105 protein-coding genes, 2 tRNA genes and 1 pseudogene (2 of these 108 only partly in view) are annotated in these 113,649 nt (G+C 64.4%); 66 read left to right on the top strand and 42 right to left on the bottom strand.

The window, feature by feature from the left end; all coding sequences use genetic code 11:
* Both xrtA and KVF90_RS12370 read left to right on the top strand, forming a co-directional pair.
* Positions 1-937, top strand: the 3' portion of a protein-coding gene (gene xrtA, locus KVF90_RS12375; RefSeq protein WP_264391881.1) for an exosortase A. The gene continues 68 nt to the left of window position 1, outside the view; the window shows 937 of its 1,005 coding nt (coding positions 69-1,005); its start codon lies off the left edge, out of view; it ends in the stop codon at positions 935-937.
* Positions 938-949: 12 nt separating this feature from the next.
* Positions 950-2,848 (top strand): XrtA/PEP-CTERM system amidotransferase, encoded by a 1,899-nt coding sequence (locus tag KVF90_RS12370; RefSeq protein WP_264391880.1) that lies wholly within the window; start codon positions 950-952, stop codon positions 2,846-2,848.
* Here the strand turns inward: KVF90_RS12370 and zapE are convergent.
* The 3 genes from zapE to KVF90_RS12355 are packed head-to-tail and all read right to left on the bottom strand — an operon-like array spanning position 2,845 to position 5,285.
* The gene (gene zapE, locus KVF90_RS12365; RefSeq protein ID WP_264391879.1) at positions 2,845-3,960 is read right to left on the bottom strand and encodes a cell division protein ZapE; all 1,116 of its coding nucleotides are present in this window, start codon (positions 3,958-3,960) and stop codon (positions 2,845-2,847) included. The genes KVF90_RS12370 and zapE overlap by 4 nt on opposite strands.
* Before the next feature lie 13 nt (positions 3,961-3,973).
* Positions 3,974-4,471: a PaaI family thioesterase gene (locus KVF90_RS12360; RefSeq protein ID WP_264391878.1), complete on the bottom strand. Its 498-nt coding sequence runs from the start codon at positions 4,469-4,471 to the stop codon at positions 3,974-3,976.
* A 34-nt stretch (positions 4,472-4,505) separates the two neighbouring features.
* On the bottom strand, positions 4,506-5,285 hold the full coding sequence (locus tag KVF90_RS12355) for a succinate dehydrogenase iron-sulfur subunit (RefSeq protein ID WP_264391877.1): 780 nt from the start codon (positions 5,283-5,285) through the stop codon (positions 4,506-4,508).
* Between the two features lie 146 nt (positions 5,286-5,431).
* Between KVF90_RS12355 and KVF90_RS12350 the strand changes: the two genes are divergently transcribed.
* Together KVF90_RS12350 and KVF90_RS12345 are read left to right on the top strand one after the other, a co-directional pair.
* Positions 5,432-6,181, top strand: a complete 750-nt coding sequence (locus KVF90_RS12350) for an SDR family NAD(P)-dependent oxidoreductase (RefSeq protein WP_264391876.1) — start codon at positions 5,432-5,434, stop codon at positions 6,179-6,181.
* Positions 6,182-6,236: 55 nt separating this feature from the next.
* Positions 6,237-6,866 carry a class I SAM-dependent methyltransferase gene (locus KVF90_RS12345; protein WP_264391875.1) on the top strand — a complete coding sequence of 210 codons (630 nt, stop codon included), beginning with the start codon at positions 6,237-6,239 and terminating at the stop codon, positions 6,864-6,866.
* 309 nt (positions 6,867-7,175) lie between these two features.
* Here KVF90_RS12345 and KVF90_RS12340 read toward each other — a convergent pair.
* Positions 7,176-9,961 (bottom strand): annotated as a pseudogene (locus KVF90_RS12340) (Rne/Rng family ribonuclease).
* 429 nt (positions 9,962-10,390) lie between these two features.
* Here KVF90_RS12340 and KVF90_RS12335 point away from each other — a divergent pair.
* The 7 genes from KVF90_RS12335 to KVF90_RS12305 all read left to right on the top strand — a co-directional run bounded on the left by KVF90_RS12335 (position 10,391) and on the right by KVF90_RS12305 (position 18,644).
* Positions 10,391-11,290: an N-acetylmuramoyl-L-alanine amidase family protein gene (locus KVF90_RS12335; protein ID WP_264391874.1), complete on the top strand. Its 900-nt coding sequence runs from the start codon at positions 10,391-10,393 to the stop codon at positions 11,288-11,290.
* Between the two features lie 54 nt (positions 11,291-11,344).
* The gene (locus KVF90_RS12330; protein WP_264391873.1) at positions 11,345-13,867 is read left to right on the top strand and encodes a penicillin-binding protein 1A; all 2,523 of its coding nucleotides are present in this window, start codon (positions 11,345-11,347) and stop codon (positions 13,865-13,867) included.
* Between the two features lie 58 nt (positions 13,868-13,925).
* Positions 13,926-14,468, top strand: a complete 543-nt coding sequence (locus tag KVF90_RS12325) for a peroxiredoxin (protein WP_264391872.1) — start codon at positions 13,926-13,928, stop codon at positions 14,466-14,468.
* A 91-nt stretch (positions 14,469-14,559) separates the two neighbouring features.
* Positions 14,560-15,687 (top strand): peptide chain release factor 2, encoded by a 1,128-nt coding sequence (gene prfB / locus KVF90_RS12320; RefSeq protein ID WP_264391871.1) that lies wholly within the window; start codon positions 14,560-14,562, stop codon positions 15,685-15,687.
* A gap of 5 nt (positions 15,688-15,692) precedes the next feature.
* Positions 15,693-16,424 carry a class I SAM-dependent methyltransferase gene (locus KVF90_RS12315; protein ID WP_264391870.1) on the top strand — a complete coding sequence of 244 codons (732 nt, stop codon included), beginning with the start codon at positions 15,693-15,695 and terminating at the stop codon, positions 16,422-16,424.
* A gap of 64 nt (positions 16,425-16,488) precedes the next feature.
* Positions 16,489-17,928: an NAD(P)H-dependent flavin oxidoreductase gene (locus KVF90_RS12310; protein ID WP_264391869.1), complete on the top strand. Its 1,440-nt coding sequence runs from the start codon at positions 16,489-16,491 to the stop codon at positions 17,926-17,928.
* A gap of 146 nt (positions 17,929-18,074) precedes the next feature.
* Positions 18,075-18,644 carry an alpha/beta hydrolase gene (locus KVF90_RS12305; RefSeq protein WP_264391868.1) on the top strand — a complete coding sequence of 190 codons (570 nt, stop codon included), beginning with the start codon at positions 18,075-18,077 and terminating at the stop codon, positions 18,642-18,644.
* Here the strand turns inward: KVF90_RS12305 and KVF90_RS12300 are convergent.
* On the bottom strand, positions 18,641-19,654 hold the full coding sequence (locus KVF90_RS12300; RefSeq protein ID WP_264391867.1) for a 2-hydroxyacid dehydrogenase: 1,014 nt from the start codon (positions 19,652-19,654) through the stop codon (positions 18,641-18,643). The two genes, KVF90_RS12305 and KVF90_RS12300, sit on opposite strands and share 4 nt — an antisense overlap.
* A gap of 96 nt (positions 19,655-19,750) precedes the next feature.
* Here KVF90_RS12300 and KVF90_RS12295 point away from each other — a divergent pair, with 96 nt between their 5' ends.
* Positions 19,751-20,248, top strand: coding sequence for an SH3 domain-containing protein (locus KVF90_RS12295; RefSeq protein ID WP_264391866.1), 498 nt, complete (start codon positions 19,751-19,753; stop codon positions 20,246-20,248).
* Positions 20,249-20,269: 21 nt separating this feature from the next.
* Here the strand turns inward: KVF90_RS12295 and KVF90_RS12290 are convergent, their stop codons facing one another.
* Positions 20,270-21,466 carry a thiolase family protein gene (locus tag KVF90_RS12290; RefSeq protein ID WP_264391865.1) on the bottom strand — a complete coding sequence of 399 codons (1,197 nt, stop codon included), beginning with the start codon at positions 21,464-21,466 and terminating at the stop codon, positions 20,270-20,272.
* Between the two features lie 161 nt (positions 21,467-21,627).
* On the opposite strand from KVF90_RS12290, the gene KVF90_RS12285 reads away from it, so the two are divergent.
* The 23 genes from KVF90_RS12285 to KVF90_RS12175 all read left to right on the top strand — a co-directional run bounded on the left by KVF90_RS12285 (position 21,628) and on the right by KVF90_RS12175 (position 42,778).
* Positions 21,628-23,058, top strand: coding sequence for a coniferyl aldehyde dehydrogenase (locus tag KVF90_RS12285; protein ID WP_264391864.1), 1,431 nt, complete (start codon positions 21,628-21,630; stop codon positions 23,056-23,058).
* A 147-nt stretch (positions 23,059-23,205) separates the two neighbouring features.
* Entirely contained in the window at positions 23,206-23,580 is a 375-nt protein-coding gene (gene ndhC / locus KVF90_RS12280; RefSeq protein WP_264394503.1) for an NADH-quinone oxidoreductase subunit A, read from the top strand.
* Complete coding sequence (locus KVF90_RS12275; protein WP_264391863.1) at positions 23,577-24,155, top strand: NuoB/complex I 20 kDa subunit family protein; 579 nt, start codon at positions 23,577-23,579, stop codon at positions 24,153-24,155. Before ndhC ends, KVF90_RS12275 begins: the two co-directional genes overlap by 4 nt.
* Before the next feature lie 11 nt (positions 24,156-24,166).
* Positions 24,167-24,958 carry an NADH-quinone oxidoreductase subunit C gene (locus KVF90_RS12270; RefSeq protein WP_264391862.1) on the top strand — a complete coding sequence of 264 codons (792 nt, stop codon included), beginning with the start codon at positions 24,167-24,169 and terminating at the stop codon, positions 24,956-24,958.
* Positions 24,955-26,166 carry an NADH-quinone oxidoreductase subunit D gene (locus tag KVF90_RS12265; RefSeq protein ID WP_264391861.1) on the top strand — a complete coding sequence of 404 codons (1,212 nt, stop codon included), beginning with the start codon at positions 24,955-24,957 and terminating at the stop codon, positions 26,164-26,166. Before KVF90_RS12270 ends, KVF90_RS12265 begins: the two co-directional genes overlap by 4 nt.
* Positions 26,167-26,340: 174 nt before the next feature.
* Entirely contained in the window at positions 26,341-27,009 is a 669-nt protein-coding gene (gene nuoE, locus KVF90_RS12260) for an NADH-quinone oxidoreductase subunit NuoE (RefSeq protein ID WP_264391860.1), read from the top strand.
* A gap of 1 nt (position 27,010) precedes the next feature.
* Positions 27,011-27,154 carry a hypothetical protein gene (locus tag KVF90_RS12255; RefSeq protein ID WP_264391859.1) on the top strand — a complete coding sequence of 48 codons (144 nt, stop codon included), beginning with the start codon at positions 27,011-27,013 and terminating at the stop codon, positions 27,152-27,154.
* Positions 27,151-27,339 carry a hypothetical protein gene (locus tag KVF90_RS12250; protein WP_264391858.1) on the top strand — a complete coding sequence of 63 codons (189 nt, stop codon included), beginning with the start codon at positions 27,151-27,153 and terminating at the stop codon, positions 27,337-27,339. The genes KVF90_RS12255 and KVF90_RS12250 overlap by 4 nt, the downstream gene beginning before the upstream one ends.
* Positions 27,326-28,618, top strand: a complete 1,293-nt coding sequence (gene nuoF / locus KVF90_RS12245) for an NADH-quinone oxidoreductase subunit NuoF (RefSeq protein ID WP_264391857.1) — start codon at positions 27,326-27,328, stop codon at positions 28,616-28,618. The genes KVF90_RS12250 and nuoF overlap by 14 nt, the downstream gene beginning before the upstream one ends.
* Positions 28,615-29,154, top strand: coding sequence for a hypothetical protein (locus tag KVF90_RS12240; RefSeq protein WP_264391856.1), 540 nt, complete (start codon positions 28,615-28,617; stop codon positions 29,152-29,154). Before nuoF ends, KVF90_RS12240 begins: the two co-directional genes overlap by 4 nt.
* Positions 29,147-31,165 carry an NADH-quinone oxidoreductase subunit NuoG gene (nuoG, locus tag KVF90_RS12235; protein WP_264391855.1) on the top strand — a complete coding sequence of 673 codons (2,019 nt, stop codon included), beginning with the start codon at positions 29,147-29,149 and terminating at the stop codon, positions 31,163-31,165. Before KVF90_RS12240 ends, nuoG begins: the two co-directional genes overlap by 8 nt.
* Complete coding sequence (gene nuoH, locus KVF90_RS12230) at positions 31,162-32,208, top strand: NADH-quinone oxidoreductase subunit NuoH (protein ID WP_264391854.1); 1,047 nt, start codon at positions 31,162-31,164, stop codon at positions 32,206-32,208. The genes nuoG and nuoH overlap by 4 nt, the downstream gene beginning before the upstream one ends.
* Positions 32,205-32,669, top strand: a complete 465-nt coding sequence (locus KVF90_RS12225) for a hypothetical protein (protein WP_264391853.1) — start codon at positions 32,205-32,207, stop codon at positions 32,667-32,669. Before nuoH ends, KVF90_RS12225 begins: the two co-directional genes overlap by 4 nt.
* On the top strand, positions 32,666-33,151 hold the full coding sequence (gene nuoI / locus KVF90_RS12220; RefSeq protein ID WP_264391852.1) for an NADH-quinone oxidoreductase subunit NuoI: 486 nt from the start codon (positions 32,666-32,668) through the stop codon (positions 33,149-33,151). The genes KVF90_RS12225 and nuoI overlap by 4 nt, the downstream gene beginning before the upstream one ends.
* A gap of 140 nt (positions 33,152-33,291) precedes the next feature.
* Positions 33,292-33,915 (top strand): NADH-quinone oxidoreductase subunit J, encoded by a 624-nt coding sequence (locus KVF90_RS12215; protein WP_264391851.1) that lies wholly within the window; start codon positions 33,292-33,294, stop codon positions 33,913-33,915.
* Positions 33,912-34,232, top strand: a complete 321-nt coding sequence (gene nuoK, locus KVF90_RS12210; RefSeq protein ID WP_264391850.1) for an NADH-quinone oxidoreductase subunit NuoK — start codon at positions 33,912-33,914, stop codon at positions 34,230-34,232. Before KVF90_RS12215 ends, nuoK begins: the two co-directional genes overlap by 4 nt.
* A 6-nt stretch (positions 34,233-34,238) precedes the next feature.
* A complete protein-coding gene (nuoL, locus tag KVF90_RS12205) occupies positions 34,239-36,233 on the top strand; it encodes an NADH-quinone oxidoreductase subunit L (RefSeq protein WP_264391849.1) in 1,995 nt (664 codons plus the stop codon).
* Positions 36,234-36,247: 14 nt separating this feature from the next.
* Positions 36,248-37,813, top strand: a complete 1,566-nt coding sequence (locus tag KVF90_RS12200) for an NADH-quinone oxidoreductase subunit M (RefSeq protein ID WP_264391848.1) — start codon at positions 36,248-36,250, stop codon at positions 37,811-37,813.
* Positions 37,813-39,291 carry an NADH-quinone oxidoreductase subunit NuoN gene (gene nuoN, locus KVF90_RS12195; protein ID WP_264391847.1) on the top strand — a complete coding sequence of 493 codons (1,479 nt, stop codon included), beginning with the start codon at positions 37,813-37,815 and terminating at the stop codon, positions 39,289-39,291. The genes KVF90_RS12200 and nuoN overlap by 1 nt, the downstream gene beginning before the upstream one ends.
* Complete coding sequence (locus KVF90_RS12190; RefSeq protein WP_264391846.1) at positions 39,288-40,025, top strand: biotin--[acetyl-CoA-carboxylase] ligase; 738 nt, start codon at positions 39,288-39,290, stop codon at positions 40,023-40,025. Before nuoN ends, KVF90_RS12190 begins: the two co-directional genes overlap by 4 nt.
* The gene (locus tag KVF90_RS12185) at positions 40,025-40,819 is read left to right on the top strand and encodes a type III pantothenate kinase (RefSeq protein WP_264391845.1); all 795 of its coding nucleotides are present in this window, start codon (positions 40,025-40,027) and stop codon (positions 40,817-40,819) included. Before KVF90_RS12190 ends, KVF90_RS12185 begins: the two co-directional genes overlap by 1 nt.
* Before the next feature lie 28 nt (positions 40,820-40,847).
* Positions 40,848-42,503 carry a ribonuclease J gene (locus KVF90_RS12180; protein WP_264391844.1) on the top strand — a complete coding sequence of 552 codons (1,656 nt, stop codon included), beginning with the start codon at positions 40,848-40,850 and terminating at the stop codon, positions 42,501-42,503.
* The gene (locus tag KVF90_RS12175; RefSeq protein WP_264391843.1) at positions 42,503-42,778 is read left to right on the top strand and encodes a DUF1467 family protein; all 276 of its coding nucleotides are present in this window, start codon (positions 42,503-42,505) and stop codon (positions 42,776-42,778) included. Before KVF90_RS12180 ends, KVF90_RS12175 begins: the two co-directional genes overlap by 1 nt.
* On the opposite strand, the gene KVF90_RS12170 is transcribed toward KVF90_RS12175, so the two are convergent.
* Positions 42,775-45,318: an ATPase gene (locus KVF90_RS12170; RefSeq protein ID WP_264391842.1), complete on the bottom strand. Its 2,544-nt coding sequence runs from the start codon at positions 45,316-45,318 to the stop codon at positions 42,775-42,777. The genes KVF90_RS12175 and KVF90_RS12170 overlap by 4 nt on opposite strands.
* A gap of 70 nt (positions 45,319-45,388) precedes the next feature.
* Here KVF90_RS12170 and KVF90_RS12165 point away from each other — a divergent pair, with 70 nt between their 5' ends.
* The 4 genes from KVF90_RS12165 (at position 45,389) to KVF90_RS12150 (ending at position 49,417) form a co-directional block, all read left to right on the top strand.
* Entirely contained in the window at positions 45,389-45,715 is a 327-nt protein-coding gene (locus KVF90_RS12165) for an Hpt domain-containing protein (RefSeq protein ID WP_264391841.1), read from the top strand.
* A 111-nt stretch (positions 45,716-45,826) separates the two neighbouring features.
* The gene (locus KVF90_RS12160; RefSeq protein ID WP_264391840.1) at positions 45,827-47,029 is read left to right on the top strand and encodes a hypothetical protein; all 1,203 of its coding nucleotides are present in this window, start codon (positions 45,827-45,829) and stop codon (positions 47,027-47,029) included.
* Between the two features lie 58 nt (positions 47,030-47,087).
* Positions 47,088-48,008, top strand: coding sequence for a hypothetical protein (locus tag KVF90_RS12155; RefSeq protein ID WP_264391839.1), 921 nt, complete (start codon positions 47,088-47,090; stop codon positions 48,006-48,008).
* Between the two features lie 8 nt (positions 48,009-48,016).
* Positions 48,017-49,417 carry a sensor histidine kinase gene (locus KVF90_RS12150; RefSeq protein ID WP_264391838.1) on the top strand — a complete coding sequence of 467 codons (1,401 nt, stop codon included), beginning with the start codon at positions 48,017-48,019 and terminating at the stop codon, positions 49,415-49,417.
* A 27-nt stretch (positions 49,418-49,444) separates the two neighbouring features.
* Here the strand turns inward: KVF90_RS12150 and KVF90_RS12145 are convergent, their stop codons facing one another.
* The 3 genes from KVF90_RS12145 to gltX all read right to left on the bottom strand — a co-directional run bounded on the left by KVF90_RS12145 (position 49,445) and on the right by gltX (position 52,565).
* Positions 49,445-49,639, bottom strand: coding sequence for a hypothetical protein (locus tag KVF90_RS12145; protein ID WP_264391837.1), 195 nt, complete (start codon positions 49,637-49,639; stop codon positions 49,445-49,447).
* Between the two features lie 131 nt (positions 49,640-49,770).
* Positions 49,771-51,057 carry a citrate synthase gene (locus KVF90_RS12140; RefSeq protein ID WP_264391836.1) on the bottom strand — a complete coding sequence of 429 codons (1,287 nt, stop codon included), beginning with the start codon at positions 51,055-51,057 and terminating at the stop codon, positions 49,771-49,773.
* A gap of 71 nt (positions 51,058-51,128) precedes the next feature.
* Positions 51,129-52,565, bottom strand: coding sequence for a glutamate--tRNA ligase (gene gltX, locus KVF90_RS12135; RefSeq protein ID WP_264391835.1), 1,437 nt, complete (start codon positions 52,563-52,565; stop codon positions 51,129-51,131).
* Positions 52,566-52,643: 78 nt separating this feature from the next.
* Between gltX and KVF90_RS12130 the strand changes: the two genes are divergently transcribed.
* A complete protein-coding gene (locus KVF90_RS12130; protein ID WP_264391834.1) occupies positions 52,644-54,887 on the top strand; it encodes a ComEC/Rec2 family competence protein in 2,244 nt (747 codons plus the stop codon).
* Between the two features lie 223 nt (positions 54,888-55,110).
* Here KVF90_RS12130 and lexA read toward each other — a convergent pair whose 3' ends face one another.
* The 9 genes from lexA to KVF90_RS12085 form a co-directional block, all read right to left on the bottom strand.
* A complete protein-coding gene (gene lexA, locus KVF90_RS12125; protein WP_264391833.1) occupies positions 55,111-55,800 on the bottom strand; it encodes a transcriptional repressor LexA in 690 nt (229 codons plus the stop codon).
* A gap of 200 nt (positions 55,801-56,000) precedes the next feature.
* Positions 56,001-57,197 carry a molybdopterin molybdotransferase MoeA gene (locus KVF90_RS12120; RefSeq protein WP_264391832.1) on the bottom strand — a complete coding sequence of 399 codons (1,197 nt, stop codon included), beginning with the start codon at positions 57,195-57,197 and terminating at the stop codon, positions 56,001-56,003.
* Positions 57,194-57,667 (bottom strand): cyclic pyranopterin monophosphate synthase MoaC, encoded by a 474-nt coding sequence (gene moaC, locus KVF90_RS12115; RefSeq protein WP_264391831.1) that lies wholly within the window; start codon positions 57,665-57,667, stop codon positions 57,194-57,196. Before moaC ends, KVF90_RS12120 begins: the two co-directional genes overlap by 4 nt.
* A gap of 3 nt (positions 57,668-57,670) precedes the next feature.
* Complete coding sequence (trpC, locus tag KVF90_RS12110) at positions 57,671-58,465, bottom strand: indole-3-glycerol phosphate synthase TrpC (RefSeq protein WP_264391830.1); 795 nt, start codon at positions 58,463-58,465, stop codon at positions 57,671-57,673.
* 87 nt (positions 58,466-58,552) lie between these two features.
* On the bottom strand, positions 58,553-59,545 hold the full coding sequence (gene trpD / locus KVF90_RS12105) for an anthranilate phosphoribosyltransferase (RefSeq protein ID WP_264391829.1): 993 nt from the start codon (positions 59,543-59,545) through the stop codon (positions 58,553-58,555).
* Positions 59,542-60,168: an anthranilate synthase component II gene (locus tag KVF90_RS12100; RefSeq protein ID WP_264391828.1), complete on the bottom strand. Its 627-nt coding sequence runs from the start codon at positions 60,166-60,168 to the stop codon at positions 59,542-59,544. The genes trpD and KVF90_RS12100 overlap by 4 nt, the downstream gene beginning before the upstream one ends.
* Complete coding sequence (locus KVF90_RS12095) at positions 60,165-61,001, bottom strand: phosphodiester glycosidase family protein (RefSeq protein ID WP_264391827.1); 837 nt, start codon at positions 60,999-61,001, stop codon at positions 60,165-60,167. Before KVF90_RS12095 ends, KVF90_RS12100 begins: the two co-directional genes overlap by 4 nt.
* The gene (trpE, locus tag KVF90_RS12090) at positions 60,998-62,473 is read right to left on the bottom strand and encodes an anthranilate synthase component I (RefSeq protein ID WP_264394501.1); all 1,476 of its coding nucleotides are present in this window, start codon (positions 62,471-62,473) and stop codon (positions 60,998-61,000) included. The genes KVF90_RS12095 and trpE overlap by 4 nt, the downstream gene beginning before the upstream one ends.
* Before the next feature lie 70 nt (positions 62,474-62,543).
* Positions 62,544-64,478: a peptidylprolyl isomerase gene (locus KVF90_RS12085; RefSeq protein ID WP_264391826.1), complete on the bottom strand. Its 1,935-nt coding sequence runs from the start codon at positions 64,476-64,478 to the stop codon at positions 62,544-62,546.
* Positions 64,479-64,725: 247 nt separating this feature from the next.
* On the opposite strand from KVF90_RS12085, the gene tpiA reads away from it, so the two are divergent.
* The 3 genes from tpiA to KVF90_RS12070 all read left to right on the top strand — a co-directional run bounded on the left by tpiA (position 64,726) and on the right by KVF90_RS12070 (position 67,792).
* Positions 64,726-65,499 carry a triose-phosphate isomerase gene (gene tpiA / locus KVF90_RS12080; protein WP_264391825.1) on the top strand — a complete coding sequence of 258 codons (774 nt, stop codon included), beginning with the start codon at positions 64,726-64,728 and terminating at the stop codon, positions 65,497-65,499.
* A gap of 121 nt (positions 65,500-65,620) precedes the next feature.
* Positions 65,621-66,016: a preprotein translocase subunit SecG gene (gene secG / locus KVF90_RS12075; RefSeq protein WP_264391824.1), complete on the top strand. Its 396-nt coding sequence runs from the start codon at positions 65,621-65,623 to the stop codon at positions 66,014-66,016.
* A gap of 138 nt (positions 66,017-66,154) precedes the next feature.
* Positions 66,155-67,792 (top strand): CTP synthase, encoded by a 1,638-nt coding sequence (locus tag KVF90_RS12070; RefSeq protein WP_264391823.1) that lies wholly within the window; start codon positions 66,155-66,157, stop codon positions 67,790-67,792.
* Between the two features lie 425 nt (positions 67,793-68,217).
* Here KVF90_RS12070 and KVF90_RS12065 read toward each other — a convergent pair whose 3' ends face one another.
* Positions 68,218-68,703, bottom strand: a complete 486-nt coding sequence (locus tag KVF90_RS12065; RefSeq protein ID WP_264391822.1) for an Hsp20 family protein — start codon at positions 68,701-68,703, stop codon at positions 68,218-68,220.
* A 152-nt stretch (positions 68,704-68,855) separates the two neighbouring features.
* Between KVF90_RS12065 and grxC the strand changes: the two genes are divergently transcribed.
* From grxC to KVF90_RS12045, 4 genes are all read left to right on the top strand, one after another.
* Positions 68,856-69,119: a glutaredoxin 3 gene (grxC, locus tag KVF90_RS12060; protein WP_264394499.1), complete on the top strand. Its 264-nt coding sequence runs from the start codon at positions 68,856-68,858 to the stop codon at positions 69,117-69,119.
* Positions 69,119-69,940 (top strand): carbon-nitrogen hydrolase family protein, encoded by an 822-nt coding sequence (locus KVF90_RS12055; RefSeq protein WP_264391821.1) that lies wholly within the window; start codon positions 69,119-69,121, stop codon positions 69,938-69,940. Before grxC ends, KVF90_RS12055 begins: the two co-directional genes overlap by 1 nt.
* Before the next feature lie 6 nt (positions 69,941-69,946).
* Positions 69,947-70,414, top strand: a complete 468-nt coding sequence (locus KVF90_RS12050) for a DUF1178 family protein (RefSeq protein ID WP_264391820.1) — start codon at positions 69,947-69,949, stop codon at positions 70,412-70,414.
* Between the two features lie 32 nt (positions 70,415-70,446).
* Positions 70,447-70,523 (top strand) — tRNA-Arg (locus tag KVF90_RS12045).
* Positions 70,524-70,664: 141 nt separating this feature from the next.
* Here the strand turns inward: KVF90_RS12045 and KVF90_RS12040 are convergent.
* Positions 70,665-71,885, bottom strand: a complete 1,221-nt coding sequence (locus KVF90_RS12040) for an MFS transporter (protein WP_264391819.1) — start codon at positions 71,883-71,885, stop codon at positions 70,665-70,667.
* A gap of 149 nt (positions 71,886-72,034) precedes the next feature.
* Between KVF90_RS12040 and KVF90_RS12035 the strand changes: the two genes are divergently transcribed.
* The 4 genes from KVF90_RS12035 to KVF90_RS12020 all read left to right on the top strand — a co-directional run bounded on the left by KVF90_RS12035 (position 72,035) and on the right by KVF90_RS12020 (position 76,193).
* Complete coding sequence (locus KVF90_RS12035) at positions 72,035-73,198, top strand: acyl-CoA dehydrogenase family protein (protein WP_264391818.1); 1,164 nt, start codon at positions 72,035-72,037, stop codon at positions 73,196-73,198.
* A 106-nt stretch (positions 73,199-73,304) separates the two neighbouring features.
* Positions 73,305-73,607, top strand: a complete 303-nt coding sequence (locus KVF90_RS12030) for an FtsB family cell division protein (RefSeq protein WP_264391817.1) — start codon at positions 73,305-73,307, stop codon at positions 73,605-73,607.
* Between the two features lie 120 nt (positions 73,608-73,727).
* Positions 73,728-74,822, top strand: coding sequence for a pyruvate dehydrogenase (acetyl-transferring) E1 component subunit alpha (gene pdhA, locus KVF90_RS12025; RefSeq protein WP_413676986.1), 1,095 nt, complete (start codon positions 73,728-73,730; stop codon positions 74,820-74,822).
* Between the two features lie 3 nt (positions 74,823-74,825).
* The gene (locus tag KVF90_RS12020) at positions 74,826-76,193 is read left to right on the top strand and encodes a pyruvate dehydrogenase complex E1 component subunit beta (RefSeq protein WP_264391815.1); all 1,368 of its coding nucleotides are present in this window, start codon (positions 74,826-74,828) and stop codon (positions 76,191-76,193) included.
* A gap of 30 nt (positions 76,194-76,223) precedes the next feature.
* On the opposite strand, the gene KVF90_RS12015 is transcribed toward KVF90_RS12020, so the two are convergent.
* From KVF90_RS12015 to KVF90_RS12005, 3 genes are read right to left on the bottom strand one after another with little or no spacing between them, the layout of a single operon-like run.
* Entirely contained in the window at positions 76,224-76,913 is a 690-nt protein-coding gene (locus KVF90_RS12015) for a TadE/TadG family type IV pilus assembly protein (RefSeq protein WP_264391814.1), read from the bottom strand.
* A complete protein-coding gene (locus tag KVF90_RS12010; RefSeq protein ID WP_264391813.1) occupies positions 76,910-77,548 on the bottom strand; it encodes a TadE/TadG family type IV pilus assembly protein in 639 nt (212 codons plus the stop codon). Before KVF90_RS12010 ends, KVF90_RS12015 begins: the two co-directional genes overlap by 4 nt.
* A complete protein-coding gene (locus tag KVF90_RS12005; protein ID WP_264391812.1) occupies positions 77,545-79,554 on the bottom strand; it encodes a pilus assembly protein TadG-related protein in 2,010 nt (669 codons plus the stop codon). Before KVF90_RS12005 ends, KVF90_RS12010 begins: the two co-directional genes overlap by 4 nt.
* Positions 79,555-79,766: 212 nt before the next feature.
* Here KVF90_RS12005 and KVF90_RS12000 point away from each other — a divergent pair, with 212 nt between their 5' ends.
* Together KVF90_RS12000 and KVF90_RS11995 are read left to right on the top strand one after the other, a co-directional pair.
* On the top strand, positions 79,767-80,429 hold the full coding sequence (locus KVF90_RS12000; protein WP_264391811.1) for a squalene/phytoene synthase family protein: 663 nt from the start codon (positions 79,767-79,769) through the stop codon (positions 80,427-80,429).
* Positions 80,430-80,498: 69 nt separating this feature from the next.
* Positions 80,499-80,936: a hypothetical protein gene (locus KVF90_RS11995; RefSeq protein ID WP_264391810.1), complete on the top strand. Its 438-nt coding sequence runs from the start codon at positions 80,499-80,501 to the stop codon at positions 80,934-80,936.
* Positions 80,937-80,940: 4 nt separating this feature from the next.
* Here the strand turns inward: KVF90_RS11995 and trmFO are convergent, their stop codons facing one another.
* Positions 80,941-82,326, bottom strand: a complete 1,386-nt coding sequence (trmFO, locus tag KVF90_RS11990) for a methylenetetrahydrofolate--tRNA-(uracil(54)-C(5))-methyltransferase (FADH(2)-oxidizing) TrmFO (protein ID WP_264391809.1) — start codon at positions 82,324-82,326, stop codon at positions 80,941-80,943.
* Between the two features lie 68 nt (positions 82,327-82,394).
* On the opposite strand from trmFO, the gene KVF90_RS11985 reads away from it, so the two are divergent.
* On the top strand, positions 82,395-83,060 hold the full coding sequence (locus tag KVF90_RS11985; protein ID WP_264391808.1) for a lysoplasmalogenase: 666 nt from the start codon (positions 82,395-82,397) through the stop codon (positions 83,058-83,060).
* Here KVF90_RS11985 and gyrA read toward each other — a convergent pair.
* Positions 83,053-85,830: a DNA gyrase subunit A gene (gene gyrA / locus KVF90_RS11980; RefSeq protein WP_264391807.1), complete on the bottom strand. Its 2,778-nt coding sequence runs from the start codon at positions 85,828-85,830 to the stop codon at positions 83,053-83,055. The two genes, KVF90_RS11985 and gyrA, sit on opposite strands and share 8 nt — an antisense overlap.
* 329 nt (positions 85,831-86,159) lie before the next feature.
* On the opposite strand from gyrA, the gene KVF90_RS11975 reads away from it, so the two are divergent.
* From KVF90_RS11975 to KVF90_RS11965, 3 genes are all read left to right on the top strand, one after another.
* Positions 86,160-87,497 carry a hypothetical protein gene (locus KVF90_RS11975; RefSeq protein WP_264391806.1) on the top strand — a complete coding sequence of 446 codons (1,338 nt, stop codon included), beginning with the start codon at positions 86,160-86,162 and terminating at the stop codon, positions 87,495-87,497.
* Between the two features lie 137 nt (positions 87,498-87,634).
* Positions 87,635-88,606, top strand: coding sequence for a lipoyl synthase (lipA, locus tag KVF90_RS11970; protein WP_264391805.1), 972 nt, complete (start codon positions 87,635-87,637; stop codon positions 88,604-88,606).
* The gene (locus KVF90_RS11965) at positions 88,606-89,067 is read left to right on the top strand and encodes a type II toxin-antitoxin system RatA family toxin (RefSeq protein WP_264391804.1); all 462 of its coding nucleotides are present in this window, start codon (positions 88,606-88,608) and stop codon (positions 89,065-89,067) included. The genes lipA and KVF90_RS11965 overlap by 1 nt, the downstream gene beginning before the upstream one ends.
* On the opposite strand, the gene KVF90_RS11960 is transcribed toward KVF90_RS11965, so the two are convergent.
* The 3 genes from KVF90_RS11960 to KVF90_RS11950 are packed head-to-tail and all read right to left on the bottom strand — an operon-like array spanning position 89,028 to position 91,280.
* Positions 89,028-89,540: a CinA family protein gene (locus KVF90_RS11960; protein WP_264391803.1), complete on the bottom strand. Its 513-nt coding sequence runs from the start codon at positions 89,538-89,540 to the stop codon at positions 89,028-89,030. The genes KVF90_RS11965 and KVF90_RS11960 overlap by 40 nt on opposite strands.
* Positions 89,541-89,547: 7 nt before the next feature.
* Positions 89,548-90,108, bottom strand: coding sequence for a hypothetical protein (locus KVF90_RS11955; RefSeq protein WP_264391802.1), 561 nt, complete (start codon positions 90,106-90,108; stop codon positions 89,548-89,550).
* Positions 90,105-91,280 carry a bifunctional 2-C-methyl-D-erythritol 4-phosphate cytidylyltransferase/2-C-methyl-D-erythritol 2,4-cyclodiphosphate synthase gene (locus KVF90_RS11950; protein ID WP_264391801.1) on the bottom strand — a complete coding sequence of 392 codons (1,176 nt, stop codon included), beginning with the start codon at positions 91,278-91,280 and terminating at the stop codon, positions 90,105-90,107. Before KVF90_RS11950 ends, KVF90_RS11955 begins: the two co-directional genes overlap by 4 nt.
* 80 nt (positions 91,281-91,360) lie before the next feature.
* Here KVF90_RS11950 and dusB point away from each other — a divergent pair, with 80 nt between their 5' ends.
* The 7 genes from dusB (at position 91,361) to hflX (ending at position 100,763) form a co-directional block, all read left to right on the top strand.
* Positions 91,361-92,377 (top strand): tRNA dihydrouridine synthase DusB, encoded by a 1,017-nt coding sequence (gene dusB, locus KVF90_RS11945; protein ID WP_264391800.1) that lies wholly within the window; start codon positions 91,361-91,363, stop codon positions 92,375-92,377.
* A 2-nt stretch (positions 92,378-92,379) separates the two neighbouring features.
* On the top strand, positions 92,380-93,498 hold the full coding sequence (locus KVF90_RS11940; protein ID WP_264391799.1) for a two-component system sensor histidine kinase NtrB: 1,119 nt from the start codon (positions 92,380-92,382) through the stop codon (positions 93,496-93,498).
* Positions 93,499-93,501: 3 nt separating this feature from the next.
* Positions 93,502-94,938 (top strand): sigma-54-dependent transcriptional regulator, encoded by a 1,437-nt coding sequence (locus KVF90_RS11935; RefSeq protein ID WP_264391797.1) that lies wholly within the window; start codon positions 93,502-93,504, stop codon positions 94,936-94,938.
* Between the two features lie 130 nt (positions 94,939-95,068).
* The gene (locus KVF90_RS11930) at positions 95,069-97,270 is read left to right on the top strand and encodes an ATP-binding protein (RefSeq protein WP_264391796.1); all 2,202 of its coding nucleotides are present in this window, start codon (positions 95,069-95,071) and stop codon (positions 97,268-97,270) included.
* 46 nt (positions 97,271-97,316) lie between these two features.
* Entirely contained in the window at positions 97,317-98,699 is a 1,383-nt protein-coding gene (locus KVF90_RS11925; RefSeq protein WP_264391795.1) for a sigma-54-dependent transcriptional regulator, read from the top strand.
* A gap of 160 nt (positions 98,700-98,859) precedes the next feature.
* Complete coding sequence (gene hfq / locus KVF90_RS11920) at positions 98,860-99,444, top strand: RNA chaperone Hfq (RefSeq protein WP_264391794.1); 585 nt, start codon at positions 98,860-98,862, stop codon at positions 99,442-99,444.
* Positions 99,445-99,470: 26 nt separating this feature from the next.
* Positions 99,471-100,763, top strand: coding sequence for a GTPase HflX (gene hflX / locus KVF90_RS11915; RefSeq protein WP_264391793.1), 1,293 nt, complete (start codon positions 99,471-99,473; stop codon positions 100,761-100,763).
* A gap of 3 nt (positions 100,764-100,766) precedes the next feature.
* Here the strand turns inward: hflX and mazG are convergent, their stop codons facing one another.
* The 9 genes from mazG to KVF90_RS11870 are packed head-to-tail and all read right to left on the bottom strand — an operon-like array spanning position 100,767 to position 108,737.
* Positions 100,767-101,534 carry a nucleoside triphosphate pyrophosphohydrolase gene (gene mazG, locus KVF90_RS11910; RefSeq protein WP_264391792.1) on the bottom strand — a complete coding sequence of 256 codons (768 nt, stop codon included), beginning with the start codon at positions 101,532-101,534 and terminating at the stop codon, positions 100,767-100,769.
* Positions 101,535-101,572: 38 nt separating this feature from the next.
* The gene (locus KVF90_RS11905) at positions 101,573-101,770 is read right to left on the bottom strand and encodes a hypothetical protein (RefSeq protein WP_264391791.1); all 198 of its coding nucleotides are present in this window, start codon (positions 101,768-101,770) and stop codon (positions 101,573-101,575) included.
* Complete coding sequence (locus KVF90_RS11900) at positions 101,767-102,549, bottom strand: MBL fold metallo-hydrolase (RefSeq protein WP_264391790.1); 783 nt, start codon at positions 102,547-102,549, stop codon at positions 101,767-101,769. The genes KVF90_RS11905 and KVF90_RS11900 overlap by 4 nt, the downstream gene beginning before the upstream one ends.
* Positions 102,546-103,322 (bottom strand): TatD family hydrolase, encoded by a 777-nt coding sequence (locus KVF90_RS11895; protein ID WP_264391789.1) that lies wholly within the window; start codon positions 103,320-103,322, stop codon positions 102,546-102,548. Before KVF90_RS11895 ends, KVF90_RS11900 begins: the two co-directional genes overlap by 4 nt.
* The gene (metG, locus tag KVF90_RS11890) at positions 103,322-104,875 is read right to left on the bottom strand and encodes a methionine--tRNA ligase (protein WP_264391788.1); all 1,554 of its coding nucleotides are present in this window, start codon (positions 104,873-104,875) and stop codon (positions 103,322-103,324) included. Before metG ends, KVF90_RS11895 begins: the two co-directional genes overlap by 1 nt.
* On the bottom strand, positions 104,868-105,824 hold the full coding sequence (locus KVF90_RS11885; RefSeq protein ID WP_264391787.1) for a DNA polymerase III subunit delta': 957 nt from the start codon (positions 105,822-105,824) through the stop codon (positions 104,868-104,870). Before KVF90_RS11885 ends, metG begins: the two co-directional genes overlap by 8 nt.
* Positions 105,821-106,447, bottom strand: coding sequence for a dTMP kinase (tmk, locus tag KVF90_RS11880; protein WP_264394497.1), 627 nt, complete (start codon positions 106,445-106,447; stop codon positions 105,821-105,823). The genes KVF90_RS11885 and tmk overlap by 4 nt, the downstream gene beginning before the upstream one ends.
* Before the next feature lie 2 nt (positions 106,448-106,449).
* Positions 106,450-107,634, bottom strand: a complete 1,185-nt coding sequence (locus tag KVF90_RS11875) for a D-alanyl-D-alanine carboxypeptidase family protein (protein ID WP_264391786.1) — start codon at positions 107,632-107,634, stop codon at positions 106,450-106,452.
* Positions 107,635-107,687: 53 nt separating this feature from the next.
* On the bottom strand, positions 107,688-108,737 hold the full coding sequence (locus KVF90_RS11870) for a lytic transglycosylase domain-containing protein (protein ID WP_264391785.1): 1,050 nt from the start codon (positions 108,735-108,737) through the stop codon (positions 107,688-107,690).
* A 307-nt stretch (positions 108,738-109,044) separates the two neighbouring features.
* Here KVF90_RS11870 and KVF90_RS11865 point away from each other — a divergent pair.
* Together KVF90_RS11865 and KVF90_RS11860 are read left to right on the top strand one after the other, a co-directional pair.
* A tRNA-Ser gene (locus tag KVF90_RS11865) sits at positions 109,045-109,134 on the top strand.
* 66 nt (positions 109,135-109,200) lie between these two features.
* Entirely contained in the window at positions 109,201-110,082 is an 882-nt protein-coding gene (locus tag KVF90_RS11860; protein ID WP_264391784.1) for an FkbM family methyltransferase, read from the top strand.
* Here KVF90_RS11860 and KVF90_RS11855 read toward each other — a convergent pair.
* The 4 genes from KVF90_RS11855 to KVF90_RS11840 form a co-directional block, all read right to left on the bottom strand.
* Positions 110,079-110,636 (bottom strand): carboxypeptidase-like regulatory domain-containing protein, encoded by a 558-nt coding sequence (locus tag KVF90_RS11855; RefSeq protein WP_264391783.1) that lies wholly within the window; start codon positions 110,634-110,636, stop codon positions 110,079-110,081. The genes KVF90_RS11860 and KVF90_RS11855 overlap by 4 nt on opposite strands.
* Positions 110,637-110,707: 71 nt before the next feature.
* A complete protein-coding gene (locus tag KVF90_RS11850; protein WP_264391782.1) occupies positions 110,708-111,874 on the bottom strand; it encodes an aspartyl/asparaginyl beta-hydroxylase domain-containing protein in 1,167 nt (388 codons plus the stop codon).
* 66 nt (positions 111,875-111,940) lie between these two features.
* Positions 111,941-113,350, bottom strand: a complete 1,410-nt coding sequence (gene lpdA / locus KVF90_RS11845; protein ID WP_264391781.1) for a dihydrolipoyl dehydrogenase — start codon at positions 113,348-113,350, stop codon at positions 111,941-111,943.
* Positions 113,343-113,649, bottom strand: partial view of an acyl-CoA thioesterase gene (locus KVF90_RS11840; RefSeq protein WP_264391780.1) — the 3' portion only. Its footprint extends 101 nt past the window's final position; the window shows 307 of its 408 coding nt (coding positions 102-408); its start codon lies off the right edge, out of view — the gene reads right to left on this strand; it ends in the stop codon at positions 113,343-113,345. Before KVF90_RS11840 ends, lpdA begins: the two co-directional genes overlap by 8 nt.

The following is a 113,649-nucleotide window of genomic DNA, read 5'->3' as shown; positions in this document are numbered from 1 at the left end:
GCCGCTAGCTGCGCTTGCCGTGGCGGTCGTCGCGCTGATCGCTGTGACCGCGCAAAGCTGGGGCGCGATGCTGCACCAGTGGTGGAATATCGATACCTATAATCACCTCATGCTCGTCCCCTTCATCATCGCCTGGCTGGTGGCGCTGAAGGAGGACGACCTCGCGCGCGTCACGCCGCAGCCCTTCGTGCCCGGACTGCTGGCTGTCGCCGCTGCGCTCGCCCTGTGGTGGGCGGGCGAGATGCACGGCATCAACCTTGTCGCTCAGATCGGCGCAGTTGGTGCGCTTCAGGCGGCGGTGCTGACCATCCTCGGCCTGCGCGTCAGCCTGCTGCTCGCTCTGCCGCTCGCCTTTGCGTGTTTCCTCGTGCCGTTCGGTGACGAGATCATTCCGCCGCTGCAATTCGTCACCGCTGATATCGCCATCGCGCTCACCCATGCGAGCGGTGTGCCTGCGCGGATTGATGGCATTTACATTGATACCCCCGCCGGCCTGTTCATCGTTGCCGAGGCCTGTTCGGGCGTGAAGTTCCTGATCGCGATGGTGACGCTGGGCGTGCTGGTCGCCTTCACGCGCTTCACGCGCTGGTCGCGCCGGGCGATGTTCCTCGCCGCCTGCATCATCGTTCCGATCCTCGCCAACGGCGTGCGTGCATGGGCGACGATCCACATCGCGCAATACATCGGTGCCGAACGCGCGACCGGGTTCGACCACATCGTCTATGGCTGGGTGTTCTTTGCGATCATCACAGCCGTGCTGCTGGGCACGGCATGGCGCTTTGTCGAGCGTGAGCCGGAGGCCTATGGCTGGCCGCTCGACGCCATCGGGGGCTGGGGCTGGGTTGCCCGCGCCGAAGAACACGCCTTTGCGCCAAAGGGCGCTGCGCTCGCGATCATCGCCCTTGCGGGCGTTGCCGCGCTGGCCGCGCTGCTTTAGGCCCAAGATCCGATGTGCGGGATTGCCGGAATCTTCCATGCCGAGACGCCCAAGCCCGTCGACCCCGCGCGGGTCGTGCGGATGTGCGACGCTCTGGCGCATCGCGGGCCTGACGGATCGGGGGTGTGGACCGACCACGGCGTAGGCCTCGGTCATCGCCGCCTGTCGATCATCGACCTCGCGGGCTCTCCCCAACCGATGCACGCGAGCAATGGCCGCGCGGTGATCGTCTTCAACGGCGAGATCTACAATTTCCGCGAACTGCGCCGCGAGCTTGAACAGGCCGGTTTCACCTTCCGCACATCGGGCGATACCGAGGTGATCCTCGCCGCGTGGCAGCGTTGGGGGCCGGATTGCCTCGCACGGCTCGACGGGATGTTCGCCTTCGCGCTGTTCGATCTGGACAAGCGTCAGCTGTTCCTTGCGCGGGACCGGTTCGGGGTGAAGCCGCTGTTTCTGGCGCATCTGTCCGATGGCAGCATCGCCTTTGCCTCGGAACTGAAGGGGCTGCTCGCGCACCCGCAGCTGCGCCGCCGGGTCAATCCGCAGGCGATCGAGGCCTATTTGACCTGGGGCTATGTCCCCGACACGCATTCAATCCTCTCCGGGGTCGAGAAGCTGCCCGCGGGCCATTTCTGGCTGCTGGAGCAAGGCAAGGCGCCGGGCCGCCCGCAGCGCTGGTGGGACATCGACTTCACCCAGCGTGAGCGCGGGAGCGAGGCTGATCTTTCGGCGCAGCTCGTCCACTTGCTGCGCGAAGGCGTGCGCTCGCGGATGGTTGCCGATGTGCCTTTGGGCGCGTTCCTTTCGGGCGGCGTGGATTCGTCTGGCGTCGTCGCGCTGATGAGCGAGGCGTCGAGCAATCCGGTGCAGACCTGCTCGATCGGCTTCGATGTCGCCGCCTATGACGAGACGAGTTACGCCCGTCAGGTCGCGGCGAAGTTCGGCGCGGATCATGCCGAGCGGATCGTCGCCACCGATGATTTCTCCGCCATTGATGCGCTCGCCGCGATGTTCGACGAGCCCTTTGCCGATGCCTCTGCCCTGCCAACGTGGCGCGTGTGCCAGCTGGCGCGCGAGCGGGTGACGGTGGCGCTGTCGGGCGACGGGGCGGACGAGGCGTTCGGGGGATACCGCCGTCAGGTCTTCCACCACCACGAGGAGCGGGCGCGTTCGATCCTACCCGCCGGTCTGCGCGCACCGCTGTTCGGGGCGCTTGGACGGGCTTGGCCCAAGGCCGATTGGGCACCGCGACCCTTGCGCGCCAAGGCGACCTTGCTGGCGCTCGCCGAAAGCGGGGAGGAGGGCTATGCGCGCGGGCTTTCCGTCACGCTGCCGGAAACACGCCAACGGCTCTATTCGGAAAGCTTCGCCTCCAGCCTCGACGGGTTCCGGGGCGAGGACGAACTGATCGCCCTGATGCGCGCCGCGCCGGGGAGATCGGGCCTCGACCGGGCGCAATATGCCGATCTGACGTTCTGGATGCCCGGCGATATTCTTACCAAGGTCGACCGCACCAGCATGGCTGTGAGCCTTGAAGCGCGCGAGCCGCTGCTCGATCACCGCCTTGTGGAATTCGCCGCGCGCCTGCCGGAAGGGATGCGGGTGAGGGGATCGACGGGCAAATACCTTCTCAAGAAATCGCTCGAACGCTATCTGCCGCAGGACATTCTTTACCGGCCCAAGCAGGGCTTCGTCACACCGATTGCCGAGTGGCTGCGCGGGCCGTTGGCCGTCGCAGCGCGGGGGATCCGGACCAGCGGCGGGCTGGCGCAGACCGGGTACTTCGATGCGAAGGCGGTTGCCGCAATGGCCGAGGCCCACATCGCGGGCCGCGCCGATCATTCGCGCACGCTGTGGCAATTGCTGATGCTGGAGAAGTCGCTGACGCAGCTCGGAGTGAGCGGTTAGTCTTCGGTCCCGTGGCCCAGCGCCATGTAGTCGGCGCTCTGCATTTCGTTCAACCGGCTGACCGTGCGTTCGAACTCGAAGGCCCCGTCGCCCGCCTGATACAGCTCTTCCGGCACGGCCGCCGCGGTGGCGAACAGCTTCACGCGGTGCTCATACAGCGCGTCGATCAGCTTGGTGAAGCGGATCGCCTCGTTGCGGTTTTCCGGCCCCATCTTCGGGATGCCGACGAGAATGACCGTGTGGAAGGCCTGCGCAATGGCAAGGTAATCGGCGGCGCCGCGGTTTTCCGCGCACAGCTTCTTGAAGCTGAACACGCCCACACCCTTGAGGCACTTGGGCACATGGAGCGTTCGTCCGCCGCCAAGCTCGAGTTCCCCGGAAGGCACGTGTGCGGCATCTTCGGGTTCGAAATCGGTGAGACGGAAGAAGGCCTCGCGCACCTGCGCCGTGGCGGCATCACCCAACGGCGCATGCCATGTCGCCAGCCCGCCGATGCGGTCGAGACGGTAATCGGTCGGGCCATTCAATGACAGAACGTCCATCTCACGTTCGACCAGATCGATGAAAGGCAGGAACAGCGAGCGGTTGAGCCCGTCCTTGTAGAGGTCGCGGGGAGGGCGGTTGGAGGTGGTGACGATGACCGTACCGGCCTCCATCAGCGCGGTGAAAAAGCGGCCCATGATCGCCGCGTCAGCGGTGTTGGTGACGACCATCTCGTCGAAGGCGAGGCACTTGAGGTCGGCGGCCATATCCAGCGCAACCGCCACCAGCGGATCGGGCCGCTCTGCCTTGCGCGCCTCGGCGATGCGGCGGTCGACTTCGAGCATGAAGGCGTGGAAGTGCACACGCCGCTTGGCGGGGATCGCAAGCGTTTCGTGGAACAGATCCATCAGCATCGACTTGCCGCGCCCGACACCGCCCCAGATGTAGAGACCGCGCAGGCGGGCAGGCTTCTTGCCGAAGATTTTGCCCAGCAGGCCACCGGTGGGGGCTTCGGCTTCCAGTGCAGTTTGCAATGCGGCTAGCTTCTCCGCCGCCGCGCGTTGGTCAGGATCGGCGCGCAGTTCTCCGCTGGCGATCAGCGCGTCGTAGCGGGCGAGGAGACCTGGCATTGCCGAAGCGCGCTCAGCCGCGCGAGCGCATCTTGCGCACGATGCCGGAATAGCTGGCGATAATGTCCTCGCCCCCGTCTTCGCGGGGCTGGGTGGCAAAGCCGCGCAGGAACAGCATCCGCCCGGTCTCGCGCACGATTTCGCTGACTGCGTCCAAGGGCCGCGCCGGATCGCCGCCGCCCACGAACTGCGTGGAAAGCTCCACCGTGACCGATGGCCCCGCCTCGCCGCTGCCGTTGATATGCATGGCAGCGAACAGCGCGATGTCGATCAGGCCGAGCGTGACCGCGCCGTGGATGTTGTCGACGAGGTTGGTGTGGCGCCGCTCGGGGAACATCCTCAGCCGGCAGTGCTGGCCTTCCTTGCGCACCCGCATCTCGCCCAGAACGGACGTGTTGAACCGCGTGCGGTCAACCATGTTCCAGGTATACCAGCCATCCTCGCCGCCGCATTCTTCCGGCGGCAGGGGGCGATGTTCGAAGGGCGCGTTCACCGCCTGATGATCAGCCATGATTTGCGCGCCTGTCTTGCCGTGCGGGACGCGATCAGATCGCGCGCTCGGCCATCATTTTCTTGGTTTCGGCAATCGCCTTTGCGGGGCTGAGACCCTTGGGGCACACGTTCGCGCAGTTCATGATGGTGTGGCAGCGGTAGAGGCGGAAGGGGTCTTCCAGATCGTCCAGACGCTCACCGGTCATCTCGTCGCGGCTATCGGCCAGCCAGCGGTACGCCTGAAGCAGGATCGCCGGGCCGAGGAACTTGTCGCTGTTCCACCAGTAGGACGGGCACGAGGTCGAGCAGCAGGCGCACAGGATGCACTCGTAAAGCCCGTCCAGCTTCTCGCGCTGTTCGGGCGACTGCAGACGCTCCTTGCCGCTCGGCGTCGGGGTGACGGTTTGCAACCACGGACGGATCGAGGCGTACTGCGCGTAGAAATGCGTGAAATCGGGCACCAGGTCCTTGATCACATCCATGTGCGGCAGCGGCGTGATGCGGATCTCGCCCTTCAGATCCTCGATCGCGGTGGTGCAGGCGAGGCCGTTCTTGCCGTTCATGTTCATCGAACACGAACCGCAAATCCCTTCGCGACACGAACGGCGGAAGGTCAGGGTGGGGTCGATCTCGTTCTTGATCTTGAACAGCGCGTCCAGAACCATCGGGCCGCACTCGTCCAGATTGATCTCGAACTTGTCGTAACGCGGGTTCTGGCCGCTGTCGGGATCGTAGCGATAGACCTTGAACGCCTTCACGCGGCCACCAGTGGCCTTGTGCGTCTGCCCGTTATTGTTGATCTTGGAATTCTTGGGGAGAGTGAAGGTCGCCATGAACTGATCCCGTTTCGATTTGCACCCTATCTAGCGCCATTGTCCGGTCGCGCAAGCGGGGGCTGTTGCGCGCTTTTGCACATGGGTTGAATGCATCTCACGTGCCGGAACCAAGCGCTTTGCCACGCGCTTGGATAGCAATGACAATGACAGCACAATCCTTAGGAAATGCCTCGCATTGGCCGCGCGTGGCCGCCGTGTTCGGGGCGAGCGGCGGCATCGGCAGGGCGCTTTGCGAGGCGCTGCTCGCGGGCGGGACGCAGACGGTTTACGCCGGATCGCGCCGGGGCGAGGGGCCAGACCTGCCCGGCATCCAGCCCTTCGCCTTTGATTTGAAGGACGAAGCCAGCATCGCTGGCGCGGCCGAGGCAATGCGCGATGATCCGCCCGAATGGATTATCGTCGCCACCGGGGTGCTGACGCTCGCCGACGGCACCGGGCCTGAGCGTACCTACAAACGGCTCGACGCAGGGACGGTGGCCGAGGTGCTGGCGCTCAACACGATCGGCCCGGCACTGATCGCCAAGCACACCCTTGCGATCATGCCGCGCGGGCGGCCCTGCACTTTTGCCGCGCTGTCGGCGCGGGTCGGTTCGATCAGCGACAACCGGCTTGGTGGATGGCATTCCTACCGCGCAAGCAAGGCGGCGCTCAACATGCTGATCAGGAACTTTGCGCTGGAGATGGCGCGCACCCATCCCGAGAGCGTGATTGTCGGTCTGCACCCGGGAACTGTCGAAAGCACGCTGTCTGCGCCGTTCCAGTCAGGCCTTGCCGATGGCCAGCTCACCGCGCCGCAGGACGCCGCAGCCAATCTGCTCCGCGTTCTGGCGGGACTTACGCCTGAGCAATCGGGGCGTGTGTTCGATTTCAGGGGCGACGAAGTCCCTGCCTGATGCCGCTTTCCTTCATCGTGCGCATGGCTAGACTGCGCGGCGAGGGAGACAGGGCATGGGGATCAAGACCTGGTACGAGGCGAATGTGATGCCGCGTCTCATCACCTGTGCCTGTAGTCAGGGCCAAGTGATGAAACGCCGCGCCGCTGTGGTTCCGCGAGCGCGGGGCGAGGTCTTCGAGCTGGGATGCGGAGGCGGGATCAATCATCAGTTTTACGATCCGGCGGCGATCACCTCCTATGCCGGAATTGATCCGCATGAAGGCCTGCTCGATGCCGCACGCGCGGCGGCGCGAGACAAGGGCTGGGCGGCGGACCTCAGGCAGGGGCGGGGCGAGGCGATCCCCTTCGATGACGGCAGCTTCGACTGCGTGGTGTGCACCTTTACGCTCTGTTCGGTCGATGATCCGGCGCAAGTGATGCGCGAAATTCGCCGCATCCTGCGACCTGGCGGCGCGGCGCTGTTCCTCGAGCATGGCCGCGCACCTGATGGCGACGTGCTGCGCTGGCAGGAGCGGATCGAGCCCGTCTGGAAACGCCTTGCGGGCGGCTGCCACCTGACCCGCCCGATTGCCCGTGCGCTGGCCGGATCAGGTTTTGCAGTCGAGACTTTGGGAGAAGGCTACACCCCCAAGACCCCGCGCTTTGCCGGGTGGATGGAGTGGGGCGTGGCAACCAAAAGCTGAGCTGGAACGTCTCTCGAAACCTGCTTTGGTTCGTCAATCTTGTATGTTAAAATTTAGGCGAGGGGGTGAGTCTAGAGGAGACGCAAATGTCAAAGCCTGACTTCGTTACGTCCGTACTCTCTGCCGTTGCCAGTTCAGCAATGGCCCCTTTTGAAGCGGGCGTTCAGCTCGCAACCGAGGGGAAAATCGACCCTGATACCGGGACAAGGGTTATCCTTGGTGCCATCGGAGATAGCATCAAGTCGTAAGGGCCTTTGAAAATTCGCAAGTTGAAGGGTGGGAGGCTGTAGCCCCCCACCCTTTTTCTTGTCACTCGCCGAAAGTCCGCTGCCACCAGCCGCGACGCGGCTTGCCGTCTGTTTCAGGTGCTGCCTCGGCTTGCGCTTCGGGAACTTCAGGCGCGGTTGCCTCGGCGGTTTCAGCCGGTTCGGCCTCGGCAACCTTGGCCTTGCGCGGCGCACGCTTGCGCTTCGGCTTTTCAGCGGGTGCTTCGGCTTTTCAGCGGGTGCTTCGGCTTCCTCAGCGGGTGCCGCTTCTGCCGCGTCAGCGGCAAGCTCGGGCGCGAGTTCGGCGGCGACTTCTTCCGCCGCTGCCACCGGTTCCTTCTTCTTGCGCGGGGCGCGGACACGCTTGGGCTTTTCGGCCGGAGCTTCCTCTGCAACTTCGGCGACCGGCGCCTCGGGTGCAACTTCAGCCTCGGCTTCGGCTTCGGCAGGTTCCGGCGTGCTTACTGCGGTATCGCTGTCCGCATCGTCGCCTTCCTGTGCTTCGCCTTCGTAGGTGCCATCGCGACGCTTGCGCCCGCGACCGCCGCGACGGCGACGCTTCTTGGGGCGGCCTTCACTGTCGGTAGCGCTGTCTTCGTTCGACGTGGCTTCATCATCACCAGCCTGCGCTTCGCCGGCGTATTCGCCTGCATCATCGCGCTCGTCCTGATCGTCGGCCTCACCATCGGTGCCGTCTTCGCGTTCGCCGCGATTCCGGTTGCGACCGCCACGCCGACGGCGCCGCTTCTTCTTGCGACCCGCTTCGTCGTCGCTGTCGGCGCGTTCGGAGCGTTCGCGGCGCGGCTGACGGGCTTCGCGTTCCTCGGCCTCTTCCTCGGCGAAGTCTTCTTCTTCCTCGGGCAGGTCGTCGTCGTCATCCTCGTCGATGATCGGCTCGAATTTGGGCGCAAAGGCCGGACGCGGGCCGGAGCTGGAGACGCTCATCTTCGCGCCTTCGTCTTCGCCTTCGGGGACGACTTCGACATTGACGCCGTAGCGCTGTTCGATCTCGACCAGATCGCCGCGCTTCTCGTTGAGCAGATAGATCGCTGCTTCGGTGCTCGCACCCAACCGGATCAGCGTGCCCTTGCCGCGCGCTGCCTCGTCCTCGATCAGACGCAGCGCCGAAAGGCCTGCCGACGAGGCCGTGCGCACAAGGCCGGTGCCGTCGCAATGCGGGCAGGGGCGGGTGGTGGCTTCAAGCACGCCGGTGCGCAGGCGCTGGCGGCTCATTTCCATCAGCCCGAAGCTGGAGATGCGGCCGACCTGGATGCGCGCGCGATCATTCTTGAGCGCGTCCTTCATCGCCTTTTCGACCTTACGGACGTTGGAGGGGTACTCCATGTCGATAAAGTCGATGACGACGAGCCCGGCCATGTCACGCAGGCGCAGCTGGCGGGCGATTTCCTTGGCGGCTTCAAGGTTGGTGTGAAGCGCGGTCGCTTCGATCCCGTGTTCCTTGGTGGAGCGGCCCGAGTTGATGTCGATCGACACCAGCGCTTCGGTCGGATTGATGATCAGGTAGCCACCCGATTTGAGCTGCACCATCGGATCATACATCGCGCGCAGCTGGTCTTCCGCGCCATAGCGCTGGAACAGCGGCACCGGATCGGAATAGGCTTTCACCCGCCGCGCATGGCTCGGCATGAGGAGCTTCATGAAGGCCTTGGCCGAAGCATACCCGTCCGGGCCTTCGACAACGACTTCCTCGATTTCCTTGTTGTAGATGTCGCGGATCGCGCGCTTGATGAGGTCGCTGTCCGAGTGGATCAGCGCGGGCGCGACCGAGGCGAGGGTGTTCTCGCGGATCTCGTCCCACACGCGGGCGAGGTAATCGAAGTCGCGCTTGATCTCGGGCTTGGTGCGGCTCATGCCCGCGGTGCGGACGATGAGGCCCATCGACTTGGGCAGCTTGAGATCGGACACCATGTCCTTCAGCCGCTTGCGATCGCTCGTGGAGCTGATCTTGCGGCTGATCCCGCCGCCGTGCGACGAGTTCGGCATCAGCACGGTGTAGCGGCCCGCGAGGCTGAGATAGGTGGTCAGCGCGGCGCCCTTGTTACCGCGTTCTTCCTTTACGACCTGGACGAGCAACACCTGGCGGCGCTGGATAACGTCCTGAATCTTGTAGCGGCGACGCAGCGCCATGCGCTTGGCGCGCACTTCGTCGACCTGCTTGGCGCGGCTGCGGCCACCCTTGTTGTCACCGCGGTCACCCCCACGGTCACCCTTGGTGCCCTGACGGCGACGGCCGCGACCGCGGCGGCCGCGATCCTGACCGGATTCGCTGTCACCATTGTCTTCGCCGTTGTCTTCGCCGTGTTCTTCGTCCGATCCGTCCTCTTCCGAGGAATCATCGTCAGAAGCACCGCCTTCGATGGTGGCGACATCATCCTTGTCGGAAGTGTCGACTTCCTCGACGCCGTTTTCGGCCATGTCCTCGGCCAGGGCTTCGCCGCTGTCGTCCTCGGCGTCGTATTCCTCGCCGGGCGAGATGCCTTCATCTTCCTCTTCGGCGCGCAGACGTTCTTCTTCCTCGGCGGCCTCAGCCTCCTCGGCCAGCAGCGCATCGCGGTCCGCCTTGGGAATCTGGTAATAGTCAGGGTGGATTTCGCTGAAGGCGAGGAAGCCGTGACGATTGCCGCCAAAGTCGACGAAAGCCGCCTGCAGCGAAGGTTCGACCCGGGTTACCTTGGCGAGATAGATGTTGCCTTTGATCTGCTTGTGTTCGGCAGATTCGAAATCGAATTCCTCAATCCGGTTGCCTTGCAGAACCGCCACCCGTGTTTCTTCCGGGTGGCGCGCATCGATAAGCATGCGCGTTGCCATTGAATAATCTCCATGCGCCCGGCCTTGCCCGCATAGGGGCATGAAGGGGGCGCGCATTTTGTGGTGAACCGGCGCGCCCGAAGGCTGTGCCGGAAGGGATGATCGCGCTTTGGCCGCAAATGGCGGCGGTCAGCGCGAAGCTCGTGTCTGCAGCGATGTACGTGCGGCCAGGCGCCGCGTTTTCACCCGCAACGGCACGCACGCGTTGCTCACGCATTGTGCTCGTTTGGCGGGAAAAACGTTCTGTCACTGCATCAACCTGTACTGGACCGGGGTGCGAAAAAGGATGTGCCCCGGCGCAAGAGGCGGGCAAGTGGGGCGCGCAGTCGCGCCTTGGTGCAGCCTCTCTGGCAATAGCGCTAGCACTGTGGGGCAAACCCCGCAACTCTATTGCGTTTCGCGTCGGCTAGAACGTAAGCCGCATAGGCAATGAGTTATCGCACCCTGCTGCTGATCGTTCTGCTTGTCCCGGCCTTGCTGCTGGGCGGGGCGGCTGTGCTGGGTGTGACGATACCGGTGCCGATCTGGGGGCGCGACTACGTGCAGCGCATCGTGCTGGACGAGGGTCAGGCACCGATTGATCTTCCACCCATCTCCGGCCCTGACGACCCCTCGCGCCCGCTGGTGGTGATCGACGCGGGCCATGGCGGCCGCGATCCCGGCGCGATCGGTACCGATCCCGAGGGGCGCAAGGTGAGCGAGAAGGACATCACCCTCGCGATCGCGCTGGCGCTGCGCGACGAGCTGCTGCGACAAGGCGGCATCCGCGTTGCGCTGACACGCTCTGACGACCGTATTCTCCCGCTCCCGCACCGGCCCGAAATCGCCCGCCGGCTTGAGGCTGACCTGTTCGTGTCGATCCACGCCGATTCCGCCGGAGAGCGTGAGGACGTCAGCGGGGCGAGCATTTACACGCTATCTGACGAGGCATCGAGCGAGGCGGCGGCCCGCTTTGCCGCACGCGAGAACGACGCAGACCGGCTCAATGGCATCACAATCGACGGGCAGAGCGAGGCGGTGAGTGCGATCCTCGTCGAACTGTCGCAGCAGCGGACGCAGGAAGACGCGCTGGCCTTTGCCGGTCTGGTGGTGCGCGAGGGCGAGCGCGATCTGGCTTTCGTACCCGAGCCGCGCCGCGCGGCAGCGCTGGCGGTGCTGCGTGCACCCGATGTGCCGTCGGTGCTGTTCGAAAGCGGCTTCGTGACCAATCTTTCCGACCGCGCCCGGCTCACCACATCCGAGGGGCGGGCGCGCTATGCCGGCGTGCTGGCGCGCGCGATCCGCGTCTACTTCGCGCGCCGGAGCGAGCCGCAGGCGGGCGGGGAATAGGTTCGCAAAGCGGCTAGCCTTGGCCGATGCCAGCGTGCTAGTTGCCGCCCGTCCATGACCGAGCCTGACACGCCATCCACCCAGCCATCGACCTGGGCTTACTTGCGCTACCGCGTGAACCGCGATCTTGGCGGCGCGCTGGCGTGGTTCCGCGCGCGCTGGCGCGAGAGCCGTCTGTTCAGGATGGTGGCGATTGCCTTTGGCCTGTTCCTCGCGCTGTGGATCGCGGTATTCGTATGGCTGGCGAGCGACCTTCCCGAGGCCGAGGCACTGCTCACCTATGAAACGCCGCTGCCCACCGTGGTGCGCGGGGTGGATGGCGAGATCGTTCATTCCTACGCCCGCGAACGGCGCGTGCAGCTGCAATATGCCGACTTCCCGCAGAAGCTGATCGAATCCTACCTTGCAGCCGAGGACAAGACCTTCTTCAGCCACGGCGGCGTCGATTTTCTCGGCACGGCCAATGCGGTGTTCGACTATGCCCGCAAGGCCGGAACGGGTGAGCGCGCCGTGGGCGGTTCCACCATTACCCAGCAGGTCGCCAAGAACCTGCTGCTGGGCGACGAGTATTCGGTGAGCCGCAAGCTGAAGGAAATGATCCTCGCCGGGCGCATCGAGCAGGTGCTGACCAAGCAGGAGATCCTTGAGCTTTATCTCAACGAAATTCCGCTCGGCCGTCGTAGCTTTGGGGTGCAGGCGGCGGCGCGGGCCTATTTCGACAAGGATGTCGATGATCTCGAACTGCACGAGATGGCGTTTCTCGCGATCCTGCCCAAGGCGCCCGAGCGCTATGGGCGGAAAGGTCAGGAACAGGCCGCGCTCGAACGCCGCAATTTCGTTCTGGGGCAGATGGAAGCGAACGGCTTCATCACCGGGTCGGAGCGGCGCGCGGCGGCGGCCAAGCCGCTAGGCCTCGTCACCCAACGCCGCGAACGTAGCGTCGATGCAGGCTATTTCCTCGAAGAAGTGCGCCGCGAACTGATCGAGCGATTTGGCGAGAATGCCGAGGGCGGGCCGAATTCGGTCTATGCCGGGGGCCTGTGGGTGCGCACCTCGCTTGATCCGCAGATGCAGCTTGCGGCGCGTGATGCGCTGCGGGAAGGCTTGCTGCGCTATCACGGCGGGCGGGCCTGGGCAGGGCCGATCGCAACGCTTGACGTGTCAGAGGGCAACTGGGCGAGCCAGCTGCAATCCTCGCCGCTCGGGATCAGCTACAAGGACTGGCGCGTCGGCGTGGTCACCAGCCGCAGCGGCCAGTCTGCGCGGATCGGTTTTGCCGATGGCACCGAGGCACCGCTTGGCGGCCTGCCCAACGCGCTGAAGGCGGGCGATGTGATCGCCGCGAGCCCTTCGGGCAATGGTTGGAACGTGCGCACGATCCCCGAAGCGCAGGGCGCGCTGGTGGTGGAAAGCGCGCAGACCGGGCGGGTGCTGGCCATGCAGGGCGGGTTCGATCATCGCCTGTCGGACTTCAACCGCGCGACCCAGGCCAATCGCCAGCCGGGCTCGACCATCAAGCCCTTCGTCTATGCCGCCGGTCTCGACACCGGGATGACCCCTTCGACCCAGGTCGATAACACGCGATTCTGCTATTATCAGGGCGCAGGGCTGGGCGAGAAGTGCATCCGCGGCGGCACCGGCAGCGGCGGGCAGCACCCGATGCGCTATGGTCTCGAACAGTCGCAGAATATCATGACCGTGCAGATCGGCATGACGGCGGGCATGAACAATGTCGTGCAGGGGATCGAGAAGCTGGGGATCGGCAAGTTCCCCGCCTACCCCTCGACCGCGCTCGGGGCAGGGGAGACGACGCTGGTCAAGATGGTCGCCGCTTACAGCGCGCTCGCCAACCACGGACGTCTCAATCCGCCTACGCTGATCGACTATGTGCAGGACCGCCGCGGCAAGGTGCTGTGGCGCGCCGACAATCGCGACTGCAAGGGCTGCAACATGCCCAAGTGGGACGGCAAGCCCATGCCGCGCTTCGGGGTCAAGGGCACCCAGGCGATGGACGCGCGCACCGCGTTTCAGGTGATGAACATGCTGCGCGGCGCGGTGAGCCGCGGCACCGCGACGGTGCTCAATCCGCTGGGCCTTCCGCTGTTCGGCAAGACCGGCACCACCACCGGCCCCAAGGACGTGTGGTTCATCGGCGGCACCCAGCAGTTGGTTGCGGGTGCTTACGTGGGCTTCGACCAGCCGCGCAACATGGGCGGCTATGCCTTCGGCGGCACGATCGCCGCGCCGATCATCAAGAGCCTGATCGAAAAGACCCGCACGAAATGGTCCGATCTTCCCCCCGTCGCGCCCACGGGCGTTCGCATGGTGCGGGTCGATCGCCGATCGGGCAAGCGCGTGTTCGATGGCTGGCCGAGTGATGATCCCAAGTCGGCGATCATCTGGGAGGCCTTCAAGCCGGACACCGAGCCAGAGCGCTATACCCGGCAGGATGCCATCGCAGCCAAACGCAACGAAATCCTCGCGCTGATCCGCGCCGGGCGGCAGAACGCCGAAAGCGCGGTTGTCGAAACGCCGGTGGAAGAAGGCGATGCTTTAGTGGAGGGCGGAATTGATTGATCCGGCGTCAGACGGACGCGGGCTGGAACCCGTGGCAGGGCTGGCGGGTTAGGGTGTCATGAAACGCTCAATCATCGCCCCGCTCGCCGCGCTTGCCCTTGCCGGCATTGCCGCCGTTACCGTCACCAGCGCTTCGGCTGAATTGCCCAAGGGAGCCAAGGCACCCGGATTTTCGACGACCGCCGCGCTCGCCGGCAAGGAGTTCGGTTTCAACCTGAAGTCCGCTTTGGCGAAAGGCCCGGTGGTTCTCTATTTCTACCCCAAGGCGTTCACTTCGGGTTGCACGCTGGAAGCCAATGCTTTCGCTGACGCCATGCCCAAGTTCAAGGCGGCCGGCGCGAGCGTAATCGGCATGTCGGGTGACGATATCGCGACCCTCAAGCGTTTCAGCCGCGAGGAATGCCGGGACGCTTTCCCGGTCGGCGTCGCTTCGGCCAAGATCATCGCCGCTTATGACGTGGCTATGGGCAAATCCGGCCTGACCACGCGCACGTCTTACGTGATCGCGCAGGACGGGCGGATCGTCGCTGTTCATTCGGATTCGGATTATCGCGGCCATGTCGACAAGACGCTCGCGGCGGTGCGTTCGCTGAAGAAGTAGGGCTGTCACGCAAGATCGTGGCCGCTTTACAATCGCGCCGCCCACGCTAAGCGCATCGGCCTTATTTGCTTCATGTCGTGAAGGATAGACCATGCGGGCCGAGGCCCAGGCTTACATCAACCGGATCGATGCGGCGCTGGCGCTGGTGCGCCTGTCGCTCGACTGGGAGCGCGCGCTGCGGCGGCTCGAGGAGCTGAACGCGCGCGTGCAGGACCCGAACCTGTGGGACAATCCCAAGCAGGCGCAGGCGATCAGCCGCGAGCAGAAGACGCTCGAGACGGCGGTCAACACCGTGAACGAAATCGCCGCCGAAATGGCCGACGCCATCGAGTTCATCGAAATGGGCGAAGCCGAGGGCGAGGACAGCATCGTCGATGATGGTCTGCGCACGCTCGAACGGCTCGCCGACCGCGCCGATGCCGACAAGGTGCAGGCGCTTCTCTCGGGTGAGGTCGACGGCAACGACACCTATCTGGAAATCCACGCAGGCGCGGGCGGCACGGAAAGCCAGGACTGGGCCGAGATGCTGTTCCGCATGTATGGCCGCTGGGCCGAACGCCGCGGTTTCAAGGTCGAGACGGTGGAGTACCAGGCGGGCGAGCAGGCTGGGATCAAGTCGGCAACGTTGCTCATCAAGGGCGACGGTGCCTATGGCTATGCCAAGACCGAAAGCGGTGTCCATCGCCTCGTCCGGATCAGCCCCTATGACAGTTCGGCGCGGCGCCACACCAGCTTTTCGAGCGTGTGGGTCTTCCCGGTGATCGACGATTCTTTCGAGATCGACATCAACCCCGCAGACCTGAAAATCGACACCTACCGCGCCTCGGGTGCAGGCGGGCAGCACGTCAACACCACCGATTCCGCGGTGCGCATTACCCACCAGCCGAGCGGGATCGTGGTCGCCAGCCAGCAGGACCGCAGCCAGCACAAGAACCGCGAAATCGCTATGAACATGCTGAAGGCGAGGCTTTACGAGGCCGAGATGCGTGCCCGCGAGGAAGCGGCCAGCGCGGAGCATTCAGCCAAGAGCGATATTGGCTGGGGCCACCAGATCCGCTCCTACGTCTTGCAGCCCTACCAGATGGTCAAGGACCTGCGCACCGGCGTGGTCTCGACCTCGCCCGATGCGGTTCTGGACGGCGCGATCGACCCCTTCATCTCTGCCGCGCTCGCTCAGCGCGTAACGGGCGAAAAGGTCGAGATCGAGGACGTGGAATAAGCGCGATGCAGCCCCGGCGCCTGCTCCTTTCCAGCATCGCGGCGATGGCCGCTGTCATGCTGGCCGGGTGTGACATGCTTGTCCCGGCAGCGCCGGACCGGCCGGATAGCGCGCTTGCCTTCCCCACTCCCGACCGCCCGGTCGCCAGTGTCGTCTCCAACCAGTTCTCCAACGAGGACGTGCGTGACGAGCGCAACGAAGCGCAGGTCGTCATGGAACTCGCCGACATGCGCCCGGGAATGACCGTTGCCGACATTGGTGCGGGCGAGGGCTATTATACCGTGCGGCTCGCCGAAAGGGTCGGCGCTGACGGGCGCGTGCTGGCGCAGGATATCAGCCGCGAGGCTCTGGACAGGCTGGGCCGCCGCGTGGAGCGGGAACGGCTCGAGAATATCTCGATCAAGTTCGGCGATACCGATAATCCGCAGCTTCCGCCTGACAGCTTCGACCGCATCTTCATGGTGCACATGTACCACGAGGTGACGGAGCCTTACGCGTTCCTGTGGAACATGTGGCCGGCCCTCAACGCGGGCGGGCAGATTGTTGTGGTGGAAAGCGACAGCCCCGTAGGCCGCCACGGCCTTCCGCACACGGTGCTGTTCTGCGAGTTCGAGGCGGTGGGCTATGTGCTTGTCGAGTATATCGAGCGCCCTGACATCAAAGGCTATTTCGCCCGTTTCCAGCGCGGTGCCGCGCGTACCGCGCCGGATGCGATCAAGGTCTGCGACGCAGGCTAGCTAGCAAAACCGCCGTCTCAATCGTTGCGGCGCGCGTATCTCGTCACTATGTGACCACCACGTAATGCGCGCCAGGGGACGGCGTGAAGAGGAGTTTTCATTGTTCAAGGGATTGAGCCCGATCGTCTATGGCGGGCGTGAAGTCTGGCCGCTGGTTGAGGGCGGCAAAGGTGTGTCGGCCACCAACCATGCCAGCTCCGGCGCTTGGGCGGCGGCGGGTGGAATCGGCACAGTCAGCGCGGTCAATGCGGATAGCTATGACGATGACGGTAACCCGATCCCGCAGGTCTACCATGGCCGCACCCGCGAGGAGCGCCATCAGGAACTGATACAATACGCCATCGACGGCGCGACCACGCAGGTGAAAAAGGCCTACGAGCTCGCGAACGGCAAGGGCGCGATCAACATCAATGTGTTGTGGGAAATGGGCGGGGCGCAGGCCGTGCTCGAAGGCGTTCTGGAGAACACGCGCGGCATGGTGACAGGCGTCACCTGCGGTGCAGGGATGCCTTACAAGCTCGCCGAAATCGCGGCGCGGTTCAATGTTTGCTACCTGCCTATCGTCAGTTCCGGCCGGGCCTTCCGCGCGTTGTGGAAGCGCAGCTATCACAAGGTTCCCGACCTGATGGCGGCGGTGGTCTATGAAGACCCGTGGCTGGCCGGCGGTCACAATGGCCTCTCCAACGCCGAAGACCCGACGAAGCCGGAAGACCCCTATCCCCGCGTCAAGGTGCTGCGCGACACGATGCGCGCCGAGGGCGTGCCCGATAGCGTGCCGATCGTCATGGCCGGCGGCGTGTGGTGCCTGCGCGAATGGAACGATTGGATCGATAATCCCGAGCTCGGCACCATCGCCTTCCAGTTCGGCACGCGGCCCCTGCTGACGCAGGAAAGCCCGATCCCGCAGATCTGGAAAGACATGCTGCGCACGGTCGAACCGGGCGACGTTCTGCTTCACAAATTCTCGCCCACCGGCTTCTATTCGAGCGCGGTCAAGACCCCGTTCCTCTATGATCTGATGCACCGTTCGGAGCGCCAGATCCCCTTCTTCAAGCGCGGCGAGGAAGAAGGCACCGTCCAGCTTGGCGAAGACGGCAAGGCGCGCAGCTTCTGGGTCAAGCCCGAGGACAAGGCACGGGCCGATATGTGGATCCGCGCCGGTCATAGCGAACCCTTGAAGACCCCGGACAACACCATAGTCTTCGTCACGCCGGAATCGCGCGAGACGATCCGCAAGGATCAACAGGACTGCATGGGCTGCCTGTCGCATTGCGGTTTTTCCAGCTGGAAGGACCACGACGACTACACCACCGGACGCCTTGCCGACCCGCGCAGCTTCTGCATCCAGAAGACGCTTCAGGACATCGCCCACGGCGATGATCCCGACAAGAACCTCGCCTTCGCGGGTCACGCTGCCTACCGGTTCAAGCAGGACCCCTTCTACTCGAACGGCTATACCCCGAGTGTGGGCGAGCTGGTCGAGCGGATTTTGACGGGGGATTGATGGCTGGCGGGGCGATGACGGATGACACAGCCCCGCCGCCGTTTTCGCTCTGGTTGCGCGAGCTTCCGAGCACTCTGCCGATCGTCTTAAGTCCGTTGCGCTCTGCGCGGGCCATTGTTGGTGCCCGGCCGGGAAACGGACAGCCAGTGCTGGTCTTTCCCGGCATCCTTTCGAGCGACAATGCAACCGCGCTGCTCCGTCGTACACTCTCCAAGACCGGCTATAGCGTGCATCCCTCGGGCCTCGGCTTCGTTACGGGAATTACGCCGGAAACCATGGCCCGCGCCGAGGCTCGGCTGAAGGCGGTGGCTCAGGCAGAGGGGCGCAAGGTGGCGCTGGTGGGCTGGAGCCTTGGCGGGATCTACGCACGCGTGCTCGCCCAGCGCCATCCCGATCTGGTCGAGTTGGTGATGACGCTCGGCAGTCCTTTCTCGGGCGACCGGCGCGCCAACAATGCCTGGCGTGTGTATGAGGCGCTCAACGATCATAAGGTCGACGCGTCGCCGCTGCCCGATGATCCTGCGGTGAAGCCGTCCGTTCCGACGATCGCTCTATGGTCGCGGAACGATGGAGTGATTGCGCCAGCCTCGGCAAGGGGCGCTCCACACGAACGCGACGCCGAGGTGGAGGTGCCGTTCAGTCATTTTGCGCTGGGGTCAGCGCGTCGTTCGATCGCCCGGATTGTGACCGAACTCGGTGACCGGCTGAACCCTTAGCCCCGCACCAGCGCCGTCAGCACCTGATCCGGCGGCCTGTGGCCGTCGGCCCACATGCGGATATTCGCGATCACCTTGTGGCCCGAATCCTCACGGCCTTCTGCGGTCGCGCTGCCGATGTGGGGAAGGGTCATCACATTGGGGTGTGCGATCAGGCGCGGGTCGACGTGGGGCTCGTCGGGGTAGACATCGAGCCCGGCGCCCGCGAGGTGGCCTGACTCCAGCGCCGCGATCAGCGCCTCCTGATCGATCAGCTCGCCGCGGGCGGTGTTCACAATGCTGCTGCCCGGCTTCATCAGCGCGATGCGGCGCGCATCCACAAGGTGGCGGGTCTCCTCGGTCAGCGGGCAGTGCAGGGTGAGGATGTCCGCCTCCGCCATCAGCGCATCGACATCGCCGACGTAACGCGCACCCAGCATCCGTTCGAGCGCTTCGGGCAGGGGCTTGCGGTTGGTGTAGGCGATCTCCAGTCCGAAGGCGCGGGCGCGGTGGGCCACGGCTTGACCGATGCGGCCCATGCCCACGATCCCGAGCACCTTGCCCGCGAGCTTCCTCCCGAGCAGGCCCGAAGGCGCCCAGCCGGTCCATTCCCCGCGCCGCACCAAGGCGGTGCCTTCGCGAATCCGGCGGGGCACGCCGATGATGCCGGCCATCGTCAGGTCGGCGGTATCGTCGGTGAAGACGCCGGGAGTGTTGGTGACGATGATGCGGCGCGCGGCAGCGGCGGCGAGGTCGATATGCTCGGTCCCCGCACCGAAGCTGGCGATCAGGCCGAGGCGCTCGCCCGCACCAGCGATCAGATCGGCGTCGATCCGATCGGTCACCGTCGGCACCAACACGTCGCAGTTCTGCATTGCAGCCGCCAACTGGTCGCGGGTCAGCGGAACGTCCGCTTCATTCAGCACCACGTCGAAGAGCTGGCGCATCCGCGCCTCAACCTCGGGCATCAGGTGGCGCGTGACAATAACGCGCGGGGCATTGGCGAGCGGGCGGGGAGGGCGCTGGTTCATGGGTGACGGGCTAATGCCACAGGGGCTTTGCGGTCAAGGCGCGGATGCGCACGCGCCGCTTGAATCCGCACAGGTGAAGGCGCTATCGCTGACGCAATGCAGATAACCCGTTTCATTTCGATGCTCAGCCTGATGCTGATGCTGGCCGCCGCCATCGTGATCGCGCCGCTGAGCGCGCAGGACCGGGCGCTGCCCTATTGGGCGGCGCTACGGTACGAGCAGGTCAACATGCGCGTCGGCCCGAGCGCCGAGTATCCGGTAACCTGGGTCTATCAGCGCAAGGGCCTGCCGGTGAAAGTCATCCGCGTCCGCGAAGGCTGGCGTCTGGTCGAGGATCACGAGGGTACGCAGGGCTGGATCGCCTCCAGCCAGCTTGATCCTGCACGCGGCGGCATGGTGATCGGCAAGGGCACCGCCGAGGTACGCGCTGAAGCGGGCGGGTCGGGCGCGATCAAGTGGCGGGCCGAACCGGGGGTGGTCGCCCGCCTCAAGACCTGCCGCGAGGGATGGTGCGAAGTCGATATCGACGGGCGCAAGGGCTGGATAAGCGCCGCGCGCCTGTGGGGATCGCAACCGCTGCCGGGCGACGAATAGCGCCGCCCGGCGCGCGTCGCGTCAGACCAATTCGATCGCGATCGCGGTCGCTTCCCCGCCGCCGATGCACAGGCTCGCGACACCGCGAGTCTTGCCCTGCGCCTTCAGCGCCGCAATCAGCGTGACGATGATCCGCGCGCCGCTGGCGCCGATAGGATGGCCCAGCGCCGTGCCGCCGCCGTTGACGTTGATCTTCTCGTGCGGAATGCCAAGGTCGCGCATCGCGAACATCGCCACGCAGGCAAAGGCCTCGTTCACTTCGAACAGATCGACATCGTCCACGCCCCAGCCGGCGCGGGCGAGCACCTTCTGGATTGCCGGGATAGGTGCGGTGGTGAACTGCGCGGGGGCCTGCGCGTGGGCAGCGGTGGCCACAACGCGGGCAACCGGGCTCAGGCCCTTGGCCTCGGCCACGCTCGCACGGGTCAACACCAGCGCGGCGGCGCCGTCCGAAATCGAGCTGGAAGTGGCGGCGGTAATCGTCCCGTCCTTGGCGAAGGCGGGCTTCAGCTGCGGGATCTTGTCCGGTCGGCCCTTGCCGGGCGCTTCGTCGTGCTCGACCACAACGTCACCCGCACGGGTCGTTACCGTCACCGGCACGACCTCGTCGGCGAAAGCGCCGCTGCTGATCGCGCGGTTGGCGCGGGCGAGCGATTCGATGGAATAGGCGTCCATGTCCTCGCGGGTCATCTGGTAAGCGTTGGCGGTGTCCTGCGCGAAGGTGCCCATCGCCCGGCCCGGCTCGTAAGCGTCTTCCAGCCCGTCGAGGAACATGTGGTCATAGGCTGTGTCATGCCCCAGCCGCGCGCCCGAGCGGTGCTTCTTGAGCAGGTAGGGCGCATTGGTCATGCTCTCCATCCCGCCCGCGACCACGAAATCAATGGTGCCGCTGGCCAGCGCCTCTGCGCCCATGATCACGGTCTGCATGCCCGATCCGCACACCTTGTTCACGGTGGTCGCTTCAACCGAGAGCGGCAGGCCCGCCTTGATCGCCGCCTGACGCGCGGGGGCTTGACCAAGTCCGGCGGGGAGTACGCAGCCGATATAGGCGCGGTCGATGTCCGCGCCGCTGACGCCCGCGCGTTCCACCGCAGCCTTGACCGCAATCGCGCCAAGATCTGTCGCCGTCACCTCTGCCAGTGCGCCCTGCATGGCGCCCATCGGGGTGCGGGCATAGGACAGGATCACGATCGGATCGGCGGGTGAAAGCTGGGTCATGGATGGAATCCTTGCGTCACGGAACAGTATGTCGGGGGGCGATGTAATGCTGCGGTGCGGCATTGGCAATCGGGCGGCCATGCTTGCAGCTTGCGCCCGCGGCGAGATTCCGCAAGAACACGTCGCAAATAAAAACGCATCTATGTCTATGGGAGAACGACATGGCCGATGATCGCCGCGAAGAACTCGAAGCCCTTCTGGCGCGCCAACGCGCCGCCTTCACCGCCTCGCGCCCCGAGCCGATGTCGCAGCGCAAGGACCGCATCCGCCGCGCAATGGCGCTGGTGAAGGATCATGGCGAGGAATTCGCCAAGGCGATGAGCGCCGATTTCGGCAGCCGTTCGATGCACCAGTCGATGCTGACCGACATTGCGGCCACCGTGGGCGCGGGCAATCACGCGCTCAAGCACATGGACGCCTGGGCCAAGACGGAAAAGCGCAAGGTGCAGTTCCCGTTGGGGCTGCTCGGTGCGAGGGCCGAACTGCGTTACGGACCCAAAGGTGTGATCGGCATCCTCAGCCCGTGGAACTTCCCGGTGCAGCTCGCCTTCGGGCCGCTGATGCAGGTGCTCGCCGCGGGCAACCGGGCAATGATCAAGCCGTCCGAATTCACCGAGCGCACCAGCGAGCTGATGGCCCAGCTGACGGCGGAATATTTCGCGCCCGAGGAAGTGGCGGTGGTGACCGGCAGCCCCGAGGTGGCGGCGGCGTTCTCCTCGCTTCCCTTCGACCATCTGGTCTTCACCGGATCGACTGCGACCGGGCGGCGGGTGATGCAGGCGGCTGCAGCGAACCTCGTGCCGGTGACGCTGGAACTAGGCGGAAAATCGCCGGTCATCATGGGCCGCGGTGCCGATTTCGCCAAGGCGGGTGAACGCATCGCCATCGGCAAGATGATGAATGCAGGCCAGATCTGCCTCGCGCCCGATTACCTGATGGTGCCCGAGGACAAGCAGGACGAGGCGGTGGCCGGCGTAGTTGGCGCGGCGAGCGCGATGTATCCGCGCCTGCTCGACAATGATGATTACGCCTCGATTGTGTCCGACCGCCATTTCGAGCGGCTTCAGGGCCTCGTCGCCGATGCACGCGACAAGGGCGCCGAGGTGATCGAGGTCAATCCGGCGCGCGAGGACTTCTCCAACGCCAACCAGCGCAAGATGCCGCTGACCATCCTCAAGAACGTGAATGATGGCATGACCGTGATGCAGGAGGAAATCTTCGGCCCGGTGCTGCCGGTGATGACGTACAAGGCGGTGGATCAGGCGGTCGACTACATCAACGAGCATGACCGTCCGCTCGGCCTCTATTACTTCGGCGAGGACAAGGGCGAGCAGGAGCGCGTGCTAACCCGCACCATCTCGGGCGGGGTGACCACCAATGATGTGGTGTTCCATGTGTCGATGGAGGACCTGCCGTTTGGCGGGGTCGGGCCTTCGGGGATGGGGAGCTATCACGCCATCGAAGGCTTCCGCGAGTTCAGCCATGCCCGCGCGGTGTACCATCAGCCCAAGATCGATATCGCCAAACTGGGCGGGTTGAAGCCGCCCTATGGCAAGGCGACCGAGACAGCGGCCGCGCGCATGATGAAGTAGCCGCGGCGGTGCGGCGGGCGGTCAATCCGCCGCAACCTGTGTTCGATTTCCTGCAACATACCTCAGGGCTTTTCCCCGAGTCGCACCCTTGCGCGAGCGCGGCGACAGGCTTAGGGCGACCTCGGGATTAATAGCTTGGACATCGCCGTGGTCGACCTCAGCCAGTATCTGCCGATACTGTTATTCGTACTGGTGGCCTTGGGGCTTTCGGTACTTTTCGTCGTGGCACCAATGGCGGTGTCGCGCCTGACCGGCGTACACAACCCCGACGCCGAAAAGCTGTCCGAATATGAATGCGGCTTTCCCGCGTTCGAGGACGCGCGCAGCCAGTTCGATGTGCGCTTCTACCTCGTGGCGATCAGCTTCATCGTGTTCGATTTGGAGGCTGCCTTCCTGTTCCCCTGGGCGGTGAGCCTCGATGTGACGGGCTGGACCGGATGGGGGGGCATGATGGTGTTCCTCTTCATCCTCGCGGTCGGGCTTGCTTATGAATGGAAGAAAGGGGCGTTGGACTGGGAATGACCAATATCGTTTCTCCTCCCCAAGGATTGCCCGACATTTCCGCGCTGACCAACGCCGCTGTCGGCGCGGTGCGTGCGCCCGATGCGAGCTATTTCAACGATCTCCAGACCGAAGTTGGCGAGAAGGGTTTCCTCGTCACCTCGACCGAGGATCTGTTCCAGTGGGCCCGCACCGGCAGCCTTTGGTGGATGACCTTCGGCCTGGCGTGCTGCGCGGTCGAAATGATCCACGCCAACATGCCGCGTTTTGACATGGAGCGCTTCGGCGCTGCGCCGCGCGCCTCTCCGCGCCAGTCGGACGTGATGATCGTGGCTGGCACGCTGTGCAACAAGATGGCCCCGGCGCTGCGCAAGGTTTACGACCAGATGTCGGACCCCAAATATGTGATCAGCATGGGCAGCTGCGCCAATGGCGGCGGCTATTACCACTATTCCTATTCGGTCGTGCGCGGCTGTGACCGCATCGTTCCGGTCGACATCTACGTCCCCGGCTGCCCGCCGACCGCCGAGGCGCTGCTTTACGGCGTCATGCAATTGCAGCGGAAGATCCGCCGCGTCGGCACCATCGAGAGGTAGGGGCGAGTAACATGGCTGTTCTCCATTCCGCCCCGAAGTTCGCTTCCAACGAGGGCGTGATCGACGCCATCAGCGAGACGATCTCTGTCTGGCTGATCGAAGCACATGAATCGCACGGCGAGGTGATCTTCCGCGTCCAGCGCGATGCGATTGCGCGCGTGCTGCAGATCCTGCGCGATGATCACGCCTATCAGCAGATGATGGAAATCGCAGGGGTTGATTACCCCGAACGGGCCGAGCGGTTCGAGGTGGTTTACATGCTGCAAAGCCTGACCAAGAACCACCGTGTGATGGTGAAGTGTTCGGCCTCCGAAGACACCCCGGTGCCGACCATCACGACGCTGTGGCCCAACGCGGGCTGGCTTGAGCGCGAGGTGTTCGACATGTTCGGCGTGACCTTCGCGGGTAACCCCGATTTGCGCCGCATCCTCACCGATTACGGCTTTGAAGGTCACCCGTTCCGCAAGGACTTCCCGATGACGGGCTACACCGAACTGCGCTATTCCGAGGAGGAAAAGCGGGTGGTGTACGAACCGGTCGAGCTCGCGCAGGAAATGCGCAGCTTCGATTTCCTCAGCCCGTGGGAAGGCGCGGACTACGTGCTGCCGGGTGACGAGAAATCGCGCGGCGCTCCTACGGTTGCCGAGCTCAAGACGACGGAAAAGCCCGCCGATACCGGCGCGGGCAAGGCTGCCGATGCGGTCGCCGCAAAGCCGGTGTCTGACGCGGCGCCTGCGCAGAAGGACAGCGGCAAGCCTGCTCCCGGCGCGCCCGATTCCACCTCGAAGGAGGGTGGCCGATGAGCATGCAACGCGAAGACTCGCTCACCACCACCGGCGAGGTCATTTCCAACTACACGATCAACTTCGGCCCCCAGCACCCTGCCGCACACGGCGTGCTGCGCATGGTGATGGAGCTGGACGGCGAAGTGATCGAGCGGATCGACCCGCACGTCGGCTTGCTCCACCGCGGCACCGAAAAGCTGATCGAGCAGAAGACCTACCTCCAGGCGCTGCCCTATTTCGACCGGCTCGACTATTGCTCGCCTCTGGCGATGGAGCACACCTATGTGCTGGCCATCGAGAAGCTGCTGAACCTCGAAGTGCCCCTGCGCGCGCAATATCTGCGCGTGCTGTTCGCTGAGCTGACGCGCATCTGCAACCACATGCTCAACATGGGCGCGCACATCCTCGATGTCGGCGCGTTCACGCCGAACCTGTGGATCATGGACCTGCGCGAGGACTGCCTGAACTTCTTCGAGCGGGCGAGCGGCGCGCGGATGCACAGCGCCTATTTCCGCCCGGGCGGCGTACATCAGGACGTGCCGGAAAAGCTGCTGGTCGACATCGGCGACTGGCTCGACAACCGCTTCTTCCAGCTCTTCGATGACGCGATGAGCCTCGTGCTCGACAACCGCATCTTCAAGCAGCGCAATGTCGATATTGCCGTGGTCAGCCGCGATGATGCGATTGCCTGGGGCTTCAGCGGCCCGATGATCCGCGCCGCTGGCATTCCGTGGGACCTGCGCAAGTCGCAGCCCTACGACGTCTATGACCGCATGGAGTTCGACATTCCGGTCGGCACCAATTCGGACTGCTACGACCGCTTCATGGTGCGCGTGAAGGAAGTCTACGAGAGCGCCAAGATCATCCGCCAGTGCCTGCGCGACATGCCGCAAGGGCCGATTGCCAGCAGCGACACCAAGGTCGTGCCGCCCAAGCGCGGCGAGATGAAGCAGTCGATGGAAGCGCTGATCCACCACTTCAAGCTCTACACCGAAGGCTTCCACGTGCCGGCGGGCGAGGTTTATGTGGCGACCGAAAGCCCCAAGGGCGAATTCGGCGTCTATCTCGTCAGCGACGGCACCAACAAGCCGTACCGCTGCAAGATCCGCCCCACGGCCTTCTCTCATCTTCAGGCTATGGACTTCATGTCCAAGGGCCACATGCTCCCCGACGCGACCGCCATTCTGGGCGCGATCGACGTGGTGTTCGGGGAGTGCGACCGGTGAGGGTGTTCAGATATAAAAGTTCGGTTCTGAGTTTCATGGCGGTTGGCGTATTTTTCTCTGGGCGGCTGCTCGAACCGGCGCAGCCTGCTTTGGGATCCATTATCTCAATGTCTGGAGCGTTTGGCGCGGTACTGGCTTTGGTTTTGCTTTTTCGTGAAGTGAGGAGCCAGACAGATGGCTGACCGTACCCCCGCTCCCGACACCCCCGAACTGCGCGCCCGTTGGAGCGGGTTCGCGTGGACGCCGGAGAACAAGAAAACCGCCGATTGGCACATCGCCAAGTATCCCGAAGGGCGCCAGCGCTCTGCGGTGATGCCGTTGCTTGATCTCGCACAGCGGCAAGTCGGCGCTGAGACCGATACGCAGGGCTGGCTGCCGCTTCCCGTGGTCGAGTACGTCGCCAAGTATCTCGACATGCCGGTGATCCGCGTGCTCGAAGTCGCCAGCTTCTACTTTATGTATAATCTCAAGCCCGTCGGCAAATTCCACGTGCAGGTGTGCGGCACCACGCCCTGCATGCTGCGCGGTAGCGACGACATCATGTCTGCCTGCAAGAAGCGCGGCATGGTGAAGGGCGGGATCTCCGCCGATGGCCTGTGGACCCTCACCGAAGTCGAATGCATGGGCAATTGCGCCACCGCGCCGATGGTCCAGATCAACGACGACAATTACGAAGACCTGACGCCCGAACGCCTCGACGCGGTGCTCGATGCCCTCGCGCGCGGCGAGACCCCCAAGGCGGGCACGCAGGAGCCGGGGCGGCATACGTCGGAGCCTTCGGGCGGGCCGACCACGCTTACGGTTATGGTCGGCGCCAACCACGATTACCGGGGCGAATGGTGAGATGACCGCCGTCGTCTCCATCATCGGTGCGCTGCTGCTGGCGTTCATCGCCTACAAGCTGCTGATGGGCATGATCCGCGTTGGCGTGATCATCCTCATCATCGCGGTGCTGGCGGGCATGTGGCAGGCGGGAGCGATCGGATGAACCCGGTGACACTCGCCTTCGCGATCCTCGGCCTGACCGGCTTTGCGCTGGGGGCCGTGCTGAGCGCGACCGGGCCTTACGATATGGGCGTGATCCTCATGGGTCTGGGCCTGATGTTTCAGGTGATTTCGCTGGTGCGTATCAAGCGCGCCAAAACAAAAGGTGGCAGCGATGCTCGCGGATAAGGACCGCATCTTCACCAATGTCTATGGCTTCCAGGACTGGGGGCTGAAAGCAGCGCAGGCGCGCGGCGATTGGGACAACACCAAGGCGCTGCTTGCACGCGGGCCGGATGCGATCGTCGAGGAAATGAAGGCTTCGGGCCTGCGCGGGCGCGGCGGGGCGGGCTTCCCGACCGGCCTCAAATGGTCCTTCATGCCCAAGGAAAGCCGCGACGGTCGTCCGAGCTTCCTCGTCATCAACGCCGATGAATCCGAGCCCGGCAGCTGCAAGGACCGCGAAATCCTTCGCCACGATCCGCACAAGCTGGTCGAAGGCGCGCTGGTTGCAGGCTTCGCGATGCGCGCGCGGGCGGCCTATATCTACGTGCGCGGCGAATATATCCGCGAGGCCGAGACGCTTCAAAAGGCGATGCATGAGGCCTATGACGCTGGCCTGATTGGCAAGAACGCCTGCGGTTCTGGCTACGATTTCGACGTCTTCATGCACCGCGGCGCGGGCGCTTACATCTGCGGGGAAGAGACCGCGATGATCGAGAGCCTCGAAGGCAAGAAGGGCCAGCCGCGCCTCAAGCCCCCCTTCCCAGCGGGTGCGGGTCTTTATGGCTGCCCGACCACGGTCAACAATGTCGAGAGCATCGCGGTCGCGCCAACGATTCTGCGGCGCGGGGCTTCGTGGTTCTCCAGCTTCGGGCGCGAGAACAACAAGGGCACCAAGCTGTTCCAGATTTCTGGCCACGTGGAAAAGCCCTGCGTTGTCGAAGAAGCGATGAGCATCAGCTTTGAAGAGCTGATCGAAAAGCACTGCGGCGGCATCCGCGGCGGTTGGGACAACCTGCTCGCGGTGATCCCCGGCGGCTCCTCGGTGCCGCTGGTCCCTGCGGCGCAGATCCGCAACGCGCCGATGGATTTTGACGGGCTGAAGGAACTGGGCTCGGGCCTCGGCACCGCGGCGGTCATCGTCATGGACAAGTCGACCGACATCGTCCGCGCAATCAGCCGCCTCTCCTATTTCTACAAGCACGAAAGCTGCGGCCAGTGCACCCCCTGCCGCGAAGGCACGGGCTGGATGTGGCGCATGATGGAGCGCCTGCGCACGGGCGATGCGGCGATCGAGGAAATCGACATGCTGCAGGAAGTCACCAAGCAGGTCGAAGGCCACACCATCTGCGCGCTGGGCGACGCGGCGGCGTGGCCGATCCAGGGGCTGATCCGCCATTTCCGGCCTGAGCTCGAGCGGCGGATCAACGAGCACAACGCGCAGTTTGCGGAGGCGGCGGAGTGATAGCAGTCAGTTCCTCACCGACGGTTCTCGGCGATATTGCTGATGTGGTGACGGCGGCTAGCACGTTTGGTCTTGCGATCATTGCGATTGTATCCGCGCGAGTAGCCTATCAAACTTACAAATCTTCTGAACGTCAAAAAAATGAAGAAATCCAAGCCACAAAGAGCGCTAAAGCAAAGGAAATTTGGACCGGCTACCTCAGGCTTGCTTTTGAAAATTCCAATTTAACTAGGAAATCGTTCACCGATATCCCAAGAAAAGTCGATGGACAATTCACTGAAGAGAGCGAGAAATACGAGTGGTTCGTAGCGCATATGTTCTTTGCAGCTGAAGAAATCTTGGCAGTTGTTGGCCCACAGCCAGAATGGCTCAAGACAATAAAAAATCAGATCCGTTATTACATCGATTATATTGATGGCGATGGCAAAGTCTACAATGAGACCTATGATAAAGTGATACAGAATTTGATCGCCGAGGTTGTTTCCGAGAGGCAATCTGAACAGCCATCCAATCCGTTGGGGGGTAGCCGTGCCTAAAGTCACCGTAGACGGTCAGGAAATCGAAGTCCCGGCGGGCGCCACCGTCCTGCAGGCGTGCGAGCTGGCGGGCAAGGAAATCCCGCGCTTCTGCTATCACGAGCGCCTCTCCATCGCGGGCAATTGCCGCATGTGCCTTGTCGAGGTGAAGCCCGGGCCGCCCAAGCCGCAGGCCTCCTGCGCGCTCCCGGCCGCCGAGGGTCAGGAAATCCGCACCGACAGCCCGATGGTCAAGAAGGCCCGAGAAGGGGTGATGGAGTTCCTGCTCATCAACCACCCGCTCGATTGCCCGATCTGCGATCAGGGCGGCGAGTGCGACCTTCAGGACCAGGCGGTCGCCTATGGCCGCGGCGGCTCTCGCTATCACGAGAATAAGCGCGCGGTGACCGAGAAATACATGGGCCCGCTGATCAAGACGATCATGACCCGCTGCATCCACTGCACCCGCTGCGTGCGCTTCTCGGAAGAGATCGCGGGCGTGGACGAGATCGGCGCGCTGTATCGCGGCGAGGACATGCAGATCACCACCTATCTGGAACAGGCGGCAGCGCACGAGCTTTCGGCGAACGTCATCGACCTGTGTCCGGTCGGCGCGCTGACGTCTCGCCCGTACGCCTTCGAGGCGCGGCCGTGGGAACTGAAGAAGACTTACAGCATCGATGTGTCGGACGCGGTGGGCGCCAACATCACGCTCCATTCCAAGGGCCGCGAAGTCATGCGCGCGCTGCCGCGCATCAATGACGACGTCAACGAGGAGTGGCTGTCGGACAAGGGCCGCTATCAGGTCGACGGGCTCACCAAGCGCCGCCTCGACCGCGTGTGGGTGCGCCGCGAAGGCAAGCTCCAGCCGGCCGAGTGGACCGAGGCTTTCGGCCTGATCGCGGGCGCACTCGGCAAGAAGAACAAGGCGAGCATCGCGGCGGTTGCGGGCGATCTCGTCGATGCCGAGACGATGTTTGCCGCCAAGGCGCTGGTCAATGCCTGCGGCTCGAACCTCACCGAAGCGCGCCAGACCGGCATGACCTATGACGTGTCGAACCTTGCGGCGGTGAACTTCAACAGCACCTTCGCGGGAATCGAAACGGCCGACGCGATCCTGATCGTCGGCAGCAATGTCCGCTGGGAAGCGGCGCTGCTCAACGTCCGCCTGCGCAAGGCGGTGAAGGCGGGGGCCAAGGTCTACATCATCGGCCCCGCGTGGGACCCGACCTATCCGGCGACCTTCCTCGGCAGCGACCTGAAGCTGCTGAACCGCATCCCCAAGGAATTGGGCGATGTGATGAAAAACGCAAAGCGTCCGGCGGTGATTCTTGGCGCGGCGGCGCTCGCCAAGGGTGCGTTGCCCGCGGCGCTCAAGCTGATCGACAAGTTCAATCTGGTTCGCGAGGGCTGGAACGGCTTCAACGTTCTGCACATCTCGGCAGCGCGTATGGCCTCGCTGATGCTCGGCTTCACGCTTCCGGGCGGGATGGGCGATATTGCCAAGGCCGCGCCCAAGGTGCTGCTCAGCCTGGGCGCGGACGAGATGGATTATGCGCCCTATGCGGGCGCGCTGAAGGTCTATATCGGCCACCACGGTGACAAGGGTGCGCATCACGCCGACATCATCCTGCCGGGCGCCTCCTATGCCGAGAAGGACGGGACCTACGTCAATGCCGAGGGCCGGGTGCAGTTCGCCGAAAAGGCCGTGTTCGCCCCCGGCGACGCACGCGAAGACTGGACGATCCTGCGCGCGCTCGCCGATGCGCTGGGTGTCACCGTCGGCTTCGACAGCTTTACCGAGCTTCAGGCCAAGATGATCGCTGCGGTCCCCGCGCTGGGCGAAGAGGGCCTCGCCGATTACGGTGCGCTGCCCAAGGCCGATGCCAGCGCCAAGTTCGAAGGCGAGCTTGCGGGCTATCCGATCAAGGACTTCTACCTCACCAACCCCATCGCCCGCGCCAGCGAAGTGATGCAGCGTTGTTCGGATGAATTGCTACACGGGGCGGATGTGAAGGAGGCTGCGGAATGACCGCCTTCTTCCAATCCCTCGGCCTCAGCTATGAATGGGCCTGGACCGTCGCGACGTTGACCGGGATCATCGTGATCTCGCTGCTCGTGATGTTCAGCGTCGCCATGGTGATCTATGTCGATCGCAAGGTGCTGGGCGCGATCATGATGCGGCGCGGGCCCAACGTGGTCGGGCCGTTCGGGCTGCTCCAGTCCTTTGCGGATGGCCTCAAGGTGTTCCTGCAGGAAACCATCATCCCCTCCGCCGCGAACAAGGGCATTTTCCTGCTCGCGCCGATCATCACCTTCACGGTGGCGCTTGCGGCGTGGGCGGTGATCCCGTTCGACGAGGGCGTGCTGCTGTCGGACATCAACGTCGGCCTGCTCTACATCCTCGCGATCTCCTCGCTCGGGGTTTACGGCGTGGTGATGAGCGGGTGGGCGTCGAACTCCAAATACCCGTTCTTCTCGGCGATGCGCGCCTCGGCGCAGATGATCTCCTACGAAGTCTCGATCGGCTTCGTGCTGGTCTGCGTGGTGCTGTTCGCGAACTCGTTCAACCTGTCGGACATTGTGCGCGGCCAGCAGGGCTTTGGCCTTGGCGTGATCAACGCCTATGTGGTGCACCCGCTGCTGTTCCCGATGTGGGTGGTGTTCTTCATCTCCTCGCTGGCCGAAACCGCGCGCGCGCCGTTCGACCTGACCGAGGCGGAGAGCGAGCTCGTTGCAGGCTACCAGACCGAATATTCCTCGATGAGCTTCGCGCTTTTCTGGCTGGGCGAGTATGCGAACATCCTGCTGATGTGCTCGCTGAACACGCTGCTGTTCTGGGGCGGATGGCTGCCGCCGATCGACATTCCGGTGCTTTACATGGTGCCGGGGATCATCTGGTTCCTGCTGAAGACCTTCGTGTTCTTCTTCATGTTCAGCTGGATCTGGGCGACCGTGCCGCGCTACCGCTACGACCAGCTGATGCGCCTCGGGTGGAAGGTGTTCCTGCCGATGAGCCTGCTGTTCGTCGCGGTTACCAGCGGCTACCTGATGGCGACGGGGCATTTCGGATGATTGTCGGTGTGTCGCTATTACTCGCGGCTGCGCCCTCTGCCGATGGCACGCCCGTGGTTTTGCGCGGTCATGCCGCGGTCATCGATTGCCAGGTAGAGAAGGCGTTCAAGCCCTATCCGGTCCCTTCGACTGCTGTCTTTGTTGGGCGCGAGCGCTGGGTTTTTCACGTCAGGAACTGGGGCTCGGAATCGCTCGGTGAGGTGCTTTGGGAAGTCACAGACAGCCGCGGTAACACCTATAGCAATTCGCAGAGCATCATTACCTCAGTCAACGGCGACAGCATCACGATCAGTATGATGTACAGTGACCTTGGTCAGGCAAATTTGGTGCTGACATCGTCCCGAAACGGCACTGCGACATTGAGTTCGACCGAAAAGATGCGCCACGGCGATGGCGAATATCAGAGCACGGGAACATGCAATACTTTGCTGAAACAAGCACCGAAAGGGTTGGGGCGATGAACGTCGCGCATTTGATCAAATCCTTCACCCTCTGGGAATTCCTCAAGGCGCACGCCTTGACGCTGAAGTATTTCTTCAAGCCCAAGGTGACGATCAACTACCCCTTCGAGAAGGCCCCGCTCTCGCCCCGCTTCCGGGGTGAGCATGCGCTGCGGCGCTATCCGAACGGCGAGGAACGCTGCATCGCGTGCAAGCTGTGCGAGGCCGTGTGCCCCGCGCAGGCGATCACCATCGAGAGCGAACCGCGTGAGGACGGCAGCCGCCGCACCACCCGCTACGACATCGACATGACCAAGTGCATCTTCTGCGGATTCTGCCAGGAAGCCTGCCCGGTCGATGCCGTGGTCGAGGGGCCGAACTTCGAATATTCGACGGAAACCCGCGAGGAGCTCTTGTACGACAAGGCCAAGCTGCTCGCGAATGGTGACAAATGGGAACGGGCCATCGCGGCCAATCTTGAAGCCGACGCACCCTACCGCTAGGGCGCGCCGGACGAGGGACACGGGGTCAATTGAATTCTTGGTTGCGGCGCTCTGCCGCGGCCAATCTTGGACTAAGGGATCAAATGCCGCTTTCTGGTCTCCGGCCTCGCGCCGGGGGGACGGATCGGCGGAGACACATCATGATACAGGCCATCGCCTTCTATTTCTTCGCGACCATTGTCGTCGCCAGCGCCGTGATGGTCGTCATGGCGCGCAACCCCGTGCACTCGGTGCTGTGGCTGATCCTGACGTTCTTCAACGCGGCCGGCCTGATGGTGCTGGTGGGCGCAGAGTTCATCGCGATGCTGCTGGTGATCGTCTATGTCGGCGCGGTCGCGGTGCTGTTCCTGTTCGTCGTGATGATGCTCGACATTGATTTTGCCGCGATGCGCGCAGGCTTCAGTCGCAATGCGCCGCTGGGGCTGGTGATTGCGGGTATCCTGCTGGCCGAACTGCTGCTGGCGGTGGGCGCCTACAACGCGGGCGGCATCACCCTCGGCACACCCGAACCTACCGTGGTGCAGTCGGCTGAGACGTCCAATATCGAGGCGCTCGGCGCGCTGCTTTATGGCAAGTATATCGTACTGTTCGAAATTGCCGGGATCATCCTGCTGGTGGCGATGATCGGCGCAATCGTGCTGACCTTCCAGGCACCCAAGCCCGGTGCCCGCGCGCGGCAGGACGTGGGCAAGCAGATCCGCCGCCGTCCGGAAGATGCAACCGTCATGAAGAACCCGGAGATCGGGCAGGGGATCGAGCTATGATCAATCCAGGTGGGATCGGGGTCGAACATTACCTCGTTGTCGGCGCGATCCTGTTCGTGCTGGGCGTGCTGGGCATCTTCCTCAACCGCAAGAACGTGATCGTCATCCTGATGGCGGTCGAGCTGATTTTGCTGGCGGTGAACATCAACCTTGTCGCCTTCAGCGCCTTCATGCAGAATCTTACGGGTCAGGTTTTCGCGATGCTGGTGCTGACGGTGGCCGCGGCCGAAGCGGCGATCGGTCTGGCGATCCTTGTGATCTATTTCCGTACCCGCGGCTCGATTGCGGTTGACGATATCAACCGGATGAAGGGGTAAGCGTTCGTGTCCACGCAAATCCTCATCATCGTTTTCGGGCCTCTGCTGGCCGCGCTGATCGCAGGGCTGGGCAACCGCATGCTCGGCAATGTCGCGGCGAAATCCGTGACGACCGGTGCGCTGTTGCTGTCGGCAGGGCTCAGCTGGCCGATCTTCCTCGGCTTCCTCGGCGGGACCGAGAGCGCGACGGTCGTGCCCGTGCTCAAGTGGGTGCAGAGCGGCACGCTGACCTTCGACTGGGCGCTGCGGGTCGATACGCTCACCGCTATCATGCTGGTGGTGATCAACTCGGTCTCGGCGCTCGTGCACCTCTATTCGTGGGGGTATATGGAGGAAGATCCGGATCAACCGCGCTTCTTCGCCTACCTCTCGCTGTTCACCTTCGCGATGCTGATGCTGGTGACGGCCGACAACCTCGTGCAGATGTTCTTCGGTTGGGAAGGGGTGGGCCTTGCGTCCTATCTGCTGATCGGTTTCTGGTTCAAAAAGCCCAGCGCGGGCGCGGCGGCTATCAAGGCCTTCGTGGTCAACCGCGTCGGCGACCTCGGCTTCATGCTCGGCATCTTCGGTACCTATCTGGTGTTCCAGACGACCTCGATCCCTGAGATCCTCGCGGCGGCCCCCGGGATGAGCGGATCGACGATCACCTTCGTCGGCATGCGTCTCTACACGATGGATATCCTCTGCATCCTGTTGTTCATCGGCGCGATGGGCAAGTCGGCGCAGCTGGGCCTGCACACCTGGCTGCCGGACGCGATGGAGGGGCCGACGCCGGTCTCCGCGCTGATCCACGCTGCGACAATGGTGACAGCGGGCGTGTTCATGCTGTGCCGCCTCTCGCCGATGTTCGAAACTGCGCCGACCGCGCTGACCATCGTTACCATCGTTGGTGCTGCGACCTGCTTCTTCGCTGCCACCATCGGCACGACGCAGTGGGACATCAAGCGGGTGATTGCCTATTCGACCTGTTCGCAGCTCGGCTACATGTTCTTTGCCGCGGGCGTCGGCGCTTATGGCGCGGCGATGTTCCATCTGTTCACCCACGCCTTCTTCAAGGCGCTGCTGTTCCTTGGGGCTGGCTCGGTCATCCATGCGATGCACCACGAGCAGGACATGCGCTATTACGGCGGGCTGCGTAAGCACATCCCGTTCACCTTCTACGCGATGCTGGCTGGCACGTTGGCGATCACGGGGCTGGGCGTGTATCATCTCGGCGTCGGTTTTGCCGGCTTCTGGTCGAAGGACGCGATCCTCGAAGTCGCCTTTGCGCGCGGCAACGGGGCAGGGCAGTTTGCCTTCTGGGCGGGGGCCATCGCGGCGCTGCTGACCAGCTTCTATTCCTGGCGCCTGATGTTCCTGACCTTCTGGGGCAAGCCGCGCTGGATCGAGAGCGAGCATATCCAGCATTCGGTGCACAAGACTCCGGCCGAAGCGGGCGAGGACACCACCGGCGGCTATCACCCGCATGAAAGCCCGGTTTCAATGCTGATCCCGCTTGGCGTGCTGACCATCGGCGCGGTGGCTGCGGGGCAGGTCTTCGCGCCGCAGTTCCTTGACAGTGCGGCCTTCTGGGGCGGGTCGATCTTCTACAACGAGCCGTTGATCCACGCGATGCATGCGGTGCCGTACTGGGTGAAGTACACCGCGCTGATCGTGATGCTGATCGGCTTCGCGGGTGCCTATGTCGCCTACATCGCCAAGCCCGATATCCCGGCGAAGTTCGTCGCGACCTTCGGCGCCCTGCACAACTTCGTCTATCGCAAGTGGTACTTCGACGAGCTGTATGACGCGATCTTCGTGAAGCCTGCCTTCGCGCTGGGCCGCGCTTTCTGGAAGCTCGGGGATGTCGGCACGATCGACCGCTTTGGACCCAACGGCATCGCCTGGGTGGTCGAGCGCTCGTCGGTTGCGGCCAAGTCGATCCAGTCGGGTTACGTTTACACCTACGCGTTGATCATGCTGCTCGGGCTGGTCGCCGCTATCACCTTCGTTCTGCTTTAGGAGCGCGCTTCGTAATGGAAGGCCTTCCCATCCTGTCGCTGATGATGCTCGTGCCGCTGGCCGGCGCGGCGGCGTGCCTGTTTTCGGGCGCCAACGCCGCACGCTGGATCGCGCTCGGGGCGACGCTTGTCACCTTCGTGCTCGGCGTGATCCTGTGGTCGAACTACCAGATCGGCGGGCCCCAGTGGCAATTCACCGAGCGGGCCGAACTGTTTGCCGGCTTCAACTATGCGCTGGGCATCGACGGGATCGCGCTGATGCTGATCATGCTCAGCGTCTTCCTGATGCCGGTCTGTATCCTTGCCAGCTGGGAATCGGTCACCAAGCGCGTTGGCGAATACATGGCCGCGTTCCTGTTCATGGAAGTGCTGATGATCGGCACCTTCGCGGCGCAGGACCTGTTCCTGTTCTACGTCTTCTTCGAGGCGGGCCTGATCCCGATGTATCTGATCATCGGCGTGTGGGGTGGGGACAACCGCATTTACGCGAGCTACAAATTCTTCCTCTACACCCTGTTCGGATCGGTGCTGATGCTGATCGCGATGTTCTGGATGGTCGCCGAAGCGAACACGTCCGACATCCCGACGCTGATGCAATATCCCTTCCTTGCCGAGGCGCAGACATGGCTGTGGCTGGCCTTCTTCGCCAGCTTTGCTGTGAAGGTGCCGATGTGGCCGCTGCACACCTGGCTGCCCGATGCGCACGTGCAGGCGCCGACCGCAGGTTCGGTAATCCTTGCAGGCGTGCTGCTGAAGCTGGGCGGTTATGGCTTCATCCGCTTCAGCCTTCCGATGTTCCCCGAAGCGTCCGCGCAGTTCGCGTGGCTGGTCTTCGCGCTGTCGATGATCGCGGTGGTCTATACCTCGCTGGTGGCGCTGGTGCAGTCCGACATGAAGAAGCTCATCGCCTATTCGTCGGTCGCGCACATGGCGATTGTCACCGTGGGCCTGTTCGCCTTCAACGTGCAGGGGCTGGAAGGCGCGATGATCGTCATGCTGTCGCACGGCCTTGTCTCGGGCGCGCTGTTCCTGTGCGTGGGCGTGATTTACGACCGTCTCCACACCCGCGAGATCGCGCGTTATGGCGGGCTGGCAATCAACATGCCCTATTATGCGCTGTTTTTCCTGCTGTTCACCATGGCGAGCATCGGCCTGCCGGGCACCAGCGGCTTTGTCGGCGAGTTCCTGTCGCTGGCGGGCATCTACCAGACCTCGAGCACTGTGGCGCTGATCTGCACCACGGGCATCATTCTGGGCGCGGCCTATATGCTCTACCTCTACCGCCGCGTGGCGTTTGGCGGTCAGGTGAACGAGGACGCTGCGGCCATGCGCGACATTTCCGCCCGCGAGTGGATCATGATGGCCCCCATTGCCGCTGCCGTGCTGTGGATGGGCGTTTACCCCGAAAGCTTCCTCGCCCCGATGCGCGCCGATATTGCCGTGCTTGACGCGCGACTTGCGGCCGCCGCTCCGGAGGGCGACGCCCGGCTTGCTCCCGGCACCCCGCGCGAGGCGGCGGCGAACGCTTTGCCGCACCACGAGGGCATGGATCATTCGAGCGCCGAGGAGGGCGCGCACTGATGGATTTCGCTCACTCCTTCGCGCTCATCATCCCTGAATTGCTGCTGAGCGGCGTGGGGCTTGCGCTGTTGCTGGTCGCCGCATGGGGCGGAGACAAGGCCGCGCGCCTGATCGCCATCGCCGCCGCAGCAGCGCTGTTCGGCTCAGGGTTCCTGCTGGTGCCCGGCCTGCACTTCGGCACGGACGGCCCTGCCACCCTCGCATTCGAAGGCCTGCTCAAGATCGACAGCTTCGCGCTGTTCGCCAAGGCGCTGATCTACCTCTCCGCGATTGGCGCACTGATCATTGCGCCCGCATTCTTCGATGGCCCGTCAGCGGGTGCCGAGCGCGGGATGCGCGCGGAATATCCGGTGCTGATCCTGTTCTCGGCCGTCGGCATGAGCATCATGGTTTCGGCCAATGACTTCATGTCGCTTTACCTTGGTCTGGAGCTGACCAGTCTGACCTCTTACGTGCTGGCCGCGATCCTGCGCCGCGACACGCGTTCTGGCGAGGCGGGGCTGAAGTACTTCGTGCTCGGCGCGCTGGCCTCGGGCATCCTGCTTTACGGGATGAGCCTGCTTTACGGCTTTACCGGCGGCACTGCCTTCACCGCCGTTCGCGAAGGCCTCACCGGCGAGATGGGCACAGGCGCACTGTTCGGCGTAATTTTTGTCCTCTCGGGCCTCGCCTTCAAGATCAGCGCTGTCCCGTTCCACATGTGGACACCCGACGTCTACGAAGGCGCGCCGACCCCGGTCACCGCCTTCTTCTCGACCGCGCCCAAGGTGGCCGCCGTGGCGCTGACCGCGCGCGTGGTGTTCGAGGTGTTCGGCGCGCAAGTTGCCGCTTGGCAGCAGATCGTGATGTTCATGGCCTTGGCATCGATCATCTTCGGTGCATTGGGAGCCATCGGGCAGGAGAACCTGAAGCGGCTGCTCGCCTATTCCTCGATCAATAATGTCGGCTTCATCCTGCTCGGCCTCGCGGTGGCGAATGTGGACGGGGCGAGCGCGATGCTTGTTTACCTGTTCATCTACGTCGCGATGAGCCTCGGCAGCTTTGTCGCGCTGCTGATGCTGCGCGGCGAGGATGGGACGCTGTTTGAAACTTTCGCTGACATTCGCGGCCTGTCCGTGACCCGTCCGGCCATCGCCTGGGCCCTGCTGCTGTTCATGTTCAGCCTCGCCGGCATTCCGCCGCTGCTCGGGTTCTACAGCAAGTTCGTGGTGTTCCAGGCGACCATTGAGGCCGGGCTTGTGGTGTTCGGCGCCATCGCCATCGCCGCGAGCGTGATCGGCGCGTTCTACTACATCACATTCGTCAAGGTGATGTTCTTCGATGAACCCGCAGGCGTCGTCACCGGCAAGAGCGGCGCGGCGCACTGGGTTCTGCTGGGGCTGACGGCGCTGATCATCTCGCCATTGGGTTACCTGCTCACCCCGTCGCTGACCGATCTGGCTGACAAGGCTGCGGCCTCGCTGTTCCTCGTTCCTTGATCGAGACTGTCGCAACCACCGGTTCCACAAACGCCGATCTTGTCGCGCGCTTGCGGGCGGGTGAGGGCATTCCGGACGGCACCTGGCTGCGCGCGGAAACGCAGACCGGTGGCAAGGGGCGCAGCGGCCGTGCCTGGGTGAGTCCGCCGGGCAATCTCTATGCAAGCACCGTGGTCAATCTGGCCGAGGGCGATCCCCCGGCACAAACGCTGGCGCTGGTGATCGGCCTGGCAGTGCATCAGCACGTCACGAATTCGCTGATGATCAGCGACCACCGCAATGTGATGCTCAAATGGCCCAATGATGTGCTGGTGCGCGGGGCCAAAGTCGCAGGCATCCTGCTGGAACGGTGCAACGACGTGATCGTCGCCGGGATCGGCATCAACATCGCCTTCGCGCCGCAGATCGAGGGGCGGGCGACCGCGTGCATTTCGGCGCTTAACTCCAAGTATGATGCCGATCCGGGCTACGCGCTGACCTTCCTTGCGCCGCTTTTTGCAGAGCAGCTCGCTCGCTGGCGTCGGGAAAGTCTCTCCGCCCTGATCGCGCGCTGGAGTACCGCCGCCCATCCAATCGGTAGCCCCCTGTCGGTCAACACCGGCGAGGGCGCCGCGCTGCACGGCACGTTTGCGGGGCTCGACCCGACCGGTGCTTTGCGGCTGCGCTTGGATAATGGTGAGACACAAACTATCCACGCGGGCGACGTTTCACTGATTGCTGAAGGAACCACCTGATGCTGCTCGCCGCCGATGTCGGGAACACCAATGTCGTCTTCGCGCTGTTCTCCTACGACGAGGACGGCACGCATACCATTCGCGCGCGCTGGCGCATCGCCACCGATCCGCGCCGGACGGGTGATGAATACGCCGTGTGGCTGCTCCAATTGCTGAAGATCGAAGGGTTCGAACGCTCGGACATCACCCGGATCGTCGTCGCTTCGGTCGTCCCGCGCGCCGATCACAATCTCACCGTGCTGTGCGAGAAGTATTTCGGCATCACACCGATGTTCGCCGGGCAGGGCGCCGCCCGTTGGCGCTTCGAGATCGATGTCGACCAGCCGTCTTCGCTCGGCGCAGACCGCGCGCTCAACATCCTTGCCGCGCACCACAAATATGGCGGCGACCTCATTATCGTCGACTTCGGCACCGCAACCAAGTTCGAAGCGGTCGATTTCACCGGCGCCTACAAGGGCGGATCGATCGCGCCGGGGATCAACCTCTCGCTCGATGCGCTTGTCGGCAAGACCGCCAAGCTTCCGCGCATCGCGATCAAGGCACCCGCGAGCCGCAGCGTGATCGGCCGGAACACCGAAGACCAGATGCTGATCGGTGTGTTCTGGGGCTACGTCGCGATGATGGAAGGCATGGTTGCCAAGATGAAAGCCGAAATCGGCCGCCCGGCAAAGGTTGTAGCCACCGGCGGGCTCGCCATATTGTTCGATGACGCGACCGAAATCTTCGATCACGTCGATGCCGACCTGACACTCGATGGCCTCGCCATCCTTGCCCGTCAGGCCGAAGCTGCCTGACTTCCTCTCTGACAGAACCGGAAAACCCTTGAAGAACGATTTCACCCCCGAAAACGAATTGCTGTTCCTTGCGCTTGGCGGATCGGGGGAGATTGGCATGAACGTCAATCTCTATGGCTGTCAGGGCAAATGGATCATGGTCGATCTGGGCATGACCTTCTCGGGCAATGAATATCCCGGCGTCGAACTGGTTTTCGCCGATCTCGATTTCATCGAGGAACGGCGCAAGGATCTGCTCGCCATCGTGCTCACCCATGCGCACGAGGATCACATCGGCGCAGTGCCCTATTTCGCGGGCGAGCTTGGCGTGCCGCTCTATGCGACGCCGTTCACGGCCGATCTGGTGGCGCGCAAGCTTGAAGAGGCCGGGCTGCTCGGCCAGGTCGAGATCAACATCATCGAGGAAGACCACGGCGAGATCGAGATCGGTCCGTTCAACATCACCTATCTGCCGCTGGCGCACTCAATTGCCGAAGGCAACGCGCTGCTGATCGACACGCCGCACGGCCGCATCTTCCACACGGGTGACTGGAAGCTCGATGACGAACCGATCATCGGCGAGCCGACCACCGAAGAAGAGCTCCGCGAAATCGGCGACGAAGGCGTGCTCGCGCTGGTGTGCGATTCGACCAATGTGTTCAATCCCAACCCATCGGGCAGCGAAGGTGCGGTGCACCGCGCGCTGATGGAGGAAGTGGCGCGCCACACCGGCAAGCGTGTGGTGGTTACCACCTTCGCCAGCAACGTCGCGCGCCTCCAGACGCTGGGCGAGGTTGCGCGCGAGACGGGGCGGAAGCTGTGTGTTGCGGGCCGCTCGCTCGATAGGATCATCGAGGTGGCGCAGGATAATGGCTACCTCGCCGATTTTCCCAAGCCGGTCGATTTCGACACGGCGATGGGCCTGCCGCGCGGAGAGGTGCTGATCATCGCCACCGGTGGACAGGGCGAACCGCGTGCAGCGCTGGGCCGGATGGCGGATATGAACCACCCGATCGAGCTGGTTGCCGGCGATGTCGTGCTGTTCTCCTCGCGCCAGATTCCGGGGAATGAAATCCCCATCGGCAAGATCCAGAACCAGCTGGCGGCGCGCGGCATCCAGATGGTGACTGACCGACAGGCCCTGATCCACGTGTCTGGCCACCCCGGGCGGCCGGAGCTGGAGGCGCTCTACAGCTGGCTCAAGCCTGAAATCCTCGTGCCGGTCCACGGCGAAATCCGCCACATGGCCGAACAGGCCCGCGTCGGGAAGGCCAGCGGCATTCCTTCGCAGATTGTGCAGAAGAACGGCGATCTGGTGCGCCTTGCTCCGGGCAAGCCGGGCAAGGTGGCCGAGGTGCGCGCGGGCCGTCTGGTGCTGGATGGCGACATCATCGCGCCCGCTGATGGTGAGGCGATTGCCATGCGCCGCCGCATCTCTGGCGATGGCGTGTTGGTCGTGGTGCTGGCGCGCGGAGCAAAGCCGATGATCGAAGCGATTGGCCTGCCGCTCGATGAAGACCTGCCCGATTTCCTCGCGGAAGCGGCGGGTGATGTGCTCACTGCCATCAACCGCCTCAAGGGCCGCGATGCGCGTGACGAATCCGCGATCCGCGAGGCTGCGCGCCTTGCCGCCCGCCGCGCCGCACAGCGCTGGTCCGGCAAGAAGCCGCAGGTGCGGGTGGTGATGCCGGGGGCGGCCGCCTGATGCAGATCACCTCGATTGCGGCGATCTACTTCCTGTTCTGGGTCATGAGCGCGTTTGTCATGCTACCCTTTGGCGTGCGCACGGCGGACGAAGCGGGGCAAGCCAAGGTGCCCGGACAGGCGGAGAGCGCGCCCGTCAACTTCCGTCCGGCTCGGCTTGCACTGCGTGCGACGGTGATTGCCGCCGTGCTCACCGCGCTGTTCCTCGCCAATTACAACTATGGCTGGATCACCGCCGCCGACATCGATTTCCTGCCCAAGCCGCCTGGGTCCTAACGGAATCGCTGGATTGCCTGGGCGAGCGTCACGTAGAGCTTGCCCATGTCCGAGCCGAGCATCGTCACGCTCAGCACATGCCCGTCACGGGTCGACAGCGTCTGACGCAGCATGGCTTCGAAATCGTGGATGTAGCGGCTGACATTGGCCTTGAAGCCTTCGTCCGCGGTGTAGAGCGACGCGATATCCTTCGCGGTGCCATTGTCGATCAGACGCACCGCGCGGCGGGTGAAGATGCCGCGATCACCCTTGAGGTAGGCGTCCCAAGCGGTGTCCGCCACTTCGCTGGAAAGCGCGTTGGTGATGTCGATGGCAGCCGAATTCAAACTGTCTGTGATCAGCGCCATGCGCCGGGTGAAGTCGTTGTTGACCTGCTCCTCGGCCAGTTCGCGCGCGCGGGTAACCCGCTGTTCAAGATTGCCGGTGAGTTCGTTGACCTTGACCAGCTGGTCGCGCAGCTGGATTGCAGCCTCGCGCCCGACGCCGGAAGCATGGGCCGCGGACTGCTCCAGCTTGCCGAGCGTGGCTGCTGCCTCGTTGCGCAAGGCGCGTTCGAGCACTTCGACCGCCTCCGCGCCGAGACCTCCAGCCAGCGCCAGCATCTTCTCGCGCGCGCCTTCATCCAGCGTGGCGAAGGCCTGCGTGATCGCCGTTTCCAGCCCGGCGAGCGATTCGCGCAATGCGTCCTGCGTCCGGCCTGCCAGCACGCCGCTTTCCTCGGCGAGCCGGGCAAAGCCTCCGCGCAGGCCCTGCACCCTCGCCAATGCATCTTCGGTCTCGTCGGCGAGGTGTGACTTGAAGCCGGCAATGGCGATTTCTGCCGCGTCAATATCGGCGCGGGTGCGGATCAGATAATCCGATAGTTCGCTGCCAGCCTCGGTGCTGCGCCGCATCAGCAGCTCAACCTTGCCCGCGCGCGCTTCGACATCATCGAGCGCAGTGTTGGCGCCGCTGATCGCTCCGGTCAGATCATCGCGGCAGGTCTTTGTGCCCGATTGCAGGATTTCGAGCAGGCGGATGCTGCTTTCAGTGAGCTGCGCCATCTGCTCGCCCGTCGCGGCGAGCGCCGTGCGCTTTTCGGCAAGCTGCTGGGTTAGCGTTCCGAGCCCCATGCCAAGGCTGTCGCGCGCAGCCACGCCGCTGGCATCGATCCGGGCAATCAACTCGCCAAGTTCGGCAGCACGCGCGCTCAACGCTTCGCCGTGGGCGACAAGCTTTTCGACCTCGGCGACCTGCGCATCGCGCCGCTCTGCCAGCGCTTCATCCAGCGCGGCGAGCCGCTGTGCCAACACTTCGCTGGCTTGCGCTTCGTGCGTTTCGAAGGCGGCCTGGCGCTGTTCGATCAGCTCGTCAAAGTCGCGATTGCGTGCGGCGAGCTGATTGTCGATCCGCACTGCCTCATCCCGCAGCAGGACAAGGCGCTGACTGGCCGAGGCGCTTGAGCTTCGGTCGATCTCTTCGACCAGCCGCAACTTTTCGACGAGACCTTCATGCAGCGCCGCGATCGTCTCGGCAAAGCGGGTGCGGGAGGTTTCGCTTGCCTCTTGCAAGCCTCCGGCAATTCGTTCGGCTTCGCTGGCCGCTTCGCTTGCCCGTATCCGCAAGGCAGAAAGCGCTTCATCCTCGATCGCGGCGAGACGGTTGCGATAGGCCTCCGCTTCGGTCTGAAGTGCGGTGAAGCGCTGCGTCACCGTCGCCTCGATGCGGGCAAGCTGGCTTTCGAATCCGGTCAGCGATTGGCCGACGCCTTCGCCAAGCTTGGCGACCTGTGCCTCGCTATCGCTGCCCACCGCTGCAAGGCGTTCGAATCCGTCCGAAAGCCGCGCCAGCTGGTCTTCGGCCACGCGCCCTGCGCCGCCGATCTGATTGGCGACATCGCGCGCGGCGTTGGCAATCACCGGCAAATCATCACGCAGCCGGTTCATGTTGCCGAGTGCAGTTTCGCTGGTAGTGGCGATGCTTTCGACCTGCGTGCCATTGGTGGCGATCAGCGACTGCAATTCGCCCGCATGGGTCGAGAGCCGTTCGGCTGCGATCCGCCCCAGCGCTTCGAGATCACGCGCTTCTGCGGCGAGAAATTCGCGCGCAAGGCTCAGTTCCCGGTTGACCACCTTCAGTCGCGCTTCAAGCGCGGCGCTTTCGCGGTTCATCACTGCAGCCGTGGCGGAGAACCGCTGCGCTTCGGCACGCGATGAACGCATCGCGAGAAGCCAGGCGATTCCGACCAGGCCGACAGGCACAGACCATGCGACAATCCACGTTGCCCATTGCGAAGGCGCCGCCCCCGCCTGCATTGCGGCAAGGTGCGCCCAGCCATAGAACCCGGTCCAACCCGCGATCGTCAGCAAAGCCAGCGTGGGTGCAAGCCAGCCGAAACGTGTGGGGGAGGGGGCACTGTCAGTCTCGCCATCATCCTCGGGCCAGCTTTCGGTCAGTTCCAGTGCCTCCTCCGAAGCTTCCGCTTCGGGCAAAATCGTGTTTGCCGCGCCATCGTCGCCGCTCTTGCGCCCTAGAGCGCGCATCTGGTGCCGTCCTGTCATGGGACACCTCATACCACACCGAAGATCGCGATAAACCCCGCTTTAACCAAATCCGCGCTATCCCTACCGCATGGCATTCAACCACGGGGCTCTCGATGCGACACTCGCGGCAGCAGCCGGCGATGATGCCGTCCTGCTGCGCGAACTGCGCGCCGCTTTCCTGGAGAGCGCCACGCGTCAGCTCGATCTGCTCAAGCGTGCGCGCTGTGACGGCAATTGGCACGTTGCGGCGATGCGGTTGAAGGGTCTTGCCGCCAGCTTCCATGCCGAAGACCTGCTCCAGGCCGCTGAAATCGCGCTCCATGCAGCCCCTGGCGAGCCGATGGCGATCCGCGAGGTTGAAGGCGTGATTGCGCGCTTTACCCGCGCCCACAACCGCGACATCGCGCGCCGCTGACCAGCTGCGCCGTGCCCTGGTCAGGGGCAAACCGCGTGTCCCTGCTTGAACCCCCGCACCGAAACCGCCAATCCTGCACGCCTGTTGGCGTGACAAGGGAAGGGTGGAGCCATGCGCATCGGGCTGATTGCCGCGCTGCGGCCCAGTGAGGACGGAGCCTTGCGCGCCGCCCAGCCGCTTGCCGGGCGCAGCGTGTTGGCATGGCAAGCGGGTTTGCTGCGATCCCTCGGCGTCGAGCGGGTCCTGTGCCTCATCGACGGCGCGACCGCGAGCGACGACATCCTGCAATTGCAGCACGCGCTTGAGGCGGAAGGCGTACAGTTCCATGCCCTGAAGGGCTTCGCGGCGATCCCGGCGCTGGTGCGGGCTGAGGATGATCTTGTCATCCTGCTCGACGGCTTGGTGCCCGATCCGGCGGTGGTGCGCGCGGTGATCGGCGGGGAGGGCACTGTCCACCGCGCGGTGGCGACGATCCCGGCCGATCATCCCCTCGCTGCCGCTTACCCCGAGGATTTCGAGCGGATCGATGCCGCGCGCCACTGGGCCGGGGTGCTGGCGATGCGCGGCGCTGCGGTTCAGCACCTCGCCGATTTTCCTGCGGACGCCGATGCGGTCTCGCTGCTGCTGCGGCTCGCCTTGCAGGCTGGCACGCCGTGCCGCGATCTTTCCGCGCGCGAGCTGGTGCCTGAGAGCTGGCTGCTGGCGGACAGCCCGGCGGCCGTCGGGCGGCACGAAACGGGGCTGATCGCTCGCGCGGCCCCTCCGGCTGATTGGCGCGCGCCCACTGTGGCGCTGGCATCTGCGCTGGTGCGCGGCCTTGTCCCACGCGGCCTATCGCAAGGCGGGTTGATCGCGGGCGGAGCGGCGTTGGTGCTGCTGCTTGTATCGGTGATGGCGGCCGCTTTCGGCTTCCCGGCCGCGGGGCTGGCATTGGCAGGCCTCGGGGCCTTTGCTGCGAGAGTTTCTTCCACCTTTTCCGCGATCGGCACCCGTTTGCGGCGCGAGGATAGGGCGAAGGATTCAAGCGCGGTTCTAGGCGGCGTGGTTGATGCCTTTGCCGCGCTGACGCTCTGGTTCACGCTTTCGCCCTGGCCCGAATGGCAGCCCCTCGCTGTGCTTGGACCGGTGGTGATCGGACTGGCGAAGCTTGCCGAGCGCGGCGATCGCCCGGCGCTAGCGGCGATGGCACGAGACAGGGCTGCGCTTTTGTTAACTTTTGCGATTGCTGCGACGTTCAATCTGCTCCCCGAAACTCTGGGCTGTCTCGCCTTGGGGCTACTGGCAGCTTTGCTGCTGCGCCGGGGCCCTGAATAATCTAACCCGTCTTTAACTATGCGGGGTCTACACCCGTGGTACGATGGGCGAAGAGACAATGGACCTTGCCGCCGACCATGCAGTCGAGGCGATCCTGCGGGATGAACTCGCGCGCGAAGCCCGCGCGCTGGGTTCGGTCGTCCCGGTTCTGCGTCACTTGCTCGGTTCCGAGGCGCGGGGCCTTGTCAGCGACGCGATCCTCGCCCGCGTTCGGGGGATGATTTTCGATCTGGCCTCGCAAGTCTGTGCGGCAAGCGAAGGGCGCGATCCGGCCACCCGCCTGTCCGGCGCCGATCTTGCCGCACCGGAACGCCTCGCCGAGGCACTGATGGCAGATGAGGCGCTGCTCGCCTTCTGCCATGCGCTCGCCGCCGAGGGACTGATTGCCGAACGCCTGCACCAGCAGAGTGCCATTGATCCGGTGCTGAGCCCGCTGCTTCAGGAACTGATTGCCTCGGAAGATCCCGCCATTGCCGGTCTGGCGATGAGCACACTCGCCGCCCAGTCGCGCTTCATGCAGAGCCAGCGCCGGATGGAGCTGCCAATTGGCGAGCTGCCGGCAGAGCTATTCCATACCGCAGTCGCGCAGGTGCAGGGCGGGGTTGCAGATGGCTCGGGGCTGGTGCGGCTGCAAACCGCCTATGACGAGGGCACCTCGCGGCTCGGACTGCTTGCAAGACTGGTCGCGGCAATGCGGCGCGGCGCAGTTGCCGCGCTTGGCCTCGACCATGCAGGTATCGCTCTTTTCGCGAGCGCGCTTGCCGCGCAGGTCCGCAGTTCGCGCGGCGAGGCGGTGCTGGCCTGTCACGAAGCACAGGGGACGCGCCTTGCCTTGATGCTGCGCGTCGCCGGGCTTTCGCCCTCCGCGATCGAGCGGCAGCTGTTGCTGGTCGATCCTGCCGGGCTGCATCCCCGCGCGATTGCTGCGCTTTCGCCCGAGCGTGCTGCTGCGCTGCTCGCCGCGGGCGGGCCAGTGTGACAGACATCATGGATCGCAACGACAGCCTGCTCGGCGCCTACGGGCTTACCGATGCGCGTGACCGGCTGCTGAGTGCAGACGCGGCGCTTGCCGAATTGCAGGAGCGGTGCGGCGGCGATCTGCCCGGCATGCTTGCTATCCCGGAACTTCTCGCGCTGGTGCAGCAGGCGCGGCGCATGGGTCTCAGGATTGCTCGCAATTTTTCCGCTTTCGATGGCGATGCGGAGGTTTCCGGCTTTGCCCGCATCCATCCGCTTGCCGAAGATCACGGCGGCGGCTGCGAGGTGCTGGTCGAAAACTGGCAGCGCAGCGCGCTTGCTCCGCCCAATCCCCGCGAATTCGCCGAGCGGCTCGATGCCATCGACCGCGCCACGGCCGAGGTTGCCGCGCGGCTTGACGCCCGCCAGCAGATCCAGGTGCTGAGCGCCCGCACCGGGGATGCTGCCGGGCTACAGGCGGCGGCGCTGGCCGCGCCCGGCACGGTGTGGAGCGAGTTGGTCGATCTTACGGGGATCACCCATCACCAGCCGCTGCATTGGCGGCTGCTCGACGGGGCGGCCTGCCGCTTTGCCGGTTCCGCGCGGAACTGGCGGGCGCGGCTGATCCCGCTGGGGACGGACCCGCACAATCCACAAGGCTTCGAGCTGTTGCTGATCGCCGAGGAGCCACTGACCGAGGAAGCGCTCTCCGCCACCGATGACGCGGGTACACCCGATACCTCGCCCACCCGCCTGGTCGGAACCGCGCTGACACCCGTGCTGCGGCAGCCGGTTGCCCGTATCATCGCCAATGCAGAGACCATGCGCGCCCGCCTCGCCGGCCCATTGCGCGATGAATACAGCGAATATGCCGGCACCATCGCCAGCGCAGGGCAGCACCTCGCCGCGATGCTGGATGATCTGGCTGATCTTGAAGTGGTCGAAACCCCCGGCTTTGCCACCGCGCGCGAACCGGTCGACCTTACCGATGCAGCGGTGAGGGCAGCGGGCATCCTCGGCGTGCGTGCGCAGAACCGCGACACGGTGCTGGTGGTTGAGGGAGAGCAGGGGGAAGCAGTCGCCACGGCCGAATTCCGGCGGGTGCTCCAGATCCTGATCAACCTCATCGGCAATGCGATTGCCTATGCCCCGGCGGCGAGCACGGTGACGATCAATGCGCAGTCCTCTGGCGAGGGCCGGGTTGCCGTGACGGTAGCCGACGAAGGCCCCGGCGTGACACCCGAACAGGCGGAGCGGATTTTCGAAAAGTTCGAACGGCTTGGCCGCGACAGCGACGGCGGCAAGGACAAGGGGTCGGGCCTCGGCCTCTATATCTCGCGCTGTCTCGCTGAGGCGATGGAGGGAACCCTGACCGTCGAGGCTGCACCGGGCGGCGGGGCGCAGTTCCGGCTTGAACTGCCTGCCGCCTGAAGGCGCGAGCGTTCCTGACGCCGCGTATCAGTGGCGGCGACGCCATTCCAGAAGCCCCAGCAGCACTGCTCCAGCAGCAGCGGTGCCAATTCCGCGCACCGCCCAGTCCCGTTCACCAAGCATGAAGCTGCCCGTGGGCCACGTCAGAACGCCGAGACCCTGCAATGTCCAGATGATGCCCAGGACGACAAGAAATATTCCTGTCACCCTGAGCATCAACATGGTCGGTTAGCTTCTCAGCGCTTGCCGAGCTGCACGTAGTCGCGCTCTGTCGGCCCGGTGTAGAGCTGGCGCAGCCATCCGGTTTCTCTTGAGAAACCGGCCACAAGCGAAAGACCGCGCCCGCGCAACGATCAGCGCTTGCCGAGTGGCACGTAATCGCGCTCTGTCGGCCCGGTGTAGAGCTGGCGCGGACGCCCGATCTTCTGGCCGGGATCGCTGATCATTTCGTTCCACTGCGCCACCCAGCCGACGGTGCGGGCCAGCGCGAAGAGCGCCGTGAACATCGTGGTCGGGAAGCCGATCGCCGAAAGGATGATCCCCGAGTAGAAGTCGACGTTGGGGAACAGCTTCTTTTCGATGAAGTAGGGATCGTTCAGCGCGATTTCTTCGAGCCGCAGGGCGGTTTCGAACAGCGGATCGGTGACCTTGAGTGCATCGAACACTTCGCGCACGGTCTTCTGCATCACCGTCGCGCGCGGATCGTAGTTCTTGTAGACGCGGTGACCGAAGCCCATCAGGCGGAACGGATCGTTCTTGTCCTTGGCGCGCTCGATATAGTGCGGGATGCGGTCCGGCGTGCCGATTTCCTTGAGCATGTTGAGCGCCGCTTCGTTGGCGCCGCCATGCGCCGGGCCCCACAGGCAGGCGATGCCCGCCGCGATGCAGGCAAACGGGTTCGCGCCCGAAGACCCTGCGAGACGCACGGTCGAGGTCGAGGCGTTCTGTTCGTGATCGGCGTGAAGGATGAAGATCCGGTCCAGCGCACGCTCCACAACCGGGTTCACGATGTAGGGTTCTGCCGGCACGCCGAAGGTCATGCGCAGGAAGTTGCCGGTGTAGCTCAGCGAGTTGTCCGGATAGACGAAGGGCTGGCCCACCGAATACTTGTAAGCCATCGCCGCGATCGTCGGCATCTTGGCGATCAGCCGGTGCGAACTGATCGTGCGGTGCGTGGGATCGGAAATGTCGGTGCTGTCGTGGTAGAACGCCGACAGCGCGCCGACCACGCCGCACATGATCGCCATCGGGTGCGCGTCACGCCGGAAGCCGCGGTAGAATGTCATCAGCTGCTCGTGCAGCATGGTGTGACGGGTGATGGTGTAGGTGAAGTCGTCCAGCTCTTCCTTGCTCGGCAGTTCGCCATTGAGGAGCAGGTAGCTGACTTCCATGAAGCTGGAATCCTCGGCCAACTGACCGATCGGATAACCGCGGTGCAGCAGCACACCTTCGTCACCGTCGATATAGGTCAGCGCGCTTTCGCAAGCTGCGGTCGAGGTGAAACCGGGGTCGAAAGTGAAGGCGCCTGTCTGCGCATAAAGCTTGCGGATGTCGATGACATCGGGGCCGGTGCTGCCTTCGAGCACGGAATAATCGAAGGTCTTGCCTCCGACTTCGAGTTTCACCGTCTTGTCTGCCAAGATCTGTCTCCTGTCCAAAAATCCCAATTCCGGCCCCCCGGCCGGTTTGCCCAAAATCGGTTCACACCGTTTCAGGCGGCCTGCGCATCGAGCCGGGCGAGTGCCTCGTCTCGTCCGAGCAGGACCAGAACGTCGAAAATACCGGGTGATGTGGTCGTCCCGGTCAGCGCCGCGCGCATCGGCTGCGCCAGCTTGCCGAGACCCAATCCCTGCTCCTCTGCAAGCGCCTTCGTAGTGGCTTCGAGCGCTTCGCTTGTCCAGTCGTTTTCAGCCCTGAGGCGCTGTTCAATCTTGCGTAGAATCGAACGTGCATCGCCTTCGAGGAGCTGCGCCGCCTTCTCGGTCATGGTCAGCGGTCGTTTGGCGAAGAGGAAGGCTGCGCCCTCAGCCACTTCGCCCAGGTTCTTCGCGCGAACCTTGAGCACGGGCATGGCCTGCGTAAGCAGCTCGACATCGGCCGTTTCGCCGATCCGTGCGGCGATCAGCGCGGCAAGGCGCGCATCATCGGCCTCGCGCAGATAATGTCCGTTCAGGTTTTCGAGCTTCTTCATGTCGAAGCGCGAGGGGCTTTTGCCGACTCCCGCAAGATCGAACAGTTCGACCGCTTCGGCGCGGGTGATTTCCTCGCGGTCGCCGTGGCCCCAGCCCAGACGCAGCAGGTAATTGAACAGCGCTTCGGGCAGGATGCCGAATTCGTCGCGGTAGGCCTCTACGCCCAGCGCGCCGTGGCGCTTGGACAGCTTCGCCCCGTCCGATCCGTGGATCAGCGGGATGTGGGCATAGACCGGATCCGGCCAGTTGCCTTCGATAGCGTTCATCGCGCGGATGATCGGCAGCTGGCGGAAGGCGTTGTTGAGGTGGTCGTCGCCGCGGATCACGTGGGTCACGCCCATGTCGTGATCGTCCACCACCACCGCGAGCATATAGGTCGGCGTGCCGTCCGCCCGCAGGATGATGTAATCGTCCAGTTCCTCGTTCTTCACCGTCACCGCGCCCTGGACCTGGTCATGGATGGTGGTTTCGCCCGTTTCCGGCGTCTTGAGGCGGATGGTGAAGGGCGCGCCCTCGGGCGCTTCGGCGGGATCGCGGTCGCGCCAGCGCCCGTCGTAACGCAGCGGCTTTTTGTTGGCGCGCTGCTCCTCGCGCATGGCTTCGAGTTCTTCGGTGGTGGCAAAGCACTTGTAGGCCTGTCCCGCCTTCAGCAGCTGCAACGCCACTTCGGCATGGCGCTCTGCGCGGTCGGACTGGAACAGCGGGGGCGCGTCATAATCGAGCCCCATCCAGTCGAGGCCTTCGATAATCGCGTCAATCGCCTCCTGCGTGGAGCGCTTGCGGTCGGTATCCTCGATGCGCAGCAGGGTGCGCCCCCCGTGGTGGCGGGCGTAGAGCCAGTTGAACAGCGCGGTGCGCGCGCCGCCGATATGCAGAAAGCCGGTCGGCGAGGGGGCGAAGCGGGTCACCACTTCTGCGGTCGGCGCTGCGGCTGTGCTGCTGCTTTCGCTTGCCATGAGCTTTGACTTCCTGTTCACTTTGAGCGGCTTGGTTCGCGGCTTGCGTTGGGGACGAGCCGGTCCGGGGGCAAGCCGATGCGCGATGTACCGATCATTCCGATGGGGGAGGATCCGGGCGGCCACGAAGCCGCCGGAGACCCGCCGCCGCGCCCTTGGCAAACCCCGCGAGTCTTGTCCAGCACCGCAGGCGGTGGCGGGCGCTGGCTCGACGCTGCGGAGCGCTTTCTGGGAGAGGCCGGTTTCGACCGCGCACCGTGGCTGGCGGTTGTGTTCGCCCTCGGGATCACGGCGTGGTTCGCGCTCCCCGAACTGTGGCAATGGTGCGCAGCCATCGTTGGCGGGGTAGGTGCGGCGCTGGGGGCGCTGGCGGTTTGGCCGCCCGGCAGCGCGGCGGACGAGCGGCGCGCCAATCTGCGGCTTGCCGTCGTCGCCTGCGGATTGGTGTTCGCGCTGGGGGTGGGCGTGGTCTGGGCGCGCTCTGCGATCGTTGGAGCCGAGCCAATCGCACGTCCGGCGGTGACGCTGCTCGAAGGGCGGGTGCTCGAACGCGAGGACCAGCCCGCCGACGAGCGGATAAGGCTGACGCTGGCGGTACGTGACGCAGAGACTGGCACGGCGCGCAAGGTCAGGGTCAATGTTCCCACGGCAGCGCTGGGCGAGGGCGGAGTGCCTGCAGGCCTTGCAGAGGGTACCATCGTGCGGCTGCGGGCACGCTTGATGCCGCCAGCCAGCCCGATGTTGCCCGGTAGTTACGACTTCGCGCGCGCGGCGTGGTTTCAGGGGCTTGCCGCGACCGGCACGATGGTCGGCACGCTGACGGTGGCCAGCCCCGCGCCGGAAAGCCGCGGTCTCGCCAGTTTGCAACGCTCGCTGGCCGAGCATGTCCGGTCACAGGTCGAGGGCTCTCCGGGAGCAATCGCTGCGGCTTTTGCCAGCGGGGATCGCGGAGGGATTGCCGAGAGCGACGAGGCGGCGATGCGGGATTCGGGGCTGACACACCTTCTCTCGATCAGCGGCTTGCACGTCAGCGCGGTGATCGCTGCGGCCTATTTCGCCGTGCTGCGCTTGCTGGCGCTGTGGCCTGCTCTGGCGTTGCGGGTGCGTTTGCCGGTGGTCGCTGCGGGGGCGGGGGCGCTGGCGGGAGTGGGCTATACGCTGCTGACTGGCGCCGAGGTTCCGACGATCCGCAGCTGTGTTGCCGCCCTACTGGTGCTCGGCGCGCTGGCCTTGGGGCGCGATGCGCTCTCGCTCAGGATGGTGGCGGTGGCGGCGGGCTTCGTGCTGTTGCTCTGGCCCGAAAGCGCGGTCGGCCCGAGCTTCCAGATGAGTTTCGCCGCCGTGCTGGCGATCATCGCTCTCGCCAACAGCGCGCCGGTGCAAGCCTTCCTCGCCCCGCGCGAGGAGCCGTGGTGGGCTCGCACCGGGCGGCGGGTGGTCATGCTGTTTGCGACAGGTGTGGTGATCGAACTGGCGCTGATGCCGATCGTGCTGTTCCACTTCCACCGTGCGGGGATGTATGGCGCCTTCGCCAATGTGGTGGCGATCCCGTTGGTGACGTTTGTTGCGATGCCGATGATCGCGCTGGCGCTGGTGGCCGATCTTGTGGGAGCGGGGGCGCCGTTCTGGTGGCTGGTAGAACAGTCGCTGGCGCTGCTGTTATGGATCGCGCATGTCACGGCCAGGCAGGCGGGGGCGGTGCGAATGATGCCGCAAATCAGCACCTTGGCAGTCGCTCTGTTCGCGTGCGGTGGCTTGTGGCTGGCGCTGTGGAAGGGGCGGGTGCGGCTTGCCGGATTTCTCCCGGTGGCGGTGGCGGGCCTGCTGGCGGCGGCGACACCGGTGCCTGATCTGCTGGTGGCGGGCGACGGGCAACAGGTCGGCATCACGATGACGGGGCCTGACGGAAATCCGCGGCTTTTGTCCCTGCGTGACGGGCGTTCGTCCTACACCCGCGACAATTTGATGGAGCTTGCGGGCGTTGCGGCAGAGCCGGTGCCGCTCGCCGAATGGAAGGGGGCGCGGTGTTCTTCGGCCTTTTGCACCCTCACCCTCCAGCGGGGCGGGCGGGACTGGGTGCTGCTGCTGGGCCGTGGGCGTGACCAGGTCGAGGAGCGCTCCCTGGCCGCCGCCTGTGCCGACGCCGACATCGTTGTTTCGGAGCGGTTTCTTCCCCGTTCCTGCCGCCCGCGCTGGCTCAAGGCCGACCGACGCTTCCTCGAACGGTCCGGAGGCTTGTCGATCAATCTTGCCAGCGAGCGGATTACCACCGTTGCCGAGGGTCAGGGCTCGCATGGCTGGTGGTGCGGTGTGAAGGAGTGACACACCCATCGGGCCAAACCGGCGCTTAGGGGGGTCTAAGCCGGGCTAGAAGGGGTCTGAAGGGGGTCTAACCGGGGTCTGGAACCCCTGAAATCGGGGCTGGATCGGCACCAGCATTAAGCCAACAGTCTGAAATAGAACAGCAATCAGGCCGGAGAGCGATGTTTCACGCCAAAGCGAGCATTACCGCCCCCGCGCGCTACGCCCTCCGGCCCCGATTGCCTCAGTGATAGCGGCGCAGCAGGCCAGCCAGCTTGCCCTGCACCTCGACCTCGTCGGGGCGATAGAACTGCGGATCATAGGCCGCGTTGGCCGGATCGAGCCGGATCTGGCCGCCTTCCTTGCGCAGATACTTCAGCGTCGCTTCCTCGCCGCGCACCAGCGCGACCACGATCTCGCCATCGCGCGCGGTGTTGGTCCGCCGCACCAGCGCGAAATCGCCATCGAAGATACCCGCTTCGACCATCGAGTCGCCCGACACTTCGAGCGCATAATGCTCGCCCGGGCCGAGCAACGCGGCCGGAACCGGCAGGGTCGACTGGCCTTCCAGCGCCTCGATCGGCGCACCCGCCGCGATCCGCCCGTGCAAGGGCAGTTCGATCACATCATTCGCGGCAACGGATTCGGCCACACGCGGAGCAGGCGGAACCATCGGCACCACATTGCCGCCCGCAGCATTGCTGCGCGCAGGGGTCGTGTCGCCGGGCTGGCGGATCACTTCAAGCGCGCGCGCGCGGTTGGGCAGGCGGCGCAGGAACCCGCGTTCTTCCAGCGCGGAAATCAGCCGGTGCACGCCCGACTTGCTCTTGAGGTCGAGCGCTTCCTTCATTTCCTCGAAACTCGGCGAGATGCCGGTTTCTTCCAGCCTTTGCTGGATGAAACGGATCAACTCGTGCTGCTTGGCCGTCAGCATGGATAAATCTCCCTTGGTCGCATTCACGCCCGGCCCATCGGCCCGGCGCCAGTCCCAGATGTGCTCCAAGAGGCACCCGCCCGGATGAGGGCAAGGTGCTTTGCATGCACGCCCGTTCCGCCATTAAGGTGAACGAACAAGGAACAATTAGGCAACCCGCGAAAGGGTGTCAAGCGCGCCGCGCGCCAAACCCTCGCAATTCAGCCATTTTGGAGGCGGAACACCCGCACCGGCTCGCCCGCCGCGACTGGCGGGGCGTGGGCGGGCCGGTCGATCAGGCAATCGGCGGCGGCAAGGGCGGAGAGCGCCGAGGAATCCTGCGATCCGGCCAGTCGCACGCTTTCTCCATCGCTCATTGCGCGCAGGAATTCGCGGCGTGGGCCGATGGCGGGCAGGTCTTCGCCCGCCAGCATCGTGACCGCGCGCGGGAGCGGGTCAGGATCGCCCATGCTGGCGCGCACCAGCGGCAGGGCAAACAGGAAGGCGGTGACGAAGCTCGACACCGGATTGCCGGGTAGGCCAAGGATCACCTGCCTGCCCAACGCATCCTCCCGCGTCGCGACCATCAGCGGCTTGCCCGGCTTGATCGCTACCCGCCAGAAGTCGATTTTCGCACCCCAGTCCTTGAGCGCCTGCTGGATGAGATCATGATCGCCCACCGATGCCCCGCCGGAGGTGATGAGGATGTGGCTGTCCTCGGCGCGCTTGAGGGCGGCGGCGAGCGCGGCGCGATCATCGGCCACCGGGCCTAAGGGGTCGACGAAGCCGACATAGGGGGAGAGCATCGCGGCCAGCATCACACCGTTGCTCGCCGGGGTCTGGTGCGGGCCGCAGGGCTTGCCGGGCGCGACCAATTCATCGCCGCTGTCGAGTACGGCGACCCCGGGGGGCAAGCGCCACGACAGCACCCCGTGTCCGGCCGAGGCCGCGAGCGCTAGCACTGCAGGCGAGTAGGCGGTGCCTTTTGTCAGCACCGTGTCGCCATCGCGGAAATCGAAGCCGGCCTTGCGAATGTGCTTGCCCGGCGGCGGAAGTTCGGTCGCAGTCACGAGGTTGTCTTCGACGCGGGCATCTTCCTGAAGCAGCACGCTGACCGCACCCTCTGGAACGATCGCGCCCGTCGAAATTCGCACGCATTGGCCTGCGGCGAGTTCGGCGGGGTAGGGCGCGCCCGCACGGCTTTCGCCCACACGCTGCCAAGGACCGGCGCCTGACGTTATCGCATAACCGTCCATTGCGGACAGATCGGCGGCGGGTTGGGTGCGAAGGGCGGTAACGTCCTTGGCCAAGAAACGCCGTTCGGCAAACGTCGAGAGGCCAAGCACACAGGAAGGGGGCTGCGGAGCGAGCGCCAACAGGCGGGCTTGAGCTTCCTCCAGGCCGAGCGGCGCGTTCAAGCGGGCGCTTTCCAGTCGCCGGACTTGCCGCCGCTTTTGGCGATCAGGCGGACTTCGCCGATCACCATGCCCTTGTCGATGGCTTTAGCCATGTCATAGATTGTAAGGAGTGCGACCGAAACCGCTGTCATCGCTTCCATTTCCACGCCCGTCTTGCCGGTGAGCGAGGCGGTGGCGGTGGCGCGGATGGCGTCTGCTTCGTAAGCGAAGTCGATATTCACCGCGTCGAGTGCGAGTGGATGGCATAGCGGGATCAACTCGCCCGTGCGCTTGGCCGCCATGATCCCGGCGATCCGCGCGGTGCCGAGCACGTCGCCCTTGGGCGCATTGCCAGCGCGGATGGCTTCCAGCGCCTCTGCCGACATGGCGATCCGCCCCGATGCCACCGCGCGGCGGGCGGTGGCGGGCTTGCCGCCGACGTCGACCATATGCGCGGTGCCGTCGCTATCAAGGTGGGTGAGTTTGGTCATGCTCTACGCTTCTGAGCCCAGCAGGGCTCGCGTGGCACTCGCAATATCGTCAGCGCGCATCAGGCTTTCGCCGACGAGGAAGGTGCGCACGCCGGCCGCTTCGAGCAGCTGGATATCGGCATGGGTGTTGATCCCGCTCTCGCCAACCAGCAGCGTGCCTTCGGGCGCAAGCGGGGCGAGGCGTTCCGTGGTGGCGAGACTGGTGGTGAAGGTCTTCAGATCGCGGTTGTTGACCCCGATGAGACGCGATTTGAGGACGCGCGCGGCACGCTCCATCTCGGCCTCGTCATGGACTTCGACGAGAACGTCCATGTCATGCTCGCGCGCGGCGGCTTCGATCTCGGCCATCGCGCTGTCCTCCAGCGCGGCGACGATGATCAGGATCGCGTCGGCCCCGAGGGCGCGCGCTTCGAGGCACTGCCACGGATCGACCATGAAGTCCTTGCGCAGCACCGGCAGCGCGCAGGCGGTCCGCGCCTCGACGAGGTAATCCTCATGGCCCTGGAAATAGGGCGCATCGGTCAGCACCGAGAGGCAGGCAGCGCCGCCCGCTTCGTAGGCGGCGGCATGTTCTGCGGGGCGGAAGTCGGCGCGGATCAGGCCTTTGGAGGGGCTCGCCTTCTTGATCTCGGCGATCAGCGCATAGCCGCTGGCGGCGCGGGCGCGCAGGGCCGCTTCGAACCCGCGCGGGGCCGATTGCAGGCGGGCGGCTTCCGCCAGCTGCGCGACGCTGACCGCGAGCTTGCGGGCGGCGACTTCATCGCGCTTGGTGGCGCAGATTTCTTCGAGCTTGTTCATTGTCTCATGCCTTTGCCGTTCGCCTCGAGCGAAGTCGAGAGGCCATTGCAGGGTATCTCGACTGCACTCGACACGGACGGGGAGGGGTTACTTCGCCAAAGCGATCCACTTTTCGAGCAACGCCAGCGCAGCCCCGCTGTCCAGTGCCTCGGCCGCCATCGCTGCGCGTTCGCGCCAGTCGCTACCGCGCCCCGCGACCGTCAGCGCGCCGGCCGCGTTGAACAACACGGCATCGCGGTAGGGGCCGGGTGTGCCCATCAGCAGCGCTTTCAGGGCGGCGGCGTTATGCTTGGCATCATCGCCCCGGATCGCTTCGATCGGCGCATGGGGCAGGCCTGCTGCGCTCGCGTCTAGGCGCTCCATCGTGAAGGCGTTGCCGGTGACGACCGCCACCTCGTTCCCGCCTGCGAGGCTCAACTCGTCGAGCCCTTCATCGCCCGAGACAATCAGCGACTTGCCCGTGCCGAGCCGGGCCATCGCACCGGCATAGATCGGTACATAGGCGGGCCGGGCGATGCCGATCAGTTGGCTGGTGACCTTGGCCGGGTTCGACAGCGGGCCCATCAGGTTGAAGATCGTGCGCTGGCCGATCCGCACCCGGATGGGCTGGATGCGCGCCATCGCGGGGTGGTGGTTCTTGGCGAAGAGGAAGCAAATGCCGATCTCCGCCAGCGTCTTTTCCGCCGTGCGGCCCGCTGCGTCCATGTCGAGGCCCAATGCCTCCAGCGTGTCTGCCGCGCCCGCTTTGGATGATGCTGCGCGGTTGCCGTGCTTGGCGACCGGTACGCCGGAGGCTGCAACCACGAGGCTGACCGCGGTCGAGACGTTGAGGGTGTGGTGCCCGTCGCCCCCCGTGCCGCAGACGTCGATCGCGCCTTCCGGGGCGTCAATCGGGATCAGCCGTGCCCTGAGCGCCCGTGCGGCCCCGGCGATTTCGTCCGAGGTCTCGCCGCGTGCTGATAGCGCCACGAGGAAGTCCGCAATTTCATCTTCCGATGGCGCGCCGTCGAGCAGCACGCCGAAGGCCGCCTCGGCCTCCGCTTCGGTGAGCGGCGCTGCGACATCTGGCAGCGTGCTCATGCGGTCAGCCTTGCGGGCAGCACCGGCTCCAGCCCGCACAGCCGCACGAAGTTGGCGAGCAGCGCATGGCCATGCTCGGTGGCGATGCTCTCGGGGTGGAACTGCACCGAATGGATCGGCAGCGATGCATGGCGGAATCCCATGACTGAGGGGTGATCGAAGCCCGGCGTTTCGGCATGGGCATTGGCGACCAGTTCGGCCGGCACATCCACCACCTCAAGGCTGTGATAGCGCGTCGCGATGAAGGGCGAGGGCAGGCCTGCGAACACGCCCGTCCCGTCATGCGTCACCGGCGAGGTCTTGCCATGCATCAGCCCGCCGCGCTGCACCGTGCCGCCGAAATGCTGTCCGATCGCCTGATGGCCAAGGCATACGCCCATCAGCGGCTTGCCCGCGTCAGCACAGGCCGCGACCAGATCGAGGCTGATGCCCGCCTCGTTCGGTGTGCAGGGGCCCGGCGAGATCAGGAACCCCGACGCATTGGTGCGCAGCGCGTCGGCGGCGGTCAGGGCGTCGTTGCGCTCGACCCGCACCTCGGCCCCCAGCTCCATCAGGTAATGGACGAGGTTGAAGGTGAAGCTGTCGTAATTGTCGATGACGAGTATTTGTGGTGAGGGGATCATTCTGCGGCTGCCTTCTCGCGTTTCGTCACCACGATGATCGGGCCGACGCGGCCCTTGTCGAGCCGTTCGGTCGCCGGATCCCACAGCGAGGACACTGCGCCGTCGAGATAGAGTGCGTTGCTGACCTTCAGCTGGTCTCGGAAAAAGCGTGCCAGCTGGCCGAAGCTCACCGGCGCGCCGGAGATCACGAAGTGCGCTTTGCCGCTCGCGTCCACGCCCACGGCGTTGCGGATCGCTTTGGAGGGGCCATCGTCCTGAATTTCGGGGTGCAGCTTGCCATCGATCAGCAGCAGCGGCCCGGATTGCGTGCCGAACTCCGGCCGGTCACCGACCGTTTCGAAGAAAGTGTTGCTCCCCAGCACCCGCCAGCTTCCGCCGGTGCCGAAGAATACGCCGTTGGGCTTCATGTAGAAATTGCCCGTCCCGTCGCCGCGGTTCAGCTCGCCGAGCCGCTCGCCGTTCTGGACGTAGTAGCCGATCGCCTTCAGATCATCGCCATACATCCCGCCGTTGATGGCAAAGGCGATGGTGGCGGGATCGACGCTTCCTGCAAAAGCACCCAGCGAACCGAAAGGCTGCTTGTCCGCGCCGAGATTCGCCATGTCGATGCGGTGCTGCGCAGGATCGGCGACGCAATGGGTGAGCGCCACGTCCTCGAACGTCACCGTTTCGCAGGCCGAAGGCCCGGCAGCGGCGCTGGGCGTCGGCGCGGGGGTTTCTTCAATCTCCGACCCGTCGAGCGCGATCTTGACCACGGATTCGCCCGCAGGCTCCTGCGAACAGGCGCACATGGCGAGCGTCAGGCTGGCGGCAAGGGCAAGGCTGCGCTTCACTGGCCGTACCCCGGTTCGCCCGCGACGCGCACCGCTTCACGCGCGGCGGCGATCAGCGCGCCTGATTTGGCACGGCATTCGGCGAGTTCGTAATCGGGTTCGCTGTCGGCGACGATGCCTGCGCCCGCCTGCACGTGCATCACTCCGTCCTTCACCACGGCGGTGCGCAGCACGATGCAGCTATCAAGGCTGCCGTCGGGCGCGAAATAGCCGACGCCCCCGGCATAGGCCCCGCGCGTCTCGGGTTCGAGCTCGGCAATGATCTCGCAGGCGCGTATCTTGGGCGCGCCCGAGACGGTGCCTGCGGGGAAGCCTGCAAACAGCGCGTCCAATGCGTCTTTCGACGGATCAAGCTGGCCCACCACATTGCTGACGATGTGCATCACATGGCTGTACCGCTCGATGGTGAAGCTGTCAGTGACCTCGACCGTCCCTGCCGAAGCGACCCGGCCAACATCATTGCGGCCCAGATCAAGCAGCATGAGATGCTCGGCGCGCTCCTTGGGGTCGGCGAGCAGGCTTGCTTCGTTGGCGATATCCTCGTCCCGCGTGGCCCCGCGTGGACGCGTGCCTGCGATGGGGCGGATGGTGACTTCGCCCTCTCTCACCCGGACAAGGATTTCCGGCGAGGAACCCACCAGCGCAAAGCCCGGCAGGTCGAGGAAGTAGAGGAAGGGCGAGGGGTTCACCCGCCGCAGCGCGCGGTACAGCGCCAGCGGGGGCAGGGTGAAAGGGCAGGTGAAGCGCTGGGCCAGCACCACCTGGAAGATATCGCCTGCGAGGATGTAGTCCTTCGCCTTCAGGGCCATCGCCTTGTAATCGTCCGGCGCGATGACGGGCGCGAGGTCGGGCAGGGTGTCCGGCACCGCATCCGCAGCAGCGGCAGGCATGGGCTGGCCAAGCTGGCTCAGCGTGGCATCGATCCGCTCGCCCGCACGCTCAACGGCGGCAGCGGGATCGCGCGCCTCCCAGATCGGGGCGATGGCGAACAGCGCGTTGGTGAGCCCGTCGAACACCAGAATGACGGTGGGGCGCACAAACAGCATGTCAGGCAGGTCGAGCGGGCTGTCAGCGGCGCGGGGCAGCGTCTCGACAAGGCCGATCGTCTCGTAGCCGAGATAGCCGACAAGGCAGGCGAGCGCGGGCGGCAGGCCTTCCGGCATCGGGTCGATCCGGCACGTGGCGGCAAGCCCGCGCAGTTCCGCCAGCGCATCGCCGTGGAGCGGCGTGAAGGCCTCGCGGTTCTGGCGCCAGTCGCGGTTGAGTTCGGCGTGATTGCCCTTGGCGCGGAACACCAGATCGGGGTCGAGCCCCAACAGGCTGTAACGCCCGCGCACCTCGCCGCCCTCGACGCTTTCCAGCAGGAAATCGCCGCGTCCGGGCACGATCAGCCGCCGCGCCGCGCCAACCGGCGTGTCGCTATCGGCTATGATCCGCCGCCACACCAGCGCCGGCTTGCCCTGAGCGAGCATGGCGGCGGCGGCGGCGGCGTTCTCGGGCAGTCCGGTCGCAGAAGGGGTCACGAAGCGCTCACACCCGGTGTCACTGTTCGCCGGAAAGCTGCTTGCGCACGGCGGCGATCCCGGCATCGTTGCGGGTCACGCCCAGTTCCTTGCGCATCGCGGCGGTGGCTTGCTGGCGATATTCCTCGGACAGCGCGCTGCCGAGCTGCTGGCGGGTCTGCGCGATCAGCTGGCCCTCCTTGTCGAGCGGCAGAGTGCTGATGTCTTCGAGGTTGACGATGTACCAGCCAAGATCGCGCGGCCCTTCAAGCGTCTTGGCCGTGCCTTCGGCCATGCTGAACATCAGCACCAGCGGGGGCGGAATGCGGCCCTGCGACTGGGCGAGCAGCTGGCGGCGCTCGAGATCGATCGCCTCACGCTCGAAGCCGGGCTTGTTCTCGGCGGCCAGCGCGGCGGCGAGCGGCGTTCCGGCCCGCACCTTGGCGAGGATGCGCTCGGACGCCTGCTTGGCGAGCACGGCGCCCTGCGTGCGCTTCCATGCGGCAATCGCGCCCTCTCGCACTTCGGCCAGCGGCGGGGCCGAAGCTTCCTCGACCCGCGCGACTTCGAAGATCACGAATTGCTCGCCCGGCACCACTTCGGCCAGCTGCGGTTCGCTTTCTTCCATCTGGAATGCGGTCTGGAGCACCGGCACGAGCTGCGGGACGATCTTCACCTGGGGCTGACCGAAAGCCTGACCGTTGGCGAGCAGCGAAGGGGTGGTTTCCACCTTGAGCCCATAGGCCTTCGCAACCTCGGCCAGCGCTGTGCCGCCGTCGATTTCGCCTTCGATTTCGGCAACCCGGTCGGCGATGGCGGCGACGCGCTTTTCGGCCGAAAGGGCTTCAGTGATTTCAGGAGTGGCCTGCGCGAGGCTGCGCGCGCCGACCTTCTCGATCGAATCGACCCGCGCGACATACCAGCCGAGCGTGCCCTGCGCCGGCTCGATCAACCCGCCCTGCGCGGCCTTGAAGGTGTTCTGAGCAAAGGCGAAGCTGGTTGCGCCCGACATGGCCTCGCGGTCGCGCGCTTCGGACTTGGAGGCGGTGAAGCCTGCTTCACGCGCCACGGTCTCGAGGTTGGCCCCGCTGCGAATACGCGTGGCTAGCGCCTTGGCGGCGTCTTCGGTAGGCACGACAAAGCTGGTCACCGCGCGCTTCTCGCTCGCCTGATACTTGGCGGCGTCACGCTTGAAGCGCTCGGCGATTTCGGCCGGGGTCGGCACGGCGTTGACCTTGAGGCTGTCGGACCCGAACACGGCAAAGCGCAGCGTGCGGCGTTCCGGCCGGATGAACTGGGTGCGGTTGTCCTTGTACCATGCGGTCAGCTGCGCATCGGAGGGATTGCCCGTGGGGGCGAAGGCGGCGCTCGGGATCAAGGCGATCTCGCCCTTGCGCTTTTCCAGCACCAGCGCGGCATATTGGCGCGCGATCTTCTCGGGCAGTTGCGGTGCGGCGACGGCCGAGCGGAGCAATTGCTGCTCGATCAGCCCGTCAGCCAGATCGCGGCGGAACATTGCGTCGGTCAGCCCGCGCGAACGCAGCGCGGCAATATAGGTCTTCTCGTCAAAGCTGCCGGTCAGGCCCTGGAAGGCGGGGATCTTGAGGATCTCGCTGTTTACCAGATTGTCGCCCGCGCGCAGACCATATTCGCGGCCATATTCGCCCACGGTGAAGCGGTCGATCAGCTGGTCAATCACCTCGTCGAGACCGCCCTCGGCGATGAATTCGGGCATGGTGAGCGTGGGGTTCTGCCCGCGCACCTGATCAAGCGCGCTGTTGGCCGCGACGGTGAGATCCGAAATCGGAATCGCCTCGCCGCCGACCACCGCCATGCGGTCGTTGTTCGAAATTCCGCCGAACGTGCTCCCGGTAATGTCCGAAGCCGCGAAGGCGAGCGCCATCAGCCCGAGGAACGCAAGGACAATCGGCAGGCCGATCTTCGAGGCGAAAAAGCGGCGGAAGAACGAAATCATGAGCGTTTGGACCCCATCCGAGGCTGGCAGGTAACAGGGCGGCAATGCCCCGGGAGCGCGCCGCACGAGGTCGCGGCGCGGGGTGCGCTTTATAGGCCATGCGACCGCGCGGCAACAGGTGACCGCGCGTTTTGACTAGCTGGGCTTCCTCGGCTAGCGGACCCGGCCCCGGGGCACTACAGCAAAACACAGAATCAATGCGTTCCGGGCCTATCCCTCTCAATTTGCAGGAAGTGCAGGACTAATCATGACCCGCCGACCCTATATCGTCGGAAACTGGAAGATGTACGGCACCCGCGCGATGCTGTCCGAAGCGCGTGCGATTGATCGCGCGGCGCAGCGCCATATGAAGGTCGAAGTCGCGCTCGCACCGCCTTACACCCTCATCCACCCGATTCACCGCGAGGCGGAGCAGATCGCCGTCGGCGCGCAGGATTGCCACCATCAGGATGGCGGCGCGCACACCGGGGACATCTCGGCGGCGATGATTGCCGATGCCGGCGCGAAGTTCGTGATCCTCGGCCATTCCGAGCGGCGGCAGGACCATGGCGAAGGCGACGCGCTGGTGCGGGCCAAGGCCGAAGCGGCGCTGGCTGCGGGCCTGCGCATCATCATGTGCTGCGGCGAAAGCGCTGGCACGCGCGAATCGGGCAAGGCGGTCGAATTCGTGAAGCAGCAGCTGACCGCATCGCTTCCCTCCGCCGAAGCCATGCCCGCCGATATCGCCGAGCGGCTGACAGTCGCCTATGAACCGATCTGGGCGATCGGCACCGGCACGGCGGCCACCACCGACGACATCGGGGAAATGCACGCCTGTATCCGCGCGCTGCTGGTCGACCTGTTCGGCGAGGAGCAGGGCCGCGATGTGCGCATCATCTATGGCGGCTCGGTCAAGCCCGATAACGCCGCTGCGATCTTCGCCGTGCCCGAGGTGGGCGGGGCGCTGGTCGGCGGCGCGAGCCTGACGGCCGACAGCTTCATGGGCATCGCGCTCGCCGCCAGCGAGCCGTTCGAGAACTGAGCCCCCCCGCCTGCCGCGTGCGAGTCGCCCGGCGCGGGGTTGCCGCGCGGGCGTCTCGCGCCTACATGCCGCCGATGCATACCAACCGGGCGAAAGTCGCCCCCGGCCACGAGATTGTTTCATGTCCCTGTTTCTCTTCCTCACCGTGATCCAGGCCCTGGTGGCTGCGGCGCTTGTCGGCGTTGTGCTGATGCAGCGCTCAGAAGGCGGCGGGCTCGGCATCGGCAGCAGCCCGGGCGGCGCTTTTGGCGCGCGCGGTGCGGCGGATTTCCTGACCCGCTCGACCAAGTGGTTGGCAGTGGCCTTCGTCACGCTCTCGATCGTGCTGGCGGCCCTCGCGGTGCGCGAAAGCCGGGTGGGCGGGGTAACGACGACGCTGGAACGCGGCGCGCCCGCTCCGGCCAAGCCCGATCTGCTGGCCGATCCGATCCCGGCGCCTGCGCAGGGTCCGGCACCAGCGGCTCCGGCTGAAGGTGCTCCCGCTGCGCCCGCTGGCGAAGGTCCGGCTGCGCAGTAAGCCTGCAAGGAAGGGGCCGCTGCGGCGGCTCTTTTTCCCGCAAATCACCCCTCAAATCGACGGCACTGTGGATGGCGCGCCAAGCGCGGCGCAATTCGCTTGCCCCGAATCCCTCTCGACGCTTAAGGCCCAACTCCCATGGCGCGGTTCATTTTCATCACCGGCGGCGTGGTCTCCTCGCTCGGCAAAGGTCTCATGGCAGCCTCCTTGGCGGCCCTCCTGCAGGCGCGCGGCTACAAGGTCCGCATCCGCAAGTTCGATCCCTATCTGAACGTCGATCCGGGCACGATGAGCCCGTATCAGCATGGCGAGGTGTATGTGACCGACGACGGGGCCGAAACCGACCTCGATCTGGGGCATTACGAGCGCTTCACCGGCGTTTCCGCGCGGCAAAGCGACAACATCACCTCGGGCCGGGTCTACCGCGACATCATCGCCAAGGAACGCCGGGGCGACTATCTGGGCGCGACCGTGCAGGTGATCCCGCACGTGACCGACGCGATCAAGGAGTTCGCGCTCGCCGATCAGGGCGATCATGACTTCATCCTGTGCGAAATCGGCGGGACGGTGGGTGACATCGAATCGCTGCCCTTCATGGAAGCGATCCGCCAGCTGCGTAACGAGCTGGAGCCGTGGCAGACAGTCAGCGTCCACGTGACGCTGGTTCCCTATATCAAGGCGGCGGGCGAGCTGAAGACCAAGCCCACGCAGCACTCGGTGCGCGAACTCGCCAGCCTCGGCATAAAGCCCGACATCCTGCTGTGCCGCGCCGAACATCCCATTCCCGAAAGCGACCGCCGCAAGATTGCGCAGTTCTGCAACGTGCGCACCGAAGCCGTGATCCAGGCGCTCGACGCGCCCTCGATCTACGCTGTTCCGCAGCAATATCATGCCGAAGGGCTCGACCGCGAAGTGCTGCGCGCCTTCGGCATCACCGACGCGCGCGAGCCCGATCTTTCGGCGTGGGAAGATGTGACCGACCGGCACTTCAACCCCGAAGGCGAAGTTACGATCGCCGTGGTGGGCAAGTATGTCGGCCTCCAGGACGCCTACAAGAGCCTCAACGAAGCGCTGGTTCACGGCGGGATGGCCAATCGGGTCAAGGTCAACATCCGATGGATCGATGCCGAGATTTTCGAAGGCGACGACGATTCCGCGATCATCGCCGCGCTGGAGCCGATGCATGGCATTCTCGTGCCCGGCGGCTTCGGCGAGCGCGGGTCGGAAGGCAAGATTTCGGCAGTGCGCTTTGCACGCGAACGCGATGTGCCGTTCTTCGGCATTTGCCTCGGCATGCAGATGGCCTGTATCGAGGGCGCGCGCGCGGCCGGCTTTGCCAATGCCTCCTCCACCGAATTCGGCCCGACCGATACACCGGTGGTGGGGATCATCACCGAATGGATGAGCCAGGAAGGCATCCAGAGCCGCGCGGAAGGCGGCGATCTGGGCGGGACGATGCGTCTGGGCGCCTATCCGGCCAAGCTCAGCCCCAACAGCCATACCTCGCAGATCTATGGTGGGGCCGAGGTGATCTCCGAACGTCACCGCCACCGCTACGAGGTCAACAGCGCCTTCATCGAGCCGCTGGAAAAGCAGGGCCTGATCTTCGCGGGCATGTCGCCCGATGGCTTGCTGCCCGAAATTGTGGAGCGGCCCGATCACCCGTGGTTTGTGGGCGTGCAGTTCCACCCTGAGCTGAAGTCGCGCCCGTTCGATCCGCACCCGTTGTTCGCTGGGTTCATTGCGGCTGCGCTGGAGCAATCGCGGCTCGTCTGATCGGCGCAGATTGGCATTTTGCCAGGAACATGCTGCTGGCGAGTGGCTGGACTGCGCAGGTGCGATGGACAATTGCACCAATACCGACCGGGCTGCCGCGATGCATTTTTCACAACCTCGCGTTTGTGTGTCGTATCCTTACAAGGCTGTAAGTTAGGCCTTGCGCGCTATCGGGGTTCCGCATTAGACGCAGGGCCGGTTTTCACAGTTTTCTTGGTGCCGGGCTGATAGGTCTTTCGGATTGTTGCTTTAAATAGTAGCAACGACTCGCAAATTCGGCTGATGGGCTACCTTTGAAACGAGCTTGTCTGGATTTGTCCGTCTTCTGCGACCCGGACGGATAGGACCAGACAGGGCGACGCAAGTCGCGGGGGCGGATCGCGAGATCCGCCCCCTTTTCATTCCATCATTGCAACTGGGCCATTTCAGGCCGCGCTGGCGGTATCGTCACCCTCGGCTTCGGGGGAGGGCACGGCGGTCAGGGTTGCGGTGCCGCCAACAGCAATCTTGCGCGGCTTCATCGCGTCGGGCACTTCGCGCACCAGATCGATGATCAGCAGGCCATCGGCCAGATCGGCCCGTTCCACCCGGACGAAATCGGCCAATTCGAAGCGGCGTTCGAAGCCGCGGTTGGCGATGCCGACGTGGATCAGCTCCGACCCGTCATCCAGATCTTCGCGCTTCTTTCCCTGCACGGTGAGCAGGTTCTGCTGCGCGGTGATGTCGATATCCTGCGGGCGGAAACCGGCCACGGCCAGCGTGATCCGGTAATTGTCTTCGCCCCGGCGGGAGATGTTGAAAGGGGGGTAATTGTCGCCCGCATTGAGCCGCGCCTGGTTTTCGAGAAGGTCGAACAGGCGGTCAAAGCCAACGGTGCTGCGGCGGTAGGGCGTGAAATCGAAACGTGACATAATCGCAAATCCTCTTGTCTGAGCAATTTGGTCCATCTGCGGGCCTGCCGGATGCAGCACCCGCCTTGCCGCCGTTACCGTTTCCCGAGACTGGCGAAACGCGGCGACACCGCTTATCTGGTTTGCTCATCGAAGCTTTCAAGAGGGACATGATGGCCGCGCCGCAGATCGACATCTACACCAAGTTCGCCTGCCCCTTCTGCGTGCGCGCCAAGCGCCTGCTCAAGGAAAAGGGTGCGACGTTCACTGAGCACGACATCACCATGGGCGGGCCCAAGCGCGACGAAATGCTCGCCCGCGCGCCGACTGCGATGACCGTCCCGCAAATTTTCATCGGTGAGACCCACGTGGGCGGATCGGATGATCTTGCCGCGCTGGAAGCTGCCGGCAAGCTTGACGCATTGCTGGCAGGCTGATGCCCAGAATCGCGGTCTTTCAGATGTGTTCGGGCATCGACCCGGGCCGCAATTTCGATAGCATTCGCGATGCCGCCCATGCGGCGCGCGAGGGCGGGGCGGAGATGCTCTTCACCCCCGAAATGTCGCTGCTGCTCGACCGCAACCGGACGCGTGCGGCGGAGCATATCGTTCCGCAGGACGAATCGCACTATGTCGCGATGCTCGGCAATGTCGCCGAGGAATGCGGCTTTACGATTGCGCTCGGATCGATGGCGGTGGCGGTGCCGGGCGGCAAAAACGCCAACCGCTCGATGATTTTCCCGCCGAATGGTGAGCGCCCCACCACCTATGACAAGATTCACATGTTCGACGTTGAACTCGCCACGGGGGAGAGTTGGCGCGAAAGTGCGGCCTATCGTCCGGGCGACGAGGTCGTAACGGAGGAAGGCACTCCCGTCGGGCGGCTTGGCCTCGCGATCTGTTATGACCTGCGCTTCCCCGCTTTGTTCGGTGAACTCGGCAACCGGCGCTGCGATGCGATCGCCGTGCCCGCCGCTTTCACCAAGCCCACCGGCGCTGCACATTGGCACGTGATGCTGCGCGCCCGCGCGATCGAGGCAAGCGCTTTTGTCATCGCCGCCGCCCAGGTGGGCCGGCACGAGGACGGGCGCGAGACCTATGGCCACAGCCTTGTCGTCGACCCGTGGGGCGAAGTCTTGCTCGACATGGGCGGGGAGGCACCGGGCCTTGCCTTCTGCGACATCAATCTGGAGCGGATTGCCGAAGTCCGCGCGCAGGTGCCGGCCCTTGCCAACCGCCGCGAAATCGCCACATCCTGAATTGTCATGATCGTTTTTGACCTCTCCTGCCACGACGGCCACCGTTTCGAAGGCTGGTTCGGCTCGTCTGCCGATTACGAGGATCAACGCGCGCGCGGGTTTCTGGCCTGTCCGTCCTGCGGTTCGGCCGAGGTGAGCAAGGCACCAATGGCCCCCGCCGTCCCGGCCAAGGGCAATGCAAGGGCCGAAGTGCTCCCGCCCGAAGCGCCGCGCCAGGTCGCCAACACGCCGATGCCGCCGCAGGTGCAGCAGGCCCTTGCCGCGCTGGCCAAGGTGCAGGCCGAAGCGCTCAAGAACAGCACGTGGGTCGGCGACAAGTTCGCCGAGGAGACCCGCAAGATGCATTACGGCGAGCGTGTTGAAGCCCCGATCCACGGGCAGGCAAGCCTTGCCGAGGCCAAGGCGCTGATCGAGGAGGGCGTGCCGGTCGCCCCGCTACCCTTCCCGGTTGCACCGCCTGACAAACTCAATTGAATGGTAGCACTGCAATGCTATGTGGAGCGCGGGACCCCGTAGCTCAGCCGGATAGAGCACCAGATTCCTAATCTGGGGGCCGCGCGTTCGAATCGCGCCGGGGTCACCACTTCTCATGATCTCGGGAACAGAAAAGGGCGCTCGGCCTAACCGGAGTGATGAAGTTTGCACTTCGTCATTCGGTATATGGCCGTAGCACCCTTCGGCACCCAATTAACGTTTCGAAGGTTAAGAATTGATGAAATGCCTGTCAGCTGAGGCTGGCAGCACTGTCTCCTCGCCAGCGGCGCTCGGCATAAAGAGACAGGGCAAGGACGCAGCAAGACGCCGCGAGCAGCAGCCCGCAGGTCGCCGCCCACCCGCCCCAATCGTAAACACCCGTGCCCAGCGCGCTGCCGATCGCGCCGCCCACGAACATCATCACGATGTAACTGGTGGTGAGGCGCGTGCGGATTTCCGGGGCCAGCGTAAACAGCGTCATCCGCCCCGTCACATCCACTGTCGGCCCGACCAGATTGACGAGGAATAGCGGCACCAGCACGCCCCAGATGCTGTTTCCGAGAGGGTAGAACAGTGCGATGCCCGCCAGCTGCACCAGTGCCGCTGCAACCCTCGCCGTGCGCGGCCCGACCCGGTCCGCCCAGCGCCCGAGCCGCGGCGTTGTAAAGACGCTCACGGCAGCAATTCCGGCAAGGTACCCGACATCATCGGTCCCGTAGCCCATCGCCGGGCTCGTAAGGTGTAGTGCCAGCGCCAGCCAGCTCGCGGTGAAGATGCCGAAGTTCAGCCCCTGTATCGCGGCAGACAATCGCATGTCCGGGTGCCGGGCGGCCAGCGTGAAGACGGAGGCGATCAGCGCGCCATACCCCGATTGCGGCTGCTTCGCGGTCGTCTCGCTGCGCATCGCTATGGGCATGAAGGCTGTCACGGCGACCATCAGCACAAAGGCTCCGATATAGACCGTGTGCCAATCGGCGTGTTCGGCAATGATCCCCGCGCTCACCCGCGCCACCAGAATGCCGAAGATGACAGCGGCTGTGAGCTGCGCGGTGACCTGCCCCAAGCGCTCCGGCGCGACGCGTTTGGAGGCAAAGGCGGGGATCAGATAGGGCGCGATGGTGACGAAGCCGAGCAGGGTGGATGCGGCAGTGAACAGGATGAAATCCTGCGCCAAGACCATACCACCCAGACACAGCGTCTGGCCCGCGACAAAGATCAGGCACAGGCGGCGGTTCGAGTAGAAATCGCCCAGCGGCAGCAGCAACAGAATGCCCAGCGCCAGAGCCAGCTGGTTCAATGCCGGGACCAGCCCGATCTCGGCCTCGCCCACGCCAAAGGCGCGCGCCACATCGCCGATGATCGGGTGGATGTAATAGGCATTGGCCGTAACCACCGCGATGGTGAGCGCCAGCGCCCGCTCCTGCGTGCGGGTGAGATAGGCAGGGGCAGGGGCGGGGGCAAATTCGGTCATGTCGGCTTTCGTGATCAGCCGTTCAGTAGCAGATCGAAACGGGATTGCCATGACCCGCGTCTTCCGCAAAAGCACCCAAATTGATGAGGTGGACTTGGGCGCTTCAAGCAGGCAAGCCCGCTGTCCGCAGACAGGAAAGAACGTCGCACATGCCCAGTCACGAGCCCGAGGAACTCGCCGAAATCCGCCGTGCGGTGCGCGGCCTGTGCGATAGCTTCCCGGGCGAGTATTGGCGGGCCAAGGATGCCGTGCGCGAATATCCGGCTGAGTTTGTCGACGCCCTGACCCGCGCGGGCTTTCTCGCTGCGCTGATCCCAGCCGAACATGGCGGCAGCGGCCTTAGCCTTGAGGCGGCCTGCGTGATCATGGAGGAGATTCAGGCGAGCGGGTGCAACGGATCGTCCGCCCACGCGCAAATGTACATCATGAATACGCTGCTGCGCTATGGCAGCGAGGCGCAGAAGGCGCAGTACCTGCCCCGCATCGCCAGCGGAGAACTGCGCTTGCAGGCTTTCGGCGTTTCCGAGCCCACCAGCGGCACCGACACGCTGAGCCTGAAGACGCGGGCCGTTCGGGACGGTGACCACTATGTGATCAACGGCCAGAAGATCTGGACCAGCCGCGCCGAATATTCCGACCTCATGCTCCTTCTCGCCCGAACCACACCGCGCGAGGAAGCCGCGAGCAAGACCGAGGGACTTTCGATCTTCCTCGTCGACATGCAGGCGGCGTTGCAAAGCGGCATGACGGTCAAGCCGATCCGCACGATGATGAACCATTCGTCCTGCGAAGTGTTCTTCGACGATCTTCGCATCCCCGCCAGCGCCTTGGTCGGTGAGGAGGGCAAGGGCTTTCGCTACATCCTGTCCGGCATGAACGCCGAACGCATCCTGATCGCCGCCGAATGCATCGGCGACGCCAAGTGGTTCATCGAGAAGGCCACCGGATACGCCAAGGACCGCAGCGTTTTCGCCCGGCCTATCGGCCAGAACCAGGGCGTGCAGTTCCCGATCGCGCGGGCCTATGCCCAGATGCGCGCGGCCGAGCTGATGGTGCATCACGCGGCGCGGGTTTACGATGAAGGCGGGAACCCCGGCGAGGAAGCCAACATGGCCAAGTTGCTCGCTTCCGAGGCCAGCTGGGCGGCGGCCGACATGTGCGTGCAGACCTTTGGCGGCTTCGGTTTCGCCGAGGAATACGACGTCGAACGCAAATTCCGCGAGGCGCGGCTTTATACCGTGGCGCCGATTTCAACCAACCTGATCCTCTCCTATCTCGCCGAGCATGTGCTCGGTCTGCCGCGATCCTACTGAAAACGAGGTAGACCGCGGGCATTTGTGCGCAATGCGGCGCATTGTTCTTGCAGCGGCGGGCCAAGTATGATTCTGTGAATTTGACGGAACGGGGACATTTCGCATCATGCGCAAGGCGGGATCAGAAAGCAGGCTGAAGCGGGTGGTGGCGCTGGGTGCGTTGCTGCTGCTGGCTGGCTTTGCCGTCGCCGGGCCGACCGGGCTGCTGGCGTGGAGCGAAAATGCGGCTGCGCTCGATCAGCGTGAAGCGGAGATCGCCAAGCTTTCAGCGAAGCGCGATGCCCTGCGTAACCGCGTGATGCTGCTCGACCCCGAAGCAGCCGATCCCGATCTTGCCAGCGAACTCGTGCGCGACCAGCTCGGCGTGATGCGCGAGGACGAGGTCGTGATTACACTCGAAGACGAGTGATCTGACCGAAAATTTCACGTTCTGCTGATTTCGTATGCGTGCGCGCATTCCGCTACGGCTTGGCGTTGCGCGTCTGCTGTCCCCATGACTATAGACGATGATCATGCGCTTCTCCTCCCCATGAGCGCGCCAGTGAGAGGGATACTTAACTTGGCCAAACAGCCCGCAAAGAAATCCGCGCATGCGGACGACAGCGATTTCATTCTCCATTCCCTGCAAGAGGCGTTCGAGGCGAAGAAGCGCTACGCCGCGAGCGATGCGGAGATGCTCGAATTCTACCGCCAGATGCTGCTGATCCGCCGCTTCGAGGAAAAGGCGGGGCAGCTTTACGGCCTCGGCCTGATTGGCGGCTTCTGCCACCTCTATATCGGGCAGGAAGCGGTTGCGATCGGCCTTCAAAGCGCGCTCGACAATGATCGTGACAGCGTCATCACTGGCTACCGCGATCATGGCCATATGCTCGCCTACGGAATCGACCCCAAGGTCATCATGGCCGAGCTGACCGGCCGTGAGGCTGGCATTTCGAAGGGCAAGGGCGGGTCGATGCACATGTTCTCGACCGAGCATAAGTTCTACGGCGGCCACGGCATCGTTGGTGCGCAGGTGGCGCTGGGCGGGGGCCTCGCGCTGGCGCACCAGTACAATGAAGACGGCGGGCTGTGCCTCGCCTATTTCGGCGACGGCGCGGCCAACCAGGGCCAGGTGTATGAAACCTTCAACATGGCGGCCTTGTGGAACCTCCCCATCGTCTTCGTGGTCGAGGACAACCAGTACGCGATGGGCACCGCTTCCAAGCGCTCGTCTGCAGAAACGCGCTTCTACCGCCGCGGCACCGCCTTCCGCATTCCGGGCATGGAGGTGAACGGCATGGACGTGCTCGAAGTGCGCGCCGCGGCCGAAGTCGCCTTTGCACATGTTCGTGCCGGCAAGGGGCCGGTGCTGATGGAGTGCAACACCTATCGCTATCGCGGGCATTCCATGTCCGACCCTGCCAAGTACCGCACCCGCGAGGAAGTGCAGGAACAGCGCGATCATCATGACCCTATTGAAGGGCTGAAGAAGACCCTGCTCGAAGCGGGTAAGACCGAGGACGAGCTGAAAGCCATCGACAAGGCGATCCGCGCCGAAGTGGCCTCAGCTGCCGACTTTGCCGAGACCTCGCCCGAGCCGGGCGCAGGCGAACTCTACACCGACGTTCTGGTGGAGGCGTATTGAGCCATGGGTATTGAACTGAAGATGCCGGCCCTTTCGCCGACGATGGAGCAGGGCACGCTGGCCAAGTGGCTCAAGCAGGAAGGCGACCGGATCGAGCCGGGCGATATCATCGCCGAGATCGAAACCGACAAGGCGACGATGGAGTTCGAAGCCATCGACGAAGGCATTCTGGAGAAGATCCTCGTGCCCGCCGGAACCGAGGATGTTGCAGTCGGTGCGGTGATCGCGCTGATCACCGGGGAAGGGGAGGAGGCTGCGCCTGCTGCCGCTCCTGCGGCGGAACCTGCACCTGAGCCCAAGCAAGCGCCTGCGCCTGCGCCTGCACCGAAGGCAGAAGCGCCCATCCGTGCGGCGTCGGCCGCCGATCCTGCCATTCCCGCCGGAACCAACCTCGTCAGCACCACGGTGCGCGAGGCGCTACGCGATGCGATGGCCGAGGAAATGCGCCGTGACGGCCGCGTGTTCGTGATGGGCGAGGAAGTCGCCGAATATCAGGGCGCCTATAAGGTCACGCAGGGCCTTCTCGCCGAATTCGGGCCCAAGCGCGTCATCGACACGCCAATCACCGAGTATGGCTTTGCCGGCATCGGCACTGGCGCGGCGATGGGGGGCTTGCGCCCGATTGTCGAGTTCATGACCTTCAACTTCGCGATGCAGGCGATCGACCACATCATCAACTCGGCGGCCAAGACCAATTACATGTCCGGCGGCCAGATGCGTTGTCCGATCGTGTTCCGCGGCCCCAACGGTGCGGCCTCACGCGTTGGTGCGCAGCACTCGCAGAACTACGGTCCGTGGTATGCCAGCGTCCCCGGTCTGATCGTGATCGCGCCCTATGATGCGGCCGATGCCAAGGGGCTGATGAAGGCCGCGATCCGTTCCGAAGACCCGGTCGTGTTCCTCGAGAACGAGCTCGTCTATGGCCGCAGCTTCGATGTTCCTGCCGTTGATGATTACGTCTTGCCCATCGGCAAGGCGCGGATCGTGCGCGAGGGCAAGGACGTCACCATCGTCACCTACTCGATTGGCGTGGGCCTCTCGCTCGATGCCGCGGCGAAGCTTGCCGAGGAAGGGATCGACGCCGAGGTCATCGACCTGCGCACTCTGCGCCCGCTCGACAAGCAGACCGTGCTTGAAAGCCTTGCCAAGACCAACCGGCTGATCGTGGCGGAGGAAGGCTGGCCGACCTGCTCGATCGCCAGCGAGATCATCAGCATCTGCATGGAGGAGGGCTTCGACCACCTCGATGCGCCGGTGCTGCGGGTGTGCAACGAGGATGTGCCGCTGCCATACGCCGCCAACCTCGAAAAGCTCGCGCTGATCGATGCTGCCCGCATTGCCGAGGCTGCACGCAAGGTGTGCTACAAGTAATCCCGGACGGCGTGCGCCGCCCGGCCTGGTTCAGGTCGGGCGCGCCGCCGAATAGGTGCTGCAACGCGCTTCCGGGCCGCCCGGATAGAGCTGCGTAAGGTCACGATTGTCGCGGACATTGTAAGCTGCGGTATAGACGATCTGCTGTCCGTCAAACAGCTCGAGCGGCAGGGGTGAGTCGTAGTCATAGGCGACTTCGACGAAGATCACTGCCGTGCCTTGCGATGCGGTGATGTAGCGCCCGGGCACGCCCATGCCGGGGAAGCCCGTGCCGGTCGCGCCATTGCCCTGAACGCCGTAGCTCGAATTGAACACCTTCGCCCCGCGGCAGCGCTGCCACGCGATCCATTGCCCGCCCTGAGCGTTGCGCTGCAGGCTGGAAATGATCACGCGGCCCTGAGCGAAGAAGTTCATGTCTTCGCCAAGCTTCTCGACGCCGATCAACGTTTCGGCGATGTCGCGTTCGAACACCTTGCGCGCGGTCAGCACGTCCTGTTCGCCCACGCGTGAGGCGTTATCGGCAGCCTGCATGGCGATCTGGCTGACCTGCAGGTGGGTGATGACCATCATCGCCGTGTCTGTGCCCAACATGCCCATGCTGAGCACGAGCGGAGCGGCGAAGGCAAATTCGACCATCGCCAGGCCGGATACATCGGCGGACAGTTGGTTGACGAAACGACGGGCCTTACCCCTGAGCGAATCCCGTGTGGTGGTGGTCATGGGCAATCTCTCTCGGTGGTGATGCGGTCATTCTGCTCGTCGAAGGGCTGGTTGCGCAGCACAGTCGACGCTTCGATGGTGATGTTCTGCGAAAGGCCGGCCAGCCCGTACATCGGGAACAGGCGGGGATAGCTCACGCGTGCAGTGTAGATCACCGCGTCGCGTGCGCCGCCGATGCCGTCCCTGCCGCGATCCGCGTCCCAGCGGCTATTGTCGTTGGTGTCGACATAGCGTTCGTTTTTCGAACCTTCGCAGACGCCGTTGCCGGTGTTGCCAGTGGGGTCATCGCCGAGAATTTCTTCGGGTTGATCGATGTCGGAAAAGTCGAAGTGCGACAACTTCTCGACCGTGACCGTTGCACTGTTGGGCATCACGGTCGCAACCTGAGCACGGACGCGGGAATCAAGGTTCGCTTCCCGGCTCGTCGCATTCTCCAGAGTGAGATCGCGCCCGGCCTTCTGCATCGCGCCATGCAGAACCGACGCGGTGTATTGCGTGTGCGCGATGTCGAACAGACCCATGATCATAAGGATCAGGACCGGGCCGACAAAGGCGAACTCGATCAGGGTGGCGCCGCTGCTGTCGGCGGCAAGCCGCCGAAGCAGGGCACGGGATTGTGCGAGACGCCGGATCATGACGTGAGCCTCAGTGCAGCGATCTTCTGCGCGATTTCCTGGAAGCGCGCATTGAGCGTGGCGTTGTCGCTCGCCTGGAAGGCACGTCCGGGCGAAGCGCAGTCGATCAGGTTCTGCGTCAGCGCGGTTCCGAAGGCGACCACCCAGACGGTGATGTTTTCCTGCTGCGCAGCGCGGCAGATCGCCTGGAGGCGAGCGCCGCGGCGGGTGGCTTCACGTCCGCCATCGCCGTTGCCCGTGACGCGGCGATCCCACCATTCGACACCCTGGGTCGAATAGTTCTCTTCGTTGGTGACCAGCATACCGTCGGTCATGAAGACGATGTGGCGCGAGATCGAGTCGCCGTTCGGTGCCGTGGCATTCTCCGCAGCGAAGATGCCGCGCGGCGACAGGAAGCGCGCGCCCCACAGCATCCCGATGTCGTGGTAGGTGTTGCCGCTGGCCGCGAGGCTGTTGACGTAGGTCTGCAGATCAGTCCGGCTGATTTCGACCAGCTTGCGAGCTGCACGCGGGCATGTGCCACCGGGGCGGCTCTGAGAGATCGATTGTCCGGCTGCAAGCCGCTCGGCATCGGTAACCGGGTTGGTCGTCCGGTTGTTGCTGCCATCGCGCCGCTCCCAGACCGCGTTGGTGAGCATCGGCTTCCACCGTTGCGCATCGTTCTGGGGAACGAGGTTGATGTTGAGATCATGGGCCGCAGTCGGGATCGGCGAATAATTGCCGGTCGTGTCCATCCACACCGGTTCTTCAACGCAGCCGTTCCACGTCTGGTTGGCCATTGCTCCGGCTGCGCCAGTCGGAAGGTTCATCGAGCCGGTGGGATAGAGGCTCGAAAGGCTCACGGTTTCCCAGCCCGGAGGGCTACCGGCGGGGTTGGTGACTCCGCAAGGATCCGCCGCGCCGGTGGTGATCCGGCAATAAATGAAGTCGCGGAACTGCGGGTTCACATCGGCGGCGGTGGCAGGGCGCGTCTTGCGCACACGGCCACGGCATCCGGCCCGGTTGTTCGAATCCCCGCCAGTCCATTGGCCGTTGACGTACTCAGTCGGGGCAAAGACCTGCCATGTTTGTGCCACACCGCTGACAGTGACGGTACGGGTGCCCGGAAGGGAATTGAGGCAGAAATTGCGCGCCGTGTTGCCGGTCGAGCCATCCGTGCGGAAGCGATAATGATCGGGGTTGGTCGAATTGAAGTTCGATGTCGAACGCGGCAGCCATTCGGTCTGGTCCGAAAGCACGATCGTATCGCCGATCTGGTCGACGTCAGGATTGGCCGCGTTCGGGAAAATGGGCGGATTGTAGCGTGCCACGCGCGATTGATAGGTATGGCTGTTCGCCATGTATTCGCGCGGGATCGAGAAGCCGACATTGACCTGCTGCGAGTAGGGCACAAAGCCATAACGCACCTGCGCACTTGCGGAGGTCGCCGCTTCCACAGTGTCGTAGAAATTCATCACCGCACTGCGTAGCGCGACGATCTTGGAGCCCGCGCCCGAGTTGCAGGTCGAGTTGTTCGGGCAATCCGCCATCGATCCGGTCACGTCGAGCACGAACATGATGTCCGAGTTCGAGATGTTGATTTCCGCGCTGCACGATACCGACAGGTTGAACTGATCGTAGCCGAAGGCACCCATGATGGTGGTGTCCAGCGTGCCGCTGGCCGTGCCGAGCACCACGCCATTGCCGTCGGTGGTGTAATTGCGCACGCGGCTATCCATGCCGAACATGCCGTCGTTGAAGTTCTGGTCGAAGAAGTTGAGACCGATCTGGCGATGCGCCGTCGTAAAGGTATCATCGGTCATTGCGCGGCGCGCGGCCAATGCCCCGGCATCGCACGCGGCCTGCATGCGCGCTGCGGTCATGTAATAGCGACTGGCATCAACGCCGCCGCCCACCATTGCCATCAGCGGAACCATTGCCGCCGCTGAAATTGCGAGCGTATTGGCGGTCTTGTCGCGCAGCAACTTGCGCATGAACGACATGGTGGCCTGCTTTTCTCGCGCCATCGGTTTGGTGCCCTTCCCCTGACGTCCGCGCAAAAATGGCGCAGACATTCCAGATGCATCTTCCGCCCTTAATCCGGTCTGGTAAGCGGTTTGCGAAGGAGTGTGGTTAGCGAAGTCCTAACGACGTTCTGGGGACTATGCCTTGTGGCCTGCGTACCGGGCCGGGACAGTTTGCTTGCCAAGTGTGCAATTGCTTGGGTAGGCGACGGGCCGTGAGCCCTGATCCCGCCGATCCCCTGCCGCCCGAAGCCGAAATCGCGCTGGCCTGGACCCCGCCAAAAGTTCGCGGGCCGTTAAGCATAGCTCTTCAGTTTGATCGCAGGCTGGCGCGGATCGTGGCGCGTACGACCGAGCCGATGCTGGGCCAGATGCGCCTCGCATGGTGGCGCGAGGCGCTGGGCAAGCCTGCGGCGGAGCGGCCGCGCGGCGATGCGGTGCTCGATGCCATCGGTCAATCCTGGCAGGGCAGGGAGGCCGCCTTGGCAGCAATGGTTGATGGCTGGGAGGTTCTGGTTACCGCCGAAACCATCGGTTCGGGTGAGGCAGCGGCGTTCGGAATGGGGCGGGGTGCTTTCTTCGCGGCCTTGTCCCCCGATCCGCTCCCTGAAGGCATGACCGCACGGCTTGCGGCGGCGGGCAAGAGGTGGGCGCTTGCCGATGCTGCCGCTTCCGTTTCTGCCCCGGCTGAGCGCAGCGTGATGGTCGCGGAAGGTCTTGCAGGTTCCGAGTCGCGCGGGCGGTTTCCACGTGCGCTGCGCGGTCTTGCCGTGCTCGATGCGCTGGCCCTGCGTGCCCTGAGGCAGGGTGGCCGTCCGATGATGGAAGGCAGGGGCGCACCGCTTGCCGCATTCAGGGGCGCTATCTTTCGCGCGTGATTACGTATAGTTACGTGATCGATATAGCGAAAGGGGGGCAGACCCTTGCGACAGGCGGTTTTGGGAGTGATGGGCGGGCTCGTCCTTGCCGGGGTTGGCGTGTTCTGGTGGCAGGGCAGGGCAGCCATAGAAGAAGGCGCCCCTCCGCCAGCGCCGATCGCGCCGTCGCCCGATCCGGACAAGCTGCCGCTCGCCGATCCCGGTGCCTTGCAGGGCCCCGCGCCGCCCGAGTTGAGCGAGCTCAGCCGCGAGGAGCAGCGCTTTTTCCGCTATGATCGCAATCGTGACCGGCTGATCACCCGCAACGAAATGCTCGCCAGCCGCACCGACGGGTTCCGCGCGCTCGACAAGGACGGCAACAATCTGCTGACCTTCGAGGAATGGGCGGTGACCACGGTCGACCGTTTCGAAGGCGCGGACCGTGATGGCGACGCACGGCTCACCCCGCGCGAATTCGCCGCGACCGCGCCGAAACCGGTCGCGAAGAAGCCCGCCTGCAAATGCTGAACCCCTAAGCGGGCACAGCCTCGCGACTTTCGCTGATCCACTCCGCAAGATCGGCCTTGGCGCGCGAGGTATAGGCCTCCTTGCGCACTTTCTTGCCGACCTCGTGGAGCGGCGGGAACAGGCCGAAATTGACGTTCATGGGCTGGAAGGTCTCGGCCTCGGCATCGCCGGTGATGTGGCTGAGCAGCGCGCCCATCGCGGTGGTGGCGGGCAAAGAATGCCAGTCGCGCCCGCCCAATTCGGCCGCGGTCATCATCCCGGCGACCAGCCCGATGGCGGCACTCTCCACATAGCCCTCGCACCCCGTCACCTGACCGGCAAAGCGGATATGCGGCGCCGCGCGCAGGCGCAGCTGGCGGTCGAGCACCTCGGGCGAGTTCAGGAATGTGTTGCGGTGCAACCCACCAAGCCGCGCGAATTCGGCGTTCTCAAGGCCGGGGATGGTGCGGAACAGTTCGATCTGCGCGGCATATTTCAGCTTCGTCTGGAACCCGACCATGTTCCACAGCGTGCCGAGCTTGTTGTCCTGGCGTAGCTGCACCACGGCATAGGGCCAGCGGCCCTGCGGAAATTCGGGGGAGGTATCGAAGGGGTTGTCGAGCCCCACGCCCTTCATCGGGCCATAACGCAGCGTTTCGACCCCGCGTTCAGCCATCACCTCGATCGGCATGCAGCCATCGAAATAGGGCGTGTCTATCTCCCACTGCTTGAACTCGGTCTTCTCGCCTTCGATCAACCCGCGGTGGAAGGCGAGGTATTGTTCCTTGTCCATCGGGCAGTTGATATAATCGCCGCCTTCGTTCGAGGCTTCAGTGCGCTTGTTCCAGCGCGACTGGATCCAGCACTTCGACATGTCGATGGATTCGTGATGGATGATCGGCGCGATGGCATCGAAGAAGGCGAGCCGCTCGGCGCCGGTGGCGCGCACGATGCTGCCTGCCAGTGCCTCGGCCGTCAGGGGTCCGGTGGCAACGATGGTGAGGCCTGCGTCGGGCAGGGCATCGATCCGTTCGCGCACGATGGTGATATTGGGATGCTGGCTGAGCGCCTTCTCCACCTCGGCCGAGAACACGTCGCGGTCGACCGCCATCGCGCTGCCTGCCGGGACCCGTGCGACTTCGCCTGCACGCATGATCAGGCTGTCCAGCATCCGCATTTCGTGATGCAGCAGGCCGACTGCGTTCTTGGTGTCATCGTCCGAACGGAAGGAATTGGAGCAGACCATTTCGGCAAGGCCATCGGTCTGGTGTGCCGGTGTCATCTCGCCGCTGCCGCGCATTTCCGACAGGCGCACCTTCACCCCGCGCTGGGCGAGCTGCCACGCCGCCTCGCTCCCGGCGAGTCCGCCGCCAATGATGTGCACATCGTGATTTGTCGGGTTTGCGGTCATGGCGGGGCAGGTAATTGCGTGTTAGCCCCCCTGCAAGCCCCAAGGGGCGGAAGACGGGAAGGACAGGAATGGCGAAGCAGGCGCTGATCGAACAAAGACCGTGGCTGCTGGCGAGTATTTCGGCAGCGGTCGCCTATTATTTCCTGCGCGACAATCCGGTCGGGGAGGGCATCTGGGGCCTCGCCCTGAAGGGGGCGAGCGTCGGGCTGCTGGCGCTTTACGTGCTGCGCCGCCTGCCGAAGGGCGGCCATCAGACCGATGGCTTGCTGCTGGTGACCGCGTTGGCGCTGGCTTCGGCAGGCGATGTCGCGATCGAGCTCGATTTCCTGACCGGCGGCGCCTTCTTCGCGGCGGCGCATATTGTTGCTGTGGTGCTGTATCTCACGAACAGGCACCCACGTCCCTCGCCGACGCAGAAGCTGATCGGCGCCGCGCTGCTGATCGGCACGCCCTTGGTGAGCTACCTGCTGAGTGGCAGTATAGAGACCACAATCTATTCCGCGTTTCTCGGCGCGATGGCTTCGGCGGCATGGATGAGCCACTACCCCCGCTACCGCGTGGGCACCGGTGCGGTGCTGTTTGTGGTGAGCGACTGGCTGATCTTCTCGCGCATGGGCAGCGTTGATCTGGGCGTGGTGCCCGATCTGCTGATCTGGCCGCTCTACTACGCCGGTCAGGTGATGATCGCGACCGGGATCGTCCAATGCTTGCGAGGCGAACAGCCCGTCAGGTGACGGGCGGTTCGCCTGCTTCTTCCGCAGCTTCTCCTGCTTCGGCCGCGTCGTCGATCAGCGCCGCACCGACGATGTGTTCGCCCTTGGCGACATCGAAGATGCGGATGCCCGAGGACCCGCGCCCGGAGATCGAGAAGCCCTTGAGGCTCTCGAAACCGCCCTCGATCAGGTGGCGGAAATCAATGCCGAGGCGGATCAGCTTGGCCTGATCGGTCACCAGCATCAGCTGCGAGCCATGCTTGACCGGGAAGCTGGCGACCACCGGCCCGTTACGCTCGGGATTGCTGTCCGGCGTGCCGATATTGGTGATCCCCTGACCACCGCGCGAGGTCGTGCGGTATTCATAGGCCGAGGAGATCTTGCCATACCCATTGGCGGTGATGGTGAGGATGAACTCCTCGCCCTCGGCCATCGCGGCCAAATGGTCAGCCGGGAGGGTGGGGGCCGTTTCGTTGTTCTTCCAGGTGGCTGCGCGAAGGTATGCCTCGCGGGTCTCCATGTCAGCGGTAAGCGGATCGAGCACCGCCATGCTGACGACCTTGCCGCCCTTCTTGAGGCTCATGCCGCGTACGCCGATGCCGGTGCGGCTCTTGGTCTCGCGCGCATCGGTCGCGGCAAAGCGGATCGCTTTACCCGAATCGCTGGCTAGGAAGATTTGCTGCTCTTCGGTGAGCAGCTGCACACCGATCAACCGGTCGCCCGAACCCTCGACGAAGCCCATCGCATATTTGCCCGCCGTGGGAATGTTCGCGAAGGCATCCATCGAATTGCGCCGCACCATGCCCTGTTCGGTTGCGAACACGATGTTGAGGTTGTCCCAGCTCGCCTCGTCCTCGGGCAAAGGAAGAACGTTGGTGACGCGCTCGTCGTCGCCCAGTGGGAGAAGGTTGACCATCGGGCGGCCCTTGGTCTGCGGGCCACCTTCGGGAAGCTTCCACACCTTCATGCGGTAGACGCGGCCGGTGTTGGTGAAGAACAACACCGGATTGTGCGTCGACGTGACGAACAATTCGACAACTGCGTCCTCGTCCTTGGTCGCCATGCCCGAACGGCCCTTGCCGCCGCGGCCCTGTGCACGGAAGGTGTCGAGCGGCGTGCGTTTGATGTAACCGCCGTGGGTGACGGTTACGACCATCTCCTCGCGCTCGATCAGGTCTTCGTCCTCCAGACCGTCCCAAGCCGGCGCGATTTCGGAGAGGCGCGGCGTGGCGTAGGTGGCGCGGATTTCCTCAAGCTCGGCGCGCATCACGCCGTAGAGCTTCACCCGGTCGCCGAGGATCGAGAGGAATTCCTCGATCGCCGCTGCCAGACCCTTCAATTCGCCGCCGATCTCGTCACGGCCAAGCGCGGTCAGGCGGTGGAGGCGAAGTTCGAGGATCGCCTTCACCTGACGTTCGGACAGGCGGTAGGTGCCGCTTGTCTGATCGGCGCTTGGCTCGATCGCTTCGACCAGCTCGATATACTGCGCGATGTCACCGATCGGCCATTCCTTGGACATCAATCGCGCGCGCGCTTCGGCGGGGTTGGGCGCAGAACGGATCATCGCCACAACTTCGTCGAGGTTGGAAACCGCAACCACCAGGCCGAGCAAGATGTGCGCCCGCTCGCGCGCCTTGGAGAGTTCGAACTTGGTGCGACGGGTGATCACCTCTTCGCGGAAGGTGATGAACGCCGCGATGAAGTCCCGCAGGCGCAGCGTTTCCGGACGGCCGCCGCGGATCGCCAGCATGTTGGCGGGGAACGAAGACTGCGCAGGGGTGTGCCGCCAGATCTGGTTGAGCACGACCTCGGCGGTGGCATCGCGCTTGAGGTCGACGACCACGCGCACGCCTTCGCGCGAGCTTTCGTCACGGATGTCGGAGATACCCTCGATCCGCTTTTCCTTCGCGGCTTCGGCAATCTTCTCGACGAGGTTGGACTTGCCGACCTGATAGGGGATCGAGGTGAAGACGATGCTTTCGCGGCCTTCGCTCTTGGCACCGCGGGTGCTCTCGATCTCGTGGCGGCAGCGCATCAGGATCGATCCGCGCCCGGTGGTATAGGCCTGCCGCGCGCCGTGCGTGCCGAGGATCAGCGGGGCGGTCGGGAAGTCCGGGCCCGGGATGTATTCGATCAGCTCTTCCGATGTGATCGCCGGATTATCCATATAGGCAAAGCAGGCATCGATCACTTCGCCGAGGTTGTGCGGCGGCACGTTGGTCGCCATCCCCACCGCGATCCCGCCCGCGCCGTTGACCAGCAGGTTGGGGAAGCGCGCCGGCAGCACCGTCGGCTCCTTGCGGCTGCCATCATAGTTTTCGGTGAAGTCGACCGTGTCCTTGTCGAGATCGTCGAGCAGGCTGTTCGCCACGCGCGCCAGCCGTGCCTCGGTGTAACGCATCGAGGCCGGCGGATCAGGGTCCATCGAGCCGAAGTTGCCCTGACCATCGATCAGCGGCACGCGCATCGACCAAGGCTGCGTCATGCGGGCGAGTGCGTCGTAGATCGCGCTATCGCCGTGCGGGTGATAGTTGCCCATCACGTCGCCGACGATCTTGGCGCTCTTGCGATAGGGCTTGCCCGCGACGAAGCCGCCTTCCTGGCTGGCGAACAGAATACGGCGGTGAACGGGCTTCAGCCCGTCGCGCACATCAGGCAGAGCGCGGCTGACGATCACGCTCATCGCGTAGTCGAGATAGCTCGACTTCATTTCATCGACGATGTCGATGCGTTCAAAACCGCCCATCGGGGATGCGGCGGGAGAATCGAGAATGTCGCTGTCGTCGCTCAAGGTCTGGGCCGTTTCTGTTTGTGTTCTGGTGCCGCTGCTGCGGGCCGGGCCATATCGTGGCCGGCGGTATCCTTCCATTTAGGCACATGACGGCGCTTTCGCCACCTTAACGCGCGAACACAGCGCGAACGGCGTGCATTTTTCCACACTTGCAAGCGCGTGCACGACCGGAAAGGCGAAAAGGCATTCAAAGCCCGTTCAGCACGCCACGCCTAGCGGGAATTGCAAATGCCGTGCGAGCCGTTCAAAGGCTTGGGCGGAATTAGGGCAGCGCGCGTGCCGATTGGGACGCTCGTGGTGCTCAACTTGTGGAGGATGCAGTGACCAATATGACTTCGCCCCGTCGTCCGGCCGGACTCGCGCGCCAGTTTGCGTTGGCAGTAGCGCTCGCCAGCGGCACCGCGGTGCTTGCGGTTCCGGGCTTCACCGGCGCAGCTTACGCCCAGAAGAAGAAAAAGAAGGACGAACAGCAGGAGGCAGCGCCTTCCTATTCGGAAGCTTTCGTCAAAGCCTATCAGCCTCTCGACGCTTCCCTGAAGGCACCGGGTGCCGATGTGGCCGCGCTCAAGCCGCAGCTGCTTGCGCTCGTTCCTCTTGCCGTTTCTCCAGACGAGCGTCTGGCGCTGGGCGGCATGATCTTCAATTCCGGCATTACCGGCAAGGATCTCCCGCTCCAGTTCCAGGGTGTCGAGATGATGCTGGCGAGCGGGAAGGTGAAGCCCGAGGAAGCTGGCAAGTTCAATGTCGTGGCCTTCCAGATCGCCAATTCGCTGAGCCAGTTCGACAAGGCGCGCACCTATCTTCAGGCCGCGATCGATCTCAATTATTCCGGGCCGAACATGACGGTTTCGGACCTACAGATGAACATGGCCGAAATCTTCTTCTCCGAAGATCGCCATGTCGAAGGCCTCAAATATCTGAGTGATGCCATCGAAGCCCGCAAGGCGCAGGGGCAGCCGGTCGATGCCAAGTGGTACAAGCGCGGCGTCGCCGTTGCCTACACCAATGAGGTCGTGCCGCAGGTCTATGATTTCGTGGAAGATTGGGTCGCGGATTATCCGACGCCCGAAAACTGGCGCGACGCGGTCAACCTGACCCGCAACCTCAACGACTATGACGGCCCGGTGCTGCTCGATCTGCTGCGCCTCGGCAAGAAGGTCGGCACGCTGAAGGATAAGAACGATTACGTCTTCTACATCGAGGCAGCCGACACGCGCCGCCTGCCGATGGAGGTGAAGACGGTTATCGAGGAAGCCAATGCGACGGGCGTGATTCCGTCGAAGAGCGACACCTGGGTTGAAGAACAGCTCAAGGTGGCGAGCGGATTGATTTCCGAAGACCGCGCGGCTCTACCTTCGCTCGAGCGCGACGCCAGCGCACCGGCTGCAAAGCTGCGGACGGTCATCGCAGCGGGGGACACGTTCCTCAGCTATGGTGAATATGCCAAGGCAGCGGGCTTCTACGAGCGCAGCCTCTCGATGCCGGAAGTCGATCGCAATCTGGCCCTGACGCGACTCGGTATCGCCCAGATCGGTGCTGGCAATATCGATGCCGCGCGGGCGACGCTTGCACAGGTTGAGGGGCCACGCGCCCCGATTGCAATGCTGTGGAGCGCCTATGCCCGCCAGCAGGCAGGTGCTGCGACAGGCGCTGCCACCGGTAGCTAACCGCGTTACAGCAGCTTTGGCTTTGAGGGAGCGCCGGGCGGGTCACCGCACCGGCGCTCTTTTTTGTCAGGGTCGATGCTGGATTTGCAACCGGCACTGCGCTTGCGGCGGCGGCTCTCCGCGCCTAAATGGCCCCTATGAACGACCTCGCCAGCACGCCGCAGCCCCAATCAACCCCGGAGAGGCCCGCCCGCCAGCGCAAGCCTGACTGGATCCGCGTGCGCGCGCCGGTTAGCGAAGGCTATAACGAGACGCGCAAGCTGATGCGCGAGCTCAACCTTCACACCGTGTGTGAGGAAGCCGCCTGCCCGAACATTGGCGAGTGCTGGACCAAGAAGCACGCGACGGTGATGATCCTCGGCGATGTCTGCACGCGCGCCTGTGCCTTCTGCAACGTCAAGACCGGTATGCCCAAGGCAGTCGATCCCTTCGAGCCCGAGAACACCGCTATCGCGGCGGCCAAGATGGGGCTGGAGCATATCGTCATCACCAGCGTCGATCGTGATGATCTGCCGGACGGCGGGGCGATGCAGTTCGTGAAGGTGATCGAAGCGCTTCGCCGCAACACGCCGAACACCACCATCGAAATCCTCACCCCCGACTTCCGCGGCAAAATGCGCCGCGCGGTGGAGATGATCTGCGAGGCCGGGCCGGACGTATATAATCACAACCTTGAAACCGTCCCGCGGTTGTACCCCACGATCCGTCCGGGTGCGCGCTACTATGCCTCGCTGCGCCTGCTGGAAGAGGTGAAGGCGCATAATCCGATGATCTTCACCAAGTCGGGGATCATGCTGGGACTCGGCGAACAGCGGCTCGAAGTCCATCAGGTGATGGACGACATGCGCTCCGCCGAAGTCGATTTCATCACCATGGGGCAATACCTTCAGCCGACGCCGAAGCATGCGACGGTCGAGGAATTCGTGACGCCCAAGGCCTTCGCCGCCTATGGCGCGATTGCCCGGGCCAAGGGTTTCCTGCAGGTCGCCTCAAGCCCGCTGACCCGTTCCAGCTATCATGCCGGGGATGACTTTGCGAAGATGCGCGCTGCACGGGAAGAAAAGCTCGCCCGAGAGCAGGCACGCGCCGGAGCAAAGACTGGCGCCTGATGCCCGGCATTCGCGAAACCCGCCGCCTGCCTTACAGCGCCGAGCAGATGTTCGATCTGGTCGCGGACGTTGGCCGTTATGGCGAGTTCCTGCCATGGGTGATCGCGACCCGCGTGCGATCGAACACCGAGACCGAGATGGTCGCGGATATGGTGGTGGGTTTCAAGGCGATCCGCGAAAGCTTTACCTCGCGCGTGACCAAGCAGCGCGCCCGCGAAATCGCCGTGCACTATGTCGACGGGCCGCTGTCCGATCTCGACAATGTCTGGACGTTCCGCGTGGTCGATGACCATACTTGCGAGATCGACTTCCTCGTGGAATTTACTTTCAAGAACAGGCTGTTCGAAAAGATCGCCGGCCAGTATTTCGACAAGGCGTTCCGCAAGATGGTGGAGGCGTTCGAAACGCGCGCGGCGCAGCTTTACGGGACCAGCAGTTCGAGCGCGCAGAGCGTCGCCTGACGGCGAATTTCCGCGCGGCCGCCCGGACCTTCGCCGCCATCAAAGAACCTGAGTTCCCCCTCGGGGTCGCCGACTTCGTTACGGACCACGCGTGCAAATACCACCGTGCCGACCGGCTTCTGCGGGCTACCACCGCCGGGGCCTGCCACGCCGCTGATCGCCACAGCGACATCGGCCCGCGACCTGTCGAGCGCGCCCTTGGCCATCGCCCAGGCGCAGGCGATCGACACCGCGCCGAAGGTCTCGATGATATCGCGCGAAACGCCCAGCATCTCCATCTTGGCTTCGTTCGAATAGGTCACGTAACCACGATCGAGCACCGCAGAGGAGCCTGCAATCTCCGTAATCGCCGCCGCCACAAGTCCCCCGGTGCAGCTTTCGGCAAGCACGACCTTGCGTCCCAGCGCGGCGTTCTCGGCAACGACACGGGCAGCAAGGGTGGCGATTTCTTCGGGGAGCAGGGACTGGGGCATCAATGGATTACTTCTGCTTGCCAGTCTGCGGAGCCGGACAGACCGGCGGTTCCTTGATTTCGGCAATCTCGACGAGGAAGGCGACCAGAGCGCCGACATTCTCGGCAGGCAGAGGGCTGACGAGTTCGAGCCCGCGCTCGATCTTCCCGCAGCTATCGCCCTTGATCTCCTCGGCGATCATTTGGCCGACCAGCGCATCAACGAAAGGCCGCAGGGCGTCTTCCGGCATTGCCGCGATCATCGCTTGCATGTCCATGCCCGAACCGTCCTCGCTGGCGCCCGGCTTGTCCATGAAGGTCTTGAGGACGCGGAAGGCCCCGGGCCATGCCTTGTCCTGCCCGTCGCGGAATGGCGCGATAAATGTCTGGCCATCAGTCGCCATGAAACCGTTTCGTGTCAGGCGGTTGGCGCAGGCCGTTCGCGTGGCGTCGAAGGCGATCGGCATGGCGTAGACCACGGCATCCGACAGATCGGCTGCGGCGACGCAGGCCTGTTGCTGGGCCTGCGCGGTCTGCGCTGTGGCAAGTGCGGCGAGTGCAACAAGGGGAGCAATCATCCGGTTCGTCATGAGGACAGTCCTTTCGGGGCAAGCGAGACAAGAACGATGGCCTGCGCGGCAATGCCTTCGCCGCGGCCGGTGAAGCCGAGTTTTTCGGTCGTGGTCGCCTTGATGCTGACCGCGCCCTCATCAAGACCCATCAACCGCGCGACTTCTGCGCGCATGGCAGGACGGTGCGGGCCGATCTTGGGTGCTTCGCAGATCAGGGTGAGATCGACATTGGCGATGGCGTAACCCGCCGCTCGGGCAAGCCCGACTGCGTGTTCGAGAAACCGCCCGGAGCGCGCACCGCGCCATTGCGGGTCGCTGGGCGGGAAATGCGTGCCGATATCGCCTTCACCCACCGCACCGAGCACAGCGTCGGTGATCGCGTGGAGCGCCACGTCGGCGTCCGAATGGCCGGAGAGCCCCTTGTCATGCGGGATCTGCACCCCGGCCAGCCAAAGCTCCTCGCCCGGTTCGAGCCGGTGGACGTCATAGCCTTGCCCGATACGAAAGGCGGGGACGGTGGTGGGTTCCAAAAAGTCCTCCGCAAAGGTGATCTTCTTCAAGCGCTCGTCTCCATCGACAAGCGCGACTGAACCGGAGCTTGCCATCAGCACTTGTGCATCGTCGCCTGCGTCAGTCGGGCCGGACCACGCACGGTGCGCGGCGAGGATCGCGTCGAAGCGGAAGGCTTGCGGCGTCTGCACGCGGCGCAGCATCTCGCGCTCGGCCTTGCCGGACATGGTACCGTTTTCTCCAGCGACGGCAATGCTGTCGACCACGGGTAGAACGGGGATCGCTCCGGGCTGGTGAGCCAGCGCACCGAGCAAGCGTTCGATCACATGGCGGGGCAAATCGGGCCGGGCTGCGTCGTGGATCAACACGCGCTGGGGATCGGCGGCTGAGAGCGCTTCGAGACCCGCACGCACCGAATCCTGTCGTGTTGCGCCGCCAATCACAAACGAAACCGCGCCTATCCCTTCAAGCGCTGCCTCTGCGTGCTCCTGCGCATCTGCGCTGACCACTACGACCAGCGGGTTCGCCCCTGCATCCCGCAGCGCTTCGACCGAATGGCGGATCAGCGGCTTGCCGCGCCATTCGCGGAACTGCTTGGGGGTATCGCCGCCCACGCGCAGGCCTTTGCCCGCAGCCACCACAATTGCCGCAAAAGGGGGGAGGGGGGAGGGGCTGGCCATCGGGCCGTTCGCTTAAGGTCTGGACGGGCTTTCGGCAATCCACTAAGCGCTTGCACAAATTTTAGGCACTGATCCTTCACATGACCACGCTTCCCCCACCGCCTGCCTTAAAACCGATCAGCATCGGTCCTGTTACTGTGGCCGAACCGGTGCTGCTTGCTCCGATGACCGGCGTGACCGACATGCCGTTCCGCACGCTGGTGCGGCGCTATGGCTCGGGCCTCAACGTGACCGAGATGGTGGCGAGCGAGGCGGCGATCCGCGAGACCCGCGTTAGCACGCAGAAGACCGCGTGGGACCGGATCGAGGAGCCGGTTTCTATGCAGCTGGTCGGCTGCGATCCTGCCAGCATGGCCGAGGCGGCGAAGATCCAGGAGGGCCATGGCGCGGCGATCATCGACATCAATTTCGGTTGTCCGGTGCGCAAGGTCGTCGGCCAGCTTGCAGGCTCCGCGCTGATGCGCGAAGTGCCGCTTGCGGTGCGGTTGATGGAGGCGACGGTCAAGGCGGTGAAGGTGCCGGTGACGGTCAAGATGCGCATGGGCTGGTGCCACGACAGCCTCAACGCGCCCGACCTTGCCCGCATGGCCGAGGATATCGGCGTCAAGATGATCACGGTCCACGGCCGCACCCGCAACCAGATGTACAAGGGCAGCGCTGATTGGGCCTTCGTCCGCAAGGTCAAGGACGCGGTGAATATCCCCGTGATTGTAAACGGCGACATCTGCACGATCGAGGACGCGGCCAAGGCGCTGGAGCAATCGGGCGCGGACGGGCTGATGATCGGGCGCGGTGCTTACGGCAAGCCCTGGCTGCTCGGCGAGGTGATGCACTGGTGGCGCACCGGTGAGGCACGCGCGACCCCGGGGATCGACGAACAATATGCGCTGGTGGTCGAACACTACCGGCGGATGCTCGATCATTATGGCCGCGACACAGGGGTGAAGATGGCCCGCAAGCATCTGGGCTGGTACACGAAGGGTCTCCACGGATCGGCCGAGTTCCGCAACATGGCGAACTTCATCGACGATGCCGATCAGGTGCTGGGCGAGATCGAGCGCTTCTACACGCCGTTCCTGATGCAGCAGGCGGCCTGAGCGTGGCCACCAGCGCGAGCGAGGGCGTCGGCCCTGCGCCAGTCCAACCCGATGCCGGTCGTCCTGACGCCCGCGCCCAGCTTTCCGGCCTGATCTTCGCGGTCGTGCTGATCGATGGCGAGGGGCGCATTGCCGAAGTCAATCACGCCGCGGAAGACCTGCTCGGCACCAGTGCCAACCGACTGGTCGGCACGCTCCTGACAGAACGCATCGGTCCGCTCGACACCCGCGTCGAAGCCCGGCTCCTGGTGAGCGAGGATGCGCTGGTGGCCCGCGATCAGCCGATCCGGGTCGGCGAACAGGAAACGCGCGTCAACCTCACCGCCTCGCCGCTCGGCGGCTTTCCGGGCTGGCGTGTGGTGACATTGTCGCAGATCGGCCATGACGAGGCCGCGAACCCCTATGGTGGCGAGGCCATGCTTGGCGCGCCTGCGGTGCTCGCGCACGAGATCAAGAACCCGCTTGCCGCAATCCGCGGGGCAGGACAGCTGGCGGCGCGCAAGCTCCCCCATGCCGACAAAAAGCTGGCGCGGATGATCACCGATGAGGTCGACCGCATCGCGCGCCTGATCGATCGGATGCAGCAGCTGGGCAGCACCCGCACCGGTCCAGTCGACGCGTGCAATCCGCATGAAGCAATCCGCGCCGCCATCGCCACCATGCGCGCGGCGGGCGGCACCCTTGGCGAGGTCGAGATCCGCGAGGAATTCGACCCGTCTCTGCCGCCCGTGTTGGCCAACCGTGATGCGCTTGAGCAGGTGCTCATCAACCTCATCTCCAACGCCCGCGATGCCGCGCTGGCGCCGGGCGGGCCCGGCGTGGTTGTGGTCCAGACCCGCTTCGTCAGCGGCCTTGCCTTCAGTGCGATCCGCAACGGGCGCGCTGTGCCGCTGCCGATCGAAATCACCATCAGCGACAATGGGCGAGGCATCGAGCCTACCTTGCGCGACCATGTGTTCGAGCCTTTCGTTTCCTCCAAGCCTTCCGGACAGGGCCTGGGCCTTTCGCTGGTGCGCAAGCTGGTTCGCGATATGAACGGCAATGTCAGCCATGACCGCGATACCCGCGCCGGCCTCACGAATTTCCGCCTGCATCTGCCGCAGGCGCAGGACAGCGCTTAACCCATGCCCACAACGCTTCCGATCCTGCTTGTCGAGGATGATGCCGCCATTGCGACGGTGATCATCGCCGCGCTTGAGGATGAAGGCTTCACCATCGCCCATTGCACCGGCATTGTAGCGCGCGACAAACAGTTGGCCGCTCGCCGTTTCGGGGTGATGCTGACCGATGTTATCCTCGAAGATGGCGACGGGTTGGCGAGCCTTTCGGCGGTCCGCGATCGCGCGCCCGATATGCCGGTGATCGTGCTGTCGGCACAGAACACGCTCGATACTGCCGTCCGCGCCAGCGAAAGCGACGCCTTCGAATACTTCCCCAAACCTTTCGATCTGGACGAACTGGTTCACGCGGTCAGGCAGGCCGCCGGCACCCGCGCCCCCGCGCAGGACGAGGCAGCAAGTGCCTTGCAGACCGAGGCCGAGAAGATGCCGCTCGTCGGGCGTAGTCCGGCGATGCAGGGCGTTTACCGGATGATCACGCGCGTGCTGCGTAACGATCTGACAGTGCTCGTGACCGGCGAAAGCGGCACCGGCAAGGAGCTGGTCGCCGAGGCGATCCATGAGCTTGGCAACCGCCGGACCGGCCCCTTTGTTGCTGTCAACACGGCCGCAATCCCCGCGGATCTGGTCGAAAGCGAGTTGTTCGGCCACGAAAAGGGTGCATTCACCGGCGCCATCGCGCAGGCAATCGGCAAGTTCGAACAGGCCAATGGCGGCACCTTGTTCCTCGACGAGATCGGAGACATGCCTGCCGAAGCGCAAACGCGGCTGCTGCGCGCGCTGCAATCGGGTCGCATCCGGCGCGTGGGCGGACGACAGGAGATCGCGGTCAATGTCCGCATCATCGCTGCCACCAACCGCGACCTGACGCCGATGATCGCCGCCGGCACCTTCCGCGAGGACTTGTTCTACCGCCTCAACGTAGTGCCGATCGTGCTGCCGCCCTTGCGTGAGCGGCGCGAGGATATTGCCGCCTTGGCGCAGCATTTTCTTATACTTGCCGCCGAAGACGGTCTGCCCCGGCGCGTGCTCACGCCCGAGGCTATCGAGCGGCTTGAGCAGCGCAACTGGCGCGGCAATGTGCGCGAGCTGCGGAACGTGGTCTATCGTCTCGCGCTGATGGCGCGGGAAGAACGGATCGATGCTGACGGCGTCAACGACATCATCGGTCCCGAAATCGCACCGGCGAATATGTCGCTTGGCGACGGGCGGGGCGGGTTCGGCGCTGCGCTCGCAGGCTGGCTTGCAGCCGAGAGCCCGCCGCACGGCGCAGTTTACCATCGTGCTCTGGCTGCTTTTGAAAAGCCGCTGATCGAGTATGCACTCGGCCGCACCGGTGGCAACCAGCTGCGCGCTGCACAGTTGCTGGGAATCAACCGCAACACGCTGCGCAAACGCATTGGCGAATTGGGGCTGGAGCCTGATCGCTTCTCGCCCCCCTGATCAACGCACGTCCGGCACATGACAGCGCAGCAGTGCGGATATCGGCCAGATTGACCTTGCAAATTTGCCACACCGTTGTTGTAAAGCGGCAACGATGGCGCAAACCCCACCTCGATTGATAAAGCTGGCAATGCCGCATCCGCCGCGCTGGTGGCGGCGCTTTATGATCGCGGCACGGCGGGCCAATGTCTTCCGGTGGCTGGAGGGATTTGCGGTCGCGGCGCTGGCTGCGGCGATTACCGCAACATGGTCCGCATATGGGCGGTCGGGAGAGCCCGATGCCCTCCTTCCGACGATGCAGGTTTCGGTCTTGCTGATGGCGACGCTGGTGCCTGCCATGATGCTGCTGGTGCTGATCGGTCGCCGTCTCGCGCTGCGCCGCGCCGCTGGCAGCACGGCGCGGCTGCACGTGCGGCTTGTGTTCTTCTTCTCGATGGTGGCCGCCATCCCGACGCTGCTGGTGGCCGGCTTTGCCGCTTTCCTCTTCGGAACCGGGGTCGACTTCTGGTTCTCGGACCAGTCCCGCGGGCTGATGGAAAACGCCAACGCGCTGGCGCAGAATTATTACGACGCCAATCAGCGTGACGTTGAGCAGAACAGCGTCATTATGGCGACCGACATGCGAGAGACATTGGCACGGGTGCCGATTACCGATCCAGATTTCCCGGATTTCTACGCCTATCAGACGCAGGCTCGCGAGATTTCCGAAAGTGCAATTCTCCAGCGGATGGAGGACGGTTCGTTCCGCACTGCGGCGGCGCTCAACCTGACACAGGACAATAGTCCGCTTGCCTTCAGCCGCGCCGCCTTACCCAGACTTGATCGCGGAGAGCTAGCGGTCGTGGTCGGCAGTCCCGAACGGATCGAGGCGCTGGTGCCGATCGATGCGCAAACGGGCGTCTATCTCTACAATGCCCGCACCACAGAGGAGACGATGTTCAACTCGTGGTCACGCGCGCAGTCGATCGTTACCGCCTATGACCGGCTGACGGGCAGCGCCCGCACGTTGCAGCTACGTTTCAACATCGCGCTTGTGACCGTCAGCCTGCTGCTGGTGGGTCTTGCCATCTGGTTCGCGCTGCGCTTTGCCGACCGGCAAGTGGAGCCGCTCACCAACCTCGTCGGAGCGGCGCGCAAGGTGGGGCAGGGGAACTTCGCGCTCAGACTGGAAGGCCGCACCGGGGCGGACGAGATCGGACTACTCAACCGCGCCTTCAATCGCATGACCGCGCAGCTCGAAAAACAAACGCAAGCGCTGGTCAGCGCCAATCGGCAAATCGACGACAGGCGTGCCTTTACCGAGGCGGTGCTGGAGTCGGTGACTGCCGGGGTTGTGTCGGTCGATGACGCTGCGCGGGTGACGCTGATGAACTCCTCGGCACAGGCGATGCTCGCGCATGAAGCTTTGCCGGGCGGATCCGAGAACCTGATCGGTCAGTCGCTCGAAATCCTCTCGCCGGAGCTGGCGCGCATCGTTGCCGAGGGGAAAGAGCGCGCAATCGTTACCCATGCCAAGGGCACCGAATTGCTCACCCTTGCGGTGAAGGTCGCGCCGGGCACCAGCGGGCACGTGATTACCTTCGAGGATATCACCCGCCAGCTGCTCGATCAGCGTCAGGCGGCATGGTCCGATGTCGCCCGCCGGATCGCGCACGAGATCAAGAATCCGCTCACCCCGATCCAGCTGGCGACTGAGCGGTTGAAGCGTCGTTACCGCACGCAAGTGACCGACGAGGATCGCGACCTGTTCGACGAACTGACCAGCACGATTGTCCGTCAGGTCGGCGATCTGAGGACAATGGTCGACGAATTCTCCTCCTTCGCGCGCCTGCCCAAGCCGGTGTTCCGAGATGAAGACGCGCTCGATCTGGTGCGGCAGGCGGTGTTCCTGCAAGAGGTTGCCCATTCCGGCATCGCCTTCAACGTCGCTTCCTCCGAGCTGATCGATCGCGAGGTGCGCTGTGACCGGCACCAGTTCGGGCAGGCCATGACCAACGTGCTCAAGAACGCGGTTGAGGCGGTCGAAGCCCGCGCTGCCGAGGCCAAGGGCAAGTATGCCGGAGAAATCGCCGTCACCATGCGCGACGCGGGCGAGGCGATTGTGGTCACTATCGAGGACAATGGCGTTGGCCTTCCTGCCGACCGCGACCGCATCACCGAACCCTATGTCACCACCCGCGAGAAAGGCACCGGCCTCGGTCTGGCGATCGTCAACAAAATCGTCGACGAGCATGGCGGCGACATGAGCTTTGCCAGCGCGCCGAGCGGCGGCACCCGCGTCACCTTGCGATTTGCCCGTGATCCCAATCCAATTGAAGGCGGCACCCCGTGAACCCGCCTTCGCTTGTCCCTGACCACTTATCCGAAGGACCCGCCCGATGGCGCTCGAAATCCTGATTGTCGACGACGAACGCGATATTCGTGAACTGGTGGCCGGCGTGCTCGGTGACGAGGGCTATGCCTGCCGCACCGCTGCCGACAGCACCGAGGCTCTGGCGGCCATCGATGAGCGGCGCCCCAGTCTCGTGCTGCTCGACGTCTGGCTCCACGGCAGCCAGATGGACGGGTTGGAACTGCTCGACGCGATCAAGACGCGCGAGCCGAACCTGCCGGTCATCATCTTCTCCGGTCACGGAAATATCGACACCGCGGTGGCCGCCGTGGGCCGCGGCGCGATGGATTTCATCGAAAAGCCCTTCGAGGCAGAGCGGCTGCTGCTGCTGGTTGAGCGGGCGACCGAGACTGAACGGCTGCGGCGCGAGAACAGCCGCCTGCGCGAGGGCAGCTGGGGCAGCGCCGAGTTCACCGGCAATTCGCCCGCCATCAACGCCGTCCGCGCGACCTTGAAGCGAGTTGCGAGCACCGGCAGCCGCGTGCTCATTTCCGGACCAGCGGGCGCGGGCAAAGAAGTGGCTGCACGCCTGCTCCACGCCTGGAGCGCGCGTTCCACCGGCGCTTTCGTGCTGGTCAATTCGGCGCGCATCACGCCTGAACGCTTCGAGCAAGAATTGTTCGGCGAGGAAGTGAATGGCAAGCAGGTGCGCCCCGGACTGCTGGAAATGGCGGACGGCGGCACGCTCTATCTCGACGAGATTGCCGACATGCCGCTCTCGACGCAGGCCCGCATCCTGCGCGTGCTGACCGACCAGAGCTTCGTGCGCGTCGGCGGTACGCGCCAGATCGGTGTGGATGTCCGGGTGGTGTCTTCCACCACCCGTGACCTGACTGTGGAAATGGCGGAAAAGCGGTTCCGCGAGGATCTGTTCTACCGCCTCAATGTGGTGCCGGTAGTGCTCCCCTCGCTCGCCCAACGACGGGAGGATGTGCCCGCACTGGCCGAGCATTTCTTCACCCGCTATTCGAACGATCAAGGTCTCGCCCCGCCGGAAATTTCGACCGAGGCGATGGCTGCGTTGCAAGCCTATGATTGGCCCGGCAACGTCCGCCAATTGCGCAACGTGGTCGAACGCACGATCATCATGACCCCGCGAGAACGGCTCGGCACCGTAGAGCCTGACATGCTTCCGCCCGAAATCATCGGCGGGCAGATCGGTCTGGCCAGCGACAGCCTTTCAGCAATCATGGGCGTGCCGCTGCGCGAGGCGCGGGTGAGTTTCGAACGCGAGTATCTCGCAATCCAGATCCGCCGCTTCTCGGGCAATATCTCCAAGACGGCGAGCTTCATCGGCATGGAACGCTCGGCCTTGCACCGCAAGCTTAAGCTCCTCGGCATGGCCGACCGCCGCGATGGTGACGAATAGGCAGACCACAACGCGCGGCAATCTCGCGTGAAATCAAGCCTTGTCCGGAGGCGGCGCAATCGCCATTATGGACATTGTAGGGCCGTCGTTCCCCGCTTTTTTGCGGCGGCCTGATCCACGCGGACCGTAACGTCGGCCGCCAAAAACAGGAGCCACGACCATGTCCAGCGGGCGAACGCTCTCCCCCCGTCCGGTTGCACGTGCTGCCACTTCAAGCGAATCCCGCAGCAATGAGGGTGGCGGATCGGCTGCCCGGCAGGGTGGCAACCTACAGGACGCCTTCCTCAACCTTCTGCGCAAGAACAAGATTCCCGTCACCATGTTCCTGGTGAAGGGTGTCAAGCTGCAGGGCATTGTGACCTGGTTCGATAATTTCTCGATCCTGCTGCGCCGCGACGGGCAGTCGCAACTTGTTTACAAGCATGCGATCAGCACCATTATGCCGGGCCAGCCACTCGATCCGGCGCAGTTTGGTAGCCAGGCCGGCAACCGCAAGCAAAAGCTGCTTCAGGACGTGTTCCTGAGCCGCGTTGCAGAGGCAGAAGTGCAGGTGACCATGTTCCTCGTGAACGGGGTGATGCTGCAAGGGCGGATTGCCGCCTATGATCTGTTCTGCATGCTGCTCGAACGCGACGGCGCGGTGCAGCTTGCCTACAAGCATGCGGTCTCGACGATCCAGCCCGCCGCGCCTGTCGACCTGAGTGTCGATGACGACGACGGCGAACATGACGGGATAGACGACTGACCTTTGAAAGTGATCTTCAGGACGAGGTGACCCGCGGTGCGCGGGCGCTGGTGCTGTGCCCCGATATCCGCGCGCTGCGCTACGACCTTGATGCTGCCGAACGCCTCGCCGAGGCCGAGGGGCTGGCGCTCGCTATCGGGGTGGTGATTGCCCATTCGGCGGTGCTGCCGGTGCGCCAGATGCAGCCCAACACGCTGTTCGGTTCCGGTCAGGTCGAGAATATCGGCGTGTGGTGCGAGCAGCACGAGGCGGAGCTGGTGATCGTCGATGGCTCGCTGACACCGATCCAGCAGCGCAATCTCGAAGACAAGCTCAAGCGTAAGGTGATCGACCGGACCGGCCTGATCCTCGAAATCTTCGGAGAGCGCGCGGCGACGGCCGAAGGCCGGTTGCAGGTCGAACTCGCCCATCTCGATTATCAGCAGAGCCGTCTCGTACGCAGCTGGACGCACCTCGAACGGCAGCGCGGCGGCTTCGGGTTCCTTGGCGGCCCGGGGGAAACGCAGATCGAAGCTGACCGGCGGATGATCCGTCAGCGTATGGGCCGTCTGCGGCGCGAACTCGATCAGGTGAGGAAGACGCGCACTCTTCACCGGGAGCGGCGGGGCAGGGCGCCCTGGCCAGTCGTGGCGCTGGTGGGTTATACGAACGCGGGCAAATCGACACTGTTCAACCGCCTGACCGGCGCAACCGTGATGGCCGAAGACTTGCTCTTCGCGACGCTCGATCCCACCATGCGGGCGATCAGCCTGCCGGGCGTGGAAAAGGCGATCCTGTCCGACACTGTGGGGTTCATTTCCGACCTGCCGACGCAATTGGTCGCCGCCTTTCGCGCGACGCTGGAAGAGGTCACCGCCGCAGATGTGATCTGCCACGTCCGCGATATGGCCAATCCCTCTCACGCCGCGCAGAAGAAGCAGGTGCTCGATGTTCTTGCCGATCTTGGCGTGATTGATGCCAAAACCGGCACCAGCACCATTCCGATCCTCGAAATCTGGAACAAGAGCGACCTGTTAGACGCGGAAAGTCTTGAGGAACTGCGCGAGGCTCGCGAAGGGCAGGGCGCAGTGATCCTCTCGGCTGTAACGGGGCAAGGCGTGGACCTGCTTGAAGCCGAACTTGCCCGATTGCTCACCGGCGCGGCGCGCGAGGTCAGCTTTATTCTCCCGGTGAGTGACGGTCGGCGGATCGCCTGGCTTCATGCGCACGGGGACGTGCTGGCGGAGGATGACGCAGGCGACAGCGCCGATGGCCCGATGCGGCGCTTGACCGTGCGGCTCAATCCCAAGGAGCTGGGGCAGTTTTCCAGCCTGGCCTGAGGGTTACACGTCTTTCTTGACGCGTTGCCAAAGATCTTCCTGTGCTTCGAGGGAGAGCTTGGGGAACTCGGAACCGGCGAGGGCCTCCATTGCGCGAAACCGGCGTTCGAACTTCGCATTGGCGGCGCGTAGGGCTTCCTCGGCGCTGACCCCATGGGCGCGCGCATAGTTTACGGCCGCAAACAGCAGGTCACCGGCTTCCTCGATCCTTGTTTCGTCGGTTGTAGCCGCCTTAAGTTCTTCGATTTCCTCGGCGATCTTGGCTTCGGATCCCGATGGATCGGGCCAGTCGAACCCGGTCCTCGCGGCGCGCTTCTGCAGCTTTTCGGCGCGCATCAAGGCCGGAAGCGCCAGCGCTACGCCGTCAAGCGCGCTGGTTGTGCCCTTGGCCGTGCGTTCCTTGGCCTTGAGTTCCTCCCACCGTTGCTCGTCCATTGTTCCGCCGGCATTGGCGAAGATGTGCGGATGGCGTGCTTCCATCTTGTCGCTGATCGCCTTGGCGACATCGTCGAAGGTGAAGAGATCAGCTTCTTCGGCCATGCGGGCGTGGAAAACGACCTGGAACAGCAGATCGCCGAGTTCTTCGCGGAGTTCTGCCATATCGTCGCGAGCAATAGCGTCTGCGACTTCGTATGCTTCTTCGATCGTATATGGGGCGATGCTGTTGAAACTTTGGGCGAGATCCCATTCACAGCCGTCGGTCGGATCGCGCAGACGGGCCATGATTGCCAGCAATCGTTCGATAGGGGGCCACGCAGGGTTGTCGCTCATCGCGTTCCTCAAGATTGATAATATATATTATGTAAAATCTACATCAGAGCGGAAGCGGTGCCCCGTGCCACCATGAACCATTCAACAACCAGGAACATGCCCCCGAAAATCGCCGCCCATGCCAGCGCCATCGTCAGCATCTTACCCCAACCGAGCCGGAACGACGCGAGCGAAACGCAGCACAGGATCAGCCAACCGATGCTCGTAACGATCGGCAGCAACAAATCGGGATTCATGCGACCATCTCCAGCCCATCATAACCCACTGTCACGAAGTCCGGAACTTCGCGGCAAAGCGTTTGATAGTCCATGCTCTTGTCGAGATGACTGAGCACTACGCGCTTCGCTCGGGTCTGCTCGCCGAGCTCGATCGCCATCGCAAGGTGCGCGTGTGTCGGATGTGGTTCCCGTCGCAGACAATCACTCACGAGGATGTCCACCTTGTAAAACAGGTCAACCATCTCATCGGAAATCGCACTGAAATCCGTTGCATAACCGATGCTCTTGCCATCGGCTTCAAATCTGTAGGCGGTGGTTTCACCGGGCCCATGCGCCATCTGGCACCAGTCCACGCCAAACCCGGCGATCATCCGCAGCCGATCCAGCGTATCGAGCGTACAAATCGTTGGATAGCCTTCCTGCCCTGCAAACACATAGCCGAAGCGCTGCCGGAGGCGCCGCACTGTCTCCGTCTCGGCAAACCCCGGGATCGGGCCGCCGCGACCGTATCGCAGCACGCGCAAATCATCGATGCCGTGGCAGTGATCAGCGTGGTCATGCGTCCAGAACACCGCATCAAGATGCCCTACGCGGTTCGCCAAGAGCTGCGCGCGGCAGTCCGACGAGGTGTCGACCAGGAGCCGCTTCCCTTCGTCGCTTTCGACCATGATCGAGACCCGCGTGCGACGGTTACGCGGCTCGGCCGGATCGCAGTCGCCCCAATCGCCCGTGCCATCCGGCCCGCCCAACCGCGGCACCCCGGTCGAGGTGCCAGAGCCGAGCATGACCAGCTTCACAGAGCCGCCTTGCTGAAAAGCTTGAAGAAATTCGCTGTGGTCTGCGCCGTCAGCTGTTCCACATCCGTGCCGCGAAGGCTGGCGACGAAAGCGGCGGTATCGGCGACATAGGCAGGTTCGCACACCCTGCCCCGATGTGGCACCGGTGCAAGGAAAGGACTGTCCGTTTCGACCAGCAGTCGATCCTCAGGAACAATCTTCGCGACCTCTTGCAAGTCCTTGGCATTCTTGAAAGTTACGATGCCGGAGAGGGATATCGTCAAGCCCAGCGCGAGGACCTTTTCGGCAAAGTCGGCCGATGCGGTAAAGCAATGGATCAAGGCCGGATAGGCTCCCTTCTCCATCTCCTCGGCGAGGATCGAATGCGTATCCTCCTCCGCATCGCGGGTGTGGATGATGAGCGGCAGTTGGGTTTCGCGTGCTACATCAATATGCATACGAAACAGGTGCTTCTGTGCCTCTCTGTCCGACTTGTCGTAATAATAGTCGAGCCCGGTCTCGCCGATCGCGATTACGCGCGGGTGCTGCGTCGCTTCAAGCAGTGCGGCCCGACCAAGATCCTGATGCGCGTCGGCTTCGTGCGGGTGGATGCCAACACTGGCGAAGACATCAGGTTCGCGCGCGGCGGTGCCGACCACGTCTTCCCACTCGCTCTGCCGGGTCGAGATGTTGAGGAAGGCCCCCACCCCCGCAGCCCGCGCACGCGCCAGCACGCCCTCGCGGTCTTCGACAAGGCCTTTGTATTCGAGATGGCAGTGGCTATCGACCAGCATCAGGCGGCCTCGACAGGAAGCTCAAGTCGGGGGAACAGCGGGGTCGGCGCGACGATCTGGTAATTGCTCTCGGCAAGCGGCGAATACCAGTGGCTGCGGATCCCTTCGAGATTGCGCAGATCATCGGGAATGCCGAGCATATCCAGAAGCTTTGCACTGCTCGCCGGGATCACCGGGCTGATCGCGACCGCCAGCTGCGCGATGCAGATGTACAGCGTGGCGAGTACCGTTTCCATCCGTTCGGGGTCGGTCTTGCGCAAAGTCCACGGTGCCTGCGCGTCGATATAGGCGTTGCAGGCGAACACCGCCTGAAGCCATGCCTCGACCGCCTGTTGCAAGGCAAGGCTTTCAAATGCCTGCGGAATATCAGTAGTGATCGCTCGGTCGACCGCATCAAACAGCGCGGCATCCGCCGGCTCGTGCCCGTGGATCGCAGGCAGATAGCCTTCAAGGTTTTTGGCGATGAACCCCAGCGTGCGCTGCGCGAGGTTGCCGAAGGCATTGCCGAGTTCGCCATTGGCCCTTTGAACAATGGCTTCGGGAGAATAGCTCCCATCCTGTCCGAAAGCGACTTCGCGCATAAGGAAGTATCGCAAGGCGTCCACGCCGAAGCGTTCCGCCAGTTCCAGCGGATCGGTGACATTGCCCAGCGACTTCGATTCCTTCTGGCCGCGGTTCAACAGGAAGCCGTGGCCGAATACCTTCTTGGGCAGCGGCAGATTGGCGCTCATCAGGAAGGCCGGCCAGTAGATCGTGTGGAAGCGCACGATGTCCTTACCGATCAGGTGCAGGCTGGCAGGCCAAAACTCGCCCATATCATCGGGATAGCCCAGACCGGTGAGATAGTTTGTCAGCGCATCGACCCACACATACATCACGTGCCCGTCGCTGCCCGGCACCTTCACGCCCCAGTCGAAGGACGTGCGGCTGACCGAGAGGTCGCGCAGGCCCTGCTCGACAAATGCGATCATCTCGTTGCGGCGGCTTGCCGGTTCCAGAAAACCGGGCGACTTCAGCAATTCGAGCAGTTGGTCCTGATATTTGGAAAGCCGGAAGAACCAGCTTTCCTCAACCGTCCATTCCACCGGCGTGCCCTGGGGGGACAGCTTTGCCCTGCCCTCATCTTCCACCAGTTCGCTTTCGTCGTAATAGGCCTCGTCGCGGACCGAGTACCACCCTTCGTACCGATCGAGGTAGAGATCGCCCGACGCTTCCATGGCCTGCCAGATCGCCTGACTTGCGCGATGGTGATCAGGCTCCGAGGTGCGGATAAACCGGTCATAGGACACGTTCAGAGCGTCGCACATCTCGCGGAAATAGCCGGACATTTCATCCGCCAGATCAGAAGGCGTGCGCCCTTGCTCCTCGGCCTTGCGTGCCATCTTCAGGCCGTGTTCGTCGGTGCCGGTCTGGAACCGTACCTGCCGCCCTTGGAGTCGCTGGAATCGGGCAATCACGTCCGCGGCAATCGCCTCGTAGGCGTGGCCGATATGGGGCCGCCCGTTGGGGTAACTGATTGCGGTCGTGATATAGAAGGGGGTGGTGTCAGCCATGGGCGGGATCGCTAGCGGGGGCGGCCGTGACAAGCAAGCTGCCGATCTCGAAGGGAAGCATCCCCGGATCGAAATTGGCCGTGGGTGCTTCGGCAGCCAGATTGACCAAGGCGCCGTGGGCGTCGATCAGCCGCGCGCGGTGGGCCGGATTGTCGCTCGCACGGGCGGCGCGAGCGGTGAGCGACTGGGCAAGTTCCAGCACCGCAGTCACGCGTTCACGGTCGGCGCGCGGCCCTATCAGCCGCGCCAACTCGCCGCGTCCGGTTAGGCCGCTATCGCCGCCCGCAATCAACCCGGCAATGACCCGCGCGATTGGCGCGAGATCCTGCCCGGCAAAGCGCAATGCCGCACCGAACGAACCCTCCGCTGCGGCGATGGCCTGCTGATCCGGCGGGATGCCCTGATCGGCCAGCAGCGCTGCGATCTGGCTGTCAGTCAGCACGGGGAAGCGCAAAGTGCGGCAGCGCGAGCGGATGGTCGGCAGCAGGCGCGCGGGCCGGTGGGTGACGAGCAGGAAGAAGGTGCCCTGCGGCGGTTCCTCAAGGCTTTTGAGGAGCGCGTTGGTGGCGGCTTTCTCCATATCGTCAGCCGGATCGATGATGATCGCGCGGCGCGTGCCGAGCGTCGGGCGGGTGACGAGGCGGCGCTGCATCGCCCGGATCTGCTTGATGCGGATCGACCGGGCGAGTTCGAAGGGCTTGCCTTCCGCCTGCGCCTTCTCACCCTTGTCGTCCTTGGGGCCATAGGTGAGTGTGATGATATCGGGGTGCTCGCCCTGCGGCTGCGGGACGCCTTCCTCGGCGACCAGCTCACGTGCGGCGGCCATGGCGAAGTCGCGCTTGCCCAGCCCCGCCTTGCCCGCCAGCAGCCAGCCATGATGCATCCGCTCGCCGCCCAGGGCGTCGCGCCACTGCCGCCAGGCTTCCGCGTGGTTGGGCCAGTTGGTCATGGGAGCAGGTCGCCAATCGCCGCGAGAACGCGATTGTGGACGTCCCGCGGCGCGCCGATTGCATCGATCCGGACGATACCTTGCGGGTCAGCCTCGGCCAGCGCGCGGAAGGCGGCTGCGACGGCGCGGTGATAGGTGGCAGGGCGGCCTTCGATGGCATCGGCAGCCTCGCCGCGGCTTGCCAGCCGTTCGGCGAGCGCGGCTTCGTCCCCCTCGAGCAGGATCACCCGGTCAGGCCGCATCCCGTCGCTGCCGAAAGCGTGGAGCGCGTTGATGGCGTCGTCGCCCAGCCCCCCTGCCCCGCCCTGATAGGCGCGGCTCGAATCCACGAAGCGGTCGCAGATCACCCACTGCCCTTGCGCGAGTGCCGGGCGGATCAGGTGAGCGACATGATCGGCGCGGGCCGCAGCGAACAGCAGCGCTTCGGCCTGCGGGGGCCAGCCTTCTCCCGGGGGCGCAAGCAACAGATTGCGGATCGCCTCGGCGCCCGGCGTGCCGCCCGGCTCGCGGGTGACCTTAACGGTGAGGCCGCGTTCGCGCAGCGTCTCGGCCAATAGCCGCGCCTGGGTCGACTTGCCCGCCCCTTCCCCGCCTTCGAAGGCGATGAAATGGCCCCGCGCGATGGTCACGAAAACACTCCCGCAACAGCGTTGATGATCCGGTCGATCGGACCAGCCGTTGCCACCGCCTCGGCGGCGTAAAGCGGGATGCGGGCGGGTGCTACGCCCGGTGCGGTCACCTCCAGCACGGCGACTTCTTGCCCCGCAGCAATCGGCGCGCGCAGGGGGCCGTCGTAGCGAACCGTGGCGGTCAGCACGCTGTCACTCCCGCGCGGGAGGTTTATCGCGACCGGCCCTCCGGCCTTGAGCGGAACATGCAGCGAATCGCCGTTCTGCACCCGCGCTTCGGCGACCACGGCACCGGTCGGGAACAGCGGCTTGCGATCGAAGGCGGAAAAGCCCCACTCGGCATAGGCCCGCGCCACGCGCGCCCGCAGGCGCCCGTTCTCGACGCCCGCCACCACCAGCACCAATCGCTGGCCATTGCGCTGAGCGGTGCCGAGATAGGAGAAGCCGGACTCGTTGGTAAAGCCGGTCTTGATTCCATCCGCGCCGGCGACCCGTCCGATCATCGGATCGTGGTTGACCTGAGCGATGCCTTTGTAATCGAAGCCCGCCCGCCCGACGTAATAGCCGAACTTGTCCGGGTGACGCGTAATCATCGCCCGGGCCAGCGCCACCAGATCATTGGCGGTGGTGAAGGTCTGCCCTTCGTCAGGAAATCCGTTGGGGGTGCCGAAATGGCTCCCCGTCATGCCGAGTGCCAGCGCGGTGCGGTTCATCGCACTGATCCAGGCGGGGACTGACCCGGCCTGCCCTTCCGCAAGCACGGCTGCGCCATCATTCGCCGAGACATTGGCGATGCCGAGCAACAGATCGTCCACCCGCACCCGCTCCCCGGCATCGAGGAACATCGTCGATCCCTTGCGCCGCCAATTGCGTGCAACGCCGGGGCTCATCATGAACACCTGCGCCGGATCGAGCCTGCCAGCCTCGATCAGCTCGAAGGCGAGGTAGAGTGTCATCACCTTGGTGACTGATGCCGGCATGAAGCGCCGGTCTGGATTGCGCGCGTGGAGCACCTGACCACTGCCCAGATCGACCAGCAGCGCGACGGGCGCATCTACGGCAGTCGGCACAGCGGGCGTTACCGGCCCTGCATCGGGCACCAATGCACGGGCCGGAAGCGCGAATTGGGCAGCAAACAGAGCGAGAAGGGACAGCGCAGCGCGCGAAGATAAGGTGGGCATCACGGCGCAGGCTATACCCGCCCCCTCCCCGCTTGGCGAGGCGGCGAGGGCCTTCAGTTCACGATTTCGTCAGCCAGCAATCCGACGCTCAGGGCATAATAGCTCGAACAATTATATTCGAGGATCGCCCGGTAATTGCCGGTCAGCAACCAGGCGCGCGTGCCGGGGCCGTCTGGCTGGAAGAATGACACCATGACGTCATCGGCCAGCCCGCCTTGCGCAACCACGCCGACCGCGCGCCATTCGGCGACGGTCATCCAGCGGCTCAGGCGTTCATGCACTCTCGGGCAAACGGGCGAGGCAAGCCGGGTGCGGTACGGCGAAACATCGAACCCTTCAGGCACGCTCGCGCGCACACCCCAAGGTTGGCCCTGTCGCCATCCGGCATCGCGGAAGTAGTTGGCAATCGAGGCAAAAGTGTCGGCGCGGTTGGTGAAGATATCCGCGCGCCCGTCACCGTCGCCATCGGTGGCAAGGCGCAGGTAGACGCTGGGCAGGAACTGCGGGTTGCCGAAGGCGCCCGCATAGCTCCCGACGAGTTGCGACCGGTCATAGCCCTTGTCGGCGATCTTCATCAGCGCGACGAACTCTGCCGCGAACAGCTCGCGGCGACGTCCTTCCCACGCCAGTGTGGCAAGGCTGCGGGCGAGATCGAAGTCGCCCTTGACCCGGCCATAGCTTGTCTCGTGCCCGAAGATCGCGACAATGATGGGCCCCGGCACGCCATATTGCGCCTCGATCCGGGCAAGGGTCTCGCGGTGCTGGCTGTAGACCGCCCGCCCTCCGCCGATCCGCGCTGCATCGACATGCGTGGCGATGTAATTCGACATCGGCGGATAGCCGCGCGTTGTGGCGCTTCCGGGTTGGTTGTTGTCGAGCCGGATCACGGTGGGATTGGGCGTAATCCCGGCGGTCATCCGGTCGATGGTGGCCTCGCCCACCCCCTCGCCCCGCGCCCGGGCTTTCAACAGCTCCATATAGGCATCGAAGGGAATCCCGTCAGCGCTGACCTGCGCCCCCGCGGGCGCAGAGGCTGGCGGCGCGCCGACAAGCGCATAAGCAGCAAGGGCAAGCGCGGCGGCGGGAAGGAGGCGGGGAATCATGAGACAGGGGATGTCACACCTTGCATGAATTCCCAACAACCGAACTGGGGATGACTCATGATCTTCGCTGGTCCGGGGCGACCTGCGGACAACCTGCGCCCGCTTCGTGGCCGCGTGCTTCACGTGAAACATTGCCGCAAATCGCGTTCGAGCGGGATCTGGGCAGGGTCTAACCGGGGTCTAAAGGGGGTCTAGAGAGCGTTCAGACCGGTCAGGCGCAGGCCAGTGAGCCCGATGCCGCATATTGCGCCGGAGACATCATCGGGGGTGACAATAAGGCCATTCGGCGCTAGCCGCTTGCGACATAGGACAGGTGGCCGAGTGGTTTAAGGCAGCGGTCTTGAAAACCGCCGTAGGTGCAAGCCTACCGTGGGTTCGAATCCCACCCTGTCCGCCAAAGCCTTTGCCGTTCGATCCGGGTCGCACCGGGCCTACCCGGCCGGCGTAGAAGCGAGGTGCTTGCATGAGCCTGCGTCATAAGCTGCGTGCAATCGTGCCGGCCCCTCTCGATCTTGCCCAGAAGACGGTGCGGACGGCAGCCCATCGTCTCGGGCTATGGGGCGGGCTGCTGAGGGATTGCCGCGGCGTTACCCCCTCTGACCAGGCGATTCTCATCAGGTCTTTTCGCGCTGGACTGCCTCATCTCGGCACCGAGCCGGGCGCATGGCGCGAGCCGCGCCTTATCCGGAACGCGACGATCACGGTGAAGGACGGTTTCACGTTTTCTATCCGAGCGCACACAGACGATCTTGGCCATATCCGGCAGACCACCCACCGACAGCTGCTCGAAGCCGTGGCTCCGCACTTGCCTGCAGGCGGAACGGCCATCGATGCCGGATCGAATATCGGCATTTTCGCCGCCAATTTTGCGCGCATGGCCGGACCCTCGGGCCGGGTCATCGCGGTCGAGATGATGCCCGCGACCGCGCAATCTCTGAAGCAGACAATCGCCCTGAACGATCTGCGCACTGTCGAAGTGGTCGAAAATGCGCTGTCCGATGCGCCGGGCCAAACGCTGACAATCGGAATGCCTGATGAGGCCCACTTCGGTCAGGCCTCGATTGTCCGCAACAAGACGAAAGGCAATGCGGCAATTTCCGTGACGACAACCACTCTCGATGCAATCACGGCGGGAATAGAACGGGTCAACGTCATCAAGATGGACCTCGAAGGTGCGGAAGCCATCGCGCTCGCAGGCGCAACGCGCACCTTGCAGATCACAGACGCCATTCTTTACGAGACCTCACCGGGAGACGATGACATCGACGCGGTGCTGCTGGCGAACGGCTTTGCTATCCGGCGGATCGATGGTCTGAACAAACTGGCGGAGAAAATCCGCAGTTAGGCCCGCTCCGGCCGCTCAACCTTCATCATCGCGCCGACAATGATGCACATTTCTTCCGGATAGCTCTGGGTGGCTTCGACCGATGCGTCTGTAATCGTGAAAGTTTCGACAAGGGAACGATCTCCGCAGCTGTCGACGGCGGTGAGCGTGTAGGTCCCGGGTGGGAGGCCGGAGAAAATGAAACGGCCCGTACCCGGCTCGCGGCGCTTGGACCACGTGCGCCCATCGGCGGACGTCAGTTTGGCAGAGTTGTAGAAGCTCTTGTGCGCGAATTTCCCGGTGATCTCGAAGCGAGGTTCGGCACTATCGGGAACGGTTTGGCAGGCAGCGGTCGCCAGCGCGAGCGAGGCTCCGGCAGCAGCGACCATGCGGCGCGCGGTGTTCCCGGCGGAGGGTTTCAACGCGATCACACCGTCAGCGCTCACTTTTGCGCGCACGCAAACCTCATCCTCGGTGGCGAGCAAGGCTTCCGCCTCGTCAAAGGTTAGGGCAGCGAGATCATGGATGATCTTGTCGCATGAAGCGCAGTGCCGGTTGCAGCCGTGCGGGGCCATGGCTTCCCACGCCTCCTCGCAGGGTTTGGGGAATGCCACTTGCAGATCCGTCATTGCTGCTTCCCTTGCTGTTACAGCGCACCCACCGGAAACGCGGCCGCGCTGACCGCTGCGGTTATCGCCGCGCGCTCGGCAGGTGACAAGTCGGGGTGCCACAGATCGAAGATCAGGATCACGCGCAGCTGGTCAGTCTCGTTCTTCGCCTCGTGCTCGATCGTGTCGTCGAAGACCCACGCCTGCCCCTCGGCAAAGTCCCGCGTTTCGGCACCGACCCTGAACCAGCAGCGGTTCGGCACGATCAGCGGGAGGTGACACAGCAGGCGGAAATTGGCGACGCCGACATGCGGCGGGATATGGGTGCGCGGCGCGAGCAGCGAGAACATGGCGTTGGCCGCGCAGCCGGGGATCGCAGGCTGATCCATCCTTGCAAGGAAGCCCATCGTCTCCGGACAATGCGCTGCGTTCGCAGCGACTGTCTGGCCGCGTTCGATCAGGTGGATCGCGGTCCAATCGCGGTTGTGGTTGAGTTCGCGCCACTGGGCGAGCGGCTCGCTGTCACTGTACTTCACGTAAGGCACCAGCGCCGCATCCGCCGCATTGGCAACCCGGTCCAGCTCTGAGCGGATCGCGGGGGTGAGCGCCTCAAGCTCCGCCAGCCACGGGAACGCCGCCCGATCGTGGAACTCGCATTCGCGCAGGCCCGGCCAGGCGAAGTGGGTCGGTTCGGAATGATAGGCGCGCGTGGTTCGCGCGATGTTGCTGGCAAACCGCTCGGCACGGCGGCGCTCTGCGGGGGTGAGGTCGGCGCCGCTCGCTTCGACCGCTGCCCCGAGGCGTTGGCGCATTGTCTGCTGATGCGCGGCCCATGCGGCTTCGGCGCGGGCAATGGTTTGCTGAAAAACCGGCGGCAGCGGGTCCGGCCGTGGCTGTGCGAGTGCGCGGCCATAGGCCTCCCCCGCCTCGTGATGGCCTGCGGATTCGAGCAGGTGTGCACGCATCAGCAGGTTCACGAAATCGAGCGGCGCAAGGGCCAAGGCGCGGTCTATGGCCTCAATCGCGAGCATTGGCGAGCCGCCCATCTTGCGCACCGTGGCGAGGCGCTGCCAGAATTCCGGCGATGGCGGATCGTGACGCGCCGCCTCTTCAAGGATGCTGCGCGCCCCGGCAAGGTTTCCCGCCGCCAACGCCCGGTCAGCGGCGTGGACACGTTCGGCAAGGTCAGGAGCGAGCACGGCCATGCCCGTTCACTGACCTAGATTAGAATTCCGATCAAGTTATCCGCGCCAAGGCACGATTTATCGAAATCAGAAGTGCAGCGCCCGCCCGTAAGCGTCGAGCACGCTTTCGTGCATCATTTCGCTCAGTGTCGGGTGCGGGAAGACGGTCTGCATCAATTCGGCCTCGGTGGTTTCGAGCACCTTGCCGACCGTGTAGCCCTGGATCAGTTCGGTCACTTCCGCGCCAACCATGTGCGCGCCCAGCAGTTCGCCGGTCTTGGCGTCGAAGATGGTCTTGATAAAGCCCTCGGCCTCGCCCAGCGCGATGGCCTTGCCGTTGCCGATGAAGGGGAAGTTGCCGACCTTGATGTCGTAACCAGCCTCCTTGGCCTTGGCTTCGGTGAGGCCGACGCTGGCGACCTGCGGGTGGCAATAGGTGCAGCCGGGAATGGCATTGCGGTTGAGCGGGTGCGGGTGAACCTCGGTGTTGCCAAGTTCCTTGGCGATGGCTTCCGCGCAGGTCACGCCTTCGTGGCTCGCCTTGTGCGCCAGCCACGGGCCGGGGGTGCAGTCACCGATGGCCCACAGACCGGGAGTTTTGGTGCGGCCATAGGGATCGATCTGGATAAAGCCGCGGTCCATCTCGGCGAGTCCTTCCAGCCCGATATTCTCGGTGTTCGGAACGATGCCGATGGCGACGATCACGTGGGTGAACTCGCTGGTGGCGCTGCTGCCCGCCTTGTCCTTGATGGTCGCGGTGATGCCCTTGTCCGACACCTTGATCGCCTCGACCCCGGCCCCGGTCATGATGTTGATGCCTTGCTTGCGGAGCGACTTTTCGAGGAAGGTCGAGACGTCGGCGTCCTCCACCGGCACGATCCGGTCGAGCATTTCCACCACAGTCACGTCGGTGCCGAGGTCGTTGTAGAAACTGGCGAATTCGATGCCGATGGCGCCCGATCCGATGACCAGTAGCTTGGCGGGGAGTTCTGTGGGGGTCATCGCATGGCGATAGGTCCACACGCGCTTGCCGTCAGCGGGCGCGAAAGGCAGGTCGCGGGCGCGGGCTCCGGTGGCGACGATAATGTGCTTGGCGGTGAGGGTTTCCTCCCCTTTATCGCCCTTCACCGTCAGGCTGTTCGCGCCGGTCAGCGTGCCGGTGCCCATGTGAACCGTGATCTTGTTCTTCTTCATCAGGTGGCCGATGCCCTGATTGAGCTGCTTGGCCACCCCGCGGCTGCGCTTGACGATCGCGGCCAGGTCCGCCTCGATGCCGGTCGCGACAAGGCCGTAGTCGCCCGCGTGCTGCATGTAGTGGAAGATCTCCGCCGAACGCAGCATCGCCTTGGTCGGGATGCAGCCCCAGTTGAGGCAGATGCCGCCGAGGTTCTCGCGTTCCACGATCGCGGTCTTGAGCCCGAGCTGCGCGCAGCGAATCGCCGCGACATAGCCGCCGGGGCCGGAGCCGAGCACGATCACATCATATTCATTAGCCATTGTCGTTTTCCTTGGGGAGGAGAAGTGTTGCGCTGGCGGCGATGGCGCGGGGCCGCTCGTCATCTCCGATCAGCACGAATTTGAAGGTGCCTTGGGCAACCTTGGTGGTCGCCTCGCCGTTACGCTCGCGCGCGATGGCTTCGGCGGCGATGGTCATGGAGGTGGTGCCGGTGGCAAGGACGTCGCAATAGACCGAGAGTTCGTCCCCCACCGCCATGGCACCCGGAAAGGCAAAGTCAGTCGCGGAGACGACCACCGCCTTGCCCTGCCCCACCCGGCTCGCGAGCGACCCTGCGCCC

This window comes from Porphyrobacter sp. ULC335 (assembly GCF_025917005.1).
Classification (GTDB): Bacteria; Pseudomonadota; Alphaproteobacteria; order Sphingomonadales; family Sphingomonadaceae; genus Erythrobacter.
Note: the sequence above shows the minus strand (reverse complement) of the source record. Positions and strands in the feature narration are given on the sequence as shown.

Coding starts and splice junctions, on each gene's coding strand:
- KVF90_RS12370 (WP_264391880.1), top strand. CDS start 950: ATGTGCGGGATTGCCGGAATCTTCCATGCCGAGACGCCCAAGCCCGTC.
- zapE (WP_264391879.1), bottom strand. CDS start 3,960: ATGCCAGGTCTCCTCGCCCGCTACGACGCGCTGATCGCCAGCGGAGAA.
- KVF90_RS12360 (WP_264391878.1), bottom strand. CDS start 4,471: ATGGCTGATCATCAGGCGGTGAACGCGCCCTTCGAACATCGCCCCCTG.
- KVF90_RS12355 (WP_264391877.1), bottom strand. CDS start 5,285: ATGGCGACCTTCACTCTCCCCAAGAATTCCAAGATCAACAATAACGGG.
- KVF90_RS12350 (WP_264391876.1), top strand. CDS start 5,432: ATGACAGCACAATCCTTAGGAAATGCCTCGCATTGGCCGCGCGTGGCC.
- KVF90_RS12345 (WP_264391875.1), top strand. CDS start 6,237: ATGGGGATCAAGACCTGGTACGAGGCGAATGTGATGCCGCGTCTCATC.
- KVF90_RS12335 (WP_264391874.1), top strand. CDS start 10,391: ATGAGTTATCGCACCCTGCTGCTGATCGTTCTGCTTGTCCCGGCCTTG.
- KVF90_RS12330 (WP_264391873.1), top strand. CDS start 11,345: ATGACCGAGCCTGACACGCCATCCACCCAGCCATCGACCTGGGCTTAC.
- KVF90_RS12325 (WP_264391872.1), top strand. CDS start 13,926: ATGAAACGCTCAATCATCGCCCCGCTCGCCGCGCTTGCCCTTGCCGGC.
- prfB (WP_264391871.1), top strand. CDS start 14,560: ATGCGGGCCGAGGCCCAGGCTTACATCAACCGGATCGATGCGGCGCTG.
- KVF90_RS12315 (WP_264391870.1), top strand. CDS start 15,693: ATGCAGCCCCGGCGCCTGCTCCTTTCCAGCATCGCGGCGATGGCCGCT.
- KVF90_RS12310 (WP_264391869.1), top strand. CDS start 16,489: ATGCGCGCCAGGGGACGGCGTGAAGAGGAGTTTTCATTGTTCAAGGGA.
- KVF90_RS12300 (WP_264391867.1), bottom strand. CDS start 19,654: ATGAACCAGCGCCCTCCCCGCCCGCTCGCCAATGCCCCGCGCGTTATT.
- KVF90_RS12295 (WP_264391866.1), top strand. CDS start 19,751: ATGCAGATAACCCGTTTCATTTCGATGCTCAGCCTGATGCTGATGCTG.
- KVF90_RS12290 (WP_264391865.1), bottom strand. CDS start 21,466: ATGACCCAGCTTTCACCCGCCGATCCGATCGTGATCCTGTCCTATGCC.
- KVF90_RS12285 (WP_264391864.1), top strand. CDS start 21,628: ATGGCCGATGATCGCCGCGAAGAACTCGAAGCCCTTCTGGCGCGCCAA.
- KVF90_RS12275 (WP_264391863.1), top strand. CDS start 23,577: ATGACCAATATCGTTTCTCCTCCCCAAGGATTGCCCGACATTTCCGCG.
- KVF90_RS12270 (WP_264391862.1), top strand. CDS start 24,167: ATGGCTGTTCTCCATTCCGCCCCGAAGTTCGCTTCCAACGAGGGCGTG.
- KVF90_RS12265 (WP_264391861.1), top strand. CDS start 24,955: ATGAGCATGCAACGCGAAGACTCGCTCACCACCACCGGCGAGGTCATT.
- nuoE (WP_264391860.1), top strand. CDS start 26,341: ATGGCTGACCGTACCCCCGCTCCCGACACCCCCGAACTGCGCGCCCGT.
- KVF90_RS12255 (WP_264391859.1), top strand. CDS start 27,011: ATGACCGCCGTCGTCTCCATCATCGGTGCGCTGCTGCTGGCGTTCATC.
- KVF90_RS12250 (WP_264391858.1), top strand. CDS start 27,151: ATGAACCCGGTGACACTCGCCTTCGCGATCCTCGGCCTGACCGGCTTT.
- nuoF (WP_264391857.1), top strand. CDS start 27,326: ATGCTCGCGGATAAGGACCGCATCTTCACCAATGTCTATGGCTTCCAG.
- nuoH (WP_264391854.1), top strand. CDS start 31,162: ATGACCGCCTTCTTCCAATCCCTCGGCCTCAGCTATGAATGGGCCTGG.
- KVF90_RS12225 (WP_264391853.1), top strand. CDS start 32,205: ATGATTGTCGGTGTGTCGCTATTACTCGCGGCTGCGCCCTCTGCCGAT.
- nuoI (WP_264391852.1), top strand. CDS start 32,666: ATGAACGTCGCGCATTTGATCAAATCCTTCACCCTCTGGGAATTCCTC.
- KVF90_RS12215 (WP_264391851.1), top strand. CDS start 33,292: ATGATACAGGCCATCGCCTTCTATTTCTTCGCGACCATTGTCGTCGCC.
- nuoK (WP_264391850.1), top strand. CDS start 33,912: ATGATCAATCCAGGTGGGATCGGGGTCGAACATTACCTCGTTGTCGGC.
- KVF90_RS12200 (WP_264391848.1), top strand. CDS start 36,248: ATGGAAGGCCTTCCCATCCTGTCGCTGATGATGCTCGTGCCGCTGGCC.
- nuoN (WP_264391847.1), top strand. CDS start 37,813: ATGGATTTCGCTCACTCCTTCGCGCTCATCATCCCTGAATTGCTGCTG.
- KVF90_RS12185 (WP_264391845.1), top strand. CDS start 40,025: ATGCTGCTCGCCGCCGATGTCGGGAACACCAATGTCGTCTTCGCGCTG.
- KVF90_RS12175 (WP_264391843.1), top strand. CDS start 42,503: ATGCAGATCACCTCGATTGCGGCGATCTACTTCCTGTTCTGGGTCATG.
- KVF90_RS12170 (WP_264391842.1), bottom strand. CDS start 45,318: ATGACAGGACGGCACCAGATGCGCGCTCTAGGGCGCAAGAGCGGCGAC.
- KVF90_RS12165 (WP_264391841.1), top strand. CDS start 45,389: ATGGCATTCAACCACGGGGCTCTCGATGCGACACTCGCGGCAGCAGCC.
- KVF90_RS12160 (WP_264391840.1), top strand. CDS start 45,827: ATGCGCATCGGGCTGATTGCCGCGCTGCGGCCCAGTGAGGACGGAGCC.
- KVF90_RS12155 (WP_264391839.1), top strand. CDS start 47,088: ATGGACCTTGCCGCCGACCATGCAGTCGAGGCGATCCTGCGGGATGAA.
- KVF90_RS12150 (WP_264391838.1), top strand. CDS start 48,017: ATGGATCGCAACGACAGCCTGCTCGGCGCCTACGGGCTTACCGATGCG.
- KVF90_RS12145 (WP_264391837.1), bottom strand. CDS start 49,639: ATGTTGATGCTCAGGGTGACAGGAATATTTCTTGTCGTCCTGGGCATC.
- gltX (WP_264391835.1), bottom strand. CDS start 52,565: ATGGCAAGCGAAAGCAGCAGCACAGCCGCAGCGCCGACCGCAGAAGTG.
- KVF90_RS12130 (WP_264391834.1), top strand. CDS start 52,644: ATGCGCGATGTACCGATCATTCCGATGGGGGAGGATCCGGGCGGCCAC.
- lexA (WP_264391833.1), bottom strand. CDS start 55,800: ATGCTGACGGCCAAGCAGCACGAGTTGATCCGTTTCATCCAGCAAAGG.
- moaC (WP_264391831.1), bottom strand. CDS start 57,667: ATGACCAAACTCACCCACCTTGATAGCGACGGCACCGCGCATATGGTC.
- trpC (WP_264391830.1), bottom strand. CDS start 58,465: ATGAACAAGCTCGAAGAAATCTGCGCCACCAAGCGCGATGAAGTCGCC.
- trpD (WP_264391829.1), bottom strand. CDS start 59,545: ATGAGCACGCTGCCAGATGTCGCAGCGCCGCTCACCGAAGCGGAGGCC.
- KVF90_RS12100 (WP_264391828.1), bottom strand. CDS start 60,168: ATGATCCCCTCACCACAAATACTCGTCATCGACAATTACGACAGCTTC.
- trpE (WP_264394501.1), bottom strand. CDS start 62,473: ATGCTCGCTCAGGGCAAGCCGGCGCTGGTGTGGCGGCGGATCATAGCC.
- KVF90_RS12085 (WP_264391826.1), bottom strand. CDS start 64,478: ATGATTTCGTTCTTCCGCCGCTTTTTCGCCTCGAAGATCGGCCTGCCG.
- tpiA (WP_264391825.1), top strand. CDS start 64,726: ATGACCCGCCGACCCTATATCGTCGGAAACTGGAAGATGTACGGCACC.
- secG (WP_264391824.1), top strand. CDS start 65,621: ATGTCCCTGTTTCTCTTCCTCACCGTGATCCAGGCCCTGGTGGCTGCG.
- KVF90_RS12070 (WP_264391823.1), top strand. CDS start 66,155: ATGGCGCGGTTCATTTTCATCACCGGCGGCGTGGTCTCCTCGCTCGGC.
- KVF90_RS12065 (WP_264391822.1), bottom strand. CDS start 68,703: ATGTCACGTTTCGATTTCACGCCCTACCGCCGCAGCACCGTTGGCTTT.
- grxC (WP_264394499.1), top strand. CDS start 68,856: ATGGCCGCGCCGCAGATCGACATCTACACCAAGTTCGCCTGCCCCTTC.
- KVF90_RS12055 (WP_264391821.1), top strand. CDS start 69,119: ATGCCCAGAATCGCGGTCTTTCAGATGTGTTCGGGCATCGACCCGGGC.
- KVF90_RS12050 (WP_264391820.1), top strand. CDS start 69,947: ATGATCGTTTTTGACCTCTCCTGCCACGACGGCCACCGTTTCGAAGGC.
- KVF90_RS12040 (WP_264391819.1), bottom strand. CDS start 71,885: ATGACCGAATTTGCCCCCGCCCCTGCCCCTGCCTATCTCACCCGCACG.
- KVF90_RS12035 (WP_264391818.1), top strand. CDS start 72,035: ATGCCCAGTCACGAGCCCGAGGAACTCGCCGAAATCCGCCGTGCGGTG.
- KVF90_RS12030 (WP_264391817.1), top strand. CDS start 73,305: ATGCGCAAGGCGGGATCAGAAAGCAGGCTGAAGCGGGTGGTGGCGCTG.
- pdhA (WP_413676986.1), top strand. CDS start 73,728: ATGAGCGCGCCAGTGAGAGGGATACTTAACTTGGCCAAACAGCCCGCA.
- KVF90_RS12020 (WP_264391815.1), top strand. CDS start 74,826: ATGGGTATTGAACTGAAGATGCCGGCCCTTTCGCCGACGATGGAGCAG.
- KVF90_RS12015 (WP_264391814.1), bottom strand. CDS start 76,913: ATGACCACCACCACACGGGATTCGCTCAGGGGTAAGGCCCGTCGTTTC.
- KVF90_RS12010 (WP_264391813.1), bottom strand. CDS start 77,548: ATGATCCGGCGTCTCGCACAATCCCGTGCCCTGCTTCGGCGGCTTGCC.
- KVF90_RS12005 (WP_264391812.1), bottom strand. CDS start 79,554: ATGGCGCGAGAAAAGCAGGCCACCATGTCGTTCATGCGCAAGTTGCTG.
- KVF90_RS11995 (WP_264391810.1), top strand. CDS start 80,499: ATGGGCGGGCTCGTCCTTGCCGGGGTTGGCGTGTTCTGGTGGCAGGGC.
- trmFO (WP_264391809.1), bottom strand. CDS start 82,326: ATGACCGCAAACCCGACAAATCACGATGTGCACATCATTGGCGGCGGA.
- KVF90_RS11985 (WP_264391808.1), top strand. CDS start 82,395: ATGGCGAAGCAGGCGCTGATCGAACAAAGACCGTGGCTGCTGGCGAGT.
- KVF90_RS11975 (WP_264391806.1), top strand. CDS start 86,160: ATGACTTCGCCCCGTCGTCCGGCCGGACTCGCGCGCCAGTTTGCGTTG.
- lipA (WP_264391805.1), top strand. CDS start 87,635: ATGAACGACCTCGCCAGCACGCCGCAGCCCCAATCAACCCCGGAGAGG.
- KVF90_RS11965 (WP_264391804.1), top strand. CDS start 88,606: ATGCCCGGCATTCGCGAAACCCGCCGCCTGCCTTACAGCGCCGAGCAG.
- KVF90_RS11960 (WP_264391803.1), bottom strand. CDS start 89,540: ATGCCCCAGTCCCTGCTCCCCGAAGAAATCGCCACCCTTGCTGCCCGT.
- KVF90_RS11955 (WP_264391802.1), bottom strand. CDS start 90,108: ATGACGAACCGGATGATTGCTCCCCTTGTTGCACTCGCCGCACTTGCC.
- KVF90_RS11950 (WP_264391801.1), bottom strand. CDS start 91,280: ATGGCCAGCCCCTCCCCCCTCCCCCCTTTTGCGGCAATTGTGGTGGCT.
- dusB (WP_264391800.1), top strand. CDS start 91,361: ATGACCACGCTTCCCCCACCGCCTGCCTTAAAACCGATCAGCATCGGT.
- KVF90_RS11935 (WP_264391797.1), top strand. CDS start 93,502: ATGCCCACAACGCTTCCGATCCTGCTTGTCGAGGATGATGCCGCCATT.
- KVF90_RS11930 (WP_264391796.1), top strand. CDS start 95,069: ATGCCGCATCCGCCGCGCTGGTGGCGGCGCTTTATGATCGCGGCACGG.
- KVF90_RS11925 (WP_264391795.1), top strand. CDS start 97,317: ATGGCGCTCGAAATCCTGATTGTCGACGACGAACGCGATATTCGTGAA.
- hfq (WP_264391794.1), top strand. CDS start 98,860: ATGTCCAGCGGGCGAACGCTCTCCCCCCGTCCGGTTGCACGTGCTGCC.
- mazG (WP_264391792.1), bottom strand. CDS start 101,534: ATGAGCGACAACCCTGCGTGGCCCCCTATCGAACGATTGCTGGCAATC.
- KVF90_RS11905 (WP_264391791.1), bottom strand. CDS start 101,770: ATGAATCCCGATTTGTTGCTGCCGATCGTTACGAGCATCGGTTGGCTG.
- KVF90_RS11895 (WP_264391789.1), bottom strand. CDS start 103,322: ATGCTGGTCGATAGCCACTGCCATCTCGAATACAAAGGCCTTGTCGAA.
- metG (WP_264391788.1), bottom strand. CDS start 104,875: ATGGCTGACACCACCCCCTTCTATATCACGACCGCAATCAGTTACCCC.
- KVF90_RS11885 (WP_264391787.1), bottom strand. CDS start 105,824: ATGACCAACTGGCCCAACCACGCGGAAGCCTGGCGGCAGTGGCGCGAC.
- KVF90_RS11875 (WP_264391786.1), bottom strand. CDS start 107,634: ATGCCCACCTTATCTTCGCGCGCTGCGCTGTCCCTTCTCGCTCTGTTT.
- KVF90_RS11870 (WP_264391785.1), bottom strand. CDS start 108,737: ATGATTCCCCGCCTCCTTCCCGCCGCCGCGCTTGCCCTTGCTGCTTAT.
- KVF90_RS11860 (WP_264391784.1), top strand. CDS start 109,201: ATGAGCCTGCGTCATAAGCTGCGTGCAATCGTGCCGGCCCCTCTCGAT.
- KVF90_RS11855 (WP_264391783.1), bottom strand. CDS start 110,636: ATGGCCCCGCACGGCTGCAACCGGCACTGCGCTTCATGCGACAAGATC.
- KVF90_RS11850 (WP_264391782.1), bottom strand. CDS start 111,874: ATGGCCGTGCTCGCTCCTGACCTTGCCGAACGTGTCCACGCCGCTGAC.
- lpdA (WP_264391781.1), bottom strand. CDS start 113,350: ATGGCTAATGAATATGATGTGATCGTGCTCGGCTCCGGCCCCGGCGGC.